At 67.5% G+C, this 83,458-nt stretch carries 75 protein-coding genes, 1 tRNA gene and 1 riboswitch; of the genes, 9 read left to right on the top strand and 67 right to left on the bottom strand.

What is annotated here, in order from left to right:
- Positions 1-30 precede the first annotated feature (30 nt).
- Both M3B11_RS04705 and uvrB read right to left on the bottom strand, forming a co-directional pair.
- Positions 31-1,296, bottom strand: a complete 1,266-nt coding sequence (locus M3B11_RS04705) for a TerC family protein (protein WP_396121529.1) — start codon at positions 1,294-1,296, stop codon at positions 31-33.
- 146 nt (positions 1,297-1,442) lie between these two features.
- The gene (gene uvrB, locus M3B11_RS04700; RefSeq protein ID WP_259875599.1) at positions 1,443-3,641 is read right to left on the bottom strand and encodes an excinuclease ABC subunit UvrB; all 2,199 of its coding nucleotides are present in this window, start codon (positions 3,639-3,641) and stop codon (positions 1,443-1,445) included.
- Between the two features lie 138 nt (positions 3,642-3,779).
- Between uvrB and M3B11_RS04695 the strand changes: the two genes are divergently transcribed.
- On the top strand, positions 3,780-4,211 hold the full coding sequence (locus M3B11_RS04695; protein ID WP_165882886.1) for an OsmC family peroxiredoxin: 432 nt from the start codon (positions 3,780-3,782) through the stop codon (positions 4,209-4,211).
- A 6-nt stretch (positions 4,212-4,217) separates the two neighbouring features.
- On the opposite strand, the gene coaE is transcribed toward M3B11_RS04695, so the two are convergent.
- From coaE to rpsA, 3 genes are all read right to left on the bottom strand, one after another.
- A complete protein-coding gene (gene coaE / locus M3B11_RS04690; protein ID WP_259875598.1) occupies positions 4,218-5,393 on the bottom strand; it encodes a dephospho-CoA kinase in 1,176 nt (391 codons plus the stop codon).
- A gap of 64 nt (positions 5,394-5,457) precedes the next feature.
- A complete protein-coding gene (locus M3B11_RS04685) occupies positions 5,458-7,269 on the bottom strand; it encodes a hypothetical protein (protein ID WP_259875597.1) in 1,812 nt (603 codons plus the stop codon).
- Between the two features lie 71 nt (positions 7,270-7,340).
- The gene (gene rpsA / locus M3B11_RS04680) at positions 7,341-8,813 is read right to left on the bottom strand and encodes a 30S ribosomal protein S1 (protein ID WP_259875596.1); all 1,473 of its coding nucleotides are present in this window, start codon (positions 8,811-8,813) and stop codon (positions 7,341-7,343) included.
- A 267-nt stretch (positions 8,814-9,080) separates the two neighbouring features.
- Here rpsA and M3B11_RS04675 point away from each other — a divergent pair, with 267 nt between their 5' ends.
- Positions 9,081-9,917, top strand: a complete 837-nt coding sequence (locus M3B11_RS04675) for a class I SAM-dependent methyltransferase (protein ID WP_165882882.1) — start codon at positions 9,081-9,083, stop codon at positions 9,915-9,917.
- 36 nt (positions 9,918-9,953) lie between these two features.
- Here M3B11_RS04675 and polA read toward each other — a convergent pair whose 3' ends face one another.
- The gene (gene polA / locus M3B11_RS04670; protein ID WP_259875595.1) at positions 9,954-12,632 is read right to left on the bottom strand and encodes a DNA polymerase I; all 2,679 of its coding nucleotides are present in this window, start codon (positions 12,630-12,632) and stop codon (positions 9,954-9,956) included.
- Between the two features lie 52 nt (positions 12,633-12,684).
- Here polA and M3B11_RS04665 point away from each other — a divergent pair, with 52 nt between their 5' ends.
- Positions 12,685-13,137, top strand: a complete 453-nt coding sequence (locus M3B11_RS04665; RefSeq protein ID WP_259875594.1) for a PaaI family thioesterase — start codon at positions 12,685-12,687, stop codon at positions 13,135-13,137.
- Positions 13,138-13,231: 94 nt separating this feature from the next.
- On the opposite strand, the gene M3B11_RS04660 is transcribed toward M3B11_RS04665, so the two are convergent.
- A complete protein-coding gene (locus tag M3B11_RS04660; RefSeq protein ID WP_175294795.1) occupies positions 13,232-13,849 on the bottom strand; it encodes an ANTAR domain-containing response regulator in 618 nt (205 codons plus the stop codon).
- Between the two features lie 100 nt (positions 13,850-13,949).
- On the opposite strand from M3B11_RS04660, the gene M3B11_RS04655 reads away from it, so the two are divergent.
- Positions 13,950-14,031 (top strand) — tRNA-Leu (locus M3B11_RS04655).
- Position 14,032: 1 nt separating this feature from the next.
- On the opposite strand, the gene M3B11_RS04650 is transcribed toward M3B11_RS04655, so the two are convergent.
- Positions 14,033-14,563 (bottom strand): DinB family protein, encoded by a 531-nt coding sequence (locus tag M3B11_RS04650; protein WP_259875593.1) that lies wholly within the window; start codon positions 14,561-14,563, stop codon positions 14,033-14,035.
- 94 nt (positions 14,564-14,657) lie between these two features.
- Between M3B11_RS04650 and M3B11_RS04645 the strand changes: the two genes are divergently transcribed.
- Positions 14,658-15,074, top strand: a complete 417-nt coding sequence (locus M3B11_RS04645; RefSeq protein ID WP_259875592.1) for a phage holin family protein — start codon at positions 14,658-14,660, stop codon at positions 15,072-15,074.
- Positions 15,075-15,146: 72 nt separating this feature from the next.
- Here M3B11_RS04645 and pyk read toward each other — a convergent pair whose 3' ends face one another.
- From pyk to pyrR, 32 genes are all read right to left on the bottom strand, one after another.
- A complete protein-coding gene (gene pyk / locus M3B11_RS04640) occupies positions 15,147-16,667 on the bottom strand; it encodes a pyruvate kinase (RefSeq protein ID WP_259875591.1) in 1,521 nt (506 codons plus the stop codon).
- An 87-nt stretch (positions 16,668-16,754) separates the two neighbouring features.
- The gene (gene lgt / locus M3B11_RS04635; RefSeq protein ID WP_259875590.1) at positions 16,755-17,942 is read right to left on the bottom strand and encodes a prolipoprotein diacylglyceryl transferase; all 1,188 of its coding nucleotides are present in this window, start codon (positions 17,940-17,942) and stop codon (positions 16,755-16,757) included.
- Positions 17,935-18,717 carry a tryptophan synthase subunit alpha gene (gene trpA, locus M3B11_RS04630; protein ID WP_259875589.1) on the bottom strand — a complete coding sequence of 261 codons (783 nt, stop codon included), beginning with the start codon at positions 18,715-18,717 and terminating at the stop codon, positions 17,935-17,937. Before trpA ends, lgt begins: the two co-directional genes overlap by 8 nt.
- On the bottom strand, positions 18,714-20,027 hold the full coding sequence (trpB, locus tag M3B11_RS04625; RefSeq protein ID WP_259875588.1) for a tryptophan synthase subunit beta: 1,314 nt from the start codon (positions 20,025-20,027) through the stop codon (positions 18,714-18,716). The genes trpA and trpB overlap by 4 nt, the downstream gene beginning before the upstream one ends.
- Before the next feature lie 38 nt (positions 20,028-20,065).
- Positions 20,066-20,872, bottom strand: a complete 807-nt coding sequence (gene trpC / locus M3B11_RS04620) for an indole-3-glycerol phosphate synthase TrpC (protein ID WP_259875587.1) — start codon at positions 20,870-20,872, stop codon at positions 20,066-20,068.
- Positions 20,869-21,144 (bottom strand): HGxxPAAW family protein, encoded by a 276-nt coding sequence (locus tag M3B11_RS04615; RefSeq protein WP_259875586.1) that lies wholly within the window; start codon positions 21,142-21,144, stop codon positions 20,869-20,871. The genes trpC and M3B11_RS04615 overlap by 4 nt, the downstream gene beginning before the upstream one ends.
- Positions 21,145-21,253: 109 nt before the next feature.
- Positions 21,254-21,757 carry a Trp biosynthesis-associated membrane protein gene (locus tag M3B11_RS04610; protein ID WP_259875585.1) on the bottom strand — a complete coding sequence of 168 codons (504 nt, stop codon included), beginning with the start codon at positions 21,755-21,757 and terminating at the stop codon, positions 21,254-21,256.
- On the bottom strand, positions 21,754-23,286 hold the full coding sequence (locus M3B11_RS04605) for an anthranilate synthase component I (protein ID WP_259875584.1): 1,533 nt from the start codon (positions 23,284-23,286) through the stop codon (positions 21,754-21,756). The genes M3B11_RS04610 and M3B11_RS04605 overlap by 4 nt, the downstream gene beginning before the upstream one ends.
- Positions 23,264-23,635, bottom strand: a complete 372-nt coding sequence (hisI, locus tag M3B11_RS04600; RefSeq protein WP_259875583.1) for a phosphoribosyl-AMP cyclohydrolase — start codon at positions 23,633-23,635, stop codon at positions 23,264-23,266. Before hisI ends, M3B11_RS04605 begins: the two co-directional genes overlap by 23 nt.
- Positions 23,632-24,405 carry an imidazole glycerol phosphate synthase subunit HisF gene (hisF, locus tag M3B11_RS04595; RefSeq protein ID WP_259875582.1) on the bottom strand — a complete coding sequence of 258 codons (774 nt, stop codon included), beginning with the start codon at positions 24,403-24,405 and terminating at the stop codon, positions 23,632-23,634. The genes hisI and hisF overlap by 4 nt, the downstream gene beginning before the upstream one ends.
- Positions 24,406-24,421: 16 nt before the next feature.
- On the bottom strand, positions 24,422-25,927 hold the full coding sequence (locus M3B11_RS04590) for an acetyl-CoA carboxylase carboxyltransferase subunit alpha/beta (protein ID WP_259875581.1): 1,506 nt from the start codon (positions 25,925-25,927) through the stop codon (positions 24,422-24,424).
- Positions 25,924-27,132 (bottom strand): CaiB/BaiF CoA-transferase family protein, encoded by a 1,209-nt coding sequence (locus M3B11_RS04585; protein WP_259875580.1) that lies wholly within the window; start codon positions 27,130-27,132, stop codon positions 25,924-25,926. The genes M3B11_RS04590 and M3B11_RS04585 overlap by 4 nt, the downstream gene beginning before the upstream one ends.
- 134 nt (positions 27,133-27,266) lie before the next feature.
- Positions 27,267-27,674: a PH domain-containing protein gene (locus M3B11_RS04580; RefSeq protein ID WP_259875579.1), complete on the bottom strand. Its 408-nt coding sequence runs from the start codon at positions 27,672-27,674 to the stop codon at positions 27,267-27,269.
- Positions 27,675-27,714: 40 nt separating this feature from the next.
- Complete coding sequence (gene hisG, locus M3B11_RS04575) at positions 27,715-28,554, bottom strand: ATP phosphoribosyltransferase (RefSeq protein WP_259875605.1); 840 nt, start codon at positions 28,552-28,554, stop codon at positions 27,715-27,717.
- Between the two features lie 68 nt (positions 28,555-28,622).
- Positions 28,623-28,886, bottom strand: coding sequence for a phosphoribosyl-ATP diphosphatase (locus M3B11_RS04570; RefSeq protein ID WP_259875578.1), 264 nt, complete (start codon positions 28,884-28,886; stop codon positions 28,623-28,625).
- 328 nt (positions 28,887-29,214) lie between these two features.
- Positions 29,215-29,883 carry a nicotinamide mononucleotide transporter family protein gene (locus M3B11_RS04565; protein ID WP_259875577.1) on the bottom strand — a complete coding sequence of 223 codons (669 nt, stop codon included), beginning with the start codon at positions 29,881-29,883 and terminating at the stop codon, positions 29,215-29,217.
- Positions 29,884-29,984: 101 nt separating this feature from the next.
- Positions 29,985-30,110: riboswitch (FMN riboswitch) on the bottom strand.
- A gap of 115 nt (positions 30,111-30,225) precedes the next feature.
- Complete coding sequence (rpe, locus tag M3B11_RS04560) at positions 30,226-30,888, bottom strand: ribulose-phosphate 3-epimerase (protein WP_259875576.1); 663 nt, start codon at positions 30,886-30,888, stop codon at positions 30,226-30,228.
- A 25-nt stretch (positions 30,889-30,913) separates the two neighbouring features.
- Positions 30,914-32,380: an RsmB/NOP family class I SAM-dependent RNA methyltransferase gene (locus tag M3B11_RS04555; RefSeq protein ID WP_259875575.1), complete on the bottom strand. Its 1,467-nt coding sequence runs from the start codon at positions 32,378-32,380 to the stop codon at positions 30,914-30,916.
- A complete protein-coding gene (gene fmt / locus M3B11_RS04550) occupies positions 32,373-33,317 on the bottom strand; it encodes a methionyl-tRNA formyltransferase (RefSeq protein ID WP_259875574.1) in 945 nt (314 codons plus the stop codon). Before fmt ends, M3B11_RS04555 begins: the two co-directional genes overlap by 8 nt.
- Positions 33,318-33,347: 30 nt before the next feature.
- Positions 33,348-35,447 carry a primosomal protein N' gene (locus M3B11_RS04545; protein ID WP_259875573.1) on the bottom strand — a complete coding sequence of 700 codons (2,100 nt, stop codon included), beginning with the start codon at positions 35,445-35,447 and terminating at the stop codon, positions 33,348-33,350.
- Between the two features lie 21 nt (positions 35,448-35,468).
- Positions 35,469-36,668 (bottom strand): methionine adenosyltransferase, encoded by a 1,200-nt coding sequence (gene metK / locus M3B11_RS04540; protein WP_259875572.1) that lies wholly within the window; start codon positions 36,666-36,668, stop codon positions 35,469-35,471.
- Positions 36,669-36,677: 9 nt separating this feature from the next.
- Complete coding sequence (gene coaBC, locus M3B11_RS04535; RefSeq protein WP_259875571.1) at positions 36,678-37,949, bottom strand: bifunctional phosphopantothenoylcysteine decarboxylase/phosphopantothenate--cysteine ligase CoaBC; 1,272 nt, start codon at positions 37,947-37,949, stop codon at positions 36,678-36,680.
- On the bottom strand, positions 37,946-38,284 hold the full coding sequence (rpoZ, locus tag M3B11_RS04530; protein WP_259875570.1) for a DNA-directed RNA polymerase subunit omega: 339 nt from the start codon (positions 38,282-38,284) through the stop codon (positions 37,946-37,948). The genes coaBC and rpoZ overlap by 4 nt, the downstream gene beginning before the upstream one ends.
- 10 nt (positions 38,285-38,294) lie before the next feature.
- On the bottom strand, positions 38,295-38,870 hold the full coding sequence (gmk, locus tag M3B11_RS04525; RefSeq protein WP_259875569.1) for a guanylate kinase: 576 nt from the start codon (positions 38,868-38,870) through the stop codon (positions 38,295-38,297).
- Positions 38,867-39,184, bottom strand: coding sequence for an integration host factor, actinobacterial type (mihF, locus tag M3B11_RS04520; protein WP_259875568.1), 318 nt, complete (start codon positions 39,182-39,184; stop codon positions 38,867-38,869). Before mihF ends, gmk begins: the two co-directional genes overlap by 4 nt.
- A 41-nt stretch (positions 39,185-39,225) precedes the next feature.
- Positions 39,226-40,101 carry an orotidine-5'-phosphate decarboxylase gene (gene pyrF, locus M3B11_RS04515; RefSeq protein ID WP_259875567.1) on the bottom strand — a complete coding sequence of 292 codons (876 nt, stop codon included), beginning with the start codon at positions 40,099-40,101 and terminating at the stop codon, positions 39,226-39,228.
- Complete coding sequence (gene carB / locus M3B11_RS04510; protein WP_259875566.1) at positions 40,098-43,370, bottom strand: carbamoyl-phosphate synthase large subunit; 3,273 nt, start codon at positions 43,368-43,370, stop codon at positions 40,098-40,100. The genes pyrF and carB overlap by 4 nt, the downstream gene beginning before the upstream one ends.
- Complete coding sequence (gene carA, locus M3B11_RS04505; RefSeq protein WP_259875565.1) at positions 43,363-44,553, bottom strand: glutamine-hydrolyzing carbamoyl-phosphate synthase small subunit; 1,191 nt, start codon at positions 44,551-44,553, stop codon at positions 43,363-43,365. Before carA ends, carB begins: the two co-directional genes overlap by 8 nt.
- Positions 44,550-45,044, bottom strand: coding sequence for a hypothetical protein (locus M3B11_RS04500; protein WP_259875564.1), 495 nt, complete (start codon positions 45,042-45,044; stop codon positions 44,550-44,552). The genes carA and M3B11_RS04500 overlap by 4 nt, the downstream gene beginning before the upstream one ends.
- Positions 45,032-46,345 (bottom strand): dihydroorotase, encoded by a 1,314-nt coding sequence (locus M3B11_RS04495; protein ID WP_259875563.1) that lies wholly within the window; start codon positions 46,343-46,345, stop codon positions 45,032-45,034. The genes M3B11_RS04500 and M3B11_RS04495 overlap by 13 nt, the downstream gene beginning before the upstream one ends.
- On the bottom strand, positions 46,342-47,316 hold the full coding sequence (locus tag M3B11_RS04490; RefSeq protein WP_259875562.1) for an aspartate carbamoyltransferase catalytic subunit: 975 nt from the start codon (positions 47,314-47,316) through the stop codon (positions 46,342-46,344). Before M3B11_RS04490 ends, M3B11_RS04495 begins: the two co-directional genes overlap by 4 nt.
- A complete protein-coding gene (pyrR, locus tag M3B11_RS04485; protein ID WP_259875560.1) occupies positions 47,313-47,885 on the bottom strand; it encodes a bifunctional pyr operon transcriptional regulator/uracil phosphoribosyltransferase PyrR in 573 nt (190 codons plus the stop codon). Before pyrR ends, M3B11_RS04490 begins: the two co-directional genes overlap by 4 nt.
- Positions 47,886-48,090: 205 nt before the next feature.
- Between pyrR and M3B11_RS04480 the strand changes: the two genes are divergently transcribed.
- The gene (locus tag M3B11_RS04480; RefSeq protein WP_259875559.1) at positions 48,091-49,179 is read left to right on the top strand and encodes an alpha/beta fold hydrolase; all 1,089 of its coding nucleotides are present in this window, start codon (positions 48,091-48,093) and stop codon (positions 49,177-49,179) included.
- A gap of 89 nt (positions 49,180-49,268) precedes the next feature.
- Here M3B11_RS04480 and nusB read toward each other — a convergent pair whose 3' ends face one another.
- The 13 genes from nusB to aspS form a co-directional block, all read right to left on the bottom strand.
- Positions 49,269-49,817, bottom strand: a complete 549-nt coding sequence (gene nusB / locus M3B11_RS04475; RefSeq protein ID WP_259875558.1) for a transcription antitermination factor NusB — start codon at positions 49,815-49,817, stop codon at positions 49,269-49,271.
- Positions 49,814-50,377, bottom strand: a complete 564-nt coding sequence (efp, locus tag M3B11_RS04470; protein WP_102160310.1) for an elongation factor P — start codon at positions 50,375-50,377, stop codon at positions 49,814-49,816. Before efp ends, nusB begins: the two co-directional genes overlap by 4 nt.
- Before the next feature lie 84 nt (positions 50,378-50,461).
- Positions 50,462-51,565 carry a 3-dehydroquinate synthase gene (aroB, locus tag M3B11_RS04465; protein WP_259875557.1) on the bottom strand — a complete coding sequence of 368 codons (1,104 nt, stop codon included), beginning with the start codon at positions 51,563-51,565 and terminating at the stop codon, positions 50,462-50,464.
- Positions 51,562-52,296, bottom strand: a complete 735-nt coding sequence (locus tag M3B11_RS04460) for a shikimate kinase (RefSeq protein ID WP_259875556.1) — start codon at positions 52,294-52,296, stop codon at positions 51,562-51,564. The genes aroB and M3B11_RS04460 overlap by 4 nt, the downstream gene beginning before the upstream one ends.
- Positions 52,293-53,486 carry a chorismate synthase gene (aroC, locus tag M3B11_RS04455; protein WP_259875555.1) on the bottom strand — a complete coding sequence of 398 codons (1,194 nt, stop codon included), beginning with the start codon at positions 53,484-53,486 and terminating at the stop codon, positions 52,293-52,295. The genes M3B11_RS04460 and aroC overlap by 4 nt, the downstream gene beginning before the upstream one ends.
- Positions 53,487-53,496: 10 nt before the next feature.
- Entirely contained in the window at positions 53,497-54,267 is a 771-nt protein-coding gene (locus tag M3B11_RS04450) for a hypothetical protein (RefSeq protein ID WP_259875554.1), read from the bottom strand.
- Complete coding sequence (locus tag M3B11_RS04445) at positions 54,264-55,145, bottom strand: shikimate dehydrogenase (RefSeq protein ID WP_259875553.1); 882 nt, start codon at positions 55,143-55,145, stop codon at positions 54,264-54,266. The genes M3B11_RS04450 and M3B11_RS04445 overlap by 4 nt, the downstream gene beginning before the upstream one ends.
- 75 nt (positions 55,146-55,220) lie before the next feature.
- The gene (gene mltG / locus M3B11_RS04440; protein WP_259875552.1) at positions 55,221-56,369 is read right to left on the bottom strand and encodes an endolytic transglycosylase MltG; all 1,149 of its coding nucleotides are present in this window, start codon (positions 56,367-56,369) and stop codon (positions 55,221-55,223) included.
- Between the two features lies 1 nt (position 56,370).
- The gene (ruvX, locus tag M3B11_RS04435; protein WP_311197716.1) at positions 56,371-56,847 is read right to left on the bottom strand and encodes a Holliday junction resolvase RuvX; all 477 of its coding nucleotides are present in this window, start codon (positions 56,845-56,847) and stop codon (positions 56,371-56,373) included.
- Positions 56,847-59,504: an alanine--tRNA ligase gene (alaS, locus tag M3B11_RS04430; protein ID WP_259875551.1), complete on the bottom strand. Its 2,658-nt coding sequence runs from the start codon at positions 59,502-59,504 to the stop codon at positions 56,847-56,849. The genes ruvX and alaS overlap by 1 nt, the downstream gene beginning before the upstream one ends.
- 169 nt (positions 59,505-59,673) lie before the next feature.
- The gene (rpsD, locus tag M3B11_RS04425; protein WP_102160322.1) at positions 59,674-60,300 is read right to left on the bottom strand and encodes a 30S ribosomal protein S4; all 627 of its coding nucleotides are present in this window, start codon (positions 60,298-60,300) and stop codon (positions 59,674-59,676) included.
- Between the two features lie 229 nt (positions 60,301-60,529).
- Complete coding sequence (locus tag M3B11_RS04420; RefSeq protein ID WP_396121528.1) at positions 60,530-61,969, bottom strand: replication-associated recombination protein A; 1,440 nt, start codon at positions 61,967-61,969, stop codon at positions 60,530-60,532.
- Positions 61,966-63,744: an aspartate--tRNA ligase gene (aspS, locus tag M3B11_RS04415; RefSeq protein WP_259875550.1), complete on the bottom strand. Its 1,779-nt coding sequence runs from the start codon at positions 63,742-63,744 to the stop codon at positions 61,966-61,968. Before aspS ends, M3B11_RS04420 begins: the two co-directional genes overlap by 4 nt.
- A gap of 129 nt (positions 63,745-63,873) precedes the next feature.
- On the opposite strand from aspS, the gene M3B11_RS04410 reads away from it, so the two are divergent.
- Positions 63,874-64,263, top strand: coding sequence for a helix-turn-helix transcriptional regulator (locus tag M3B11_RS04410; RefSeq protein WP_259875549.1), 390 nt, complete (start codon positions 63,874-63,876; stop codon positions 64,261-64,263).
- Between the two features lie 23 nt (positions 64,264-64,286).
- Here the strand turns inward: M3B11_RS04410 and hisS are convergent, their stop codons facing one another.
- Positions 64,287-65,639, bottom strand: coding sequence for a histidine--tRNA ligase (hisS, locus tag M3B11_RS04405; protein ID WP_259875548.1), 1,353 nt, complete (start codon positions 65,637-65,639; stop codon positions 64,287-64,289).
- A 131-nt stretch (positions 65,640-65,770) separates the two neighbouring features.
- Positions 65,771-66,454: an MBL fold metallo-hydrolase gene (locus tag M3B11_RS04400; RefSeq protein WP_259875547.1), complete on the bottom strand. Its 684-nt coding sequence runs from the start codon at positions 66,452-66,454 to the stop codon at positions 65,771-65,773.
- 127 nt (positions 66,455-66,581) lie between these two features.
- Between M3B11_RS04400 and M3B11_RS04395 the strand changes: the two genes are divergently transcribed.
- Both M3B11_RS04395 and M3B11_RS04390 read left to right on the top strand, forming a co-directional pair.
- On the top strand, positions 66,582-68,024 hold the full coding sequence (locus M3B11_RS04395; protein ID WP_259875546.1) for a DUF349 domain-containing protein: 1,443 nt from the start codon (positions 66,582-66,584) through the stop codon (positions 68,022-68,024).
- Positions 68,025-68,145: 121 nt separating this feature from the next.
- Positions 68,146-68,724, top strand: a complete 579-nt coding sequence (locus M3B11_RS04390) for a hypothetical protein (RefSeq protein WP_259875545.1) — start codon at positions 68,146-68,148, stop codon at positions 68,722-68,724.
- A 10-nt stretch (positions 68,725-68,734) separates the two neighbouring features.
- Here M3B11_RS04390 and M3B11_RS04385 read toward each other — a convergent pair whose 3' ends face one another.
- From M3B11_RS04385 to thrS, 12 genes are all read right to left on the bottom strand, one after another.
- The gene (locus M3B11_RS04385) at positions 68,735-71,053 is read right to left on the bottom strand and encodes a RelA/SpoT family protein (RefSeq protein WP_396121527.1); all 2,319 of its coding nucleotides are present in this window, start codon (positions 71,051-71,053) and stop codon (positions 68,735-68,737) included.
- Between the two features lie 158 nt (positions 71,054-71,211).
- A complete protein-coding gene (gene secF / locus M3B11_RS04380; protein ID WP_259875601.1) occupies positions 71,212-72,237 on the bottom strand; it encodes a protein translocase subunit SecF in 1,026 nt (341 codons plus the stop codon).
- Positions 72,237-74,327 carry a protein translocase subunit SecD gene (gene secD, locus M3B11_RS04375; protein ID WP_311197715.1) on the bottom strand — a complete coding sequence of 697 codons (2,091 nt, stop codon included), beginning with the start codon at positions 74,325-74,327 and terminating at the stop codon, positions 72,237-72,239. The genes secF and secD overlap by 1 nt, the downstream gene beginning before the upstream one ends.
- Before the next feature lie 24 nt (positions 74,328-74,351).
- A complete protein-coding gene (yajC, locus tag M3B11_RS04370; protein ID WP_259875544.1) occupies positions 74,352-74,825 on the bottom strand; it encodes a preprotein translocase subunit YajC in 474 nt (157 codons plus the stop codon).
- A gap of 73 nt (positions 74,826-74,898) precedes the next feature.
- Positions 74,899-75,987, bottom strand: coding sequence for a Holliday junction branch migration DNA helicase RuvB (gene ruvB / locus M3B11_RS04365; RefSeq protein ID WP_259875543.1), 1,089 nt, complete (start codon positions 75,985-75,987; stop codon positions 74,899-74,901).
- On the bottom strand, positions 75,984-76,598 hold the full coding sequence (ruvA, locus tag M3B11_RS04360; protein ID WP_259875542.1) for a Holliday junction branch migration protein RuvA: 615 nt from the start codon (positions 76,596-76,598) through the stop codon (positions 75,984-75,986). Before ruvA ends, ruvB begins: the two co-directional genes overlap by 4 nt.
- Positions 76,599-76,725: 127 nt before the next feature.
- Entirely contained in the window at positions 76,726-77,337 is a 612-nt protein-coding gene (ruvC, locus tag M3B11_RS04355) for a crossover junction endodeoxyribonuclease RuvC (RefSeq protein WP_259875541.1), read from the bottom strand.
- Positions 77,338-77,341: 4 nt separating this feature from the next.
- Positions 77,342-78,097 carry a YebC/PmpR family DNA-binding transcriptional regulator gene (locus M3B11_RS04350; protein ID WP_259875540.1) on the bottom strand — a complete coding sequence of 252 codons (756 nt, stop codon included), beginning with the start codon at positions 78,095-78,097 and terminating at the stop codon, positions 77,342-77,344.
- Between the two features lie 105 nt (positions 78,098-78,202).
- Entirely contained in the window at positions 78,203-78,682 is a 480-nt protein-coding gene (locus M3B11_RS04345) for an NUDIX hydrolase (protein WP_259875539.1), read from the bottom strand.
- 93 nt (positions 78,683-78,775) lie between these two features.
- Positions 78,776-80,806, bottom strand: coding sequence for a S9 family peptidase (locus M3B11_RS04340; protein WP_259875538.1), 2,031 nt, complete (start codon positions 80,804-80,806; stop codon positions 78,776-78,778).
- Complete coding sequence (locus tag M3B11_RS04335) at positions 80,803-81,381, bottom strand: HIT domain-containing protein (protein ID WP_259875537.1); 579 nt, start codon at positions 81,379-81,381, stop codon at positions 80,803-80,805. Before M3B11_RS04335 ends, M3B11_RS04340 begins: the two co-directional genes overlap by 4 nt.
- On the bottom strand, positions 81,378-83,390 hold the full coding sequence (gene thrS, locus M3B11_RS04330; protein ID WP_259875536.1) for a threonine--tRNA ligase: 2,013 nt from the start codon (positions 83,388-83,390) through the stop codon (positions 81,378-81,380). The genes M3B11_RS04335 and thrS overlap by 4 nt, the downstream gene beginning before the upstream one ends.
- Positions 83,391-83,458 lie beyond the last annotated feature (68 nt).

Below are 83,458 nucleotides of genomic sequence, written 5' to 3'. Positions count from 1 at the left end.
TCTGCGGTCAGAACGGTGTCACCTTTGTGTTCAGGTGTCCTCGCCTGTCGCCTCGGTGCCTGCGGCGTGCGATCCGCCCGAGGCGGTGGTCTGCTCACCGTCGGAGGCCGGTGAGAGCGAGATCGGTTCGCCGTTGCCGGTGAGGCTCTCGCCGATGCCCGCCTCGGTCGTGGCCGGGGTGTGCGGCATCGTCGGGTCGGCGGAGACTGCTTCGGGCAGCACGGACTCGCCGGAGGTGCCGTTGTCCTCGCGGGCCGAACGGACCTCCTCGTAGACGCGGGCGGCATCGACGTGCTCGATGGTGCCGTCCTTGTGGCGCACGGTGTGCTCGACCGGGCCGAGCGGGATGCGCGACGGGTAGCGGCGCATGTGGATGAGCGAGGCGATGGTCGCCGTCAGCATCGCGGCACAGATGACGCCGAGCGACACCCAGGTGTTGACGTCCGGGACCATCGGCAGGAACGTCTCGTGTGCGGCGTGCATGATGAGCTTGACGCCGATGAACGCGAGGATCGCGGCGATGCCGTACTTGAGGTAGATGAGCCGGTCCATGAGACCACCGAGCAGGAAGTACAGCTGGCGCAGACCCATGAGCGCGAAGAGGTTCGCGGTGAAGACGATAAAGGGGCTGCGGGTGATGCCGAAGATCGCCGGAATCGAGTCGAGGGCGAACATCACGTCAGTGGTGCCGATGGCGAGGAACACGAGCAGCATCGGGGTGTAGAACTTCTTCCCATCGATGCGGGTCGTCAGCTTGTTGCCGTTGTAATCGTCGGTGATGTTGATGCGCTTGCGCAGCATCTTGATGAACTTGTTGTCCTCGTTGTCCTCGTCGTCGCCGCCGAAGGCCTGGTTCCATGCGGTCCACAGAAGGAAGGCGCCGAAGATGAAGAACACGCCGATGAACATCTCGATGATGATCGCGCCGGCGAGGATGAAGGCGCCGCGGAAGATCAGCGCGAGGATGATGCCGACCATCAGGACTTCCTGCTGGTACTTCGCCGGCACCTTGAACCGGGTCATGATGATGACGAAGACGAACAGATTGTCGATGCTGAGGCTGTACTCGGTCAGCCAGCCAGCGAGGAACTGGGCGCCGTGTTCTGAGTCGCCCATGAGGAACATGAGGCCGGCGAAGATGAGAGCCAAGGTGACGTAGAAGCCGACCCACAGGCTGGCCTCCTTCATGGAGGGCACGTGGGGGCGTTTGACGACGAGGAGGAGATCCACCAGCAGGATGAGGCAGAGCACTGACAGAGATGTGATCTCAAACCACAAGGGCAGCGCAGAGTTCATAGCAGCCTTTCTTCAGAGTGTCGAAAGTCTCTCCCGCAGGCTGCGTGCGTGTACCTGCTCTCGTGCCCGGATCGCATGGGCGAACGTGATGACGAACACGAGATGACTGGGATACTCCCCTTCCAAGCACTCAAGTGTACATCCCTTTACGCGTGACCTTCCTTCTGCATCGTGCGCAGCTCCTGTTTGAGGTCGCCGAGTTCGTCACGCAGACGGGCCGCGAGCTCGAACTGCAGCTCGGCTGCTGCGGTGTGCATCTGCTCGGTCATGGTGGCGATGAGCTCAGTGAGATCGGCTGCCGGCGGGCGCAGGCTGCCTCCGCCGGAAGCTGCGTCACCGCTGCTGGCGGCAATCGCGCGCTGCTCGTCGGTCAGAGTGGCGTTGTAACCGCGCCGGCCCTTGCCGTAGTCGAACTGGGTGAGCAGCTCACGGGTGTCCTCGTCCTCGCGCTGCAGCCGCTCGGTGATGTCGGCGATCTTCTTGACCAGCGGGGTCGGGTCGATGCCGTGCTCCTCGTTGTAGGCGATCTGGATGTCGCGGCGGCGGTTCGTCTCGTCGATTGCGTACCGCATCGACGGGGTGATCGTGTCGGCGTACATGTGCACTTCGCCGTTGACGTTGCGGGCGGCACGGCCGATCGTCTGGATGAGGGAGGTGCCCGAGCGCAGGAAGCCCTCCTTGTCGGCGTCGAGGATCGCCACCAGCGACACCTCAGGGAGGTCGAGTCCCTCGCGCAGCAGGTTGATGCCGACGAGCACATCGAACTCACCGCTGCGCAGCTCGCTCAGCAGCTCGACGCGGCGCAGGGTGTCGACGTCGGAGTGCAGGTACTGCACGCGCACCTCGTGCTCGAGGAGGTAATCAGTGAGGTCCTCGGCCATCTTCTTCGTCAGCGTAGTCACGAGAGTGCGCTCGTTGCGGTCGACGCGGTCGCGGATCTCACCGAGGAGGTCGTCGATCTGGCCCTTCGTCGGCTTGACCTCGACCTTCGGGTCGACGAGTCCGGTCGGGCGGATGATCTGCTCGACGACCCCGTTGGCGCGCTTCAGCTCGAAGGGCCCAGGGGTTGCCGAGAGGTAGACGGTCTGGCCGATCCGGTCGAGGAACTCATCGAACTTCAGCGGCCGGTTGTCCAGGGCGCTCGGCAGCCGGAATCCGTGCTCAACAAGGGTGCGCTTGCGCGACATATCGCCTTCGTACATGCCGCCGATCTGCGGGACGGTGACGTGGCTTTCGTCGATGACGAGGAGGTAGTCCTCGGGGAAGTAGTCAAGCAGGCAGTTCGGTGCCGAACCGGGGGCGCGCCCATCGATATGCCGGGAGTAGTTCTCGATGCCGGAGGTGAAGCCCATCGACTGCATCATCTCGAGGTCGTAGGTGGTGCGCATCTTCAGCCGCTGGGCTTCGAGCAGCTTGTTCTGGCTCTCCAGCTCCTGCAGGCGGTTCGCCAGCTCCTCTTCGATGTCGGCGATCGCGCGGCCCATCCGGTCCTCACCGGCGACGTAATGGCTGGCGGGGAAGATGTGGAGGACTTCCTCTTCGCGCACGATCTCACCGGTGAGCGGGTGGAGGGTGTAGAGCGACTCGATCTCGTCGCCGAAGAATTCGATGCGCAGCGCGAGCTCTTCGTACTGCGGGATGATCTCCACGGTGTCGCCGCGCACCCGGAAGGTGCCGCGGGTGAAGGCGAGGTCGTTGCGGGTGTACTGCATCTCGACGAACCGCTTGAGCAGCGCATCGCGGTCGTATTCCTCGCCGACGGCGACCGACACCATGCCCTCGACGTACTCCTCGGGCGTGCCGAGGCCGTAAATGCAGGACACCGTGGAGACCACGACGACGTCGCGGCGGGTCAGCAGCGCGTTCGTCGCCGAGTGCCGCAGCCGCTCGACCTCATCGTTGATCGAGGAGTCCTTCTCGATGAAGGTGTCCGTCTGCGGGACGTAGGCTTCGGGCTGGTAGTAGTCGTAGTAGGAGACGAAGTACTCGACTGCGTTGTGCGGCAGCAGCTGGCGGAACTCGTTGGCCAGCTGAGCGGCCAGCGTCTTGTTCGGCGCCATCACGAGGGTGGGCCGCTGCACCTTCTCGATGAGCCAGGCGGTCGTCGCCGACTTGCCGGTGCCGGTGGCGCCGAGCAGGACGACATCGCGTTCGCCGTCAGCGAGGCGCTCGGAGATCTCCCGGATCGCCGTCGGCTGGTCACCCGAGGGCGAGTATTCGCTCACGACCTCGAACGGTGCCACGGAACGGACCACCTCGGGCCGGTGTCCGATCTTGGGCACGGGCCGCTGCGGAGCCTCCTGGGGTGTGGTGTCTGCCGGGTTGAGGACCTCACTCGATGCCATGCAACCACTGTACGCCGGGGCACTGACGCGGCCAACAGACTGTAGGCTGGAACACGTCAGCGCAGATGAGCCCCGGCACCGGTGGATCAGCACCGCTGGCAGTTGCGACGGATCAGCGCGAACTGAAAGGACCTTTCCATGGCCGAGATCGTTTCGAAAGCACACACCACCTGGCGCGGAGACCTCGCCGGCGGCACCGGCACCGTCAGCCTCGACTCCTCCCAGGCTGCCACTCTGGACATGCGCTGGGCATCCCGCGCAGAACAGCACACCAACGGCGTGACCAATCCTGAAGAGCTCATCGGCGCCGCCCACTCGGCCTGCTTCTCCATGGCACTGGCCAATGCGCTGACGGACAACGGCACGCCGCCCGAGGAGCTCAACACCGGCGCCGATGTCACCTTCTCCCCTGAGAAGGGCATCACCGACATCCACCTCGTGGTCGTCGGCCGGATCCCCGGCCTGTCGCACTCGGATTTCGAGCGCATCGCACAGAAGGCGAAGAAGGACTGCCCGGTGTCGAAGGCGCTCAAGGGCGTCGACATCCACCTCAACGCCTCACTCGGCTGAGCCCGTTCAGCTCGATTCTGAGCGGCGGAACTCATCACGCAGCGGCGTGAAGAACGGTTCCTTCGCCTCGGTATAGCGGCTGGTCGAACGGTCATCGATGTGCTGTTCGGCCAGCCGCTTCTTCGTGCCCTCATAGTCAGCGCGCAGGGCGGCATCGGTGCGCAGCCGTTCGGCGAAGTGCGCAGCGAACCGTGCTGACAGGCTGCCGCGGGTGCGCACGTGCACGTTGACCGGCTGGCCGGGATCGGCGTTGCGATGGAAGCGCTTCGCGACGTGGCCGGCGTCGTCCCAGTCATCGAAAGCGTCGACGTGGTGCTGCGGGTACCCGGCTGCCGTCAATGCCTCAGCTGCAGCATCCCACTCTGCCTCGGTGGTCGTGAGAACCTGCAGGTCGATGATGTCCTTGGCCAGCAGACCCGGCACGCTCGTCGAGCCGATGTGCTCGACCTCAGCATCAGACAGGCCCGCTTCTGTCAGTGCGTAGGAGATGCGGCTGCTCAGCCGCTGCGCCGTCTGTACGTGCTGCTCCCCTGCTGGGACGAGCCGAACGCCGGAGCGCTCGGCTGTCCGGCCGGCGGCGAGGTTGTCGGCAAAGGGCTGGATTCGCTTCACGAACACCTTGGCGAATGCCGCCTGGGCCGATTCCGGTGTGCCTGAGTTGTCGATGACGACATCGCAGGCGGCCAGTCGCTCGGCATCGCTGGCCTGGGCGCTGATGCGCTTCTGCGCATCGACTGGATCCATTCCGCGGGAGTCGACCAGCCGTTTGAGCCGGATATCGGCAGGCGTTTCGACGAGGACCGCGAGATGATAGAGCCGGGTCATGCTGTTCTCGACGAGCAGCGGCACGTCGTGGACGATGATGGGGGCGTCAGCGTGGCGCTCGTAGTGTTCCCGGGTGCGTTCGGCGATCGCCGGGTGCATGATCGAGTTGAGCTTGGCTGTCGACTGCGGATCGGAGAAGGCGACGACGGCCAGCCCACCGCGATTGAGAGTGCCGTCGGGATGGAGGACCTGCTCGCCGAACTCCGACACGAGTGACTCCAGGGCCGGTTCACCGGGCTCGACGATCTCGCGGGCGATCTCATCAGCGTCGATGACCGGGATTCCCCGCTTGCGGAACTGCTCGGCGATGGTCGACTTGCCGGCGCCGATGCCGCCTGTGAGTCCGATTCTCAGCATGCTCTCCACTCTACTCTGCGCGCTCGTCCACGGCAGGATCGTCCGGTAGCAGTGCTGGCAGGGGTCAACGGCTGCGCACGTCGGTGAGGAACACGCCGTCGATGTTCTGCACTGGGCTGCCGGCCCCTTCGGCGACGAATGCCGCGATCTGGTCAGCAGCAGCCGGCAGGTAGGCAACGTCCTGTCCGATGACGATGAAGTCGATGCCCTCCTCACGCAGCGCGGTCACGGTGTCCGAGGCAGCCCGTGCCCGCACCTCGGGGTCGCCTGGGATCGGCTGGCGCAGCCGCTCGTCGAGCGCGTCGCGCTGGGCGCCGAAGACGATCGGGCTGGTGTCGGTCGAGCCGATGAAGTAGCCGCCGGTCTCCCGGTAATGCATTCCGGTCAGGGCCTGCCAGACAAGCGCGACGTCGGCGTCGGGCGCGGCCAGGGCGATGGGGCGAGGCATCGTCTTGACGACGCTGCCCGCCGGCAGGTGCTCGGCATATGCGGAGGCGTAGAACTCTGGAATCGGCACTTGGCGCGCCGACACCGGGCCGGTGCTGACGGCGATGACGATGACCGCTGCTGTCACCTGGGTGAGGGCGAGCAGACGGCTCTGCTTCTCCCGCGTGCGCAGCACCTGGTGCATTCCGACGGCCAGCAGCACCGCGGCCGCCAGGGTTGGATAGATCGCCAGGCGCATCGGCAGCACATTGCCGAGCACCGGCAGCGCTTCGATGAGGTGGTAGGGACCGACGGCCAGAACCTCACGGCCGGCGAAGAACCACGGTGAGCCGAGGGAGAGCATCCACATGACAAGCGCGGTGAGCGCGGTGATTCGCACGAGCGAGCCGAGGCGTCGGTGGTTCCAGAGGAGCACAGTCGTCAGGATGGCGAAAGCCAGCCAGAAGAAGCCGAGGTAGGCCCCGATCTCTGCTGGGTCGATCGCCTGGACGCGCGGCAGCGGGTCGGCATCAGGTCCGCCGAGCAGCGTGAACTGGCTGGGGAAGACGACTTCGAGCAGGTCGTTGTTCCACACGCCTTGCGGGCGGATCGTCTGCTGCGGGGCACCAGGAGAGGTGAGCATCGTGAGGATGAGCGGCAGCCCGATGAGCAGCGCTGTCACTGCAGCGGCCGCTCCCCCGGTGAGAAGGCCTGTGAGACCTGCCCGCCGCTGCGCGGCATCATAGCGCCGGGCGAGCACGATGGCGGCGATGAGGCAGAAGACGATGCCGGCGATCGAGAGGCCGGCGGCCAGTTCGGAGCTGACGTAGAGCTGCCAGCCGAGCAGAACCCCGAGGCAAAGGCCGATGACAAAGGCCCGGCGCAGGCTGTGGCAGCGGGCCAGCCGGATGAGGCCGTAGGCCACCAGCGGTGGGGTGAGCGCGACGGCGAGGTTGAGGTGGCCGGCGGATTGGGCCACGACGTAGGTGGAGAAGCCGTAGGAGAAACCGCCGAGGAACGCAGGACCGCGGGTGGTGAACTGGCGGATGAGCAGAGCAGCCGCCAGCGCCGAGGCAGGTGCGGCGAGCATGATGGCGATGTTGTAGGCAACGATCGGACCGAACAGCCACGTGATCGGCACCATCGGCACGGCGATGCCGATGACTGAGGTGTTCCACGCGCCGTTGACGCCAGTGGGGTAGTTCATCAGCTGCGTGAACAGCAGGTTCGTCTCCCCTGACCCCTGCCCGAACCAGCTCGCGACGACATCGGCGGCATGGGCGAACCACCAGATGAACAGCGAGGGGTCGTCGTTGTGCGCGAAGACTGACCCGCTGAGGTCGGTGAGCAGCTGCCAGTAGATGACGCAGGACCAGGCGAGCAGGAACAGTGCGTAGAGCCCCCAGTCCCTGACCGGGCGCGTGAACCGTGTGCGCTGCGGGGATCTCATGATGCGCTGCCAACGCCAACGAGGGCGTCCGAACCGTGGTTCGGACGCCCTCGTGTCAGGCTGTGTGCCGGTCAGTTGCCTGCGAGCTTCTCGCGCAGTGCGGCGAGAGCCTCATCGCTGGCCAGCGTACCGGCGTCGGCCGGCTCGTCGGAGCTGTAGGAAGCCTGCGACGGGACGTCGGCGGCTTCGGAGCCACCGGCCTCGGCGTCGGCAGCGATCGCCTTGGCGACCTGCTTCTTGTGCTCTTCCCAGCGAGCCTGGGCAGCGGCGTACTGCTGCTCCCACTCTTCGCGCTGAGCCTCGTAGCCCTCGAGCCATTCCTGGGTCTCGGGATCGAAGCCCTCGGGGTACTTGTAGTTGCCGTCCTCGTCGTACTCCTGGAGCATGCCGTACAGAGCCGGGTCGTGGAACTCGGTGGCATCCGGGTCGACGCCCTCGTTGGCCTGCTTGAGCGACAGCGAGATGCGGCGGCGCTCCAGGTCGATGTCGATGACCTTGACGTAGATGGTCTCGTCGACCGAGACGACCTGCTCGGGCAGGTCGATGTGGCGCACGGCGAGCTCGGAGATGTGGACGAGTCCCTCGATGCCGTCTTCGACGCGCACGAATGCACCGAACGGAACGAGCTTGGTGACCTTGCCCGGCACGATCTGTCCGATGACGTGGGTGCGGGCGAAGTGCTGCCACGGATCTTCCTGGGTTGCCTTGAGCGACAGGGACACGCGCTCGCGGTCCATGTCGACGTCGAGCACCTCGACGGTGACCTCGTCACCGACAGCGACGACCTCGCTCGGGTGGTCGATGTGCTTCCAGGACAGTTCGGAGACGTGGACGAGTCCGTCGACACCGCCGAGATCGACGAAGGCGCCGAAGTTGACGATCGAGGACACGACGCCCGGACGGACCTGGCCCTTCTGCAGGGTCTGCAGGAAGTCGTGGCGGACAGCCGACTGGGTCTCTTCGAGCCAGGCGCGGCGCGAGAGCACGACGTTGTTGCGGTTCTTGTCCAGTTCGATGATCTTGGCCTCGACCTGCTGGCCGATGTACGGCGACAGGTCGCGGACGCGACGCATCTCGACAAGCGAAGCCGGCAGGAAGCCGCGCAGTCCGATGTCGACGATGAGGCCGCCCTTGACAACCTCGATGACGGTGCCGGTGACGACGCCTTCGTCTTCCTTGATCTTCTCGATGTCGCCCCACGCGCGCTCGTACTGCGCGCGCTTCTTCGACAGCATCAGGCGTCCGTCCTTGTCCTCCTTGGTGAGGACCAGGGCTTCGATCTCGTCTCCGACCTCGACGACCTCAGCCGGGTCGACATCGTGCTTGATCGACAGTTCGCGCGAAAGGATGACGCCTTCCGTCTTGTATCCGATGTCGACCAGAACTTCGTCGCGGTCGACCTTGACGACGGCGCCTTCAACGATGTCTCCGTCGTTGAAGTACTTGATGGTCTCGTCGACTGCCGCGAGGAAATCGTCTGCAGATCCGATGTCGTTGACGGCGATCTGCTCGTTGGTCGCCGTTCCCGGCGTGGTGGTGGTCATAAAGGTTGAGACTCCGTAATGGACTTTTCACCGGCGCGGGCGCCAGTGTCTAGATGGACTGATGGACTTTGTGGAGTGCACGGCTGCAGTGAATGCGTCACGATGAGTGAGATCGGGAATACGGAAGATTTCCGACAGCGGCTGTTCTCGCCACGAGAACCGCACCCACACGCGCGCAGCGCATACGATAGCCAATGTTAGCATCATCAATGCGGATGACGCACACGCGCGAGCAGATTTCACCTCCCACACCACTGGAGCCTTCCCATGACGGACAGCGAGTACTCCCCCGAGACCATCAGCGGCGGCTATCTCGCCATCGACGAAGAGGCGTCAGTCCGGGCGAATCGCAGCTATTGGGACCATTCGGCTGAGGAGTACCTCGCCGAACACGGCAGCTTCCTCGGTGCCGCTGAGTTCGTCTGGTGTCCGGAGGGAATTCACGAATCCGACATCCAGCTGCTCGGCGATGTCGCCCGCCGTCAGGTGCTCGAGGTCGGCTGCGGTGCCGGGCAGTGCTCTCGGTGGCTGGCTGAGCAGGGTGCGATCACCACCGGCGTCGACCTGTCCTCGGGCATGCTCGAGCAGGCGTCCCGGCTGCAGAAGGAGCATCCGCTCTCAGAGGCCGCCGTGCCCCCGACATTCCTGCAGGCTGATGCCCGGCAGCTGCCCTTCGCCTCGAACAGCTTCGACATCGCCTTCTCCTCCTATGGCGCACTGCCCTTCGTCAAGGACGCAGAGGTGGTCCTTGCCGAGGTCGCCCGCGTGCTGCGACCCGGCGGCCGCTGGGTCTTCTCCGTCACCCATCCGGTGCGCTGGATGTTCCCTGACGTGCCCGGTGAGACCGGACTGACGGTCGAGTACTCGTATTTCGACCGCACCCCTTATGTCGAGGTCGACGGTTCCGGCGAGCCGGTCTACGCCGAGCACCATCGCACCTTCGGTGACTGGGTCACCCTGCTCGTTGATGCCGGCTTCCAGCTCACCGGCGTGACCGAGCCCGAATGGCCCGAGCACAATGACACCGCCTGGGGCGGTTGGTCGCCGCTGCGCGGCGCGCTCATGCCCGGCACTGCGATCTTCTCGACCCGCCTGGGCGGCTGATCCCGCTGGCTGCTGGCCCGCCGCCGAGGCGGTGGCTCAGTGGGCGGCGTCCTGCCAGGACCGGCCGACGCCGAGGTTGACGTCGAGCGGGACTGACAGCTCAGCTGCCTGCCCCATCGTCGTGCGCAGCACCTCGCTGACGGCTTCGCGCTCACCATCGGCGAGTTCGACGATGATCTCGTCGTGGACCTGGAGCAGCATCCGGCTTTTGAGGTCGGAGGCGGCGAAGGCATCCCGCAGGTTGAGCATCGCGATCTTCATGATGTCGGCAGCCGAACCCTGGATCGGGGCGTTGAGGGCGGCCCTTTCGGCCATCTCCCGGATCTGCCGGTTCGAGCTGCCGAGTTCGGGCAGGTAGCGGCGCCGGCCGTACATCGTCTCGGTGTAGCCGCGCCCGCGGGCCTCGGCGACGATCGTATCGAGGTAGTCCTTGACCGCGCCGAAGCGCTCGAAGTATCCCTCCATGAGCGCCCGGGCCTCCTCGACGGAGATCCGCAGCTGACGCGAGAGCCCGAAGGCCGACAGCCCGTAGACGAGTCCGTAGGACATCGCCTTGACCTTCGCACGCATCTGAGCGCTGACTTCGTCGACACCGACGCCGAACACCTTCGAGCCGACGTAGGAGTGCAGGTCCTCGCCGGCGTTGAACGCGGCGATGAGGCTCTCATCCCCGGACAGGTGGGCCATGATCCGCATCTCGATCTGCGAATAGTCCGCGGAGATGAGGTCGGTGTACCCGGCATCGGCCTCGGAGACGAAGACATGCCGGATCCGCCGGCCGGCTTCGGTGCGCACCGGGATGTTCTGCAGGTTCGGATCGGTCGAGGACAGCCGGCCGGTCGCGGCGATGGTCTGCTGGTAGACGGTGTGGATGCGTCCGTCGTCGGCGACCATCCGCTCAAGCCCGGCGACGGTCTGCTTGAGCTTGATGACATCGCGGTGGGCGAGCAGATGTTCGAGGAAGGGGTGTTCGCTCTTGATGTAGAGGTCGGCCAGCGCTTCGGCGTTCGTGGTGTAGCCGGTGCGGGTCTTGCGGGTCTTGGGCAGGTCGAGTTCCTCGAACAGCACCACCTGCAGCTGCTTGGGTGAGTTGAGATTCACCTCGTGGCCGATCGCCTCATACGCCTGCTGTGCGCATGTCTCGGCCTGCCGGGTGAATTCGTCGATGAGGGCGGAGAGCTCGCTGCGGTCGATGGCGATGCCGGTGTGCTCCATATCGGCAAGCACCTGTACCAGCGGCACTTCGATCTCGCGCAGCACCGCGGCCATGCCGGCGGCGTCGACCTCTCCGGTGAGCACCGGGGCGAGGCGAGCGATGGCGGCAGCGGTCTGGCCGAACGCGGTGAGCCGTTCATTCCCGTCGTCGAGGTCGAGGGCGAGCTGCCCGTCATCGGCGGGTCCCGTCAGGGAGATCCCGCAGTGCGTGCCGGCGAGCTCGGCGAGGTCGTAGGAGCGGGCGCCGGGCTCGAGGAGGTAGCCGGCGATCTCGGTGTCGATGGCCAGGCGCACATCGCGGTAGCCGGCGTCGGCCAGTGCTTTGAGCTGGGTCTTCGCGCCGTGGAAGGCGAGACGCAGATGGGAGGTGAGGAAGCCGGCAAGCGCTTCGACGGCAGCGGGGTCGAGGGTCGTGAGGTCGACTGCGATGGCGCTGTTCTCGGTGGCCAGGCCGATGACGTCGACGCTGCCGGAGCCGAGCTCATAGGTGCCGTTCGTCGCTACGGCGACGAGCGCCTCGGCGTCGGTGCCCTGCAGCCATTCCACGAGCGCGGCACTGTCGGCGACCGTTGCCTCGGGCAGGGAGATTGCCGGCGCCTCGGCGGGGGTCTCTTCTGGGCCGACGAGGGCGTCGAGGCGGGCGCCGAGCTGCCGGAACTCCAGCTGGTCGAACAGTTCGCTCACGGCCGGCCGGTCGACGCCGGTCCAGGCGACGTCGTCGATGGCGACGGGCAGCTCGAGGTCGTCGATGAGCTTATTCAGCCGGTAGTTGCGTTCGACGTTGTCGAGGTGCTCGCGCAGGTTGCCGCCGACCTTGCCGCCGATGTCCTCGGCGTTGTCGATGACGGCAGGCAGGTCGCCGTACTTGACCAGCCATTTCGCTGCGGTCTTATCACCGACGCCGGGCACGCCGGGCAGGTTGTCGGCCTTCTCTCCGACGAGAGCGGCCAGCCCGCGGTAGTTGGCGGGTGTGACGCCGTACTTCTCCTCGATCGCGGCAGGGGTCATGCGGCTGAGGTCGGAGACCCCGCGCTTGGGGTAGAGGATCGTGACGCCGTCGCGGGCGAGCTGGAAGGAGTCCTTGTCACCGGTGATGACGTAGGTGTCGATGCCTTTCTGCTCCCCCTGCTGGGCAAGCGTGGCGAGCACATCGTCGGCTTCGTAGTTCTCCTTCGTCACCACCGCGATGTTCATCGCGGCGAGCACGTTCTTGATGATCTCGACCTGACCGTGGAACTCCTCCGGGGTCTTCGCCCGCCCGGCCTTGTACTCGCTGTATTCGGCCAGCCGGAAGGTCTCCCGGCCGAGGTCGAAGGCCACCGCGATGTGGCTGGGAGTCTCGTCGCGACAGACGTTGAGCAGCATGGAGACGAAGCCGAACACGGCGTTCGTCGACTGCCCGGTCGTCGTCGAGAAGTTCTCCGCCGGCAGGGCGAAGAATGCCCGGTAGGCAAGGGAGTGTCCGTCGATGAGAAGAAGTTTCTGGCTGTGTTCGCTCACTCTGCAAGCCTAGCGCGCCCAGTACGGCCCCGGCATCCCGTAGAGTGCGGACATGAGCGAAGACGAACTTCTCCCCCTGACGACGGACACCCCGGATGACGTGCGGGCCCAGCTGGTGGCCCGAAACGCTGAGCGCAGCGCTGGAACTCTGCTGGAGCGGGTCGGCATCGTGGTCGACGATGTCGCCTACAACCGTGCGCTCGCCTCGATGCCGGTGGCGGGCAACACGCAGCCCTTCGGGCTCTTCCACGGCGGCGCGCATGTCGTCATCGCCGAGTCACTGGCCTCACTGCACGCGCATTTCATCTCCGGCAAGCCGGTGGTCGGCGTCGATCTGAATGCCACCCACGTGCGCGGGGCCAAGGAGGGCCGGGTGCATGCGACGGCAACGCTGAATCATCACGGGCGCACGATGATCAACCATGAGGTGCGGATGACTGACGACGACGGCCGGCTGCTGTCGATCGTGCGGATCACGAACATGGTGCTCGGCGCCAAGCGCTGAGACCGGGCTTGACTCGGCCCGGGCTTGACTCGGCCCGGGCATGACTCAGCCCCTGCCGCAGCGTGGCGGTCAGGGGCCGATGGGAGTGCGTGGGTTACTTCTTGCTGCCGATCTGCTCGAGGACGGTCTCGGCGACTTCGCGCATCGTCAGGCGGCGGTCCATCGATGTCTTCTGGATCCAGCGGAACGCCTCGGGCTCGCTCAGGCCCATGCTGGAGATCAGCAGGCTCTTGGCGCGTTCGACGAGTTTGCGGGTCTCGAATCGGTCAGTCATGTCGGCGATCTCGGATTCGAGTGCGGCGATCTCCGCGTGGCGGGACAGGGCGATCTCCAGGGCCGGAACGAGATCGTTGGACGTGAAGGGCTTGACGACATAGGCCATCGCACCGGCGTCACGGGCTCGTTCGACGAGCTCCTTCTGGCTGAACGCCGTCAGCAGCACGACCGGGGCGATGCGAGCCTTGGCGATCCGCTCAGCGGCAGAGATACCGTCGAGGACCGGCATCTTGATGTCCATGACGACGAGGTCTGGGCGCAGCTCCTCGGCCAGCCGGATCGCCGATTCGCCGTCGGCTGCCTCGCCGACGACGTCGTATCCGACCTCGCGCAGCATCTCGACGATGTCGAGGCGGATGACGGCTTCGTCCTCGGCCACGACGACGCGCCGGACGACGCCGTTCTCTGTCTTGGGTGCTTCTTCGTTAGTAGCCACGGATTCATCTTAGTCACGCCGCTGCGCGTTTTGACAGTGCGGGCCCGTGTTCATCCGGAGGTGCGGGTGGGCGCCCGGCTGGTCTAGGATGTTCTTCGTTGCCGGATTGGCGGAATTGGTAGACGCGCCGCACTCAAAATGCGGTATCGAGAGGTGTGTGGGTTCGAGTCCCACATCCGGCACTCAACTGCCTGTCGCGCCTGGCGCCTGCTCGCTCGGCTCCGCTGTCCGGGCGGCGACGATCTGCTCCCTGAGGATCTCGGCATGTCCGCAGTGCTGCGCGAGTTCGCGCAGAACGTGCAGGCACACCCAGCGCAGCGACAGCGTCCCTCGGCGGGTGCATATCAGGACGCTGTCCATGTCGAGACCCTGCACTGTCCTGCGGGACGCAGCGATCGTCTTGCGCAGCTCGGCTGTCACCGATGCCGAGGTGTCCTCAGGATCCAGGTCGAAGCTCTCATCTGGACCTGCCGCAATCCCGAGTTCGGCCCGCGATGCGCCTGTCACCCGCTCTTCGAACCACACCCGTGCGACGAACACGGCGTGTTTGACCAGCCCCAGCAGAGTGGTCTTCGACGGCACGAGCCTCATGCGCACTTCGTCTTCGGACAGTCCGTCGAGGATGTGAAGCAGGATCGTGCGGTGCTCGTCGATGAAGGCACGCAGCTGTTCGTCCAGCGGTGCCCAGTACAGCTCCCTGCTGTCAGCGGTCATGATCTCTCCCAGCCGGACGCGATCGCGTCCTGTCTCAGCTGACGCCCGTGCGCCTGTTCACCAGTTTCCCATCGGCACCTGAGAGACTGGGACCATGACTTTCCTGCTCCGCGTCATCGTCAACGCCGTCGCCATCTGGGCGGCAGCCGCACTTCTGCCCGGCATGGCCATCACCAGCGCCGACACCGTCCTCACCGGCCTCGGCCCTACCGCCTCGGCGGTCATCTCCTACCTCGTCATCGGGCTGATCTTCGGGCTCGTCAACGCGATCATCAGACCGCTGATCGAGGTCATCGCCCTGCCGATCACCTGCTTGACCCTGGGCCTGTTCACCGTCGTCATCAATGCTGCGATGGTCTCGCTGACCTCGTGGGTCTCGCAATTCACGCCGATCCGCCTGGAGATCGACAGCTTCCTCTGGACGGCCGTGCTCGCCTCGATCATCATCGCGGTCGTCTCGCTCGTACTGAACTTCTTCGTCCGCCCGCGCGAACGCGAGACCGAACGCTGACTTTCCCCCGGCAGACGCTGACTGCCGCCCCCGAGAAAGGGAGCGGCAGTCAGGGCGGGCGGGCCGCCGGAGTCAGTCGGTGTTCTGCTCGTATTCCTGCGGTTCGGTGATCTCGCCGTAGACCTCGTTGACCGGACCGGTATCCGAGTCGTCGCGGTAGGCGGCGGCCTTGCCGGTGATCGCGTTGCCGACGGTGTGGATCCGCAGCGCATTCGTCGACCCGACGATCCCGGGAGGCGACCCGGCGACGATGATGCACTTCTCGCCGTCCTCGGCCAGCCCGCGGGAGCGCAGCACGTGATCGACCTGGCGGGCCATCTGGTCGGTGTGGCGGACCTGATTGACGAGGAATGCTCGCACGCCCCATGTCAGCGCCAGCTGGTGGTAGACGCGCACATCCGGGGTGAATGCGAGGATCGTCTGCTTGACCCGCAGCCGCGACATCCGGCGCACCGAGTCGCCTGACTGACTGAAGGTGCACAGCGTGCCGATGTCGAGCTGTTCGGCGATCCGCACCGCGGCTGCGGTGACAGCACCGCCCTGCGTGTGGGGCTCGGTGCCGAGCGGGGCGATGCGGTCGAGCCCGTGCTCTTCAGTCGATTGGATGATCCGGGCCATGGTGCGCACGGCCTCCAGCCAATGCGCACCGACCGAGGTCTCGCCTGAGAGCATGAGCGCATCGGCCCCGTCAAGCACAGCGTTGGCACAGTCGCTGGCCTCGGCCCGCGTCGGCCGCGGCTCCTCGATCATCGATTCGAGCATCTGAGTGGCGACGATGACCGGTTTGGCGTTGCGTCGGCAGAGTTCGACGGTGCGCTTCTGCACGATCGGCACCTGCTCCAGGGGCAGTTCGACACCGAGGTCGCCGCGGGCGACCATCATGCCGTCGAAAGCGTCGACGATGCTCTCGAGCGCATCGACAGCCTGCGGTTTCTCCAGCTTGGCGATGAGCGGGACGAGGATGCGCTCTTCGCGCATGATCTCGCGCACGGTCTCCGCGTCCTCGGGCGTGCGCACGAATGACAGCGCCACCCAGTCAGCACCCAGGCGCAGACCCCAGCGCAGGTCCTCGACATCCTTGTCGCTCATCGCCGGGACGGACACCGGCACACCGGGCAGATTGATGCCCTTGTGGTCGGAGATCCGGCCGGCCACTTCGACTTCGCAGATGACGTCGGTGTCAGTGACGTCGGTGGCGCGCAGCCGGATCCTGCCGTCGTCGATGAGCAGCGGATCCCCGACCTCGACGTCACGGGCGAGACCGGCATAGGTGGTGCCCACCGCGGTCGCGGTGCCTTCGATGTCACGGGTGGTGATCGTGAATGCATCGCCCTTGCTCAGTTCGGGCTTGAGTCCGTCGGCGAAGGTGCCGACCCGGATCTTGGGGCCCTGCAGGTCGATGAGCACGCTGACCGGCTCGCCGGTGTCGCGGCCGGCCTTGCGGACCCACCGGTACTTCTCTTCGTGCTGTGCGTGGGTGCCGTGGCTGAGGTTGAAGCGGAAGACGTTGACGCCTTCCTCGATGAGTGAGCGGATGTCTTCGTAGCTCTGCTGGGCGGGGCCAAGAGTGGCGACGATCTTTGCATGCCTCATAGCCACCAGCCTAGCCGGGTCTGCGGGCCTGCCTTCAATCCTGTCCGAATTTCTGCGCTGTGACCAGCAGGCGGACACAACGGCCGGTCAGTCGGTGCTGGTGGACCCGTCCTCGTGTGGGCGGCGGCGCACCTGCGGGACGATCGAAATCGCCGAAGTGACGGCACCGAAGAACCCGAAGCTGCGATCGGTCAGCGGATTGCCGCCCTCGTCGTCGCTCCGGTGGTCGCCGTGGCCGGCAGTGTCCGCCGCGCGGGTGCCGCCGGCCGTTCCCGAGGCGGTGGAGCCGCCGGTGCCGCTGCCGCCGCCCCGGTGGTCGTCGCCGCGGTGGTGCTCGCCAGCGCCAGCGTCCGTGCTGTCTGCGCGGGCGGCTGCCATGCGGGCCAGGCCGCGTTCGGTGTAGACCTCCGGTGCCGGTTCGCGATGGCGCATCCGGGAGAACGTGAACAGTGCCAGGCCGATGAAGAGGACAAAGATGTAGAACCACATGTTGATGCGCACGCCGAGGAAGTACTCAGAGTGGTCGATGCGCAGCGACTCGATCCACAGACGCCCGATCGTGTAATAGCAGATGTAGGCGTAGAAGACCTGACCGTGGCCGAACCGGAAGCGCTTGGCCGACCAGATGAGCAGCAGGCAGCCAACGAAGTTCCACAGCGATTCGTACAGGAAGGTCGGGTGGAACAGGGTGTCAGCAGGCAGCGCCGCGTCAGGCCAGTTGGGGTTCGGTGCGCCGTTGAGGACTTTGTCGATCTGCAGGCCCCAGGGCAGGGTCGTCGGCCGACCGAAGAGCTCCTGGTTGAACCAGTTGCCCCAGCGGCCGAAGGCCTGGGCCAGGATGAGCCCGGGCGCGGCGGCGTCGATGAATGAGGTGAATCGGATGCCGTAGTGACGGCACACGAGGAACACGGTCAGCGCACCGAGAGCGACCGCCCCGCCGATGCCGAGACCGCCCTGCCAGATCTTGAATGCGTCGAGCGGGTTGCCGTTGGGCCCGAAGTACGGGCCGGGCACAGTGAGCACGTAGTACAGCCGACCGCCGATGATGCCGGCCGGGATCGCCCAGACGGCGATGTTCCACAGATCGTCTTCACTGCCGCCGCGCCGCTTCCAGCGGTACTGGGCGAGCATGAGGGCGGCGACGATGCCGGCAAGGATGCACAGCGCGTAGGCGTGGATGGTGAAGGGCCCGATCTCGAATCCCGACCAGCTCGGTGAGGGGATCGCCGCAGTCAGCGGGGTGAGCGCAGCGGCACCGGTGACCGGTTCAGGCATGGTCGCGCACACCCTCGGCGAACTCGGCGGCGCGGGCTTCGACGGCGGCTGGCCCGCCCTCGGTCAGGGCGGCGACGAGCGCAGAACCGACGATCACGCCGTCAGCGTAGGCGGCGACCTCTGCCGCCTGCTGCCGGTTGGAGACGCCGAGTCCCACGCAGACGCGTTCGGCGCCGGCGGCGCGCGTGTCGGCGACGAGCTTCTCGGCTGAGGCGCCGACCTGCGCGCGGGTGCCGGTGACGCCCATCGTCGAGGCGGCGTAGACGAAGCCAGAGGCGTGGGCTGCGACGTAGGCGAGCCGTTCGGGGCTGGAGGACGGGGCGACGAGGAAGATCCGGTCGAGACCGTGCGCTTCGCTTGCCGTCATCCAGTCGCCGGCCTCATCCGGGGTGAGGTCGGCGGTGATGATGCCTGTTCCCCCGGCATTGGCGAGGTCGCGGGCGAACGCCTCGACACCGTACTGGTAGATGAGGTTCCAGTACGACATCACGACGGGGGTGGCTCCGGCCGCGGCGACGGCCTCGACAGCGGTGAGGGCGTCGCGGGTGCGCACCCCGCCGCGCAGCGCCTGGACCGCGGCGGCCTGGATGGTCGGTCCGTCCATCCCGGGGTCGGAGTACGGGATGCCGACTTCGACGATGTCAGCGCCGCCGGCGACGACGGCGCGCATCGCGTCGAGCGAGCCGGGCACGTCCGGGTAGCCGACCGGCAGGTAGGCGATGAAGGCGGCGCGGTTGTCTGCTGCGCAGTCGCGCAGCACGTCAGCTGTGCTCACGAACGGCTCCTCTCTGCGGTGTCGCCGGTGTCGGCGGCCTCAGCCGGGTCCTGCGCCCCGACGGGCTCTGCGGTCTCAGCTTCTTCGGCTTGGGCGTCGAGGTAGCCGAAGTACTTCCCTGCTGTGTCGACGTCCTTGTCTCCGCGGCCGGAGAGGTTGGCAATGATGATCGCGCCTTCACCGAGCTCGCGGCCGACCTGAAGTGCAGCGGCCAGAGCATGCGAGCTCTCGATCGCCGGGATGATGCCCTCGGTGCGGCACAGCAGACGAAAGGCGGCCATGGCCTCGTCGTCGGTGAATGGGCGGTACTCACCGCGGCCGATCGACTGCAGCCAGGCGTGTTCGGGGCCGACACCGGGGTAGTCGAGTCCTGCTGAGATGGAATGCGACGGCAGGGTCTGGCCGTCCTCGTCCTGCATGATGACCGATTTCGATCCGTGCAGCACACCGACGCGGCCGTCGTTGAGCGGGGCTGCGTGCTGGCCGGAGGCGATGCCGGACCCGGCTGCCTCGCAGCCGATGAGCCGAACGTCCTCGTCGCCGATGAAGGCGTGGAAGATGCCGATGGCGTTCGATCCGCCGCCGACGCAGGCGGTGATGGCATCGGGCAGCCGGCCGGTCTGCTCCTGGATCTGGGCGCGGGCCTCGACGCCGATGATGCGCTGGAGCTCGCGCACGAGGAATGGGAATGGGTGGGGGCCTGCGACGGTGCCGAAGAGGTAGTGGGTGGTCTCCACGGAGGCGACCCAGTCGCGGAAGGTCTCGTTGATTGCGTCTTTGAGTGTGCGGGTGCCGGCTTCGACGGGAACCACCTCGGCGCCGAGCAGGCGCATGCGGGCGACGTTGAGCGCCTGGCGGGCGCAGTCCTCGGCTCCCATGTAGATGGTGCAGTCGAGCCCGAGCAGTGCTGCGGCGGTGGCGGAGGCAACGCCGTGCTGGCCGGCACCGGTCTCGGCGATGACGCGGGTCTTGCCCATCCGCTTGGTCAGCAGCGCCTGTCCGAGGACGTTGTTGATCTTGTGGCTGCCGGTGTGGTTGAGGTCCTCGCGCTTGAGGAAGATGCGCGCCCCGCCGGCGTGCTCGGAGAACCGCGGCGCCTCGGTCAGCAGGCTCGGCCGACCGGTGTATTCGGCGTGGAGACGCTGGAGCTCGGCAACGAATTCCGGGTCGACGATCGCCTTGGCGAAGGCTTCACCGATCTCTTCGAGCGCGCCGATGAGCGCCTCGGGCACAAACCGGCCGCCGAAGTCGCCGAAGTAGGGACCCTGCGGCAGTTCGCTGTGCTGCGGGGAGAAGAGTTCGTAGTCCATGTGGTCCTTTCCCATCGAGACGCAAAGACGAAGCGGTGTCAGGAGGCTCGGCGCTCGGCTTTCGCCTTCCGTCCGGCCGCGGTGAAATCGGCGACGTTCTCGCGCGGCTTCCCGCCGGTGACAAGCGCCTGGCCGACAAGTGCGAGATCGGCGCCCTGGGCAGCATACGCGGCGACATCACCGGCCGCGCTGACACCGGATTCGCCGACGAGCACAGTGTCGGACGGGCAGAGCTCGGCCAATGGCGCGAAGCGGTTGAGGTCGACGCTGAGGTCTTTGAGATTGCGGGTGTTGATGCCGAGGAGGACGGGACTGATGTCGGCGGCGATCTCGATCTCCTCAGCAGTGTGGGTCTCGACGAGCGCTGCCATCCCGAGGCTGGCGGACAGTTCGCTGAACTCCTGCAGCTGTGCGGGGCTGAGCGCGGCCACGATGAGCAGCACGATATCGGCGCCGTGGGCGCGGGCTTCGTGGAACTGGTACTCATCGACCATGAAGTCCTTGCGCAGCACGGGAATGTCCACCGCAGCACGGACAGCGTCGAGGTCGTCCAGGCAGCCGTTGAAGCGGCGCTGCTCGGTCAGCACGCTGATCGCAGCTGCTCCGCCTGCGGCATAGGAGCTCGCGAGCCCGGCGGGGTCGGCGATATCGGCCAGGGCTCCGGCAGACGGTGACGAGCGCTTGACCTCAGCGATGATGCTGAAGTCGTCGGCCGCACGCGGCAGGAACGGGAGCGCCGCGGGTGCATCCGCGGCGCGTGAGGCGATGTCCGCCAGTGGGCAGGCAGCCCGGCGTTCTGCCAGGTCTGCCTTCACCCCGCTGACGATGTCGGAGAGAACGCTCACGCCTTCGCCTTGGTCTTCTTCCCGCCCTTGCCGGCCGCACGCATCACAAGCCCGACGATCGGACCGAGGACGCAGATGATGAGGCCGGCCCAGAGCAGCGTCGGGGTCTCGGCGACGACACCGATGCATCCGACGATGAAGCCGACGAGGATGATGAAGACTCCGGTCCAGGCGGCAACGGTATTCCCGTGGCCCGGATCTTTGACTGAGTCGTAGTCAATGCTCGAGCGGTCGAGGTCGTATGCCCCATTGCGGGAAATGGTCTTCGGCATGGTTCTCCTTCGTTCTCACGCGGTATACGGTTATTCTCTCACGTCGATGCGGCGGGTCAGAAACCGACCCGCGAACCGACATCTGATCGCCACCGATGTGGCACAGTTCTCAGCTCGGGTCCTCGCCTCGGGAGATCGCATCCCAGGTACGGGTCGGGTCGAGGTCGCCGTGATCGTCTTCAGCTTCCGTTTCGGAGGCGTCGGCTTCGAAGCGCGCTGTCGTCTGCCAGCTGCCCGAACGCAGCAGCGCCCACACTGCGGCAGCTGCGGCGAGCAGTCCGGCGCCGATGCCGAGGGCCGGCAGGTTCGTCGTCTGCGCGCTGCTGAGTGTCGCGCTCAGAGCCATGCCGGCGAAACCGAGCCCGGCCAATGCCGCGCAGGCGGTGACGATCCAGCGGCCGATGCGCTTGAGCATGGTGAGCAGCAGGCCGCTGACGGCGACGATGCCGGCGCAGGCGAGCAGCACCGGCGAGTTCTCTGGAGCCTCGGCCGATCCTGCGCTCACGCCTGCGAGTTCGGCGGTCTCGGCGGCCTGGAACCACGGCTGGGAGCCGACGATCCACAGCACGGCGGCTGCGGCGAGCAGCGCGATGACGGCACGGGATCGGGTCATTGCAGGACCTCGGATTCGCTCCCGCTCGGGCACGTGAGCGTCTGCGCAGCTGCCGCGGCGCGCAGCACGGCGGCGGCCTTGTTGCGCGATTCCTGATCCTCCGATGCGGGCACGGAGTCGGCGACGACACCGGCGCCGGCACTGACGGAGATGCGCCCGTTGCGGATGACTCCGGTGCGTATCGCGATGGCGACGTTGAGGTCGCCGGTGAAGGACAGATACCCGACCGCTCCACCGTAGACTCCGCGGGCAACGGTCTCGTACTCGTCGATGAGCTGGAGGGCGCGCGGCTTCGGCGCCCCGGACAGCGTCCCGGCCGGAAACACCGCACACAGCACATCGATGCCGTCGGCGTCGTCATCGCAGGTGCCGACCACAGTCGAGCCGATGTGCATGATGTGGCTGTAGCGCTCGATCTCCATGAAGTCCACGACGTCGACGCTGCCGGGCCGGCAGACCTTTGCGAGGTCGTTGCGGGCCAGGTCGACGAGCATGAGGTGCTCAGCCCGCTCCTTCGCGTCGGCCAGCAGCTCGGCTGCCAGCTGGCGGTCCTCCTCGGCGGTGGCGCCGCGGGGCCGGGACCCGGCGATCGGATGCGTCTCGACCTTCCCGTCGGTGACGGTGACGAGAGCTTCGGGTGAGGAACCGACGATCGTCATCGGGCTCCCGTCTGGAGTCGGCACGTCGAGCAGGTACATGTACGGGCTCGGGTTGAACGTGCGCAGCAGCCGGTAGACATCGAGCGGATCGGCCGTGCACTCGGCTTCGAAACGCTGGGAGAGCACGACTTGGAAGACGTCGCCGTCGACGATGTTGCCCTTGGCCCGTTCGATCATCTGCAGGTAGTCGTCGCGCTCGGTGCGCGAGGAGACATTCGGCTCGGCGCGGTCGTACCAGGCAACGTCGGACGGCAGCGGTGCGGCGAGCTCTGCGAGCATCGCCTCAATGCGCCGACAGCCGGCGTCGTAGGCGTCGTCGACGCCGCTGTCGAGACCGTTGACGTTGACGACGTTGGCGACCAGGGTCACCTCGGAGGTGTAGTGGTCGTAGATGGCGACGTCACCGGGGACCGAAAGGCTGAGTTCCGGTACTGCGTCGACGGGATCGGGGCCGGGTCCGAGGCGTTCGGTGCGGCGCACGAAGTCCCAGCCGAGGTAGCCGACGAAGGAGGAGATCATCGGCGGCAGGCCCGCATGCGGACGTTCGATGGACAGCAGCCGCATCGTCTCGTGCAGACCGGTGAGCACGTCACCGCTGGTGGGTGCTCCGGCCGGGGCGGTGCCGAGCCACAGCAGCTCGCCGTTCTGTTCGGTCAGGGTGGCCACCGGGTCGCGACCGATGAAGGAATAGCGGTCCCACTGGCCCTGACTGGCCGATTCGAACAGGAACGCTCCGCTGCGGCCGGCGGCGAGCCTGCGGTACAGGCTCAGCGGAGTTTCGGCGTCAGCGAGCACGCGGGTGAAGACAGGCACGAGCCGGTGGTGCGCGGCAGCGGCGCGGAACTCCTCACGTGTCGGCGAGATGTGCATCGAGCTCCCTTCCGGTGAAGCAGGTGGCTGTCTGAGTATGGCACGCCGGCCCGACCTGGTCGACGATGAGCAGGATGGTGTCGGCGTCGCAGTCGAGAGCGACCGAGCGGACCCGCTGGGTGTGCCCGGAGGTTTCGCCCTTGACCCAGTACTCCTGGCGGGATCGCGACCAGTAGGTCGCCCTGCCGGTGCGCAGGGTGCGAGCCAGCGCCTCGTCGTCCATCCAGGCGAGCATGAGCACCTCGCGGCTCGTCGCCTCCTGCACGACGACCGGCAGGAGCCCGCCGCTGCCCCGTTTGAGGCGTGCGGCGATCGCCGGGTCGAGGCTGGAGTCCGGGACGCCGGTCATCGGACGGTGATCCCGTCGGCGGCGAGTGCGTCCTTCACCTCGGCGATCGTGAAGGTGCCGAAGTGGAAGACCGAGGCGGCGAGCACGGCATCGGCGCCGGCGTGGACTGCCGGGGCGAAGTGCTCGAGCTCCCCGGCTCCTCCCGAGGCGATGAGCGGGACGTCGACGACGGATCGGGCGGCGCGGATGAGCTCAAGGTCGAAGCCCTCATGAGTGCCGTCGGCGTCGACGCTGTTGAGCAGGATCTCCCCTGCCCCGCGTTCGGCGGCCTCGCAGATCCACTCGATGGCATCGATGCCGGTGCCGCGGCGCCCGCCATGGGTGGTGACCTCGAATCCCGAGGCGGTGGCCGGCCGGTCTGCCGGGACCCGGCGGGCGTCGAGGGAGAGGACGAGGACCTGGCTGCCGAACCGTTCGGCGATCTCGGTGATGAGCTCGGGCCGGGCCACGGCGGCGGTATTGACGCCGACCTTGTCCGCGCCTGCTCGCAGGAGACGGTCGACGTCGTCGGTGCTGCGCACTCCCCCGCCGACGGTCAGCGGGATGAACACCGTCTCCGCGCACTGGGAGACCATTTCGTAGGTGGTCTCCCTTTCGCTGCTGGAGGCGGTGACATCGAGGAAGGTGACTTCGTCGGCGCCGAGTTCGCTGTAGCGGCGGGCGAGTTCGATCGGGTCGCCGGCATCGCGCAGGTTCTCGAACCGGACTCCTTTGACGACGCGGCCGGCGTCGACGTCAAGGCACGGGATGACGCGCACGGCAAGGGTCATGTTCGTGGGTCTCCTCTCACAGTCCGAGGCTGCGGTAGCGTTCGATGCGCCGGTGCTCGCGCCGGTAGGCGGGTTCGCGCATCAGCGTGATGATCTCGTATTGCAGGGTCTTCGCCACCCGGGTGACGAACGCCTCGGGTTCGTCCGCGGCGTCGGGCTGCTCGGCGATGACCCGGTCGACGATGCCGTGCTTGAGCAGCATCTCGGCCTGCACACCCTGCTTCTGCGCCATCTCCGGGGCATGGTCGGTGTCGCGGTAGACAATCGCCGAGGCGCCTTCGGGCGGCAGCGGTGACAGCCAGCCGTTCTCGGCTGAGAGCACCCGGTCGGCTGGGACGAGTGCCAGCGCCCCGCCGCCGGTCCCCTCGCCCATGATGAGGGAGACGGTCGGGGCGTCGAGGGTGACCAGGTCGGCCAGGCAGCGGGCGATCTCGCCGGCCAGCCCACCTTCCTCAGCGCTCTTCGACAGTGCTGCTCCCGGGGTGTCGATGACGGTGACGAGCGGGATGTGCAGTTCGGCGGCAAGCGCCATGCCGCGGCGGGCTTCGCGCAGGGCGGCTGGTCCCATCGGCTCGCCGGCGGCCTGCCGGCTGCGGTCCTGGCCGAGCACGATGCACGGCGCGGTGCCGAACCGGGCGGCGGCCAGCAGCAGACCGGGGTCCTTCTCGCCTTGGCCGGTCCCGTTGAGCGGCAGCACATCGGTGGCGCCATGGCGCAGCAGCTCGCGCACACCGGGGCGTTCGGGCCGGCGGGAGGCGGTGATGATGTCCCAGGCGTGGGTGTTGACCGGCATCGGATCGGGTTCGGTGCGCGGATCCGGCACGGGTGCCGGGACTTCGCGGGCGCCCATGAGCACATTGAGGACCATGTTGACCGTCGAGGCGATCCGCTCGGGCGAGAGGACGGCGTCGATGAGCCCGTTGCGGTAGAGGTTCTCGCCGGTCTGAACGCTGTCGGGGAACTTCTCGCCGTAGAGCTGCTCGTACACGCGTGGGCCGAGGAAGCCGATGAGGCTGCCGCGATCGGCGACGGTGAAGTGGCCCAGGGATCCCCAGGAGGCGAACACGCCTCCGGTGGTCGGGTGGCGCAGGTAGACGAGGTAGGGCAGTCCGGCCTTGCGGTGGACCTTCACGGCGGCGGCGAGCTTGACCATCGTGAGGAATGCGACGGTGCCCTCCTGCATGCGGGTCCCACCCGAGGCTGGTCCGGCCAGCAGCGGCAGGCCCTCAGCGGTGGCGCGTTCGATCGCCTGGCACAGCCGTTCGGCTGCAGCGACGCCGATCGATCCGGCGAGGAACCGGAACTCGCAGGCCACGACCGCGACGCGGCGGCCGTAGATGCGGCCCTCGCCGGTGATAACGGCCTCGTCGACACCGGACTTCTCCTCAGCTGCGGCGAGTTCGGCGGCGTAGGTCTCGGAGATCCCGTCTGCTGGTTCGATCGGCTCTTCGTCCCAGGAGATGAAGGTGCCGTCGTCGACGACGAGATCGATCAGCTCCCGGGCGCTCAACCGCGAGCTCAAGGCGTCTCCTCCAGCCAGCGGCGAATCGCGTCGCCGTGTTCGTCGAGGAGCGGCGGGGCGAGGTGCTCGCGCGGCGTCGATTCGGTTTCGCCTTCGGTATCGGCGTCGAAGAACCGCAGCGGCGGGCCGGGCAGGTCGATCTCGCCGAGCACCGGGTGCTCAACGGAGATCTTCAGTCCCTGCGACAGCGCCTGCTCCCACTGGTAGACCTCCTGCAGGGAGCGCACGATGCCTGATGGGATGCCGGCATCGGCGAGCTTGTCAAGCAGCTCTTCAGCGGTGTAGTCGCGGAAGCGCTCTTCGATGACGCTGATGACTGCCGGGCGGTTGGCGACGCGTTCGGCGTTGGTCGCCATACCCTGAGTTTCGGGGTCGATGTCGAAGGCGGCACAGAGTTTGTGCCACAGGTTCTGGTTGCCCACCGAGATCTGCACGGCCCCGCCCTTGCAGTGGAACAGGCCGTAGGGCGACAGCGACGGGTGGTGGTTGCCGCCGGGTGCAGGGTTCTCCCCGGCGATCGTGGCGCGGGTGCCCTGGAAGGCGTGGACACCGACCATGCCGGCGATGAGCGAGGTGCGCACCACCTTGCCGCGGCCGGTGCGCTCGCGTTCGAGCAGGGCGGCGAGCACGCCGTAGGAGCCGTAGATGCCAGACAGCAGGTCGGCGATCGGCACGCCGACCTTCTGCATGTCATCGGGGGCGGAGCCGGTCAGCGACATGAGGCCGGCCTCGCCCTGGGCGATCTGGTCGTATCCGGCCCGGGCGGCCTCGGGGCCGTCGTGTCCGAAGCCGGTGATCGAGAGGATCACGAGGCGCGGGTTGAGCTCCATGCAGCGTTCGGTGGAGAATCCGAGGCGGGTGAGCACGCCGCCGCGGAAGTTCTCGACGAGCACGTCGGCGCGCTCGATGAGCTGGGCGAGGACCTCCTTGTCACGGTCGTCCTTGAGGTTGAGGGCGATGGATTCCTTGTTGCGGTTGCAGGAGAAGAAGTAGGTGGCCTGCGGATCGTCCTCAGGCCCGACGAAGGGCGGGCCCCAGGAGCGGGAGTCGTCGCCGGAGGCGGGGTTCTCGACCTTGATGACGCGGGCGCCGAGGTCGCCGAGCATCTGCCCGGCATGCGGTCCGGCCAGTGCGCGGGAGAGGTCGACGACGGTGTAGCCGGACAGTGGTCCGGGGCGGATGGTGGTCTCGGATGTGCTGCTCATCGTCGGTCGGTTCTCCTTCGTCGTTCGGCCGTTGGCAGCCGTGCCCGGCGGCTGGTCTCAGTGTGCCCGAGGTGCCGGTGCCGCTGCGCTGTCGTCTCGCGGACGCGTGTCTGCACAGGTGGTGCCAGGCCGGTTCAGTTGTCCGGCACATCGGGTGAGCTGTATGTGTCCACGAGTCTACGCAACCGCTCGCAGGCGTAGCGCGCCCGGTCTCCGTCTGCGGACTGGATCGCCATCACCGACAGGGTCGAACCATCCGACAGGTCGAGGGTGACCCACGAGTCACCACCCCGCGGGTGGAAGCTGATGGCGAGGATGCGCGTCCATTCGACCTTCGTCGTGCTGAAGATGTTGCGCACGATGAGCGCTTCCTCGGTGACGAATGCCGCGATCGCCCCGATGCGCCAGACGAGGGCGCCGAAGAGCACGCCCAGAGCATTCATCCAGACGATGTCGCGGGTTTTCCAGCCGGTCCAGTGCAGCTGGGTCAGCCCCCAGCTCAGCAGTGCAAAGGACACGACGATCGTGATCGCGAGGAACACGGTGAGGATCCTCGTGAAATAGGGCCTGAATGGCCGGGTCTCAGATGCGGCAGGCGCCAATGTTCGTCACCAGGATGGCGCGGGCGCCGACCTCGTAGAGCTGGTCCATCGTCTTGTGCACGTCGCGGGCGGCGACCATAGTGCGCACGGCGTACCAGTCGCTGTCGTGCAGGGCGGAGACGGTCGGGCTTTCGAAGCCGGGCGTCAGCGCGGTCGCCTCGGCGAGGTGCTCGGCGGCGATGTCGTAGTCGACGAGGACGTAGTCGCGGGCGACCATGACGCTTTCGAGCCGGCGCAGAAACTTTCGGGTGCCCGGGTTCGACTTCCGGTTGGAGATGACGACGGCCTCGGAGTGCAGGATCGGCTCGCCGAAGGTCTGCAGCCCGGCCATCCGCAGCGTGGTGCCGGTTTCGACCACATCGGCGATGACGTCGGCGACACCGAGTTCGATCGAGACCTCCACGGCCCCGTCGAGTTTGATGACCCGGGCTTTGAGTCCGCGCTGCCTGAGGTCGCGTTCGACCAGCGTCGGGTAACTGGTGGCGATGGTGAGGCCGTCGAGTTCGTCGATCTCGTGGAAAGCGCCTTCGGCTCCGGCGTAGTGGAAGCGGGAGCGGGCAAAGCCCAGCGGCAGCGTCTCCTCGGCGTCGGCACCGGATTCGAGCAGCAGATCGCGGCCGGTGATGCCGAGGTCGATGAGACCGCGGCCGACGTAGACGGCGATATCGCGTGGGCGCAGGTAGAAGAACTCGATGCCGGCGTCGACGTCGCGGTGGACGAGTCGCTTGGAGGTCGTGCGCACCTGGTAGCCGGCTTCGCGCAGCATGGTGGTCGCTGATTCGGACAGCGAGCCCTTGTTCGGCACAGCCACGCGCAGCATGCCGTCAGCCCGGACCGCCGGGATGCGGCCGGTGTCGGTGATTTCTCGGCTCACAGCTTCCTTTCGGCTCACAGTTCGCGATAGACGTCGTCGAGGCTGATCCCACGGGCGATCATCATCACCTGCAGGTGGTAGATCGCCTGGGCGATCTCGCCTGCGAGTTCGGCATCGGATTCGTACTCGGCGGCCATCCACACCTCGGCGGCCTCTTCGACGACCTTCTTGCCGATCGCATGGACCCCGGCGTCCAGCTCGGCCACGGTGGACGAACCAGCGGGACGGGTGGCTGCTTTGTCGGTCAGTTCTGCGAACAGTTCTTCGAAAGTCTTCACACGGCCAGGGTAATACACCACCGGAACCGCTCTGCAGGGAGTCTCAGGCGCCGTCCTACAGAGCAGAGGCGAGGGCTCCAGCGCAGGCGCTGGAAAGAGCGGTCCCGGCGGTTGCGGCCGGCGCCCGGCGCATCCAGACGAGGACGTTTGAAACAGCGATCAGGAGGAAGGGGGCGGAAGGATCACAACCCCAGGCCACCGAATCCTCCTGCCGTTACCTCGGGAGCGAGCCCTCCTGCGGGATGGCGCGCAGTCGGGATGGTTCAGGGCAATGCCGAGGGCTGACGTACATGATCGGGCTCGACGTCAGCCCGACGTTCGAAGGCGCTCAGCCGCCGGCGCCGTGACCGGCGATCGTCTGTGCGGGTTCGCTCGGCGATGCGATCGTCTGCTTGGACTTCTTCGCCCAGTCGATGATGCCGGCGATGACCATGATGAGGAAGACGAAGTACACGATGCCGGAGAACAGCAGCCCGCCCATGACGGCCAGTGGGATGCCCACGAGGTCGACAGCCAGCCACACGAACCAGAACTCGACGATCGCCCGGCCCTGGGCGTACATCGCCACAAGCGAGCCGATGAAGATGTAGGCGTCCGGGTACGGGTTCCACGACCAGTCGCCCCACGCCAGGATCCAGCCGAAACCGGCGGTGCCGACGGCCAGTGCGGCGATGAGCAGCAGACGTTCGGTCCAGGTTGCCCAGCGCACGCGGATCTCACCGGACTCTTCTCTGGAGCGCTTCCACTGGCTCCATCCCCAGATCGCAGCGGCGACGATGACGACCTGCCGGGCGGCGTTGCCACCGAGGCCTGCCGAAATGCTGGCGGAGAACAGGAACAACGAGCCGGTGATCTGCACCGGCCAGGAGAAGATGTTGCGCCGCAGCGCCAGGAACACCGTTGCCAGCGCGCAGATATTGCCGATGACATCGGACCAGGGAACGGGCTTGCCCATGAGTTCGAAGACCGGGGCATTGAGCCACGAGATGATATCCACTTTCCGAAACCTTTCGCTCAAGGCTCCGGGGGTGCGACGCGTGAATAGCGCGGTGACGCCGCGTAGGCTCAGGCACATATCGCCATCAGCTGCGCAGACGCAGACGTGCTTCCTCCCATCCGGACTTTCACCGTCGGTACTGGAATCCCACCAGTTCAGCCCCGTCGGAACGGGGGTCGCGGACTGTCACCGCCGGCTCGGACTTTCACCGACCCCGGAGCACGTACTCCTGGTCGCACTATAGGCTCTGGCTCACATTCGCGGCAACTCTTCTCTGTCTGCGTGCCTGTTCAGCATTCTCTGCCCACGGGCCTTTTCAGCATTCTCTGCCCACGGGCCTGTTCAACGCTGGGCTTCGACAGCGAGTTCGCGCAGCTCTTCGATCGCTGCGGTGCGATCCTCGGCGCGGTAGACGGCGGAGCCCGCGACGAGCACGTTCGCTCCGGCGGCCACAGCGCGGGCGACGGTCGTGGCTGAGACTCCCCCGTCGACCTGCAGTTGGACTTCGAGTCCGGCGCTTTCGATCGCTTGGCGGGTGCGGGTGACCTTCGGCAGGCACACATCGAGGAATGACTGGCCGCCGAATCCGGGTTCGACGGTCATGATGAGGATCTGGTCGAACTCGGCCAGCAGGTCGATATAGGGCTCTATCGGGGTGGCCGGGCGGATCGCCAGCGAGGCCTTCGCCCCCAGTGCGCGGATCTCTCGCGCCAGCCGGACGGGAGCGGCGGAGGCTTCAGCGTGGAAGCTGACCGAAGCGCAGCCCATCTCGGCGTAGACCGGGGCGTGCCGGTCGGCCTGTTCGATCATGAGATGTGCGTCGATAGGGATCGGCGAGACCTCGCGGATCCGCTCGACGACAGGAGGGCCGAAGGTCAGGTTGGGGACGAAGTGGTTGTCCATGACGTCGACGTGGGCCATATCGGCTGCCGAGATCGCGTCGAGTTCCTCAGACAGGCGGGAGAAGTCACAGGACAGGATGCTGGGATGAATGCGAATGCTCACCCTCCCAGCATAGAGCCTCGGCGCTTCAGCCGGTGCGGCGCAGCAGTGCGAGGAACATCCCGTCGGTGCCGTGCACGTGCGGCCACAGCTGCGCGGCCCGCCCGGTCCCGATCCGCGCCGAGGCGAACGCTGCAGCGTCCCGGCCGGTGACCTCAGCGAGGATCGACGGCGCGTCGAGCGCCTCGACGTCCGTGCCCGAGGCAGTGAGCACCTGTGTGACGATGTCGATCGTCTCGCCGCAGTGGGGTGAGCAGGTGGTGTAGGCCACGACTCCCCCAGGCGCGGTGAGCTCGATCGCCCGGGTCAGGAGTGCGCGCTGGATCGGCTGCAGCGCCTCGACGTCGGCGGCTCGCCGTCTCCAGCGCGCTTCGGGTCGGCGGCGCAATGCACCCAGGCCGGTGCAGGGCACGTCGGCAAGCACGCGCGCGTAGCGGCCGAGGTGCTCGTCTGCCAGGCTGCGGCCGTCGGCGGTGAGGACGGTGACGTCTGCATCGATGGCGCGCACGGAGTCGCGGACGAGCTCAGCGCGGTGGGCCGAGACGTCGCAGGCGACGACCGGCGTGCCGGTGGCAGCTGCTTCGGCTGCGAGCACGGCGGTCTTGCCGCCGGGACCGGCGCAGAGGTCGAGAACCGGGCCCTCAGGCGCCGGGGCTGCGGTCAGGCCGAGGGCCACGAGCTGGGAGCCTTCGTCCTGGACACGAGCCTGTCCGGCCTGCACTTCGGGCAGCGCGTATGGGTCTCCGGAGGACAGTTCGACGCCGAGCGGGGACAGCGTCGTAGGTTCTCCGTAGTCGGCGGCGATCACCTCGCGGTCGGCCAGGCCGGGCAGGACTGTCAGGCACACGCGGGCAGGCACATTGTCGGCTTCGAGCAGCGCGGTGAGCTCACCGGGATGCCTTCCGTGGGCGGTCAGCGATTCGCGCAGTGCGGTGACGATCCAGGCCGGGTGGGCGTAGGCGAGCCCGATCTTCTCATCGTCGCTGGCGCCGTCGGTGACGAGGTCGATCCATTCGGTGCGGGTGCGTTCGCTGATGCGGCGCATGACGGCGTTGACGAACCCTGCGGCCTTCATGTGCTGGGTCGCACGCATGAGACCGACGGTTTCGTTGACGGCGGCATGGGCGGCAGTCTTCATCTCCAGCAGCTGGTGGGCACCCAGGCGCAGGGCGTTGCGGGCAGGGGTGTCGAGCTTGCTGACGGACCGGCCGGCGGCGTGGGCGATGATCGCATCGTAGAGGCCGCGGCCGCGCAGGGTGCCGTAGGTCAGCTCGGTCGCCAGCCCGGCGTCGGCGGTGCTGAGTCCGGCGCGGCTGAGCCGCGGGGGCAGCAGCAGGTTGGCGTAGGCGTCGTCATCGTCGACGGCGATGAGCACGTCGAAGGCGATGCGCCTACCGGGGTTGACGCGGGTGCGGCCGTGGCTGGTGCGGCGGCGTTTGACGCCGGGGCCGGGTTTGCCGGGGGTGGGCTTGCGGTCTCCGCTGGGCTCAGCCATCGGCGGGCTCCTCGCTGATGTCGAAGGCGGCCTGGCCGCGGCCGCGCAGGAAGTCGGCGGCGTCCATCATCGCCTTGCCGAAGGGCTGGATCCGTTCAACGATGACCGCTCCGTCGCTGGTGCCGATGAGTACGGAGCCGTCGGCGTCAGCGGCGAGCTGGCCGGGCTGCTGCCAGGCTGCGCTGCCGGGGTCATCGGCCGCGGTGAGGCCGGCGAGCTTCGTGCGCTTGCCGTCCATGAGCGCCCACGGGCCCGGTGTCGGCGTCACGCCGTTGGCGCGGGCGACGAGTTCAGCGGTGGTGGCGGTGAAGGACAGTTCGGCTTCCTCGGGGATGATCTTCTCGGCATGGCTGCTCTCCCCCTGTTGCGGGGTGAGCTCGGCGGTGCCGTCGGCGAGTTGGTCGAAGGCGGTGACGAGCAGCTCAGCGCCGGTGCGGGCGTAGGAGTCGAGGACTTCACCGGCCGGCGCTGAGGGCAGGTCGAGTTCCTGCTGGGCGAGCACCGGGCCGGTGTCCATGCCGGTGTCGATGCGGAAGACGGTGACTCCCGAGGACATCTGCCCGGCCATGAGCGCCCGCTGCACCGGTGCCGCTCCGCGCCACTGCGGCAGCAGGGAGAAGTGCAGGTTGTACCAGCCGTGCGCGCTGATCGACAGGGCGCGGGGGCCTGCGATCGCGCCGAAGGCGACGACGGCGACGGCATCGGGGTTGAGAGCGTCGAGCTCGTCGAGGATCTGCCCGCGCAGCCGGGCTGCCTCGAGCACCGGGATCCCGGCTGCCAGGGCGCGCTCCTTCACCGGGCTCGGTGTCAGCACGCGCTTGCGCCCAACAGGCGCATCGGGGCGGGTGAGCACGGCGATGACCTCATGGTTGGACTCAAGCAGCGCTTCGAGAGCGGGCACGGCCACGGCGGGGGTTCCTGCGAAGACGATTCTCACCCCGCCAGTCTAACGACCGGGCAGACAGGTTCAGAGCACGTCGGGATCGTCGACCCGGGCGAAGACGGAATCCTCATGCCGCATCGACCGGGCGGCGACCTCGGCGGCGATCCGCCGGGTGACGGCGGGTCCGGAGGCGATGGTGGTGCCGATGATGAGCTCGTACGGCTCGTCGTGCGCGTAGATGTCCCACACCTGACCTACCTCGGAAGCCGCAGCAACCACCTCGGCGACGGCGGACCGGTCACCGCGCAGGCCGATGGTGCGCACTGCCGGGGGGAAGCGCAGCTCGCTGCGCGCCCGGTACTGCTCATCGGCCCAGGCGACGGGTGCGAAATCGGAGATGACCTGGCGGATCGAGGGGTCGTCGTCCATGAGCAGGATGCGTCCGCCGTGCTGCCAGCCGCGGACCAGGCAGGCAGCCCGCATGCGGCGGGCGATGGCGCGGTCGGTGGCCTGCAGGCCCGGGCCCGGCCAGAGCGAGTCGAGCAGCAGGGCCAGGGCGTAGCCGTTGTCAGCATACGGTTCAGCCCCGGTGGTGGCGACGACGATGCTCGGTTCGTCGGGGACGCGGTCGATGATGTGGCTGCCGCCGGAGCGGATGACCTTGGTGCCGGGGAAGGCGCGGCCGAGCTCTTCGAAGGTGCGCTCAATCCCGGCGACGACGGATCGGATGGTGTGGCTGGAGCACTGGGGGCAGGTGAAGGTTTCGGCACGGAAGCCGCAGATCCGGCAGGCGAAGGGCCCCGTCTGGGAAGCGGCTTCGAGTTTGCCTGCGCACTGCGGGCATTCGATGACGGCCCGGCAGCCGGCGCAGGCGACCACCGGCAGGTAGCCGGCGCGCGGAACTTGCACGAGGACGGGTCCGATAGCCGGGGATTCCTTGGTGCGTCCGATCGCTGCCTGGGTGAGGCGGAAGCCGAGTTCGGGCAGCCGCTGGTGCTGATGCGGCGGAAGGTCTTCTGGTGGCAGCTGGCAGACCGGGGCCTGCTGGCGGTGGGCCGGCGCCGGGTAGGTGATCTCGCCGAGCCAGCCGATGCGCACGAGCCGCTGGATCTCGACGGTGCGGTTGTAGTCGAGGAACAGGGCTGCACAACCGGTCTGCTGGATGCGGGTGAGCAGCACCTGACGGGCGTGCGGGTAGGGGGCGTGCTGGTCAAGGTAGTTCTCATCGCCGTCGTCGAGGCAGATGACCAGGCCGATGTCGGATGTCGGGGCGAACGCGGCGGCGCGGGTACCGATGACGAGGCGGGCGGTTCCGTGCAGCGCGCGCACCCAGGCCGACCAGCGAGCAGACTGGCCTTGATCGGCTGACAGGCGGATCGCCAGCGGCTTGAAGTCGCCGAGGGCGGCTTCGAGCGCAGCGAGTTCGCGGTGATCGGGCACGAGCCACAGCACCGATCGGCCTGTGCGCAGCACGCGGGCGGCTGTGCGCAGTCCGTAGTGGATCCAGCCGGTGCCCGGCAGGCTGCCAGGCAGCAGCGCCATGGCCGCGCGCGGGCCGGCAGGTGCGCTGGCGGTGTCGCCGTCGGCTGTGCTGCTGCTGTCGCCGTCTGCTGGGGCCGCACCCATCCAGGTGTCGAGCGCGGTGAGGTAGTCGGTGAAAGCGCCCGGTTCATCGGAGTGTGCGCTGATCTCATCGCAGATCTGCTGGCGTTCGACCGCGCCGAGCGGCGCGGGCGATGCGGTGCGGGCGCGCTTCTCGGCTGTCGCATGCCTGGGCGGGATCGCCAGGCGCAGCACATCGGGCAGGGTGCCGGCGTAGCGGGCGGCGATCTCCTCGCACAGACGGCGCAGTTCGGGAGTGAGAACGACGAGGTCGGAGACGACCCGCTCGATGGCGGTGAGTTCACCGACGTGTTCGCTGCTGGCCTTGCGGGAGACGACGAATCCGGAGATGAGCCGCCCGGCGAAGCGGACCCGCACGCGCACTCCGGGCTGTGCGTCGGCGTCGAGGCCCTCGGTGACGGCGTAGTCGAAGGGGCGGGCCAGGTGCGGCAGCTGGGTTTCGACGAGCACCTCGGCAACCGGCAGGTGCGCGGCCGGCGTCTTGCCGCCGCGCACCCGAATGCCGGAGTCGAGGCCGTCGTCATCGCCGTCGTCGGCGATGAGCCGCGGCTGCTGGCTCATGCGTCTGCTCTCCTGAGCGGGTCAGGAGCACAGGCGGCGCAGGTCCTCGGCCCGGTCCGTGCGCTCCCACGTGAAGTTCTCACCGGTGCGCCCGAAGTGACCGTGGGTGGCGGTCTCGGTGTAGATCGGGCGCTTGAGATCGAGGCTTCTGATGATCATCGACGGACGGAGGTCGAAGACCTCGCGGATGGCCGACTCGATGCGGGCCGGGTCGACGGTTTCGGTGCCGAAGGTCTCGACGTAGAGGCCGACCGGGCGGGCGGAGCCGATCGCGTAGGCGACCTGCACTTCGCAGCGGCGGGCCAGTCCAGCAGCGACGACGTTCTTGGCAACCCAGCGCATCGCGTAGGCACCGGAGCGGTCGACCTTCGAGGGGTCCTTGCCGGAGAATGCCCCGCCGCCGTGGCGGGCGAATCCGCCGTAGGTGTCGACGATGATCTTGCGGCCGGTCAGGCCGGCGTCGCCCATCGGCCCACCGACGACGAAGGGGCCGGCGGGATTGATGTAGAACTTGGTGGCGGCGGTGTCGAGGCTGAAGTCGGCGAGCACCGGTTCAATGACCTCGCGCTTGACCTCGGCTTCGAGCTGATGCTGGCCGATCGCGGCATCGTGCTGAGTGGAGACGACCAGTGCTTCGACGGTACAGGCGGTGTCGCCGTCGTAGCCGATCGTCACCTGTGTCTTGCCGTCCGGCCGCAGGTAGTCGAGGCGACCGGACTTGCGCACCTGGCTCAGCCGCTCGCTCAGCCGATGAGCCAGGTGGATCGGCAGCGGCATGAGCACCTCGGTGGAATCATCGGCGTAGCCGAACATCAGGCCCTGGTCGCCGGCCCCGAGCAGCGAATCGGTGTCCTCGACCTCGCCGCCGGTGCGGTGTTCGAGGGAGGTGGTGACGGCATCGGCGATGTTCTGCGACTGTGCGCCGATCGAGACGGACACGCCGCAGGAGTGGCCGTCGAAGCCCTTTTCGGAGGAGTCGTAGCCGATGCCGGTGATGATCCTGCGGGCGATGCCGGCGACATCGGCGTAGCCGTCCGTCGAGACTTCACCGGCAACGTGGACGAGGCCGGTGGTGACCATCGTCTCGACAGCGACACGGGCGTTGGGGTCCTGGCTCAGCAGCTCGTCGAGGACGCCGTCGCTGATCTGGTCGCAGATCTTGTCGGGGTGTCCTTCGGTGACGGACTCTGAGGTGAATTGGCGAAGATGTTGTGTACTCACCCGGCCATCCTATCGATTCGCACGCGCAGCGACAGCGGCCATGACTTCCTGCGACACATTCTCCTTCGACCCGGCCGTGCGGAGCACCTCGCGCACTGAAGCGCTCTGACCAGCGGCTCCGCCCTGACCGGGGTCGGTGGGGACGCGTTCGTAGACGATGAGGCTGTTGTCGTCGCGGTCGAAGGCCTGGCCGGCGGAGACGTCGTTGAGAACGAGCATGTCGCAGCCCTTGCGCAGCAGCTTCTGCTGGGCGAGCTCCTCAGCGCTGGCGTGCGGGGAGCCGGTTTCGGCGGCGAATCCGATGATCGTCTGGCCCTCGGCGCGGGTATCGACGAGGCCGGCGAGGATGTCGGGGTTCTGCACGAGTTCGATCATCAATCCGGAGTCCCCGGACTTCTTCATCTTGTGCTCGGCGGTCTCAGCCGGCCGGTAGTCGACGACCGCGGCGCACATGATGATGACGTCGGCATCGGGCTGAGAGGCCTGGGCGGCGTGCTGCAGTTCGGCGGTCGTCTCGATGCCGGTGACGGCGATCCGGTCGCTGAGGCCCTCCAGCAGTCTGTCCTCGACGTTGGCGGCGATAAGGGTGACATCGGCACCGAGTCCGGCTGCCGCACGGGCCAGGGCGATCCCCTGTTTGCCCGAGGACCGGTTGCCGAGGAAGCGCACCGGGTCGAGCGGCTCGCGGGTGCCGCCTGCGGTGATGAGCACTCGCCGACCGGCGAGTGGCGCCTCGGCGTCGGTTCCCGAGGCACGGCTGCTGTGGACGTCAAGGGCGGTGGCGACGATGTCCTCGGGTTCGGGTAGCCGTCCGGGCCCGGAATCGGCTCCGGTGAGCCGGCCGCTGGCCGGTTCGATGACATGGATGCCGCGTTCGCGCAGCACGGCGACGTTGTCGGCGGTGGCGGGGTTGAGCCACATCTCGGTGTGCATCGCAGGCGCAAGCACCACCGGCGCGGTCGTGGAGATGACGGTGGCGGTCAGCAGGTCATCGGCCCGCCCAGCGCGCAGCCGTGCGATGAGGTCGGCGGTGGCCGGGGCGATGAGCACGAGGTCGGCGTGCTGGCCGATGCGGATGTGCTCGACTTCGTCGATGCGTTCGAACACGCTCGTCTGCACCGGCTGGCCGCTCAGCGCCTCCCAGGTGGCGGCGCCGACGAAGGTGAGCGCCGAGTCGGTGGGCACGACCTTGACGGCGTGCCCGCGTTCTCGCAGGGCGCGGACGACCTGACAGGCCTTGTAGGCCGCGATCCCGCCGCTGACCCCTACGACGATGTTCACTGCTCGGTGGGGGTGTCGAAGCTCAGGTCGATGTCGGCTTCAGCAGTCTCGAAGTCTTCGACGACCGGCGCGGCGAAGTCCTCTTCACGCGGCTCGCGGATGAGGATCTTGCCTTCGTTGACCTCGCGCAGGGCGATCGACAGCGGCTTCTCGTTCGGCTCCGGGGTCACCAGCGGGCCGACGTTCTCGAGCAGGCCCTCCTGAAGCTGCGCGTAGTAGGCATTGATCTGCCGGGCGCGGCGAGCCGATTCGATGACGAGTTCGAACTTCGAATCCGTCACCGCCAGCAGGTCGTCGATCGGCGGATTGGTGATACCTTTCGGTTCAGCGGACACTCAAACTCCATCAGTTGTCGGGGGCGTTGTCGATTGACAACCCCATCAATGCTACTAGTTCCTCGGCGGCTTCTGAAATGTCGTGGTTGATGACGGTGTGGTCGAACTCGGTCTCAGCGGCCAGCTCTTCCTTCGCGGTCTCCAGCCGCCGGGCCTGTTCCTCTTCGGATTCGGTGCCGCGGCCGATGAGCCGGCGGACGAGCTCATCCCAACTCGGGGGGCCGAGGAACACGAACCTCGCCTCAGGCATCGTCTCCTTGACCTGGCGGGCCCCCTGCAGGTCGATCTCCAGCAGCGGATGGGAGCCGGCTTCGAGTGCTTCGCGCACCGGCTCGGCAGGCGTGCCGTAGCGGTACCGGCCGTGCACGGTGGCGAATTCGAGGAGTTCGCCGGCTTCGATCATGCGGTCGAACTCCTCTTCGCTGACGAAGTAGTAGTCGACGCCTTCCCGCTCGCCCTCACGCGGTGGGCGCGTGGTGGCTGAGACGGAGAACCAGATCTGCGGGAAGTGTCTGCGGATGTGTGCGCCGACGGTGCCTTTGCCGACGGCGGTCGGTCCTGCCAGAACAGTCAGTCGTTGGGTCACGCGGTTTCGAATCTCTCCACGAGTGCGGCCTTCTGGTGCACGCCGAGGCCCTTGAGTCGCCGGGATTCGGCAATGCCGATCTGCTCCATGAGCGCTGAAGCGCGCCGCTTGCCCACGCCGGGCATGGAGCGCAGCAGGTCATGGACCTTCATCTTGCTCAGAGCTTCGTCGTCTGCTGCGTCCTTCAGGACTGTCGACAGGGATTTCTCACCTGACTTCAGCGCAGCCTTGGCATCCGCCCGAGCCTGCCTGGCCTTGAACGCTTTGTCGAGTGCTGCAGAACGCTGTTCGGGTGTCAGAGGTTGGAGAGCCACGTCTACTCCTTAGTGCTCCAGTCCGCATCAGCAGATTTGTATCAGTGTAGACCGTCTGCACCGGTGAGCGCACGGGTCGTTTCCCTCATCTGCTCGCGCAGTGCTGGAATCCCCGGTCCTGCTGAGAGGATCGCACGTCCCGCATTCACGATGACCCGGCCGTCGGTGAACGCTGCGCCGAACACGCTGTGCAGATCCTCGACTGCCCCTCCCTGGGCGCCGTAGCCCGGTGCCAGGATCGGGTAGTCGCCTGCTGTCAGGTCGATGCCGAGGTCACGGGCGGCGGTGCCGGTGGTCGCACCGATGACGACGCCGAGGCGCGGGGCACCGAGCTGTGCGTTGACCTCCCGGACGCCTGCGATCACCTCGGCGGCGACCGTCTGTCCGCCGGAGGTGCGCGCATGCTGGACGGCGGCACCATCGGGGTTCGACGTCAGCGCGAGGACGAACGCGCCGGTGCCGTAGGTGCGTGCGCATTCGAAAGCCGGTGCGAGTGAGCCGAAGCCCAGATACGGTGACAGGGTCACGGCGTGGGCGTACAGCGGGGAGGCCGGGTTCATGTAGGCCTCGGCGTAGCCGGCCATCGTCGAGCCGATGTCACCGCGCTTGATGTCGAGGATCGTCGACAGCCCAGCAGCGTGGGCAGCGCTCAGCACGTCTTCGAGGGCGGCCATCCCGCGGGAGCCGTGGCGTTCGAAGAACGCCGCCTGCGGTTTGACGGTCCTGCACTCCCCTGCGGCCGCCTCGACGATGCGCAGGCCGAAGTCGCGCACCCCGGCCGCGGAGTCCGGCAGCGACCAGTCGGCCAGCAGCCCGGCGTGCGGGTCGATGCCGACGCACAGCCGAGTGCGGTTGGCCTGCGGCCAGTCGCATCCGTAATCCCGTCCAGGCTGGGGGCTCGTGTCCTGCACGCTCATGCCCAGTCCTGCAGGGAGCACACATCGAAAGCCGCTGCCTGCTGGCCTTCGATTGCGGTGACCGCGGCGGTGAACTCGGCGACCGTGGTCACCAGCGGGATCGAGGAGGCGACGGCGGCGGCGCGGATCTCGTAGCCGTCGGCGCGCTCCTGCCGGCCGGCGGGCACGTTGATGACAAGGTCGATGCGGCCTTCGGTGATGTCGTCGAGGATCGTGCGCTCCCCTTCGGCGGCTTCGTAGTACTTCGCGATCCGGGTGCTCGTGATGCCGTAGCGGTCGAGCATCGCGGCGGTGCCGGCGGTGGCGACGACGTCGAATCCCATATCGACGAGCTGCTTGACGGCCAGCACCGAGGAACGTTTGTCGCGGTCGGCGACCGAGACGAACACCGTGCCCGAGGTGGGCAGTGCCGCACCGGCGGCGAGCTCAGCCTTGGCGAAGGCGACCGGGAAGGCGGTGTCGATGCCCATCACCTCGCCGGTCGAGCGCATCTCCGGGCCGAGGATCGAATCGACGACCTTGCCGTCGACGGTGCGGAACCGGCGGAACGGCAGCACTGCCTCTTTCACGGCGACCGGGTGGTCATCGGGCAGGGTCGAGCCGTCGTGTTCGGAGGCGAGGACGGTCCGGCGCAGCTCGCTGATCGTTGTGCCGACGGCGATGAGGGCGGCTGCCTTGGCCAGGGGCACTGCGGTGGCCTTGGAGACGAACGGCACCGTACGGGAGGCACGCGGGTTGGCCTCGATGACGTAGAGGACATCGGCGGCGACGGCGAACTGGATATTGATGAGGCCGCGCACGTTCGTGCCGCGGGCGATCGCGGCGGTAGCGTTGCGGACCTGTTCGATGACATCGGCACCCAGCGTCAGGGCCGGCAGCACCGAGGCGGAGTCACCGGAGTGGATGCCGGCTTCCTCGATGTGCTCCATGATCCCGCCGATGTAGGTCTCGTGCCCGTCGTAGAGGGCGTCGACGTCGATCTCGACGGCGTCTTCGAGGAACCGGTCGACGAGCACCGGCCGGTCGATGGACACCTCGGTGGCCGAGGCCATGTAGTTCATCAGCTGTTCGGTGTCGTAGACGATCTGCATGCCGCGTCCGCCGAGCACATAGCTGGGGCGCACGAGCACCGGGTAGCCGATGTCCTCAGCAATCGACTGGGCCTCGTCGTAGGTAGTGGCAGTCCCGTGCTTGGGCGCGCGCAGCCCGGCCTCGGCGAGCACCTGGCCGAATTCGCCACGGTCCTCCGCCAGGTCGATGGCCTCCGGCTGGGTGCCGAGCACCGGCACGCCGGCGGCCTTGAGCTGGCCGGCCAGGCCGAGCGGCGTCTGCCCACCGAGGGTGCAGACGACACCGGCGACGGGTCCGGCCTGCTTCTCGGCGTGGTAGATCTCCATGACGTCTTCGAAGGTCAGCGGTTCGAAGTACAGCCGGTCGGCGGTGTCGTAGTCGGTTGAGACGGTCTCGGGGTTGCAGTTGACCATGATCGTCTCGTAGCCGGCCTCAGCCAGTGCCATGGTGGCGTGCACGCACGAATAGTCGAACTCGATGCCCTGGCCGATCCGGTTGGGTCCGGAGCCGAGGATGATGACGGCCTCGCGTTCGCGCGAGGACACCTCGGTCTCATCGTCGTAGCTGGAGTAATGATACGGGGTCTTGGCCTCGAACTCTCCGGCGCAGGTGTCGACGGTCTTGAACACCGGGCGCAGCCCGAGGGCCTGGCGCACGGCGGTGACGACGGATTCGTCGAGGTGGCGCAGCTGGCCGATCTGAGCGTCGGAGAAGCCGTGGTTCTTCGCCAGGCGCAGGGTGTCGACATCGAGGCTCTCAGCGGAGGCGATGACCTCAGCGACGTCATTGATGAGCTGGATCTGATCGAGGAACCAGGGGTCGATGTCGCAGGCCTCGTGGACCTCTTCGACGGTCATACCGGCGGCCAGCGCCCGCTGCACGGTGTAGAGGCGCTCAGTGGTGGCGTGGCCGAGGTCGCGGATGACCTGGGAGCGGGCGGCGTCGGTGGAGATGTCGAGCGGGTCGTTCCAGGAGAACGACGAGTTCTTCTGCTCGATCGAGCGCATCGCCTTCTGCAGCGCGGTGGTGAAGTTCCGGCCCAGGGCCATCGCCTCGCCGACGGATTTCATGGTGGTCGTCAGCGTCGGGTCGGCGGCCGGGAACTTCTCGAACGCGAACCGCGGGACCTTGACGACGATGTAGTCCAGTGCCGGTTCGAATGCGGCTGGGGTGACCTCGGTGATGTCGTTGGGGATCTCATCGAGGGTGTAGCCGATTGCGAGCTTGGCTGCGATCTTGGCGATCGGGAACCCGGTGGCCTTCGAGGCCAGCGCCGAGGAGCGGGAGACCCGCGGGTTCATCTCGATGACGACGATGCGACCGTCATCGGGGTCGATGGCGAACTGGATGTTGCAGCCGCCGGTGTCGACGCCGACTTCGCGGATGACGGCGATGCCGATGTCGCGCATCTCCTGGTATTCGACATCGGTGAGCGTCAGCGACGGGGCGACGGTGATGGAGTCGCCGGTGTGCACGCCGACAGGATCGACGTTCTCGATCGAGCACACGACGACGACGTTGTCGTTCTTGTCGCGCATGAGCTCGAGTTCGTATTCCTTCCACCCGAGGATGCTCTCCTCGAGCAGCACTTCATGGGTCAGCGAGTCGACGAGCCCGTCGCCGGCGATGCGGCGCAGGTCGGCTTCGCTGAAGGCCATGCCGGAGCCCAGTCCGCCCATCGTGAATGACGGCCGGACGACCATCGGGTAGCCGAGCTCCTCGGCTGCGGCGAGACATTCGTCCATCGAGTGGCAGATCGCCGAGCGGGCGACTTCGGCGCCGCAGCGTTCGACGACCTGCTTGAACTGCTGGCGATCCTCACCGCGCTGGATCGCGTCGACGTCGGCGCCGATGAGCTCGACGCCGTACTTCTCCAGCACGCCGGCCTCATGCAGGTTGATCGCGGCGTTGAGTGCGGTCTGCCCGCCGAGGGTCGGCAGCAGAGCGTCGGGGCGCTCCTTGGCGATGATCGTCTCGATGACGGCCGGGTCGATCGGCTCGACGTAGGTGGCGTCGGCGAGCTCCGGGTCGGTCATGATCGTCGCCGGGTTGGAGTTGACGAGGATGACCCGCATGCCCTCGCGTTTGAGGACGCGGCAGGCCTGGGTGCCGGAGTAGTCGAACTCGCAGGCCTGGCCGATGACGATGGGCCCGGAGCCGATGACGAGGACTGAGGAGAGGTCGTCCCTCTTAGGCATGTGCGTTGTCTCCTTCGGTGGTCTCGATGCTCGGGGTGACGGTGGCCGCGCCGTCGAGCAGTTCGATGAACCGGTCGAACAGGTCGCGGGCGTCGTGCGGGCCGGCTGCGGATTCGGGGTGGAACTGGACGGAGAACGCCGGCAGGTCGAGGCAGCGCAGGCCTTCGACGACGGCGTCGTTGAGTCCGATGTAGCTGACCTCCACTCGGCCGAGGTGCTCCCCGGCTGGGGCGGTGACGATCTCGCGCAGCGGGGCAGCGACGGCGAAGCCGTGGTTCTGGGTGGTGATGTGGACCTGCCCGTTGGCGGTGTCGAGGACGGGCTGGTTGGAGCCGCGGTGGCCGAAGGGCAGCTTGTAGGTCTCGAAGCCGAGTGCCCGCCCGAGCAGCTGGTTGCCGAAGCAGATGCCGAAGAACGGGATCTTGGCCTCCAGCACCCGGGAGAGCACGTCCACCGCGTTCGTCACGCTCGACGGATCGCCGGGGCCGTTGGAGAAGAACACGCCGTCGGGGTCCAGCTCAGCGAGCTGTTCGAAGGTGAAGTCTGCCGGCACGACGATGGTCTCGATTCCGCGGGTGGCGAACTGGTCGAGTGTCGTCGTCTTGATGCCGAGGTCGTAGGCGACGACGCTGTGCTTCTTCTCCCCGTCCGCCGGGATCGTGTACGGCTTGTCGCAGGTGACTTCTGCGCTCAGATTCGCTCCTGCCATCGGTTCGGCGGCACGCACCTCGGCGAGCAACTCTGCGTTCGGGCGCTGCGCCTCGGGACCGGAGAAGATCCCGGCGCGCATGGCGCCCTTGTCCCGCAGGTGGCGGGTGAGTGCGCGGGTGTCGATGTCGGTGATGCCGACGATGCCGCGGTCGGTCAGCCGGGCTTCGAGGTCGCCGGTGGCCCGCCAGTTCGACCGGCGGCGGGCGGCGTCGCGGACGACGTAGCCGGCGACCCAGATGTCGCGGGATTCGTCGTCTTCGTCGTTGACGCCGGTGTTGCCGATGTGCGGCATCGTCTGGATGACGATCTGGCGCCGGTACGACGGGTCGGTCAGGGTCTCCTGGTAGCCGGTCATCGAGGTGACGAACACGGCCTCGCCGGTGGTCGAGCCCTCAGCGCCGTAGGCGCGGCCGGTCAGTGTGCGGCCGTCGTCGAGGACGAGAACGGCAGGTGGGCGCTGGTGCAGGGTCATGAGTCCTCCCCGAGGAGCTGGCGGATGGAATTCAGTGTCGGTGTGCGGTCGGCTGCGTGCCGGGGGCGGAAGCCGGTGTCGACGAGGGTGTCGCCGAGCCGCCAGGTGATGATGATGAGCCCGTCGCGTTCGACGAATTTGCCGATCATCCCCGAGTCGGTGCGCACGTCTTCGAGGTCGGCGGCGGGGATGAGCATGTCGGGCACGCCGTCGCGGTCGAGGACGATGCCGGTGCCGCTGATGCCCAGTGAGGCGGTGGTGCGCACGCCGAGGTGGTGGACGGCGACGCGTTCGAGCGGTTCGGCGGCCAGGGTGGTCGCCACATAGGTGCCCGCGACGGGAGGTGAGCTGAGCGTGAGTTCGGCAGCCGGCGCCGCGGGAGCGGGGATGCTGGACTGCCGGTTCTTGCGCGCCCGCCAGCCCAGCCACATGAGGGCGAAGAGCACGACGATGACGGCTGCGACGATGAGGGTCGGGATCAGGCGATCCATGTGCCGCCTCTCGTGATCGGGTGCGGGTCGGACAGCTGGGAGTCGGTGACGACGCGGTGGCCGTAGAGGATCGTGTGGACGATCCGGGATGACACCTCGATCCCGGCGAACGGATTGTTGCGTCCCATCGTCGCGTGGGCACCCGGGGTAATCCGCTCGCTGGCCTCCGGGTCGACGAGCACGAGGTTCGCGCCGGTGCCGATCTCCAGGCTGCCCTGTTCGCGCAGACCGGAGATCTCAGCCGGGGTGCGCGACATGACGCGGGCGATATCAGCCCAACCGAAGTCGTAGTCAGTCATCGCCTCGACGACGATCGGCAGCGCGGTCTCCATGCCGACCATGCCCATCGCCGCGGCGGTCCATTCGCAGCACTTGTGCTCCGAGGGGTGCGGGGCGTGGTCGGTGCCGACGATGTCGATGGTGCCATCTGCCAGCCCGGCGCGCACGGCATCGACGTCGGCTTGGGTGCGCAGCGGCGGGTTGACTTTGTAGACGGGGTCGAAGCTGCGCACGAGCTCATCGGTGAGCATGAGGTGGTGCGGGGTGACCTCGGCGGTGACCTGCACGCCGCGGGACTTGCCCCAGCGCACGAGGTCGACTGCGCCCTTGGTCGACAGGTGGCAGATGTGCAGCCGGGAGCCGACGTGCTCGGCGAGCAGGATGTCGCGGGCGATGATCGCCTCCTCGGCCACCGCCGGCCAGCCGGGCAGACCGAGTTCGGCGGAGACGACGCCCTCGTTCATCTGGGCGCCTTCGGTCAGCCGGGGCTCCTGGGAGTGCTGGGCGATCACCCCGTCGAAGGTCTTGACGTACTCCAGGGCCCGGCGCATGATGAGCGGATCGAACACGCACAGCCCGTCGTCGGAGAAGATCGTCACCCCGGCAGCCGAGCGGGCCATCGCACCGAGTTCGGCCAGCTGGGTGCCCTTCTGCCCGACGGTGACCGCGCCGATCGGCACGACTTCGGTGTAGCCGGCCTCGCGGCCGAGGTGGTAGACCTGTTCGACGACGCCGGCGGTGTCGGCGACCGGTGCGGTGTTGGCCATCGCGTGCACGGCTGTGAAGCCGCCGCGGGCGGCTGACTGGGAGCCGGTGAGCACCGTCTCGGCGTCTTCGCGGCCGGGTTCCCGCAGGTGGGCGTGCAGGTCGACGAGGCCGGGCAGGGCGATGAGCCCGGTGGCATCGATGACTTCATCAGGGCTGGTGAGGGTCGTGACGTCGACGAAGCGGCCGTCTGAGATCGCGATGTCGCCGACCTCCTGGCCGAGGATGTTCGCACCGCGGATGAGCAGCGAAGTCATAGGGCACCTTCCTTACCGGTGAGCAGACTGTAGAGCACGGCCATGCGCACGGCCACGCCGTTCTCCACCTGGTTGAGGATGACCGCGCGCGGGGAGTCGGCCGCCTGCGCGCAGATCTCGAAGCCGCGGTTCATGGGCCCGGGATGCATGATCGCGGTGTGTTCGGGCAGCCGGTTGTAGCGGGCGGAGGTCATGCCCCACAGGCGGCTGTATTCGCGGGTGTTGGGGAAGAACGACTGGTGCATGCGCTCGAACTGCACGCGCAGCATCATGACCGCATCGAAGTCGTGGGCGTCGAGTGCCTCATCGAAGTCGTAGAACACCTCCGCCGGCCACGTCTCCACACCCCACGGCAGCAGGGTCGGCGGGGCGATGAGCACCACTCGGGCGCCAAGGGTGGTGAGCAGGTGGACGTTCGAGCGCGCGACCCGGGAGTGGAGGATGTCGCCGACGACGGCGACGGTGGTGCTGGCCAGGTCGGTGCCGCGGGCGTTGCCTCCCGGGCCCGAGGCCGGCGATCCGGTGAGTGTGCGGCGCAGGGTGAAGGAGTCGAGCAGCGCCTGGGTGGGGTGCTCGTGGGTGCCGTCACCGGCGTTGACGACCCCGGCGTCGATCCAGCCGGTGGTGGCCAGCCGGTAGGGAGTGCCGGAGCCGTTGTGGCGGACGACGACGGCGTCTGCGCCCATCGCGCCGAGCGTCTGGGCGGTGTCCTGCAGGCTCTCGCCCTTCGACACGCTCGATCCCTTGGCGGAGAAGTTGATGACATCGGCTGAGAGCCGTTTGGCGGCGGCTTCGAAGGAGATGCGGGTGCGGGTGGAGTCCTCGAAGAAGAGGTTGACGACGGTGTGGCCGCGCAGCACCGGAAGCTTCTTCACCGAGTGAGTGCTGACCTGGGTCATCTCCTCAGCGACGTCGAGGAGGCCGATAGCGTCCCCACGGCTGAGGTCTGCGGTCGACAGGAGGTGCTTCATGCCTGGTCTCCCTCCGCCCCGGCGGTCTCAGGCCAGGAGATCGTGACGGTGTCCTCACCGTCGATCTCGGCGAGGCCGACGAAGACGCGCTCGTCGACGGCGGTCGGGAGGTTCTTGCCGACGTGGTCGGCGCGGATCGGCAGGCTGCGGTGGCCGCGGTCGACGAGCACGGCCAGCCGCACGGCAGCCGGGCGTCCGATGTCGGCGATCGCGTCGAGGGCTGCGCGGATGGTGCGCCCGGAGAACAGCACGTCGTCGACGAGCACGACGGTGCGCCCGTCGATGCCGCCGGACGGGATGTGGGTGGGTTCGGGTGCGCGCAGCTTGCCGTGGCGCAGGTCGTCGCGGTACATCGTGATGTCGAGGCTGCCGCAGATCTGAGCGGGATCGACGCCCGGTTCGATGTCGGCGATCTTGGCGGTCAGCCGCTGTGCCAGCGGGACGCCGCGGGTGGGAATGCCGAGGATGGTGAGGTCGCCGGCGCCTTTGTTGCTCTCGAGGATCTCATGGGCGATCCGCGTGATGGCGCGGGATATCTCGTCGGCGTTCAGTACTGTGCGAACACGCATGTGCGGTCCCCCTTCTCCGCCTCACAGGACGGTGGTTAAAGGAGTGTCGTCTGCACACGAGTGTACCCCCTCGGCCGACACCGGGCGCCCCCTGGGTGGTGTGCCCGGCAGGCTGTGATTAGACTCTCACCAATGCCCGATGCACTTGAGCGCCCCAAGCCCGGCCCGACTGCGCCGGGCGTACGCCCTTCGTGAGGAGAACCGCGTGAGTTCCGCATCATCACACGCACAGCTGCCCGCCCTCGACCTCGGCGTCCATACCGCTGGCCTGCCTGCCGAGGTGTCGTTTGCCACCGCGACCTACCCCACCGCCGATGGCGAGCACACCTGCGGTTATCTCCACGCCGGCAGCGCCGACGATCCGCTCATCGTGTTCCTGCACGGCTGGCCGGACCTCGGGCGCTCATTCGCCTCGCTGCTGCCGATGATCGCCGCCGAGGGCTATTTCGCCGTCGCCCCGGATATGCGTGGCTACGGCGCTTCGACGGTCTATGCCGAGACCTCGGCGTATGCGATCGAGAATGCGGTGACCGATGTGCGCGGGCTCATCAGCTCGCTCAGGCGCGGCGAGCACGCTGAGGCGATCGTCGTCGGTCACGACTACGGCGCCCCGGTCGCCTGGTCGTTCGCTGCCGCACACCCGGAGATGTGCAGGGCGGTGGCCGGGATGTGCGTGCCGCACCTGCCGGCAGGTGCGTCGATGACCGCACATGTCAACCGGTCGATGTACCCGGAGGACACGTTCCCCTACGGCCAGTGGGACTACATGGTCGCTCACCAGCAGATGCCGGAGAAGCTCGCGGCGGAGTTCGACGCCGACGTGCCCGGCTTCATCGCCACGATCATGCGTCGGGGCAACCCGGAGCAGATGTCGAAGCCTGCCCTGCAGGCCAAGATCCGGTCCCGAGGCGGTTGGTTCCCTGATGGCGTGCCGTTCCGGGAGCGCGATGGCCGGGTGCTGAGTGCCGAGGACTACGACGCGCTCGTCGCCTCGCTCTCACGCACCGGTTTCGCCTACCCGAACGCGTGGTACCGCAACGTCGAAGCGAATGCCGCGTTCACCGAGAGCCTGCCCGGCGGCGGGCGGATCACTCAGCCGGCACTGTTCGTCCACGCTCGCTACGACCAGGTCTGCGACACTCTCGGCTCGACGATGGCCGAGCCGATGCGCGAGGCGATCCCGCAGCTGACGGAGCGCATCATCGAGGCCGGTCACTGGGTGGTGCAGGAGAAGCCGATCCACACCACCGAGGTGATCACCGACTGGCTCGCCTCAGTGCGTCAGGGAGGCTGAGCCGCTCAGCTGCGCATGCTCAAGCCCCGGTCTCCGAGAGATGTCGGTGGCCGGGGCTTCGCGATGGCTGGGATGACTGCGGCGTGCTCTCAGGCTGAGGAGTCGGTTCCGTCCGCCTTCGACGTCTTGCCCTCGGAGCCTTGAGAGCCGGGGGCGTCCTCAACGAGCGTCAGCGTCGATCCGGCGGGCATGTCAGAACCCGATGCCTTGGGAGCGGGCACAGCCGCTTGGGTCTCACCGGTCCGCCGTTTGCGGCTGACCGCGTCGAGGACGGCGTTGATGAAGGCCGGTGATTCGTCACGGGAGTACACACGACTGAGCGCGACGGCTTCGGAGATCGCGACGGGATCGTCGATGTCGTCGTTGTGCATGATCTCCCAGATGCCCATGCGCAGCAGCGCCCGGTCGACAGCCGGCATGCGAGTGACCGGCCAGTCGGTGACGAACTCCTCGATGAGCCCGTCGATCTCATCACGGTGATCGACGACCCCGGTGACGATCTCGACGGCGTAGGGCTTCATCGGGTAGTCCGGATCGCCCGAACGCATGCGGATGAGCTCGGGTTCCGGCAGGCGGCGCTGCTCGGACTCGAAGATCAGTTCGAGTGCGCGCTTTCGCGCGCGGGACCGGGAGCTCACTCCTTAACGCGGCCGAGGTACTCGCCCGAGCGGGTGTCGACCTTGACCTTGGTGCCCTCTTCGAGGAACAGCGGCACCTGGATCTCGTATCCGGTCTCGACGGTTGCCGGCTTGGAACCGCCGGTGGAGCGGTCGCCCTGCAGCCCGGGCTCGGTGTGGGTGATGGCCAGCTCGACGCTCGGCGGCAACTCGATGTAGAGGGCTGCGCCGTCGTGGAAGGCCACCTGGACCTTCTGGTTCTCGAGCATGAAGTTCGCAGAGTCACCGACGAGTTCCGGGGCGAGGGAGACCTGGTCGTAGTCCTCGAGATCCATGAAGACGTAGTCGGTGCCGTCGTTGTACAGGTATTCCATGTCACGGCGGTCGACGTTGGCGGTCTCGACCTTGGTGCCGGCGTTGAACGTCTTGTCGATGATCTTGCCGGAGGTGACGTTCTTGAGCTTCGTGCGCACGAAAGCCGGCCCCTTGCCGGGCTTGACGTGGAGGAACTCAAGCACCTGCCACAGCTGGTTCTCGATCTTGAGGACCATGCCGTTCTTCAAGTCGTTGGTCGTTGCCAATGGAAATCCTTCGCAGTCGATGACGGCGGCGCCGTTCGCGGCGCACCAGGGGTCAAGTGTAGCAAGGCCCTCCGGCCCGTCAGGTCAGCTCAGCCGGGTGATCGGAGATTCGGTGCCGATCGCCTGGTAGGCGGTGTAGAGCAGGCTGGTGTCGGCGGCCTCGAGGACGCCGGGGCTGGCCAGGTCGTCGAGGACGATGAAGCGCATGAGGCTGCCGCGGGCCTTCTTGTCCCGGCGCATCGTCTCCAGCAGCTGCGGCCACTTGTCACCGCGGTACCCTGTCGGGAGTCCGAGGTGCTCGAGCACGCTGCGGTGCCGGTCGACGATCGCGGTGTCGAGGTTGCGGGTCATCGCCGAGAGCTCGGCGGCGAACATCATGCCCACGGCCACAGCTGCTCCGTGCCGCCACTGGTAGCGCTCGGTGCGCTCGACCGCATGCCCGAGCGTGTGGCCGTAGTTGAGGAACTCCCGGCGGCCGGATTCCCTGAAGTCATCGGAGACGACATCGGCCTTGACCTGGATGGAGCGTTCGATGATCTCGCGCAGCTGAGCCGAGGTGTGGTCTGCCAGCTGCTGCCGGGGCGTCGATTCGATGATGTCGAGGATCGCGGGGTCGGCGATGAAGCCGCACTTCACCGCCTCGGCCAGACCGGTGAACAGTTCGTTCTCCGGCAGTGTAGCCAGTGTGTCGGTGTCGGCGAGCACGCCGGCAGGGGCGTGGAAGGCGCCGACGAGGTTCTTGCCCTCGGCGGTGTTGATACCGGTCTTGCCGCCGATGGCGGCATCGACCATTCCCAGCACCGTGGTGGGGATGGTGACGAAGCGGATGCCGCGCAGCCAAGTGGCAGCGACGAAACCGGCGAGGTCGGTCACCGCTCCCCCGCCGACGGCGACGACCGCATCCGTGCGGGTGAAGTCGGCCTGTCCGAGGACCTGCCAGCAGAAGCCGGCGACCTGGATGTGCTTGGCCTCCTCGGCATCGGGGATCTCAGCCGACAGCGCCTCGAATCCGGCGGCACCGAGGTCCTCGCGGACGAGTTCACCGGTCGTGCGCAGCGCCCGCGGATGGATGACGAGCACTTTGCTCACGCGTGAGCCGAGCAGCTCGGGCAGAGTGCCGAGCAGTCCTGAGCCGACGTGGACGCTGTAGTTCCCGCCGCCGGTCACGTCGATGCGCGTGGAGCTCACGCCTCATCACTTCCTTCTGTGTCGTCTGCGTCTGTGTCGTCTGCGTCTGGGTCGTCTGCGTCGGTGCGCTGGCCGTCCTCAGCGTACCGGTCATCGGCGTGTGCTGCCTGGGCCTCGTCCTCGGCGGCGAACTTCGCGTAGTTCTCCGCCCGCTGCAGGCCGGTGAGCACGTCGACGACCCGGTTGACGACCGTCGACGGCGGGTCGTTGGACGCCGAGACGGTCGCGGTGGTCACCGACTCGTACAGCGGCCGGCGCTCCTCGGCCAGGGCCTTCCACCGTTCGACCGGGTCCTCGTCGGCCAGCAGCGGCCGGTGGGAGCCGTGCAGCCTGGCGGAGGCGGTCTCCTCGTCGATCTCGATGCTCATGACCTTGATCGCCGGGTGCTTGAGCTGGGCGCGGGTGCCGGAGTTGAGAATCGCCCCACCGCCGAGGGAGACGACGCCGGGCCGGTCGAGCAGCCGCCGCAGGGCACGGCGGACGACCTCGCGTTCGATCTCCCGGAAGCGGGCTTCCCCGCGGGTGCGGAAGATCTCGGCGATCGGGCCGTGAGCGGAGACGATCATCGCATCTGTGTCGGTGAACGGGATCCCGAGGCGGTCGCCGAGCAGCCGGCCGATCGTCGACTTCCCTGCCGCGGGCGGTCCGATGAGCACGATCCGGGCCGTGGCCGCCGGCACCGGGTCGAGCGGCGGGGCCGGACGCGGGACGGGCGGCTCCGGCGCGTTCACGAGTGTGAGCGCAGCGTATCCGGAATCGCGGCGAGGTAGGAGTCGAGGTTGCGCTTGACCTCGGCCAGGGAGTCCCCGCCGAACTTCTCGCAGACGGCCTCGGCCACGACGAGGGCGACCATCGCCTCGGCGACGACACCGGCGGCCGGCACGGCGCAGACGTCAGAGCGCTGGTGGTGGGCGCGGGCGGCCTCACCCGTGGTGACATCGATGGTGTCCAGTGCCCGCGGGACGGTGGCGATGGGCTTCATCGCCGCACGCACACGCAGGCTCTCACCAGTCGACATGCCGCCTTCCGTGCCGCCGGCGCGGTTGCTGCGGCGGGTGATGCGGCCCTCGGTGACCTCGATCTCATCATGCGCTGCCGAGCCGCGCCGGGCGGCGGTGCGGAATCCGTCGCCGACTTCGACGCCCTTGATCGCCTGGATGCCCATGAGGGCTCCGGCCAACCGGGAGTCGAGCCTGCGGTCCCAGTGGACGTGGGAGCCGAGCCCCGGGGGCACGCCGTCGACGATGACCTCGACGACCCCGCCGAGGGTGTCACCGGACTTCTTGGCGTCCTCGACCTCGGCGACCATGCGGGCGGAGAGCTCAGCGTCGAAGCAGCGCAGCGGGTCGGCGTCGAGAGCGTCGACGTCGTCGATGGTCGGCTGGGCTTCCTTGCCTGTGCCGGTGACCGGGCCGATGGCCACGGTGTGTGAGAGCACGGTGATGCCGAGTTCGGCGAGCATGCGGGCAGCGACCGCGCCGAGGGCCACGCGCATCGCGGTCTCGCGTGCGGAGGCGCGTTCGAGGATCGGGCGGGCCTCGTCGAAGCCGTACTTCTGCATGCCCACCAGGTCGGCGTGACCGGGGCGGGGGCGTGAGAGCGGGGCGTTGCGGGCCTGGTCGGCGAGCACCTCGGGGTCGACCGGGTCGGCGCTCATGACGGTTTCCCACTTGGGCCATTCGGTGTTGCCGACTTCGATGGCGATCGGCGAGCCCAGCGTGGAACCGTGGCGGACACCGCCGAGGATGCGCACCTCATCGGCTTCGAACTTCATGCGGGCACCGCGGCCGTAGCCGAGCCGGCGGCGCGCCAGTGCCTGGGAAATATCGTCGCGAGTGACGGGAACATGGGCCGGGATCCCCTCCAGGATCCCGACGAGCGCCTCACCGTGTGACTCGCCTGCAGTCAGCCATCTCAACATTCAACCAATCCTACAAAAAGGCCGCGCCGACCAGGACAGTCGTCCACGTTCCGATCAGCATGTAGGGACCGAAGGCGATCTTCGATGCCCACTGCCGGCGCTTGGTGGCGAGCAGGATGAGCATGTGGATGACGGCGATGCCGTTGATGAGCAGCAGCGCCAGGATCGGGCCAGTTGGACTCAGGGCGGTGGTGAGCAGGCCGACGCTGACCGAGAGCTTGACGTCGCCCATGCCCATCGTCGAACGCCGCATGAGGGCGCCGGCGACGTTGAGGATGACGAAGAAGATGAGCATGCCGAGAGCGCCGATGAGCCCGTTGAGCGCTGGAGTGCCGGCACCGGCCCACAGGTGGTCGTCGCTGCGATCAGCCTGCCCGACTCCCATGATGAGCGAGATGAGGAACAGCGCCAGGGACAGCACGGTGATCGGCATGACGATCCGGTTGGGCAACCGGTGGAGGGAGATATCGATCCAGAACAGCCAGCCGGTGGCACCGGCGACCATCGCGAAGGCGATCATGAGCGGCACATCGGCCAGGGTGCGTGAGAGCGCTCCAGGCACGATGAAGGCAGCCAGCCAGGAGATGACGAGGCCGACGCTGGAGAGCACGAAGGTGACGAGCCCGCCGGGCCGGTTGATGCTGTTGACCCCGCGCAGCAGCCGGATGCCTGCCTCGTCGTTGATGATCCAGGGGAACCGCAGCCAGATGAGAAGGCTGGTGAGCAGGGCGATACCCACGGTGATGGTGAAGCTGGTGACAAGCGACAGCTGCTCGATCATGGGCGGTCTCCTTTCGCGGCCTGCGCGGTGGTCAGAGCATCGGTCATGGCAGCGGCCAGGCGCGGCCGCCAGCTCTGCGGGGGCGCGTCGATCCCGGCGGCAGCGGCGAAGAGGAGCTGTTGTTCGACGGCTTGGTGGATGAGCATCCGCTCTCCTGCGATCGCCTGCCCACCGTGGGCGGCGATGTCGGCGCCGATGCTGTAGCCGCCTGCCGCATAGGCGACGTCGAGAAGCACGGTTGCCGTATCGAGGCGGTCCGGCCAGTCGAAGGATTCAGCGCTCAGTGCGCCGGCCGGCAGTGTGGAGACGGTCAGCGGGCTCTGGCCGGGCGGGTAGTCGGCCAGCGGATGGACGGCCGCCTGCATACCGAGCCGGGAGGCGAGATCGGCTGCTCCCCTGGCCCGTTCGGGCCTGCGCGCGTAGAGGTCGAGGGCGGTGATGCCGAGGCGGTGGAGTGCGGCCACAGCCGAGGCGGCGGTCGCCCCGCTGCCGAGGATCGCGGCGGTGTCGGTGGCTGCGGGCTGGCATTCGGCGATCGCCTCGACGATGCCGATGACGTCGGTGTTGGCGATCCGTTGCCCGTCAGGATGCCGGACGAGGGTGTTGGCGGCTCCGGTCTGCGCGGACGTCGCGTCGCTGTGCCAGCCGTGGTCGGCGGCGAGGCGCACGAGCTCGGTCTTCAGCGGCATCGTCAGCGAGAACCCGGTGTGCTCCAGGTGTTCGGCGAGGAAGCCGGCAAGCTGGTCTTCTGTGACCTCGAAGCGCCCGTAGCTGCTCGTCTCGGCAATACCGAGGGCGCGGCAGCCGGCGATGTGGAGCACCGGTGAAAGGCTGTGGCCGATCGGCGAGCCGAGCACGGCTGCGGCGATCCCGGTCATCGGCTTCTCCTCTCCTGGAGGTGGTCTGACCACCTCACGACATCATCTCAGCCTGTTCTCGGCCCGGGTTCGACCTCATCCCTCGCCTTCGGCGCCGTCACTCGGGTTGTTCTTGCGGTGCTCGCGCAGCCAGACGCGGTACTCTTCGACGTTCTTCTGGTGGTCGGCATACGTCTCGGCGTACTTCGTCTCACCGGTGTCGGGGTTGACGGCGACGAAGAACAGCCACCTGCCGTCCGCGGGGTTCTGCGCAGCTTCGACCGCTTCGGCACTCGGCGAGTTGATCGGCCCCGGCGGCAGCCCGGTGTGCTTGTAGGTGTTGTAGGGGCTGTCGGATTCGCGCTCTTCCTGCGTAGTCGTCAGGTCGGAGCGGGCGCCGTGGATGTAGCTGACGGTCGCGTCGGACTGCAGCGCTTGGTCTTTGTCGATGCGGTTGAGGAACACGCGGGCGACCTTGGCCCGGTCCCCGGGATTGCCGGGGGCTTCGACCTGCACGATGCTCGCTAGGGTGAAGACCTCGTTGACCTTCTCGGCTGGGATGCCGATCTCGTCGATCTCGGTCTTAGTCTTGTCGACCATCTCCTGGACCATCTGCTCGGCAGTCATGTTCGGCTTGATCTCGTAGGTCGCCGGGTACAGGTAGCCTTCGAGGTTGGGAGCCTCGATGTCGAGTCCGTAGTCGGCTGGCTTCTTGTCGTCGATCGCCTCGTTGATCGCGGCCTCGTCCATGCCGGAGTCGAGCATGCGGCCCTTGATCTGCTTGATGCTGAAGCCCTCGGGGATGGTCAGGCGCTGGTTGGCCAGCGGGTTGATGAGCGCTTCGACGGCGGCGGCGGAGCTCATCTGCTTGCGCATGGTGAAGTCACCGGCCTGGATGACGGCATCGCGCTTCTCGATCTCGTCGAGGAAGGGCTTCGAGGACATGATGACGTCCTGTTCGACGAGGTGGTTGGCGACCTCGCGGGCGGAGCTGCCGGGCATGACGGTGATGACGATCTCGTCCTTGCCCTCACCTTCGTAATCGCCCTTCTCGGCGAAGATCTCCGAGACCACTCCGGTGGCGGTGGAGAAGGCGACAGCACCGACAACGCCGAGGACGAGCACGACGGCGGTGAGGATGGTGACGGTGCGCCTGCGGCGCATCATCTGCCGGCGCCGTTTGGCCCGCAGCTCCTGGCGGGAGAGACCGTCGTCGGTTGCGTCGAACTCCTCTGACAGGTTCACCTCAGGGCTCCTCGGTCGTGTCGATGAGGCTGCCGGCGGGCTGGCCGGTGCGCTTCTCCTGATCGATCGCCGCCTGCAGGATCATCACCGCTGCAACAGAATCGACGATCTCGCGTCTCTGACGCGAGCTTCTGCCAGCTGACTGTAACACGCCGTGCGCCTGGGTGGTGGTGAATCGCTCATCGACCTCTCGCACCGGAATGTCGGCCTGACCTGCAAGGACCTGCGCAAATGAGCGGGCTGCCCCGGCCGAGGCGCGCTGCTGGCCGTCGAGCGAGGTCGGCAGTCCGGTGATGATCTCGATCGGCTCGTGCTCGACGATGAGCGCGTGGAGCTCGGTGAGTGCGCGCTCATCGCCGTCACGCCGGTACACGGTGGTCAGCGGCGTGGCGAGGATCCCGTCGGGATCGCACTGGGCCACGCCGATGCGCACCGAGCCGATGTCGAGGGCGAGCCTGCGGCCGTGGCGGAATGCCACTATGCGGCTCCGAGTTCGCGGCGCAGGGCGGCCAGTGCCTCGGCCGCCTTGCTCAGGTCGGTGCCGCCGCCCTGGGCGAGGTCGGGCCGTCCGCCGCCTCCACCGCCGAGTATCTGGCAGGCGGTCTTGACGAGGTCGCCGGCCTTGTATCCGGCCTCGCGTGCGGCGTCATTGAGTCCGACGACGACGCTGGGCTTGCCGCCTGCGTTGCCGATCGCAGCGACGACGGCGGCTTCGGATCCGAGGCGGTTGCGCACGTCCTGGACGAAGGAGCGCACATCGTCTCCGGAGGAGACTTCGCCGAGTTCGGTGCCGCTGAAGACGATCTCGCCGATCCGCTCAGCGGACTCCACGGCGGTCCCGGCAGCGGCGAGCACCTGTTGCTGGTTGAGCTTGGCGATGGTCCGCTCGGCTTCCTTGATTTTGGCCAGCAGCCCGGAGACGCGATCGATGACATCGGGGCCGGGCACCTTGAGCATGTCGGACAGAGACTGCACGATCGTGCGTTCCTTGGCCAGTTCGCGGAAGGCGCTCAGGCCGACGGTTGCCTCGATGCGGCGGGTGCCGGAGCCGACGGACGCTTCGGAGACGACCGAAATCGGGCCGACTTCGGTGGTGCGCAGCACGTGGGTGCCGCCGCACAGTTCGCGGGAGAACGGGCCGCCGATGTCGACGACGCGCACGATGTCGGGGTACTTCTCGCCGAACAGTGCGAGGGCGCCGGAGCGTTTGGCATCCTCGAAGGGCATGTACTCGTACGCAACGTCGAGGTTGTCGCGCACGGCGATGTTGGCCGCGTCCTCGATCTCGGCCCGTGCGGCAGCCGAGGGGGCCTCCGGGAAGGAGTAGTCGAAGCGCATGTAGCCGGGCTGGTTGAGCGAACCGGCCTGCACGGCGTTCGAGCCGAGCACCTCGCGCAGCGCGGCGTGGATGAGGTGGGTGGCCGAGTGGGCCTGGGCGGCTTGGAAACGGTGGCCGGCATCCACCTCGGCGTGCACCTCGGACCCGGGGTGCAGGGCGCCTTCGGCGATCCGAACCCGGTGGGCCGGCAGGCCCTTGAGCGGGTTCTGCACATCGAGGACCTCAGCGACGAAGCCGTCACCGCGGATGATGCCGACGTCAGCCTTCTGGCCGCCGGATTCGGCGTAGAAGGGGGTGACGTCGAGGACGACGTCGACTTCGTCACCGGATTCGGCGGACTCGACGTTCTCCCCTGCCGCGACGACGCCGCGGATCCGGGAGTCGGCGGTGAGGTTGTCGTAGCCGATGAATTCGGTCGAGCCCTCTTCGAGCAGCGCGGAGTAGGCCGACAGGTCGGTGTGGAGGCCGCCCTTGCGGGCCTTGGCATCGGCCTTGGCGCGCTGTCGCTGTTCGGCCATGAGTGCTGCGAAGCCCTCCTCGTCGACAGACACGCCGTGTTCGGCGGCCATCTCGAGGGTCATGTCGATCGGGAAGCCGTGTGTGTCGTGCAGGGCGAAGGCGACATCGCCGCTGATGGTGCCGCCCTCGCCGACGGCGTCGACGGAGCGGCCGAGCAGCTGGGTGCCGGATTCGAGGGTGCGCAGGAATGCAGTCTCCTCGGCGTAGGCGATGCGCGAGATGCGGTCGAAGTCAGTCTCCAGCTCCGGGTAGGAGTCCTTCATCGCGTCCTTCGACACCGGCAGCAGGGTCGGCAGCACCGCTTCGGTCACGCCGAGCAGGCGCATCGCGCGCACCGCGCGACGCAGCAGGCGGCGCAGGATGTAGCCGCGGCCCTCGTTGGCCGGACGCACGCCGTCGCCGATGATGATGAGGGCCGAACGGACGTGGTCGGCGACGACGCGCATGCGCACATCGTCTTCCTCGTTCTCGCCGTACTTTCGGCCCGACAGCGCCGAGGCGGCGTCGATGACGGGGTAGACCTCGTCGATCTCGTACATGTTCTCGACGCCCTGCTTGAGGAAGGCGACGCGCTCCAGGCCCATGCCGGTGTCGATGTTCTTGGCCGGCAGCTCCTTCTCGATGGTGAAGTCGACCTTGGAGCGGACCTCGGAGAGCGCGAACTCCATGAACACGAGGTTCCAGATCTCGATGTAGCGGTCCTCGTCGGCCACCGGGCCGCCTTCGGCGCCGTAGGCCGGGCCGCGGTCGTAGTAGATCTCCGAGCAGTAGCCGCCGGGGCCGGGCTGTCCGGTGTGCCAGAAGTTGTCCTCGCTGCCGCGCGTCTGGATCCGCTCGGCTGGGATCGACGTGTTCTCCAGCCACAGGTCGATGGTTTCGGCGTCATCGGCGTGCACGGTCGCCCACAGCCGGCCGGGGTCGAAGCCGAGTCCGCCGTCGGCCTCGGAGTTCGTCAGCAGTCCCCAGGCGAAGCGGATCGCGTCGTCCTTGAAGTAGTCGCCGAAGGAGAAGTTGCCGTTCATCTGAAAGAACGTGCCGTGGCGGGTGGTCTTGCCGACTTCCTCGATGTCCTGGGTGCGCACGCACTTCTGCACGCTCGTCGCCCGCGGGTACGGGGCCGGTTCGCGGCCGGAGAGGTACGGGATGAACTGCACCATGCCGGCGATGTTGAACAGGATCGTCGGGTCGCTGCTGATCACCGACGCTGACGGCACGACGGTGTGGCCGTTGGCGGCGAAGTACTCGAGCCAGCGCCTTTTGATCTCTGCAGTCTTCATGCGTACCTTTCGAAACTGTTGCGGGGTCAGGCGGGTGGCGATCACGGCCGGTGGCCGGCGCCTCGGGCGCGGAGCGTTCCTCCTGCGCCATCATACAAACCTGCCCGGGCATTCGCAGTGGCGAACACCCGGGCAGGAGGTGCTGCGCAGGGTCTGCGCAGGCGGTGGATCAGCGTGAGTAGTACTCGACCACGAGCTGGATGTCACAGGTGATCGGAACCTCTTCGCGCTTCGGGCGGCGCAGCAGCGTCGCCTGCAGGGCTTCGAGGTCGACCTTGAGGTAGCCCGGGACGGCCGGCAGGACGTCGCGGTGACCGCCGGCAGCCGCGATCTGGAAGGGCTCCATCTCGGCGGACTTCTGGTGCACGTGGATCATCTGGCCTTCCTTGACGCGGAAGGACGGACGATCGACGCGCTGGCCGTCGACCATGATGTGGCGGTGCACAACGAACTGGCGGGCCTGCTGGATGGTGCGGGCGAAGCCGGCGCGCAGCACGAGTGCGTCGAGACGCATCTCGAGGAGCTCGACGAGGTTCTCACCGGTCAGACCCTGCTCGCGGCGGGCCTCCTTGTAGACCTTGAGCATCTGGGCTTCGCGGATGTTGTACTGGGCGCGCAGACGCTGCTTCTCCTTCAGGCGCACCGAGTAGTCGCTGTCGTTGCGGCGGCGGGCGCGGCCGTGCTCACCGGGCGGGTACGGGCGGCGCTCGAAGTACTTCTCGGCCTTCGGAGTCAGCGGCAGTCCCAGGGACCGCGAGAGGCGGACCTGGCGGCGCGAACGTGCGGGTGCAGGCATGGATGCCAACCTTTCGTGTTTCTTCTGCCTCCGCTGATCCCGCGCCAGCGGGTGTCTCGGTCAGCCTGGAGGCTGCTGTTTCCGCGTGTGGAAAGAGGATCGGCTCCGCGAGACCGGAGCCCATCGACCGCCCTGCAGCCGATTTCGGCCAGGCACAGCACCGCACTACCCTACCGGCTGTCGGACGTGCAGGGCAAATGGGAATGAGCATGAGGTCGTATGATCGGCCTCACTGACCGGAGCGCAGCCGGGCGATCGCTGCCAGGCGCTCCGCCATGCCCTTCTCAGCACCGTTCGCCGTCGGCGAGTAGTACTGCACGCCGGCCAGCGACTCGGGCAGGTGCTCTTGGGCGGCAACGGAGTGCGGGTAGCTGTGGGCGTACTTGTAGTCGGCGCCGTGCCCGAGGGCTTTCGCGCCTGGGTAGTGGGCGTCGCGCAGGTGCAGAGGAACCTCGCCTGCCCTGCCTGCTCTGACATCGGCGATCGCAGCGTCGATGGCGGTGTAGGAGGCGTTCGACTTCGGGGCGCATGCGAGGTAGACGACCGCTTCGGCCAGCGGGATGCGGCCTTCGGGCATGCCGATGCGCTCGACGGCGGTCTGTGCGGCAACGGCCAGCGGGAGCGCCTGCGGGTCGGCCATGCCGATGTCCTCAGCGGCGGCGATGACGATGCGCCGGGCGATGAACCTGGGGTCCTCACCGGCGACGATCATCCGGGCCAGGTAGTGCAGTGCGGCGTCGGGGTCGGAGCCGCGGATCGATTTGATGAATGCGGAGATGACGTCGTAGTGCTGATCGCCTGCCCGGTCGTAGCGCACGACAGCCTGGTTAGCCGATTCGGCGGCCTGCTCCCGGGTGATGGCGGTGATCTCATCACTGCCGGCGGTGGCCCGCGCGCTGGCAGCCGCGGCTTCGAGGACGGTCAGCGCCCGCCGGCCGTCGCCGGAGGCGACCTGGACGATGTAGTCGCGGGCGTCGTCCTCGAGGGTGAAAGTGCCGGCCAGCCCCCGCGGGGACTCCAGCGCCCGGTCGATGAGCTGAGCGACGCCCTCGTCGGTCAGCGGTTTGAGGGTCAGGACGAGTGAGCGGGAGACGAGCGGGGCGATGACGGAGAACGACGGGTTCTCCGTGGTGGCGGCGATGAGGACGACGAGCCGGTTCTCCACGGCCGGCAGCAGGGCGTCCTGCTGGGCTTTGGAGAAGCGGTGGATCTCATCGAGGAACAGCACCGTGGTGCGCTGATAGAGCTCCCGGTCGTTGCGAGCGTTCTCGATGACCTGGCGGACGTCCTTGACACCTGCGGTGATCGCCGAGAGTTCGACGAATGTGCGGTTGGGGCTGTGCGAGATGACGTGGGCGATCGTCGTCTTGCCCACTCCCGGCGGGCCCCACAGGATCACCGAGGTGGCGCCGGCACGAGCCCCGGTGCGGGCTTCGGCGAGCTGGTGCAGCGGTGAGCCGGGAGCGGTCAGGTGCTCCTGGCCGACGATCTCGTCGATAGTGCGCGGGCGCATCCGCACCGCCAGCGGGTCCAGGGCGCTGACGCCGCTCAGGTCCTCTGTGCTCAGCAGCCCGCCGCCGGTGCTTTCGGGATCGGTGCCAGAGGCGGCCGCCGGTGCCTCATCGGCACCGGCAGCCGCCTCGTTGGCGGATGAGAACAGGTCGCTCATTCGTCCTCGGCGTCAGGGTCCTGATCGACCCCTGCCTCGGCGCGCTGTTCGGCAGTGATCGGCGCTGGCGCGTCGGTGAGCGGGTCGTATCCGCCTCCGGTCTTGGGGAAGGCGATGACTTCCCGGATCGAGTCGGTGCCGGCCAGCAGCGCGACGATCCGGTCCCAGCCGAAGGCGATGCCGCCGTGCGGGGGTGCACCGAAGCTCAGCGCTTCGAGCAGGAAGCCGAACTTCTCCTGTGCTTCCTCCTGCGAGATTCCCATGACGTCGAAGACCCGCTGCTGGACCTCGGGGCGGTGGATGCGCAGCGAACCGCCGCCGATCTCGTTGCCGTTGCAGACGATGTCGTAGGCGCTGGCCAGAGCCGCACCGGGATCGGTGTCGAAGGTGTCGAGGTACTCGGGCTTCGGAGCGGTGAAGGCGTGGTGGACGGCCGTCCACGTGCCTTCGCCGACGGCGACGTCACCGGCTGCCACGGCGTCTTCGGCCGGTTCGAAGACCGGGGCGTCGACGATCCACACGAACGACCAGTCGCCGTCCTTGATGAGGCCGGTGCGCTCGGCGATCTCGTTGCGGGCGGCGCCGAGCAGCGCGCGGGCGGCTGCCGGCTTGTCGGCGGCGAAGAAGATCGCATCGCCCGGCTGCGCGCCGACCTTTTCTGCCAGGCCGGCCTTCTCCTCCTCGGAGATGTTCTTGGCCACCGGGCCGCCGAGCGTGCCGTCTTCGCCGAGGAGCACATAGGCCAGGCCCTTGGCGCCGCGCTGGCGGGCCCAGTCCTGCCAGCCGTCGAGCTGACGGCGCGGCAGCGACCCGCCGCCGGGGTAGACGACGGCGCCGACGTAGGGAGCCTGGAAGACGCGGAACGGGGTGTCGGCGAAGTACTCGGTCAGGTCGGTCAGCTCGATGTCGAAACGCAGGTCGGGCTTGTCGGTGCCGTAGCGCTCCATGGCCTCCCAATAGGGCATGCGCGGGATCGGCGTCTCGATGGTGTGGCCGATGAGCTCCCAGAGCGCAGCGAGGACGTCTTCGGCCAACGCGATGATGTCGTCCTGTTCGACGAAGGAGGCCTCGATGTCGAGCTGGGTGAACTCCGGCTGACGGTCGGCGCGGAAGTCCTCATCGCGGTAGCAGCGGGCGAGCTGGTAATAGCGTTCGATGCCGCCGACCTGCAGCAGCTGCTTGAACAGCTGCGGCGACTGGGGCAGCGCGTACCAGGAGCCCGGGCGCAGGCGGGCGGGCACGACGAAGTCGCGGGCGCCCTCAGGGGTCGACCGGGTCATCGTCGGGGTTTCGACTTCGATGTACCGGTGCTCATCGAGCACCCGGCGGGCGGCCTTGTTGGCTTCGGAGCGCAGGCGGATGATGCGGGCCGGTTCGCTGCGGCGCAGGTCGAGGTACCGGTGCTTGAGGCGGACCTCCTCGCCGACGGTGCCGGAATCCTCGGCATGGTCGGAGACCTGGAACGGCAGCGGTGCCGCCTGCGAGAGCACGGTGACCGCGGTGTCGATGACTTCGATCTCGCCGGTGGCCAGTCCGGCATTGGTGTTCCCCTCCGGGCGGGCGGCGACGGTGCCGGTGACCTGAATGACGGTTTCGTTGCGCAGCTTGTCGGCGACGTCTTCGCGCACGACGACCTGCACGATGCCCGATGAGTCGCGCAGGTCGATGAAGGCCACTCCCCCGTGGTCACGGCGCCGGTCGACCCATCCGGTGAGGGTGACGGTGCTGTCGATGTCGGGCGTGCCGAGGGTGGCCGCCTCACGGGTGCGTAGCATGGGGTGGGGCTCCTTCATGATGTGAGGACTGGGATTCTGGTCTGCAGGCACAGATGGTGTGCAGACCCTGCGCTTGCACCATGATAGTCACATAGTGCGCGGTACTCATGGAAAGGCTGGACGCTGCAGATGACTCATGACACTCCCCAGACAACTGCGGTTCCCGAGGTGCCGACTGCCGCCCAGGTCGATGTCGCTGCCGAGACGTTTCGGATGCTGTCCTCGTCGACTCGGCTTTTCATCGTGTGGCATCTGCTCCACGGGGAGCGCGATGTCAGCAGCCTGGCCGGAAAATGCGGGGTCAGCGTGCAGGTCGTCTCCCAGCATCTGGCGAAGATGCGCCTGGCCGGGCTTGTGTCCTCGCGGCGGGACGGCAAGCACATCTTCTACATCGTCGACGACCCGCATGTGGTGACGATGGTCTCGGAGATCTTCGACCACATCGCCCCGGACGGCTCGCTGGCCCCGGACCCCGAGCCGCGCACGGCCGCTCCGCTGCGGGTCCAGGGCGAGAGCTGAAGGTCCAGAGCGAGAGCTGAGGCTCAGGCCTCGTCGCCGGCGAAGCGTTCGACCCGCGGCCACACGTCCTCAGCAGGCGGTGTCCACAGCTCGGGGTCGGCCGAAACCTGCTCACCGGAGCGGATGTCTTTGACCTCGTGACCGGTCTCACCGTCGACGAACCACACGTACGGGATGCCGCGGCGGTCGGCGAAGCGGATCTGTTTGCCGAACCTGCTGGCAGCCGGAGCGACGTCGACCGGGATGCCGCGGCTGCGCAGCTGCATGGCCACCGCGTCGGCTTCGGTGCGGCCGCTTTCGTCGGTGACGGCGATGAGCACGGCTGTCGGCACGGACCGGGTCGCTGCCAGCATCCGGTTCCTGCCGACTAGGCGCGACATCAGCCGAGAGACGCCCAGTGAGATACCGACGCCGGGATAGGTCTTCTTGCCGTTGGAGGCCAGGGAGTCGTAACGGCCCCCGGAGCACACCGAGCCGAGCGATTCGTGGCCGAGCAGCTGGGTCTCGTACACCGAACCGGTGTAGTAGTCCAGGCCGCGGGCGATCTTGAGCTGGGCGACGACGACGCCCGGCTGGATGAGGTGGGCGGCATCGATGAGCCGGACGAGGGATTCGAGTCCCTCATCGAGCAGCGGGTCCGTCACCCCGAGGGCGAGGACCTCATCAGCGAACGACGAGGTGTCGGCTTCGATGGCCGCCAGCTTCAGCAGCGCCTGCTGCTGGGCTGCTGAGGCACCGCACTCGGATGCGAGCAGCTCGCCGACCCGCTCGGGGCCGATCTTGTCGTACTTGTCGAGGCTTCGCAGCACCTCCGGGATGTCGTCCAGGCCCAGGCCGCGGGCAAACCCCTCGAGCAGCTTGCGGTTGTTGGCCAGGATTCTGACCGGAGGCACACCGAGTTCGCGCAGCGCGTCGAAAGCCTGTGCCATCACCAGCGGGACTTCGACCTCGAAGTGGTCGGCGAGGCTGTCCTCGGCGACGACATCGATGTCGGCTTGGATGAACTCGCGGAAACGCCCGTCCTGGGGGCGCTCACCGCGCCACACCGGCTGGATCTGGTAGCGCTTGAACGGGAACGACAGGTGGCCGGCGTTCTCGACGACGTAGCGGGCGAAGGGCACGGTCAGGTCGAAGTGCAGGCCCATCGGATTGCGGGAGTCAGACGGGTCGCCGTGCAGCCGGGACACGGCGAAGATCTCCTTGTCGATCTCACCGTCCTTGGCCAGGGCGCTGAGCGGTTCGACGGCACGCGTATGCAGCGCCGCATAGCCGTTGAGCTCGAAGGTGTGCTTGAGCAGGTCGATGACCCGCTCCTCGACAATGCGGTCAGCGGGCAGCCACTCGGGAAATCCGGACAGGCGTGCGGCTTGTGCCATGTGAGTCGTTCTCCTTGCCAGGTGGGAGCCGGCGGTGGTGGGCGCCGACCGCATCCATCATAAGCGGCAGCCGGTGCCAGCCGGCCGGCTGGTCGTCATATGCGCCGGTCTCCTTACAGCAGGAGCCGGGTTCAGAGGAAGGGGTTGGTGCGCAGCTCGTGGGCGATCGTGCTGCCGGGCCCGTGCCCGGGCAGGATCGGGGCGTCAGGCAGCGTGGCGAACTTGCGCAGCGAGGTGCGCATCGCCGCATCGTCGCCGCCGGGCAGATCGGTGCGCCCGATCGACCCGGCGAAGAGCACATCGCCGGTGAAGAGCACTTCGGGCACCTCGAGATCCTCTGCCGCGCCCGAGGTGTCGCGCACCCGCCACAGTGTCGAGCCCTCGGTGTGTCCGGGGGCCAGGGTCGCCTCGATCGCCAGGCCGGCTGCCTGCCAGGACGCACCATCGGCGGTCTCGACTACCTCGGGGGCGGTCCAGTCGCCGATCATCCCGCCGAGCATCTGCCCGAGCTCCGGTGGCAGGGTTCCGTCCGGGTCAGTCAGCCGGTAGACGTCAGGGGCGGCGAGATGGGCCTCCAGGTGCGGAAACACCTCGCGCAGGCGGGGCAGGCCGAGCACATGGTCGGGGTGGCCGTGGGTGAGCAGCACCGCGACCGGGGTCCAGCCGAGTTCGTCGAGCAGCGTCTTCATGCGCGGGGCACAGTCAAAGCCGGCGTCGACGAGCAGGCATTCGCGTGTCTGACCCTCAGGATGCTCGGCGGCGACGGCATAGCAGTTGACGTCGAGGAACTCGGCGCGGACTCCAGCAATCTCCATACCACCAGTGTATCGGCCGGTGCCGGGCGCGGCAGGAGCCCGCGGTTTTGTCGTTATGCTGGGAAGGTACATTCCCGCGTTGAGTGATCCGTGACAGGATTCGACCGACGAGACGACAAGGTGCCATATGACCGACGAGACGCAGCAGCCCACTTCCGCGCCCGCGCCTGCCGGCGCTCCCCAGTCCTCCGACGCCCCGAAGCCGAAGCCGGCACCGGTGCCCAAGCCGTCTGCGATCCCGTCGCCGGCGATCCTGCGCCCTCGGCCCGGTCAGGTCCCTGCCGCCCCCGTGGCGCCCGCCCACGACCGGGCCGCTGAGATCGCCGAGGCGAAGACGTTCGGCCGGGTCGGTGAGGATTCGACGGTCTACGTCACGACCGCTGACGGCGAGCGGGAGGTCGGGCAGTACCCGGATGCCGATGAGTCCCAGGCGCTGGAGTACTTCGCGAAGAAGTACCTCGATCTCGTCGATGCCGTCACGCTGCTGGAGCAGCGCCTGGCTTCCGGTGCCGCCGGTGCGACCGTCGCCGAGGCGGCGGAAACGCAGCGCGAGGCACTGGCCGAGGCACAGGTCGTCGGTGATCTCGATGCGCTGCGCACCCGGCTCGTTGCCGTGGCGGAGCAGGCCGCTGAGGCCACCGCCCAGCAGGCGCAGGCGCATGAGGAGTTGAAAGCCGCCGGCCTGCAGGCGCGCATCGCCGTGGTGGAGGAAGCCGAGGCGATCGCCGACGCTGATCCAGCGCGGGTGCAGTGGAAGCAGTCGAGCGCCCGCATGAAGGAGCTGTTCGAGCAGTGGAAGCAGGTGCAGGCGACGACGCCCAGGCTGCCGCGGTCGCAGGACCAGCAGCTGTGGGGCCGGTTCTCCAAGGCCCGCAACCGTTTCGACAGGGCCCGCCGCGAATTCTTCTCCGCCCTCGATGAGCGCAACGCCGAGGGCAAGCGGATCAAGCAGAAGCTCGTGACCGAGGCTGAAGCGATGTCGGATTCGACCGACTGGCGTGAGACCGCCCAGCAGTACCGGCGCCTCATGGACCGGTGGAAGGCCGCCCCGCGCGCCGGCCGCAAGGATGACGACGCCCTGTGGGCGAAGTTCCGGGCTGCCCAGGATCGGTTCTTCGCTGCCCGCAACCGGGCCACTGAAGAGGTTGAGGCCGAGTACGCCGGCAATCTCAAGGTCAAGGAGCAGCTGCTGGCTGAGGCTGAGGCACTGCTGCCGATCACCGATCCGGTGACGGCGAAGGAGAAGCTGCGCGTCATCCAGGATCAGTGGGAGGATGCCGGCAAGGTGCCGCGGGCTGACATCTCCCGGATGGAAGGCGGGCTGCGGGCCGTCGAACGGGCGCTGGCGGAGGCGGAGGATGCCGAGTGGCGGCGCACGAACCCCGAGCATCAGGCCCGCACCTCGGGCATGCTCGCCCAGCTCGATGCCTCGATCGCTGAGCTGGAGGCCGAGCTGGACAAGGCCGAGACTGCCGGCAAGGACAGCGACATCGCCACAGCGCGGGAGGCGCTGAAGGCCCGGCGCGCCTGGCGCGATCAGGTCGTGCGCACGGCTGAGGAGATGCAGTGACGGCGGTGTCCGTCTGAGACTGCCGGCTGCGGCTCGCCTGTGACCAGGCGGGCCGCAGTGCTGTGTCCACAGATTCTCACAGCGTCTGGTCTGGCCCGCTCCGGTGGGTCAGAGTGGGGGCATGGGTGATCTGCTGCGTTTGGGTGAGCCGCTGAGCTACACCGAGCTCATGGAGCTGACCTTCGATGGGCTGGCCTTCCGGCTTTCAGCAACGTGCTGGGCGCCGGTGGGCATGCCCGTCGACGCGCGGTTGCGGGCCAGCAGCGTCGAGGCCGCTCCCCTGCCGGGCCTGGTGCTCAGCCACCGGTCGGCGCACTGGGTGTGGTGGGGTTCGGGCCTGGCCCCGGTGGTCGCGGAGTACACCACCCGGGTGCGGCGCCGCATCCGGGCCGCCCGGCTGCCGGTCGTCGTCCACGAACGCGATGTGTGTCCCGGTGAGGAGGCCGAGCTGGCCGGGCTGGCGCTGACCAGCCCGGAGCGCACACTGTACGACCTGCTCTATGAGCTCCTCGATGACGGCATGGACGAGCAGGCGCTGCGCACCGCGGCTGAGTCGGTGCTCGAATCAGTCGGCTTCGATGAGCAGATCGCGCTCACCCGGTACGTCGCTGAGCAGTACCGGCGCCCGCACCTTGTGCGGATGCGCCAGCTGCTCGGCGACATCATCCCGCACGCGCGCACGCTACTGCCGGTGCGCTGAGACCGGCGCTTCAGCCGCCGGTGATGCGGTACACGTCGAAGACCCCTTCCACCTGTTTGACTGCCGAGAGCACCGTGTCGAGGTGAGTGGAGTCGCCGATCTCGAAGACGAACCGCGACTGCGCCACTCGGGCGCGAGACGTCGCCACCGAGGCGGAGAGGATGTTGACGTGGTTGTCGGTGAGCACCTTGGTGATGTCAGAGAGCAGTCCGGCGCGGTCGAGTGCCTCGACCTGGATCTGGACGAGGTAGATGCCCTGCGAATGGTGTGCCCATTCGACTTCGACGATGCGCTCGGGTTCGCGTTTGAGGCTGGAGACGTTCTTGCAGTCGGTCCGGTGGACGGACACACCTGCTCCGCGGGTGACGAATCCCATGATGGTGTCACCGGGGACTGGAGTGCAGCAGCGGGCGAGCTTGACGAGGATGTCGTCGGAGCCCTTGACGCGCACGCCGTCGGTTGAGGAGTGGTGGCCGCGGGACTTGCCGCGCCGGTTCGACGGCCGCAGGATCTCCGTCGTCGGCTGGTCGTCTTCCTGTTCGTCTGCCGAGACCTCTTTGGCCAGCAGGTCGACGACGTGGGCAGCCGACATATTGCCATTGCCGATGGCGGCGTAGAGGGCGGTGACATCCGGAAGCCGCTGTTCGCTGGCGACGACGAGCAGCGCCTCCTGGCTCATGAGCGCATCGGCTGACAGGTGGTGACGGCGCATCGCCCGGGCCAGCTGGTCACGGCCGGTTTCGATCGCCTCTTCACGACGCTCCTTGGAGAACCACTGGCGGATCTTGTTGCGCGCCCGCGGGCTGGTGACGAAGGCCAGCCAATCGCGGGAGGGTCCGGCGTTCTCGTCCTTGGAGGTGAAGACTTCGACGACATCGCCGTTGTGCAGCTTCGAGTCCAGCGACACGAGCCGGCCGTTGACGCGAGCGCCCATCGTCTTGTGTCCGACCTCGGTGTGCACCGCATAGGCGAAGTCGACCGGGGTGGCGTCTGCCGGCAGGGAGATGATGTCGCCTTTGGGCGTGAAGATGTAGACCTCTTTGGAGTTGACCTCGAAGCGCAGGTTGTCGAGGAACTCGTCGGGATCGGAGGTCTCCCGCTGCCAGTCGAGCAGCTGACGCAGCCAGGCGACCTGGTCGACCTCACCGGAGTCGCCGACCTTCGCCATCCGGCCGCCGGCGGCGTTGATCGCCTGCGGGTTGACCTTGCGGCGGTCCTTGTACTTCCAGTGTGCGGCGATGCCGAACTCGGCCCGCCGGTGCATCTCATGGGTCCGGATCTGGATCTCGACCGGTTTGCCGTAGGGTCCGATGACCGTGGTGTGCAGGCTCTGGTACATGTTGTACTTCGGCATCGCGATGTAGTCCTTGAACCGTCCTGCGATCGGCGACCATTTCGCGTGCACGAGGCCGAGCACGCCGTAGCATTCGCGCACCGTCTCCACGAGCACTCTCACGCCGACGAGGTCGTAGATGTCGGCGAACTCGTGGCCCCGGACGACCATCTTCTGATAGATCGAGTAGTAGTGCTTCGGGCGGCCGGAGATCTCGGCGATGATGTTGGCTTCGCCGGCTTCGTCCTTGATCTCCTTCGACACAATCGCCAGATACTTCTCGCGCTCCGGAGCACGCTCGGCGACGAGCCGGACGATCTCGCTGTACACCTTCGGGTAGAGCACCTGGAAGGACAGATCCTCAAGCTCCCATTTGATGGTGTTCATGCCCAGCCGATGTGCCAGCGGAGCAAAGATCTCCAGGGTCTCCTTGGCCTTCTTCTCACTCGAGGAGGCCGGGACGTACTTCCACGTGCGGGCGTTGTGCAGCCGGTCGGCGAGCTTGATGACGAGCACCCGGATGTCCTTCGACATCGCCAGGATCATCTTGCGCACGGTCTCGGACTGGGTGGCTGCGCCGTATTCGATCTTGTCGAGCTTGGTGACGCCGTCGACCATGAGCGCGATCTCGTCACCGAAGTCCTCGCGCAGCTGGTCGAGGCTGTAGTCGGTGTCCTCGACGGTGTCGTGCAGCAGGGCCGCAGCCAGCGTCGAGGAGTTCATGCCGATTTCGGCGAGGATGGTGGCGACCGCGACCGGGTGGGTGATGTAGGGGTCACCGCTCTTGCGCATCTGGCCGCGATGCCATTTCTCGGCGGTGCGGTATGCCCGGACGATGAGCTCGACATCGTCCTTCGGGTGGTTGTGGGCGACGGCCTGCAGCAGCGGGCCGAGGGCCTTCGGGTGCTGCGGGGCATGCTGGGAGCGGGCTGTCCAGAAGGCCAGTCGCGAGATGCCGCGCGGCCGGCGCGTGGACTCACCGATAGTGTCGGCCACGTGTCGCTCCCTTCGTCACACCATCAACTGACGTCACATCTCCAACCGACGTCACACAATCAACAGACCATGACAGGAGAGCAATCCTGTCATGGTCTGTCCATCTTACGCGCTTCTGCGCGCTGCGCGATCGAGGCGCTCGTGTCCGCTGCTGCGGCTCAGGCGCGCACGTCCTCGAACAGCACCGGAGGACGGTCGGGCAGCCCGTGCTTGCGCCGGTGCTCGTCGACCATCGCCTCCTGTTCCTTGACGGCCGGTTCGTTGTGCCGCAGCAGGTTGTACAGCGGCGAGGCGACGAACAGGGTCGAGGCGGCAGCGACGATCGTGCCGATGAACAGCGAGAGCGCGATGTCGGTCAGGGTGCCGGCGCCGAGCAGGAACACGCCGATGAAGAGGATCGCCGCAATCGGCAGCACCGAGATCATCGAGGTGTTGATCGAGCGCACGGTCGTCTGGTTGACGCCGAGGTTGACGAGCTCGGAGAACTTCATGCGGTTGTTCTCCTTGAAGTCCTCGGTGTTCTCGCGGATCTTGTCGAAGACCACCACCGTGTCGTACAGCGAGAAGCTCAGCACCGTGAGGAAGCCGATGATCGCCTCCGGTGTGACCTCGAAGCCGAGGGCGGAGTAGATGCCCATCGTGAGAACCATGACGAAGACGAGGCCGAGGATCGCCGCCAGCGACATCTTCCAGGTGCGGAAGTAGATCGCCATCACGAGCATCGCGATCGCCACGAAGATGATGAGTGCCCGCGTCATCTTCTCGGTCACGTCCTGGCCCCACTTGGGACCGACGAAGTTCGAGGTGACGTCCTCGTTCTCGACGTTGTACGACGTCACGAGCGCGTCGCGGACCTGCTGCATCTGATCGTCGGTCAGCTGGTCGGTGTCGATCTTGATGGAGGTGTCCGAGGTCGGCACGACGGAGGTCGAGACGCCGTTGCCGACGACCTCGGCGACTGCGTCGTGGGCGTGCTGCTCGGAGGTGTCGGAGGTATTGGCGATCTGGAACTGGGATCCGCCTTTGAAGGCGATGCCGAGGTTGAATCCGCCCAGCAGCGGCACGATGAGCGAGGCGATCATGAGGGCGATCGCGATGCCCAGCCACAGCTTCGAGCGCTTGATGAACGGGATCGAGGTGCGACCCGAGTGCAGGTCGTTGCCCCAGGCGAAGAACGAGCGCATCATCGGGCATCACCGTCCTTTCGTCCGGCTCCGGCAGTCACGTCATCGCTGCCGGTGCGCGCCTCACCGGCCTCGGCACCTGCCTGCCGTTCGCGGGCTTCCTTCTCCCGCAGCGCCTTGCGCTCAGCGATCGAGAGCTCTGAACGGTCAGCGGTCAGCGTGCCGGTGGACTTCCGGCTGGCGCGCGTCGAAGAGCCGGAGCGCTTGTCGATGCTGGCCTGCCGACGCTTGGCCTCCCGATACGAGCCGCGCTTCTTCGACTTCTCCTTCGCCTTCTCCAGGTCCAGGCCCATCGCACCGCGGTAGGCGGCCATCTTGACACCGAGCTGACGCGGATCCATACCCGACCACGGGTGGCCGTGGCCGAAGAAGTGCGTGCGCGCCAGCACCTGCAGCATCGGGTGGGTGAAGAGGATGACGAGGACGACGTCGACGATGACGGTGAGGCCGAGCGTGAACGCGAAGCCGCGCACGCTGCCGACGGCGAGGATGTAGAGGATCACCGCAGCGAGCATGTTGACGGCCTTCGAGGCGAAGATCGTGCGCTTGGCGCGATCCCAGCCGACTTCGACGGCGCTCGTGAGCTTGCGCCCGGAGCGCAGCTCGTCTCGCACACGTTCGAAGTAGACGATGAAGGAGTCTGCGGTCATGCCGATGCCGACGATGAGGCCGGCGACACCGGCCAGTGACAGCCGGTAGCCGTAGCGCCATGTGACGAACAGCAGCAGCAGATATGTCAGCACACCGGCGACGGCGAGGCTGGAGACCGTCACCAGACCGAGGACGCGGTACTGGATGAGCGAGTAGCCGACGACGAGCAGCAGGCCGATGCCGCCGGCCAGCAGGCCCTTGGCGAGGTAGTCGGCACCCAGGGTGGGTGAGATCTGCTGTTCGCTCTGGACCTGGAAGCTGATCGGCAGCGAGCCGTTCTTCAGCTGGCTGGCCAGGGTCTCGGCTTCCTCGACGGTGAACTCACCGGTGATGATCATCCGGCCGTCGGTGATGTGGGCCTGGGAACGCGGTGCTGAGAGCACCTGACCGTCGAGCACCATCGCGAACTGGCTGTAGGGCTCCTGCAGACCGGTGAGCGCGCCCGAGATCTGGCCGAAGGCCTCAGCGCCGTAGCTGTCGAGGGTCATGGAGACGGCAGGGCGGTTCGTCTGAGCGCCCTGTGCGGTCGTCTCAAAGGTGAACTCGGCGTCGGTGATGTGCGAACCGTCGAACTCGACAGGCCCGAGCACGTACTTCGCCGCACCGCTCTGGTCACAGGCGACGACCGGCTGGTCGTCAGGCGCAGCTTCGCCGCGGATGCGGTTCTCCTCCTTGGTGCAGTCGAGTTCCTGGAAGGTCTGCAGGATCTCCGGCGTCAGCCACGACTGGTCGGTCTGCGGGTCGAAGCGCGGGAACTCGCCTTCTCTGACAGTGTCCTGACCGGACTCGGCATCCTCGGCATCGCCGGGGTTGCCGGCCGGGCCGGGTACGGTGCCGGCGTCGCTGGGCTGCTGGGCCCTGACGTCGGCGCCGTCGGCGGCCGTCACCGAGCCGGCGCCGCCCTGTGCTGGGTCGTCTTCCGCAGGGACCTGCTCGTCGCTGCCCTGGTCCTTGAGCAGCTCCTCGAGCTGCTTCTTCTCCTCGTCTGTGGCGTCGTTGCCCTCCTCGCCCTGCTCCTCGGCAGGCTGCTCGCCGGTGTCCGGCTCGGGAGGTGCGACGACGGCGACACGCCGGAACACCATCTGCGCTGAGGACCGGACGAGCTCACGGGTCTGCTCGTCTGGGTTGCCCGGAAGGCTGACGATGATGTTGCGATCGCCCTGCGTGGTGATCTCGGCTTCGGACACACCTGTGGAATCGACGCGCTGACGGATGATCGCCACCGCCTGTTCGAGCTGCTCCTGGGTGATGCGCTGATCTTCCAGCTGCGGTTCGAGGATGATGGAGGTGCCGCCTTCGAGGTCGAGGGCGAGCTTCGGGGTCCAGGAGGCGTTCGACCAGATGGCCCCGCCGCCGATGAGGGCGACGAGGACCAGCATGAAGATCGTCAGCCACGCAAAGCGCAGTCCCGGACGGGGCTTGTCTGCGGAAGTTGACACAGGGGATCTTTCGTTGGGATGTGATCAGGCCTTGAAGTCGTCACCGCGGTCATCGCGGTGACGGTCATCGAGGTCATTGTCGGCCGTGTAGTCGCCGCCGCGATAGTTGTCCAGGCGATCCGAATCATCCACGCGCTCGTCTGCCAGACGGTCATCGGCAGCCATCGTGTCATCGGCAGCCAGGTCGCGGTCGACGTCAGCAGCGGTGTCCTCGGACAGCCCGTCGGTGGCGACACCGGCGGCCGGCTCGATGTGGCCAATGGCCTGCTGGTGGATGCGCAGCACAGTGCCGGGGCCGCTTTCGATCGTGACGATGTGATCCTCCGGCGAGACAGTGAGCACGGTTCCGTACACACCGAACGTCGTCATCACCTCGGCACCGGGCACCAGATTGGACTTGATGCTCTCCTGGCGTGCCTTCTGCTTCTTGCGGCTGCTGAACAGGAAGAACAGCATGAGGGCGCCGAGGCCGAGGAAGATGAGTGTTGTGGGATCCACGAGTGAGATCAGCCTTTCGATATGACGGGGCTATAGCCAAGAAGCCAGTCTAGTGGCGATGCGGCGGCAATCACTAATCGTCGTCTGTGAACTCGAAGAGAGCCCGTTCGGCGTCCTTCGGCACCAGCCCGAGGTGGCGCCAGCCCTGACCTGTGGCGATGCGTCCGCGCGGAGTGCGGGAGATGAGGCCCTCGCGTACCAGGAACGGTTCGGCGACCTCCTCGACGGTCTCCGGCTCCTCCCCCACCGACACCGCCAGGGTGCGCAGGCCGACCGGACCGCCGTCGAAGCGTTCGCACAGGGCGCGCAGGACAGCCCGGTCGAGCCGGTCGAGGCCGCGCTCGTCGACTTCATAGACCTTCAGTGCGGCGCGTGCGGCGTCATAGTCGACGACGCCGTGGCCGCGGACCTGCGCCCAGTCGCGCACCCGGCGCAGCAGCCGGTTGGCAATGCGCGGGGTGCCGCGGGAGCGGGTCGCGATCTCCTGCAGTCCCGCGGCATCGGCTTCGATGTCGAGCATCTGCGCTGAACGGCGCAGCACGGTGTGCAGGTCTTCTTCGGAGTAGAAGTCGAGGTGGCCGGTGAAGCCGAAGCGGTCGCGCAATGGTGCTGGCAGCAGACCGGAGCGGGTGGTCGCCCCGACGAGAGTGAAGGGCGGAAGGTCGAGCGGAATGGCGGTGGCACCGGGTCCTTTGCCGACGATGACGTCGACGCGGAAGTCCTCCATGGCGACGTAGAGCATCTCCTCGGCTGCGCGGGCGACCCGGTGGATCTCGTCGATGAAGAGCACCTCGCCCTCTTCGAGGGAGGACAGGATCGCCGCGAGGTCGCCGGCGTGCTGGACGGCTGGTCCCGAGGTGACGCGGATCTGGGTGCCGAGTTCGTGGGCGATGATCATCGCCAGAGTGGTCTTGCCCAGTCCCGGCGGGCCGGAGAGCAGCACATGATCGGGAGCGCGGTTGCGCGCAGCTGCGGCGTCGAGGACGAGCGAGAGCTGTTCGCGCACCTGCGGCTGGCCGGTGAAGTCCTTGAGCCCGCGGGGGCGCAGTGCGACCTCGGCGGCTCGTTCGGCGTCATCGGCTCCAGCGCGGGTCAGCCGTGCGCTTTCGGCGCCAGTGAGGGCATCCCCGGTGAACTCGACCTCGTAGCTGGGCTCGCTCATACGCGGCCGCCGATCAGCTTGAGGGTCGCCTTGAGCAGTTCAGAGGTGGTCGGTTCGGTGTCGAACTCTGCGCGAGTGTCGGCCACCGCCTTCTCCGCCTGCGCCTGCCGCCACCCGAGGTTGACGAGGCCCTCGACGACCTGTTCGGACACCGCGTCGGCACCTCCGGCCGGCGGCCCGGATGCGGCTTCTGTGCCGGTCGGCTGCGGGAAGGAGGTGAGCTTGCCGGCGAGTTCGAGCATGAGCCGGGCGGCGACCTTCTTGCCGATGCCGGGCACCTTCGTCAGCGCCGCCTGATCCTCATCGGCGATCGCCTGGCGCAGCTCGTCTGGGCTGAGCACCGAGAGAACTGCCAAGGCCAGACGGGGGCCGATGCCGGAGATCGTCTGCAGAGTTTCGAACAGGTCGCGCTCCTCGGCGTCGCCGAATCCGAACAGGGTCAGCGAATCCTCGCGGACGACGAGCACGGTGTGCAGTTCGATGTCCTGGCCGTGGCGCACGCCAGAGGTCAGGGCCGGGGTGGCGAAGACGCGGCGTCCGACGCCGGCGGTGACGACGGTGAGGCTGTCGGGACGCACGCTGGCGACCGTGCCCGAAAGGTAGGTGATCACTCAAGCTCCAGGTGTGAACGCATGTACGAATACAACTCTAGCCGCTCGTGCGGACGGAACCGGGCACCTCGGCTCCGGCGTGTGCCGAGGGGCATAGCCCCTCGTGTGCGGGACCACGTGGGCGGGGTCACCGGCGCCGCGGCGCCCCGGCGCTCTTGAGAGCTTCGGCCCACTGCTGCTGAGCTGGGGTCAGTGAGCTTCCCTGCCGACCCCCACCCTGCCGGGTGTCGACGTCCTTCGTCATTCCGGGAGTCGATCCGGCCGCGCCGGCACCGCGCCACAGGTGGCAGATCGCCAGGGCCAGGGCATCGGCGGCGTCGGCGGGCTTGACCGGGGCGTCGAGGCGCAGGATCCGGGTGACCATGTTCGTCACCTGCGCCTTGCCGGCCCGGCCGCTGCCGGTGACTGCGGCCTTGACCTCGGACGGAGTGTGCATGGCCACGGGGATGCCGCGACGGGCGGCCAGGCCCATCGTCAGCCCGGATGCCTGGGCGGTGCCGATGATGGTGGAGACGTTGTGGCGGGCGAAGACTCGTTCGATGCTCACGACATCGGGCCGGTGCGCATCGAGCCACCGGTCGAAGGCATCGGCCAGCCCGCCGAGGCGGGTGTCGACAGCGCTGACGCTGGGGGTCTCGATGACGTCGACGGCGACGAGAGCCGGCCGGTGGATGCGCTCGGCGTCGATGACGCCGATGCCGCAGCGGGTCAGGCCCGGGTCGACTCCCATCACGCGCATCGGCTCAGGCGCCGTTCAGCTCGGCGAGCACCTCATCGGAGACGTCGGCGTTGGAGTAGACGTTCTGCACGTCATCGCAGTCTTCGAGCACGTCGATGAGGTTGAAGACCTTCTCCGCGGTCGCCGCGTCGAGGGGCACCTCGATGTTGGGCACGAAGGAGGCGTCGGCCGAATCGTAGTCGATGCCAGCTTCTTGAAGTGCGGTGCGCACGGCGACGAGGTCAGTGGCCTCGGCGATGATCTCGAAGGTCTCGCCGTTGTCGTTGACCTCTTCAGCGCCGGCTTCGAGGGTGGCCTCCATGATCGCCTCGTCATCGGTGCCCTCGGCGGGGACGACGATGACGCCCTTGCGGTTGAAGTTGTAGGCGACCGAACCGGGATCGGCCATCGACCCGCCGTTGCGGGTCACGGCGACCCGGACCTCGGAGGCGGCGCGGTTGCGGTTGTCGGTCAGGCATTCGATGAGCATGGCCACACCACCGGGGCCGTAGCCTTCGTACATGATGGTTTCGTAGTCGACGCCGCCGCCGTCGAGTCCGGCCCCGCGCTTGACGGCCCGCTCGATGTTGTCATTGGGCACCGAGGACTTCTTGGCCTTCTGGATCGCGTCGAACAGGGTGGGGTTGCCCTCGACGTCGCCGCCGCCGTTGCGGGCTGCGACTTCGATGTTCTTGACGAGCTTGGCGAACAGCTTGCCGCGCTTGGCGTCGATCGCTGCCTTCTTGTGCTTGGTTGTCGCCCACTTGGAGTGGCCTGCCACTGATGTCTCCTCGTCTCGTTTGTGCGTCTGTGCCGTCTGCGGTCGGCGTGAGCAGCGCCGGGGCCTGCCGCACGGCTGTCTGAAGTGTACCGTCGCGACTGGCCGCTATTCGAGCACCAGCGGTTCGTCCGGCACGTCCCGGCGCTGCACCATCTGCACCAGGGTCGGCAGCTGCGGCGGGTAGATGACGTCGGTGGTGGAGCTCAGCTCGGACAGTGACCACCACCGGCCTTCGACGATCGAAGCCTTTTCGATGTCGGTCCAGATCGCCTCATCGAAGTCGAAGTCCTCGTCGCACTGCATGCCGTAGTAGGTCTCGTGCTGGATCGTCGAGTGGTGCTTGAACTCCATGACGAACGAGCGGCTGGCCAGCGGGCCGAGGAGGTCGGCTGGGTCGCACTCGATGCCGGTTTCCTCGGAGAGCTCGCGTGCGGCTGTCTGCACGGCGGTTTCACCGAGCTCGGCACCGCCACCGCAGGTGATCCACCAGTGGCGTGAATCGTCGTGCATGTCCTTGACATGCAGCAGGAGCACCTCTCCTGCCGGGTTGAGCAGCACGACGCGTGCTGCGGTGCGGGCTTTCATTCTGCTTCCTCTCGGCTGAGCTGGTGACCCAGCTCGTGTGCGGTCGTTGCGGCGGCCTCCCGCCGGGGCTGCGGGAACGCGGTCGATGTCACTTCAGGTGCCCAGGTGGGTGCTCCACCAGTTGAGCATGTGTTCGAAGCGCTGCACGCGGTGCCGCGGCTGGCCGGTGCGGGAGAGCCCGTGGCTCTCGCCGGGGAAGATGAGCAGCTCGGTGTGCGTGCCGGCGCGCTGCAGGGCGGCATAATACCGCTGCGCCTGCTCCAGCGGGCACCGGAAGTCGCGTTCGGAGTGGATGACGAGCGTGGGGGTGGTGTTGCCTTCGATATCCGTCATCGGCGACTGGGCGGCGATCCGCTCCGGGTCGCGTCCGGAGTACTCCTCGCTGAAGAACCGGCCGATGTCGGAGGTGCCGATGAAGGTCGTCGGGTCGAGGTAGCCGCGTTCGACGATGCCGGCGGCGAACCGGTCCTCGGCATTGAGGATCATAGCGGTGAGGTACCCGCCGTAGGATCCGCCCTGGACTCCGATCCGGCTGCCGTCGAGCTGCGGGTGAGCGGCCAGTGCCGCGTCGAGGATCGCGAGCACATCGGCGTGTGCCGGGGCGGCCATATCGCCCTGCACGGCCTGCCCCCAGGCGCGGCCGCGGCCGTTGGAGCCGCGCGGGTTGGCGTAGACGACGGCGTACCCGGCGCCGGTGAGCACCTGGGTCTCGTCGAACAGCGCCTCGGTGTACTGGGAGAACGGCCCGCCGTGGATGTTGAGGACGACGGGGAACGGGCCCTCGCCGTGAGGGATCGCCACCCAGCCGTGCACGTCCCCCAGCGGGGTCGGGGCCGACACCGGCTGCGGGGTGATGACGTCGAGCGGCTGGGCGACGAGCTCGGTGGCGAAGTCGCTGAGCTGGGTGAGCCGGCCGGCGGCGTCGATAGCGAAGATCTCACCGGGTGAGGTCACGGTCGCTGCGGTGACGATGAGCTGCTCGCCGTGCCGGCACAGGCCGGTGACGATCAGTTCGGGCGGGCTCAGCAGGGCTGGCGCGCTCTCCGCGCCCGAGGCGCCGGTCGCCTCGGCGAGCGTGAGCTCACCGTCTGCCAGGCTCACCGTGCCGGCATCGAGCGGGATGCGAGCGGCGCGCTGGGAGCCGTCGACGGTGAGGACGACGTAGGCGCAGCCGTCGGCGATGACCGGCCGGATGCCTTCGAGTTCGATCGTCTCATCGCAGGTGACACGGGTGGTCTGGCCGGTGGAGCGGTCGTGGATGAAGAGGCCGGGCAATGCGGCGACGAAGTCGATGACCGACTCGCGGTGTTCGATGCCGATGAAGGCGATGCGGTCCTCGTCGAGCCATGCGTGGGCGTGGGCGCTGCGCATGCCCAGGTCGATGCGCTCCATGCCCTCACCGGTGATGAGCCACAGATGGGAGCGCAGGTCGACGTCTCCGGCGGGCTGTTCGAGCCCAGCGACGACGCTGAGCTGCCCTGCCGGGCTGAACTGCGGGTCGCGGACGTCCTCAGCGTGGTCGGTCAGCTGCTGGGACTTCGGCAGCGCGTCTCCGCCGAGCAGACTCTCGGCAGTCAGACCTGGGTCTGTCAGGTCGACGGAGTACAGCTGGGTGAGGCGGTCGCCTGCGTAGCCGAGGCCGTCGCTGAGGTAGGTCGCTGCGGTGATGTGGCGCGGGGCCTCGGCCTCGGCGCTGATCTCCTCGTCGGTGCCGTAGCGGCCCTCTTCGGGCGTGCGGGCGAGGTAGACGACCCGCTGTCCCGAGGGATCGAGGGCGAAGCCGCTGACGCCCAGGGGCGCATCGGTCAGGCGCCTGGCTTCGGCACCGGCGGTGCCGACGAACAGCTGCGGAGTTTCCTTCGGGCCGGCGGCGCGCAGGAAGCCCCAGGTGTCATCGGTGATGGTCAGGGCGCTGTCGTTCCAGCCGTGGCTGGCCCGGATCCACTCCCCTGCCGGGGCCGCGACAGCGGAGTCCGTGCCGGTGACCGGAAGCGGGCGGGCAAGGTACTGGGCGCGGTAGCTGTTGGCCTCGACGTCGGGGCGGCTGAGCTGGCAGAGGATGCGCTCGCCAGCCGAGACCGGCTCGGTGCAGCTGATGAGGGAGGTGATGTCGGCTGGTTTCATGCGTCCCATTCCTTGGACAGGAGTTCGCGGACGTCAGCATGCACCTGCGGCAGCGCCTTCGTCTGCGCGATGATCGGCAGGAAGTTCGCATCTCCGCCCCACCGCGGCACGATGTGCTGGTGCAGGTGGGCAGCGATGCCGGCACCGGCGATGCCGCCCTGGTTCATCCCGAGGTTGAAACCGTGCGGTGCCGACACCGCGCGGATGACGCGCATTGCCTGCTGGGTGAAGTGGGCGACCTCGATCGTCTCCTCCTCAGTCAGGTCCGTGTAGTCAGCGACGTGACGGTACGGGCAGATGAGCAGGTGACCGGGGTTGTACGGGTAGAGGTTGAGGACGGCGTAGACGTGTTCGCCGCGGGCGACGATGAGGCCCTCCTCGTCGTCCTTGCCCGGTGCCAGGCAGAACGGGCATTCGGGAGCACTGTCGTCCTTGGGTTTGCTCTGCCCGCCGATGTAGACCATCCGGTGCGGGGTCCACAGCCGCTGCAGGCCGTCGGGTTCACCGGGGAACCCGGCGGCCGCCTCGGGTTCCGGCATCTGGGCGGCAGCCCGATTGGTGTCCTCGCCGGTCATACCTGCACCTTCGTCTCAATCGCCTCCACGATCCGCTCGATGGCCTCGTCAACGGCCACCCCGTTGTCCTGACTGCCGTCGCGGAACCGGAACGACACAGCACCGGCATCGCGGTCCTCACCGCCGGCGATGAGGGTGTAGGGCACCTTGGACTTCGAGGCGTTGCGGATCTTCTTGGGGAACCGATCGTCGGAGGCATCGACCTCGACGCGCACCCCGCGGGCGCGCAGCTTCTCAGCCACCTCGTGGAGGTAGCCGGAGAACTCCTCGGCGACAGGCACACAGGTCACCTGGACCGGGGCCAGCCAGACGGGGAAGGCACCGGCGTAGTGTTCGGTGAGCACGCCGAAGAACCGCTCGATGGACCCGAACTTCGCCGAGTGGATCATGACCGGGCGCCTGCGGCTGCCGTCGGCGGCCTGGTATTCGAGGCCGAAGCGCTCTGGCTGGTTGAAGTCCAGCTGCACGGTCGACATCTGCCAGCTGCGGCCGATCGCGTCGCGCGCCTGGACAGAGATCTTCGGGCCGTAGAAGGCGGCACCACCGGGGTCGGGAACGAGTTCGAGACCGGTCTCACGACCGACGCTCTCGAGCACCTCGGTGGCGGTCGCCCACTGCTCATCGGAGCCGATGAACTTCTCCTTCTTCTTCCCGTCCTCGTCGCGGGTGGAGAGTTCGAGGTAGAAGTCGTGGAGCCCGAAGTCGCGCAGCAGCGAGAGCACGAAGTTGAGGAGGTGCCGGATCTCTGCTGCGGCGCCCTCTTCGGCGACGTAGGAGTGCGAGTCGTCCTGGGTCAGGCCGCGCACGCGGGTCAGACCGTGGATGACTCCGGAGGGTTCGTCGCGGTAAACGGTGCCGAACTCGAACAGGCGCAGCGGCAGGTCGCGGTAGGACCGACCGCGGGAGCGGTAGATGAGGTTGTGGATCGGGCAGTTCATCGCCTTGAGCCGGTACGGGGTGCCGGCCTTGACGATCTCCCCGGTCTCCTCATCGCGGACCTCGTCGACCTGCAGGGCCGGGAACATGTTCTCCCCGTAGTAGGGCAGGTGGCCGGAGGTGTAGTAGAGGGACTCCTTCGAGATGTGCGGGGTGCCGACATAGGAGAAGCCCTCCTCGATGTGACGGCGGCGCACGTAGTCTTCCATCTCGCGCTTGATGACTCCGCCCTTGGGGTGGAAGACCGGCAGGCCGGAGCCGAGTTCGTCGGGGAAGGAGAACAGGTCGAGTTCTGCCCCGAGCTTGCGGTGGTCGCGCCGCTCGGCTTCGGCGACGCGGTCCAGGTAGGCCTTCAGGTCGTCCTTCGATGCCCAGGCGGTGCCGTAGATGCGCTGCAGGGAGGCGTTGGCCTGGTCACCGCGCCAATAGGCGGCAGAGGATCGGGTGACGGCGAAGCCCTGTCCGATGTGCTTGGTGCTCGGCAGGTGCGGTCCGCGGCACAGGTCCTGCCAGACGGCTTCACCCTGCCGGTCGGTGTTCTCGTACACGGTCAGCTCGTCGCCGCCGACTTCCACGGATGCCTCTTCGTGGTCACCGGCTTTGGACCGGTCGTCGATGAGTTCGAGCTTGTACGGTTCGCTGCCCATGCGGGAGCGGGCCTCGTCTTCGCTCACGACGACGCGCCTGAACGGCTGGCCCTGCTTGATGATCTGCTTAGCCCGCTTCTCGATCTGCTTGAGGTCTTCGGGCGTGAAGGGCTCAGCGACGTCGAAGTCGAAATAGAAGCCGTCGGTGATGTAGGGGCCGATGCCCAGCTTGGTGCCGGGGAAGAGCTCCTGCACGGCCTGTGCGACGACGTGGCCGGCGGAGTGACGCAGGATGTTGAGTCCCTCGTCGTCGGCAAGGGTGATCGGGTTGACGACGTCCCCGGGTGAGAGTTCGCGGCCGAGGTCGGCGGGGGCGCCGTTGAGCTCGATGGCGATGACGTCTTTCCGGTCGGCGTACACCGTCGTGCCGGTCATTCCTTCCTCGAATGGGATCTGTCTGCCCTCGAGTTGAATGGAATCGGCCACTGCGGTGCTCCTTGGTCTCGTCGGTGATGGCGGTCGGTGAAAGTCTACCGCTTCTGCGGCCTGGCAGA

The sequence above is a fragment of the Brevibacterium sp. p3-SID960 genome (assembly GCF_025144725.1).
In the GTDB taxonomy this organism is placed as follows: Bacteria; Actinomycetota; Actinomycetes; order Actinomycetales; family Brevibacteriaceae; genus Brevibacterium.
This window is presented reverse-complemented; position numbering and strand designations above follow the sequence as displayed.

Coding starts and splice junctions, on each gene's coding strand:
- M3B11_RS04400 (WP_259875547.1), bottom strand. CDS start 66,454: ATGGAGATTGCTGGAGTCCGCGCCGAGTTCCTCGACGTCAACTGCTAT.
- M3B11_RS04340 (WP_259875538.1), bottom strand. CDS start 80,806: ATGAAACCAGCCGACATCACCTCCCTCATCAGCTGCACCGAGCCGGTC.
- M3B11_RS04585 (WP_259875580.1), bottom strand. CDS start 27,132: ATGAGCAGCACATCCGAGACCACCATCCGCCCCGGACCACTGTCCGGC.
- M3B11_RS04490 (WP_259875562.1), bottom strand. CDS start 47,316: ATGAAGCACCTCCTGTCGACCGCAGACCTCAGCCGTGGGGACGCTATC.
- M3B11_RS04615 (WP_259875586.1), bottom strand. CDS start 21,144: ATGCCGAAGACCATTTCCCGCAATGGGGCATACGACCTCGACCGCTCG.
- coaE (WP_259875598.1), bottom strand. CDS start 5,393: ATGCTGAGAATCGGACTCACAGGCGGCATCGGCGCCGGCAAGTCGACC.
- carA (WP_259875565.1), bottom strand. CDS start 44,553: ATGACCCTGCACCAGCGCCCACCTGCCGTTCTCGTCCTCGACGACGGC.
- M3B11_RS04695 (WP_165882886.1), top strand. CDS start 3,780: ATGGCCGAGATCGTTTCGAAAGCACACACCACCTGGCGCGGAGACCTC.
- M3B11_RS04495 (WP_259875563.1), bottom strand. CDS start 46,345: ATGACTTCGCTGCTCATCCGCGGTGCGAACATCCTCGGCCAGGAGGTC.
- M3B11_RS04390 (WP_259875545.1), top strand. CDS start 68,146: ATGGGTGATCTGCTGCGTTTGGGTGAGCCGCTGAGCTACACCGAGCTC.
- M3B11_RS04705 (WP_396121529.1), bottom strand. CDS start 1,296: ATGAACTCTGCGCTGCCCTTGTGGTTTGAGATCACATCTCTGTCAGTG.
- hisG (WP_259875605.1), bottom strand. CDS start 28,554: ATGCTGCGCGTGGCTGTGCCGAACAAGGGCTCGCTGTCCGAATCAGCG.
- M3B11_RS04500 (WP_259875564.1), bottom strand. CDS start 45,044: ATGGATCGCCTGATCCCGACCCTCATCGTCGCAGCCGTCATCGTCGTG.
- hisI (WP_259875583.1), bottom strand. CDS start 23,635: ATGACCGGCGTCCCGGACTCCAGCCTCGACCCGGCGATCGCCGCACGC.
- pyk (WP_259875591.1), bottom strand. CDS start 16,667: ATGAGGCATGCAAAGATCGTCGCCACTCTTGGCCCCGCCCAGCAGAGC.
- trpB (WP_259875588.1), bottom strand. CDS start 20,027: ATGGACTACGAACTCTTCTCCCCGCAGCACAGCGAACTGCCGCAGGGT.
- ruvB (WP_259875543.1), bottom strand. CDS start 75,987: ATGAGCGAGCCCAGCTACGAGGTCGAGTTCACCGGGGATGCCCTCACT.
- hisS (WP_259875548.1), bottom strand. CDS start 65,639: ATGGCACAAGCCGCACGCCTGTCCGGATTTCCCGAGTGGCTGCCCGCT.
- M3B11_RS04555 (WP_259875575.1), bottom strand. CDS start 32,380: ATGGCTGAGCCCAGCGGAGACCGCAAGCCCACCCCCGGCAAACCCGGC.
- M3B11_RS04450 (WP_259875554.1), bottom strand. CDS start 54,267: ATGATCGAGCAGCTGTCGCTTGTCACCAGCTTCACCATCACCGTGGGT.
- alaS (WP_259875551.1), bottom strand. CDS start 59,504: ATGAAGACTGCAGAGATCAAAAGGCGCTGGCTCGAGTACTTCGCCGCC.
- uvrB (WP_259875599.1), bottom strand. CDS start 3,641: ATGGCATCGAGTGAGGTCCTCAACCCGGCAGACACCACACCCCAGGAG.
- M3B11_RS04685 (WP_259875597.1), bottom strand. CDS start 7,269: ATGAGATCCCCGCAGCGCACACGGTTCACGCGCCCGGTCAGGGACTGG.
- hisF (WP_259875582.1), bottom strand. CDS start 24,405: ATGACCCTTGCCGTGCGCGTCATCCCGTGCCTTGACGTCGACGCCGGC.
- M3B11_RS04610 (WP_259875585.1), bottom strand. CDS start 21,757: ATGACCCGATCCCGTGCCGTCATCGCGCTGCTCGCCGCAGCCGCCGTG.
- aspS (WP_259875550.1), bottom strand. CDS start 63,744: ATGCTACGCACCCGTGAGGCGGCCACCCTCGGCACGCCCGACATCGAC.
- pyrF (WP_259875567.1), bottom strand. CDS start 40,101: ATGAGCGTGCAGGACACGAGCCCCCAGCCTGGACGGGATTACGGATGC.
- rpsA (WP_259875596.1), bottom strand. CDS start 8,813: ATGACCACCACCACGCCGGGAACGGCGACCAACGAGCAGATCGCCGTC.
- M3B11_RS04420 (WP_396121528.1), bottom strand. CDS start 61,969: ATGAGCGACCTGTTCTCATCCGCCAACGAGGCGGCTGCCGGTGCCGAT.
- M3B11_RS04675 (WP_165882882.1), top strand. CDS start 9,081: ATGACGGACAGCGAGTACTCCCCCGAGACCATCAGCGGCGGCTATCTC.
- M3B11_RS04345 (WP_259875539.1), bottom strand. CDS start 78,682: ATGAAAGCCCGCACCGCAGCACGCGTCGTGCTGCTCAACCCGGCAGGA.
- secF (WP_259875601.1), bottom strand. CDS start 72,237: ATGCGCTCGTTCTTCGCCTGGGGCAACGACCTGCACTCGGGTCGCACC.
- rpsD (WP_102160322.1), bottom strand. CDS start 60,300: ATGCCTGCACCCGCACGTTCGCGCCGCCAGGTCCGCCTCTCGCGGTCC.
- M3B11_RS04545 (WP_259875573.1), bottom strand. CDS start 35,447: ATGAGCCAGCAGCCGCGGCTCATCGCCGACGACGGCGATGACGACGGC.
- M3B11_RS04335 (WP_259875537.1), bottom strand. CDS start 81,381: ATGACCGGCGAGGACACCAATCGGGCTGCCGCCCAGATGCCGGAACCC.
- M3B11_RS04645 (WP_259875592.1), top strand. CDS start 14,658: ATGACTTTCCTGCTCCGCGTCATCGTCAACGCCGTCGCCATCTGGGCG.
- carB (WP_259875566.1), bottom strand. CDS start 43,370: ATGCCTAAGAGGGACGACCTCTCCTCAGTCCTCGTCATCGGCTCCGGG.
- M3B11_RS04395 (WP_259875546.1), top strand. CDS start 66,582: ATGACCGACGAGACGCAGCAGCCCACTTCCGCGCCCGCGCCTGCCGGC.
- ruvC (WP_259875541.1), bottom strand. CDS start 77,337: ATGCGCGTGATGGGAGTCGACCCGGGCCTGACCCGCTGCGGCATCGGC.
- M3B11_RS04410 (WP_259875549.1), top strand. CDS start 63,874: ATGACTCATGACACTCCCCAGACAACTGCGGTTCCCGAGGTGCCGACT.
- lgt (WP_259875590.1), bottom strand. CDS start 17,942: ATGCCTGAACCGGTCACCGGTGCCGCTGCGCTCACCCCGCTGACTGCG.
- M3B11_RS04605 (WP_259875584.1), bottom strand. CDS start 23,286: ATGCACATCTCGCCGACACGTGAGGAGTTCCGCGCCGCTGCCGCGCAC.
- pyrR (WP_259875560.1), bottom strand. CDS start 47,885: ATGCGTGTTCGCACAGTACTGAACGCCGACGAGATATCCCGCGCCATC.
- aroC (WP_259875555.1), bottom strand. CDS start 53,486: ATGTTGAGATGGCTGACTGCAGGCGAGTCACACGGTGAGGCGCTCGTC.
- M3B11_RS04665 (WP_259875594.1), top strand. CDS start 12,685: ATGAGCGAAGACGAACTTCTCCCCCTGACGACGGACACCCCGGATGAC.
- M3B11_RS04445 (WP_259875553.1), bottom strand. CDS start 55,145: ATGACCGGGATCGCCGCAGCCGTGCTCGGCTCGCCGATCGGCCACAGC.
- M3B11_RS04650 (WP_259875593.1), bottom strand. CDS start 14,563: ATGACCGCTGACAGCAGGGAGCTGTACTGGGCACCGCTGGACGAACAG.